Source organism: Streptomyces sp. NPDC085596, from assembly GCF_044541565.1.
Lineage (GTDB): Bacteria > Actinomycetota > Actinomycetes > Streptomycetales > Streptomycetaceae > Streptomyces.
This window is the reverse complement of record NZ_JBITTC010000003.1, coordinates 7,354-118,810: the sequence shown is the minus strand read 5'-3', so window position 1 is coordinate 118,810 and position 111,457 is coordinate 7,354. Positions and strand designations below refer to the sequence as shown.

Genomic DNA, 111,457 nt, shown 5'->3' with positions numbered 1-111,457 from the left:
CTCGCCCAGGGCCGGATCGTCGCCGTCAAGGGCCTGGGCGGCTACCATCTCGCCTGCGACGCCACCGACCCGCGCGCCGTCGCCACCCTGCGCGCCCGCAAGGAACGCGCCGGCAAGGCGTTCGCGGTGATGTGCGCCGACCTCGCCACCGCCGAACACGTCGCCCACCTCACCGAAGCCGGACGCGCCGCCCTCACCGGCCCCGAACGCCCCATCGTCCTGCTGCGCGCCCGCACCACGCCCGGCGGCCCCCGCCTCGCCGACGAGATCGCGCCCGGCAGCCCCCACATCGGCGTCATGCTGCCCTACACCCCCGTGCACACCCTGCTGTTCGGCCTGCCCGGCGATCCCCCCGGACCCCCCGCGCTCGTCATGACCAGCGGCAACCGCTCCGGCGAGCCCATCGTCACCGACGACGCCGAGGCGCTGATCCGGCTCGCCGGCCTTGCCGACGCCTGGCTCACCCACGACCGGACCATCGCCGCCCCCTGCGACGACTCCCTGCTCCGGGTACGCCCCGACGGCACCGCCCAACTCCTGCGCCGCTCACGCGGATACGTGCCCCGCCCGCTGACCCTCCCGGTACCGGTCGGGCCCGCGCTCGCGGTCGGCGGCGACCTGAAGAACGCGCTCTGCCTCGGCGAGGACGACCAGGCGTGGTTCGGGCCGCACATCGGTGACATGGGCGACCTCGCCACCCTGGACGCCGCCCGCCGCGCCGAGATCCACCTCGCCGCCCTCACCGGCGTCACCCCGCGTCTGGTCGCCGCCGACCGGCACCCCGGCTACCACTCGACGGCCCACGCCCGCCGCCGCGCCACCGAAGCCGCCCTGCCGGAACCGGTGTCGGTCCAGCACCACCACGCCCACATCGCCTCCGCCATGGCCGAACACGGCCTCGACGGCACCACCCCCGTCATCGGCGTCGCCTTCGACGGCACCGGATACGGGGACGACGGCACCGTATGGGGCGGCGAGATCCTGCTCGCCGACTACACCGGGTACCGGCGTTTCGCCCACCTCGCCCCCGCCCCGCTGCCCGGCGGAGACGCGGGCGTCGCCAACCCCTGCCGGCAGGCGCTGGCCCGGCTCTGGGCGGCCGGGCTCGACTGGACACCGGACCTGCCCAGCGTCGCCGCCTGCACGGAGACCGAACTCGCCGTGCTGAAGGGTCAGTTGACCCACCAGATTGCCTGTCTGCCGACCAGCAGCATGGGGCGCCTCTTCGATGCCGTGTCCTCCCTCGCCGGCGCCTGCCACCGCGCGGGCCACGAGGCCGAGGCCGCGCTCGCCCTGGAAGCCCTGGCACTCGAAGCGCGGGACGCGGACAGCGGGGAGTACCCCTTCGGCTTCACCCCCGGACCGCAGGCCGACCCCGCCCCGGTGCTGCGCGCCCTCCTCGCCGACCGGCGCCGGGGCGTGCCCGCGCCCGTGCTCGCCGCCCGCTTCCACCGGGGCGTCGCCGGAGCGGTGGCCGAGCTGTGCCGACGTGCCCGCGCGGCAACCGGCCTGACCACCGTGGCCCTCACCGGCGGGGTCTTCGCCAACGCCCTGCTGGAGGAGGACAGCACCGCCCGGCTCACGGCCGACGGCTTCACCGTCCTGCGGCACGGCCAGGTGCCGCCCAACGACGGCGGTCTGGCGCTCGGACAGCTCATGGTCGCGGCCCACGTGCCCCGGCCGGCCCGAGCCCGCTGATCCGCCGACCCGGCCATCAGCACACCTCACACGAGACGGAGTGACCCATGTGTCTAGCAGTGCCCGGCAAGGTCGTGGCCATCGACGATGGCGCCGACCCGCTCACCGGGCTCGTCGACTTCGGCGGAGTGCAGAAACAGGCGTGCCTGGAGTACCTGCCCGACGTCAAGGTGGGGGAGTACGTCATCGTCCACGTCGGCTTCGCCCTCCAGAAGCTCGACGAGGAGTCGGCCCGCGCCTCGCTGGAGCTCTTCGAGCAACTCGGTCTGCTGGAGGAGGAGTTCGGCGACGCCTGGGAGCAGGCGGAGCGACAGGGAAGCGGGAGTGAGAACCGGTGAAGTACATCGACGAGTTCAACGACCCCGCGCTGGCGCGCCGCCTGCTGGACGAGATCCGCGCCACCGTCACCCGGCCCTGGGCCCTGATGGAGGTCTGCGGCGGCCAGACCCACTCCATCATCCGCCACGGCATCGATCAACTCCTCCCCGATGAGGTCGAGTTGATCCACGGTCCCGGCTGTCCGGTGTGCGTCACCCCGCTCGACGTCATCGACAAGGCCCTCGCGGTCGCCGCCCGCCCCGAGGTGATCTTCTGCTCCTTCGGCGACATGCTGCGGGTGCCCGGCACCGACCGCGACCTGTTCCGGGTCAAGGGCGAGGGCGGCGACGTACGCGTGGTGTACTCCCCGCTCGACGCGCTCGAGCTGGCGCGCAGGCACCCCGAGAAGCAGGTGGTGTTCTTCGCCATCGGCTTCGAGACCACTGCCCCCGCCAACGCCATGGCCGTCCACCAGGCCCGCCGCCTCGGCCTGGACAACTTCAGCCTGCTGGTCTCCCACGTCCGGGTCCCCCCGGCCGTCGAGGCCATCATGAGCGCCCCCGAGTGCCGGGTGCAGGGCTTCCTCGCCGCCGGGCACGTGTGCAGCGTGATGGGCACCGCCGAGTACCCGGAACTGGCCGAGCGGTTCCGGGTACCGATGGTGGTCACCGGGTTCGAACCGCTGGACATCCTGGAGGGCATCCGCCGCGCCGTCCACCAGCTGGAGCGCGGCGAGCACAAGGTGGAGAACGCCTACCCGCGCGCCGTCCGCGAAGAGGGCAACCCGGCCGCCCTGCGCATGCTCGAAGACGTCTTCGAGGTGGTCGACCGCAACTGGCGCGGCATCGGCCGCATCCCGGCCAGCGGCTGGCGCCTCGCGGAGGCGTACCGCGCCTACGACGCCGAGCACCGCTTCGACGTCGCAGGTATCCGCACCGAGGAACCCGCCGTCTGCCGGGCCGGAGAGGTGCTCCAGGGCCTCATCAAGCCCACCGAGTGCGAGGCGTTCGGCACCGCCTGCACCCCGCGCACCCCGCTCGGCGCCACCATGGTCTCCAGCGAGGGCGCCTGCGCCGCCTACTACCTGTACCGCCGCATGGAAGGCGGCCCAACGCCGCGCGGATCGCGCATCCCGCGAGAGGAGATGAACCCCGTTGGCTGACCTCACCGAAGCCCCCGCTGTCGACCCCGTCAACTGGACCTGCCCCGCCCCCCTGCGCGACCAGGGCGTGGTCGTCATGGGTCACGGCGGAGGCGGCGCCCTCTCCGCCGAACTGATCGACCAGGTCTTCGCCCCCGCCTACGGCAACCCCACCCTGGCCGCGCTCGCCGACTCCGCCGTGCTCGAACTCGGCGGCGCCCGGCTGGCGTTCTCCACCGACTCCTACGTGGTGCGCCCGCTGTTCTTCCCCGGCGGCTGCCTGGGCGACCTCGCCGTCAACGGCACGGTGAACGACCTGGCGATGAGCGGCGCGAAGCCCGCCTACCTGTCCACGGCGTTCGTGCTGGAGGAGGGCGTCGAACTCGCCGTGGTCGACCGGATCGCCCGCGCGCTGGGCGCCGCCGCACGTGCCGCGGACGTCACCGTCGCCACCGGCGACACCAAGGTGGTCGAGTCCGGCCACGGCGACGGCGTCTACGTCACCACCGCCGGCGTCGGCCTCGTCCCCGACGGCGTCGACATCCGCCCCCAGCGCGCCCGGCCCGGCGACGCCGTCATCGTCAGCGGACCGATCGGGCTGCACGGTGTCGCGGTGATGAGCGTGCGGGAGGGGCTGGAGTTCGGCGTCGAGATCGTGTCCGACACCGCGCCGCTGGCCGGGCTCGTCGCGGCCATGCTCGCCGTCACCAAGGACGTGCATGTGCTGCGCGACCCCACCAGGGGCGGCCTCGGCGCCTCCCTGAACGAGATCGCCCGCGCCTCCGGCACCGGCGTCAGGATCACCGAGCGCGCCGTGCCGGTGCCGGACGAAGTCACAGGCGCCTGTGGCTTCCTCGGCCTGGACCCGCTCTACGTCGCCAACGAGGGCAGGCTCGTCGCCTTCGTACCCCGCGAGCACGCCGACGCCGTACTCGCCGCGATGCGCGCCCACCCGCAGGGCGCGGGGGCCGCGCTGATCGGGGAGTGCGTGACCGAGCACCCCGGCATGGTCACCGTCGCCACCGGGCTCGGCGGCACCCGTGTGCTGGATCTGCCGCTCGGGGAGCAGCTTCCTCGCATCTGCTGAGCCGGACACACGCGAACCGGCCCCGCCCAGGAAGGACGGGGCCGGTTCGCGCGTACAGGGCTCAGGAGACCGCCTCCACGGCGGTGATCTCCAACTCCCGTCCGCTGCGCAGATCCTGCGACGGCTTGTCACAGGCCGGGCACCAGAAGAACGGGGGCATGCCCACCGTGAACTCCTTTGCGCACCCGCCGCACCAGGCCACCGCGGTCACCTGCTCCACCACCAGACGGGCCGAGGCGAGCGAGGTGCCGTCACGGGCCACCTCGAAGGCGAAGTGCAGCGCGTCCGGCACCACACCCGCCAGCTCGCCGACCCGCACGGTCACCGAGGAGACGTCCCCGGCGCCGTCCGCGCGAGCGATCTGCCCGGCCTGCTCCACGATCGCGGTCGCGATCGACAGCTCGTGCACCGATGCCTCACGGGTGCTGGCGGGCCGCGCGCAGGCCCCCGGTCATCCGGTAGATCTTGATCTCCCGGATCATGCCGGGGACCTCCTTCACGAGCAGCAGCAGCGTCAGACCGGCCAGCACGGCGGCCTGGGCGACCAGCACCCGCCGCCCCGTCCACAGGGTCCGCTCCGCCTCTTCGACGGCTCTCGCGGCTCTCTCGATCTTCATGGCGCTCACTTCCTGCCCTTCTCAGGCCGGCGGGATGTTCGGCATGACGTCGAGGATGGCGTCGTGCCGCTTGGTGCGGATGCCCGTGGAGCGGCGCGCGTCGGCGGTGCCGTCCTCGTGATGGCCGACCTGCTCCTCGTAGGGGCCCCTGTTGCCCTCGTGCAGGCCCGGCACATGCGTCGGCGTGTCCGGCTTCACCTGGGGACGGCCCACTCTGATCCTGCCCATGATCGTCTCCTCTCTGGGCTTCACGAACGCTCGGTGAGCTCCGCGAAGAACTGTTCGACGACCGGCCACACCCGGCCGCCGCCGGACAGCCCCTGCCACTCCGCGCGGACCAGGGCGACCATCCGGAAGCAGTCGTCTACGGGTACGATCCAGTGCTCTTCCTGGCCGCGCACCGTGTTGATCAGCAGCGCCTCCACGTCGGGTACCACGGAAGCGAGCTGCGGACACGTGGCGGCCAAGCCGTGCCAGGCGTCCGCGTCCACCTCCCACCGCATGGCCCCGGCCGGGCTCGGCCCCTGCGCGGTCACCGCGCCGTCGGCGCGCGGCACGAAGAACACCAGACCCACCGGTACGCCCAGCGCGGCCGTGTCGACCGGCGCGAGCCGCACCCGGCGGCGCGGAACGAGCCGGTACCGGCCCCCGCCCGCCGCCCGGTCGGCGAACAGCACCGAGCAGGGCCCGCAGACACAGCGGACCTCGTCGGCCGCCGTCTCGAACAGATGCGCGTGTTCCTCCGCGACCGGCGCGGCGCACAGCTCGCACGTCTCGGGCCGCCCGGCCCCGGCCAGGGCCGGGCCGGTACGGATCAGCCGGGCCAGCGCCCCGCTCACCGGGCCTCCTGCGGCCGCTCCGCGCCCCGCCGGGTGGTCAGCGTGGCCAGCGGCACGAACGCGGGCGGCTTGGCCCGCTCGGCCGTGACCGCCTCCACCGACCGCAGCTCCGGAGCCGCCGCCAGCACGGTCGCCCGCACCACCTCGGTGACGTCCCCGCCACCCCCACCGCACCCGGAGCCACAGCCACCGCCGCCCGAGTCGACCCGGACGCGGGCCACCTCGCCCTCGACGCCCAGCCACTCCAGGTCGCCGCCCCGCTCGCGCACGGCCGGCCGCAGCCGTGCCACCGCGCGCTCGGCACGCCGCTCGGGCGGCTCGGGGTGCAGGGAGTGCAGCACCAGCAGATGCGCCAGCAGCTCGTCGCCGGCCACCCGGTCCAGCAGGGCGGCGTCCGCGCCGTCGAGCATCCGGGCCAGCGCCTCCCCGTACACCTCGGTCAGGAGGCCCACCGACTCCAGCGACTCGGCGGACAGCGGCCCGCCGCCGGACTCCAGGCCCTCCAGCAGCTCGTCCAGCCGGGCGAGCCGCGCCTCGATGGCCGGGTCGGCGAGCCGGGCGCCGTCAGCCATGGTTCGCGCCGTAGGTGGGGGAGTGCACGACGTCCAGCGTCTTGCCCTTGCCCATGTACATGTGGACACCGCACGGCAGACAGGGGTCGAAGCTGCGCACGGTGCGCATGATGTCGACGCCCTTGAAGTCGTCCGGCCCGTTCTCCTCGAAGATCGGCTGCCCCTGGACGGCGTCCTCGTACGGGCCGGGGGTGCCGTAGATGTCGCGGGGGCTCGCGTTCCACGGGGTCGGCGGGTACGGGTGGTAGTTGGCGATCTTCTTGTCCTTGATCACCAGGTGGTGCGAGAGGACCCCGCGCACGGCCTCGTGGAAGCCGCAGCCGATCGCCTCGTCCGGGACCTCGAAGTCCTGGAACACCTTGGTCTCGCCCGCCCGCAGCAGCTCCATGGACTCCTCCAGGAACTGCAGCGCCATCGCGGCCGCGTACGCGACGAAGTAGGGCCGCGCCCGGTCGCGTTCGATGGTGTTGCTCCACTTCGGGATGGACCACTCCAGCGTGGTCTCCGGAAGCGACTCGCCCTTGGGGAGCACGATGCTCACCTTGCCGTTGCCCGCCTTGACATAGCGGGTGTCGACCAGGCCGCTCAGCGCCGTCGACCACAGCCGGGCCAGCGGGCCGCCGCCGGTGTCCAGCGCGAGGTGCTTGTCCGTCTCCTTGTGGTACCAGCGCGGGCTCATCACCCAGCTGTAGTTGCCGTCGAACTCCCGCTTCTGCGGCACCGGGACGGTCGTCTGGTTCCACGGGTGCCGCATGTCGACCGGGTTGCCCAGCGGGTCGTGGGTGACGAACGGCTGCTCGTTGACCCAGTCGTCGTAGTACGAACTGCCCAGCATGATACGGATGTTGAGGTTGATGTCGATCAGGTCGTTGGTGACCAGCTTGCCGTCGACGATGACGCCCGGCGTCACGTACATCGCCTTGCCCCACTCGTTCATCGAGGCGTAGCGGTAGTCCACGACGGCGGGGTCCTGCCAGGCGCCCCAGCAGCCCAGCAGGATACGGCGGCGTCCGACCTCCTCGTAGCCCGGCAGGGCCTCGTAGAAGAAGTCGAAGACGTCGTCGTTCATCGCCACCGCCTTCTTGATGAAGTCGATGATGTGCATCAGCCGGCTGAGGTAGTCCGTGAAGATGCTCGGCTGCGGCATGGTGCCGACCCCGCCCGGATACAGCGTGGAGGGGTGGACGTGCCGCCCCTCCATCAGGCAGAACATCTCCCGGGTGACCCGGCTGACCCGCAGGGCCTCCTTGTAGACCTCGCCCTCGAAGGGGTTGAACGCCTTCATGATGTCGGCGATGGTCCGGAAGCCGTGGATCTCGCCGCGCGGGGCGTCCGTGCGCTCGGCGCGGGCCAGCAGCGTGGGGTTGGTGGCCTTGACCATGGCCTCGCAGAAGTCCACGAACACCAGGTTGTCCTGGAAGATCGTGTGGTCGAACATGTACTCGGCCGCTTCGCCGAGGTTGGTGATGTGCTCGGCCATCGGCGGCGGCTTGATCCCGTACGCCATCTGCTGGGCGTAGTTGGAGCACGTGGTGTGGTTGTCCCCGCAGATACCGCAGATGCGCGAGGTGATGAAGCCCGCGTCGCGCGGGTCCTTGCCCTTCATGAACACCGAGTAGCCGCGGAACAGCGACGAGGTGCTGTGGCACTCGGCGACCTCGCGGTTGGCGAAGTCGATCTTCGTGTAGATGCCCAGGTTGCCGATGATCCTGGTGATCGGGTCCCAGGACATGTCCACGAGCTGTGCGGGTTTGCGCCCCGTGGGCCGGGATTCGGTGGTCGTCATCTGCGGTACTGCCCCTCGCTGTCGGGGTGTGCGGGTGGGTGTCGGGCCTGCCGCGGCCGGCCGGGCGTCAGGGACGCCAGTACGGGTCGTAACCGCTGGTCAGCTTGCGCTTCTTGTGCCGCCACTTGGGCTCGTGGTTGACCATGTCGTTGGTCACGCCGCGCAGTCGGCGCACGACGGCCCCGTACGGCTTGATGACCAGGGAGGACAGGGCGCCGCCGGGCGGCTCGTCCATGAACGGCATGAACGCGTCCGGGAAGCCGGGCATGGTGCACCCGATGCAGATGCCGCCGACGTTCGGGCAGCCGCCGATGCCGGCCATCCACCCGCGCTTGGGCACGTTGCAGTTGACCACCGGTCCCCAGCAGCCGGTCTTCACCAGGCACTTGGGGGAGTTGTAGTCGAGCCCGAAGTCGCCCTGCTCGTAGTACGAGCCCCGGTCGCAGCCCTCGTGGACGGTCTTGCCGAACAGCCACTGCGGCCGCAGCATTTCGTCCAGCGGGGGCGGTGGGGCAGCACCGGCGGCGTGCTGGAGCACCCAGATCAGGGTCTCCATGAAGTTGTCCGGCTGGATCGGGCAGCCGGGCACGTTGACGATGGGCAGCCCGGCCGTCGACTTGTAGTCCCAGCCCAGGTAGTCGCCCAGACCCATGGAGCCGGTCGGGTTCCCCGCCATGCCGTGGATGCCGCCGTAGGCGGCGCAGGTACCGGCCGCGACGACCGCCCACGCCTTGGGGGCGAGCTGGTCGATCCACCAGTTGAGCGTCAGCGGCTGTCCGGTCTCGAGGTCGTTGCCGAACGACGTCCAGAAGCCGTCGCCCTCGATGATGTCCTGGTTGGGCACCGAGCCCTCGATGACGAGGATGAACGGGGTGTCCAGCTCGCCGCGCGCCGCCGCCCGGTAGGGGGCGAGGAAGTCCTCGCCGCCCAGGGTCGGCGAGAGCACCTTGTTGACCAGGTTGACCTTGGGCAGGCCGGGGATCAGACCGAGGACCACGTCCTCGATGGTGGGCTGCATGGCCGCCGTCAGGGAGACGGTGTCGCCGTCGCAGCTCATCCCCTCCGAGATCCAGAGGATGGTGATCTCGTCTATCCCCTCGTGTTCCTCGGATCGTTCGATGCGCTCACGCGCCGCGGTGGTGTGGCTCTCGGTCGTCATGTCGCCTGCCTTCGCTGCGGTCGGTCGGCCGCTGGGGAGTGGGGGTTGCCGTCAGGGGCGTCCGGGGCTCGGGTTCGGCGGGGCTCAGGGTCGCGGCTCGGCGCCGTCCCCGAGGGGCTCGAGTTCGTCGGGCCGGAAGTAGTGGAAACGGCCGTACCAGCCGTGCAGTTCGGCCGCCGGATCGTCGTCGACGGTCACCGCCAGGTGCACGCTGCCGTCCACGTCGTGGAAGACCGCGGCCACCTCGGCCGTACGCCCCACCAGGAACATGTCCTGGGCGTCCGCCCCGCGCAGCCGCGGGTTCAGCCGCACCCGGCTGCCGGTGCCGAGCGGGACGCCGTCCACCAGCACGGTGTCCGTCGTCGGGGACAGTCCCGCGTCGCCGCCCTCCTGCCACCAGGCGGGCCGCGCCTCGGGGGCCGGCGCGGCCGGGGCCAGCGAACGGATCGCGCCGTGCAGCTTGGAGAAGACCTCGCGCGGCATCGTGTCGACCCGGTCGAGGATGCGGGCGGCGCGCGGGTCGGTCGCCCGCGCCTCCGCCTTCTCCTCGTCGGTCAGCAGCATCGTGCGCAGCGTCAGGATCTCGTCGATCTCCGCCGCGTCGTGCAGATCGCCCGGACTCTCCGGTGCCACCTGCGGATGGTCCGGCAGGATGATCGGCGCCGAGAGCAGCACGGGCCCGGTGGCGCCGTCCCCGTCCTCCCCGGCCGGTCCGCCGAGCACCGGGAAGGTGAAGGCGCTGCGGCAGCCGCGCGCCCGCTCCCGCAGCGCGGCGGGCGGGTCGGTCTGCGACACGAACTCCAGCCCCTCGCCACCGAGCAGGGTGTGCGCGGCCAGCAGGGCCTGCCGCAGCGCATCCGCGCGCGGGGCGCGGGTGTCGGGCGCCTCGCCCGCGTTCTCGGTGCGCACGCACAGCCGGTACAGGCCGTCCGCCAGCTCCTCGGCCGCGACCGTGGTGTGCGCCCGTACCCGCTCGCGGCGGCGCACGACGCGCCCGGCGCCCAGGTTCTCGGTGTCGACGGCGGGGGGCGCGCCGACCTCGGCGGTGCACGGGCCGCGCAGCAGCTCCTCCAGCGGCCACACGAGGTCGACCTCGTACGGGACCGCCTCGTCGAAGCTCAACTGCGCCGTGCCGTCGTCCGTACGCAGCGACTCGACCGGCCGGTGCCGTCCGTCCTCGCCCAGCGCCTCCACCTGCTTGCGCTGGAGCTGGAGATACCGCACCCGCACCCGCAGCACCGCGCCGGGAACCGCCCGCACCAGGCACTCGGTGCGCTGGTACCAGGAGTCCGCCGAACCGGAGATGCCCTCGGCGACGGGACCGTCCGCCTCCACCCAGGTACGGGGCAGCAGCACCCCGAACTGCCAGCGGACCCGGTTCTTCGCCGAGGAACGGCGGTAGGGGTACAGCAGATAGCCCTCGTACAGCACGGCATCCGCGACCGAGCCCACCTGAGTGAACGGATCGCCGGACAGCCCCTCGGGGATGTCCCGGCCGGGCGCGGCGACACACGCAGCGCCGCCCTCGCCTCCCGTGTCAGCCATGCCGCCTCCTCGCCGCCGGTGCATGGGGCCATGTCTTCCACCACCGTCACACCGCTCACGCGGCCTCGCCCCTTAGGCGGAGCCCGGTTGAGCCGCGCGGGTGACGCGCGGGGGAGGGGCTCAGTCGCCGGTGCCGCCGGTGTCGCCATCGCCGGCCTCGTGCCGGCCGCGCCGGGACCGGACCACCTCCACCAGCAGCGGCACCAGGGAGATCGCCACGACGACCGCGATCAGCGGTAGCAGATAGTTGTCCACGTGGTCGACCGACGAGCCCAGCGCCCAGCCCGCCAGCACCAGGCTCTGGGACCACAGCACCCCGCCGACCGTCTGCCAGATGGTGAAGGTCCTCGTCGGCACCCCGAGCGCCCCGGCGGCCGGATGCAGCACGGAGCGCAGCATCGGCACGAACCGGCCGATCACCAGCGCCTTGCGGTACCCGTACCGGGCCAGCAGCCGTTCCGCCCGCGCCACGCCCTCCTTGACCCGGTGGCTGGAGGTGCGGGTGAGCAGCGCCCGGCCGCCGTGCCGCCCGATGAGGAAACCCACCTGGGCGCCCGCCACCGAGCCGACGGCGGCGCACAGCATCACCTGCCACAGCACCAGCCGGGGCGGCTGACCGCCGTGCTGGACCGCGCTGAGCACCCCGGCCGGGAACAGCAGCGTGTCCCCCGGCAGGAAGAAGCCGACGACCAGCAGCCCGGACTCGGCGAACGTCACCGCCAGCACGCCCAGGGCGCCGAAGGCGGCCAGCAGTGACGCGCTGTCCGTAGGGTTGACGGCGTTCACCGCCCATCGCCTCCCGGCCCGCCGATCGGTCGTCCGACCCCCAGTCTCACGTGAACCGGGCGCCCGCGCCCGCGCGTCATCCGGCGTGCACACCCTCTGTCGTGGCCCCGACACGAGCCGTAGACTTGCCGGGAGCGCGGGGCGGTTGACAGGGGGAGCCGGCATGCCGGAAGCGCCGTACGGCCCGAACCAGCAGTTCACCGTTCCGCCGATGCCGCCCGGGCCGCCGCCCGCGCCGCCCAACCCGCTGCGCGCCGCCGCCGTGGCCCTGCTCAACCTGAGCGGACTCGGCCTCGGCTACGCCCTGCTCCGAAGATGGGGCCCGCTGGTCCTGTGCCTGGTGGCCACCGCCGTCCTCCTCTTCGTGGCGCTGCCCGCCGACGCCGACGGCGTACCCACCGGAGCACTCGCCGGCTACGGCGTCGTCCTGCTGCTCGCCGCCGCCCACGGCGCCCACGTGGGACTGCGTACGCCGTCGGCCGCTCGCGCACCTCTCGCCCTGCTGCTGGGCCTGGTGCTGCTCGCCGTACCGGTGGGCGGCGCGCTCTGGTACGACGGCGCCCGCGAGGAGGCCGGACAGCAGGCACTGCTCGACCGGCTGGAGAAGGCCGACGACCTGGTGGCGGCGGCCGGACGGGGAACCTTCGCCGCCTCCCGCTCCGACTACCGCTCGGCCCTCGCCGTCTACCGCGACCTCGCGGTCGACCACCCCGGCTCGCGCGCCGCCGACCGCGTCCCCGCCCGGATGCGCGCCTACTACTCCACCATCGGCGCCGCGTACGGCCGGGGCGAGTACTGCCTGGCCGTCGAACCCCTCCAGTTCCTGCGCACGGTGCCCCGCACCATGCCCGCCGCCCAGCTCGGTTCGCTCACCCGCTGGCCCGACGACCGGCTCGCCACCTCGCTCTACGAGTGCGGCGCGGCCGACCTCACCGACGGCGGGGAGGCATGGACCGGCCGCTTCCGCGACCTGCTCGGCACCTTCCCCGGCTCACCCGCCGCCGCCAAGGTGGTGCCCGCCGTCGACACGGCCGTCCGCACCGCCCAGCAGGGCGTGAGCGGGACCGCGCCCTGCACCGCCGTGGACCGGCTGCGCGCCCTCGGCACCCGGATCACCGACCTCGCCTCCTCGGCCGGTGACGCCTCCGCCGGCCTCACCACGGCCGCTGCCCGCGCCGACCGCGGCGGTGACGCGGGCGCCTACGAGTGCGGTGTGGACCAGTTCAGGGACGGCGACTTCGCCGAGGCGCGCAAGAGCATGCAGAGCTATGTCTCCGACACCAGGAGCGGCGGGAAGCGGGAGCGGGCCAAGAAGATCGCCATAGGCGCCGAGGTCGCCCAGACCCTTCCGGCCGCCGGGAAGAAGCTGCCCACCACCGCCTCCGGCGGCAGCATCTCCGTCACCGTGAAGAACGACAGCCCCCACGACATCACCGTCCTCTACACCGGCCCGGTCACCGGCAGCTTCACCCTCAGGGCGTGCGGCGGCTGCACCGCGTACTCCCTGGCCGCGACCATCACAGCCGGCTTCAAGCCGTGCTCCGACAGCGGGCGGAACTACCCCGCGCGCACCATCCAACTGCCTGTCGGCACCACGTACTTCGTGCACCAGCCGGGCGGCACCGGCGCGGGTGCGCCCGCCTCCGACACCGCGCGGCTGCGGTCCGGCTATGTGTACACCGAATGCGCCTACACCACGCGGACGTTCGGGTCCGGGACCTGACCGGGCCGTGCCGGGCCCGGCACGGCCCGGGTCATGGCGCAGAGCAGGGCCGGTTCCGGTTCCGGTACGCGCTCCAGCCAGTCCCGGTACGCCGGTGCCTGGTGGGCCACCTCCCAGTAGGCGTCCGCCAGCTCCGGGAAACCCCGGTCGAGGTCGGTCTCGGTGCGCGCCGCGACCAGCAGCCGGACCCCGATCGGGTCGCCGTGCAGCGGGCGGATGGCGAGGTCCGACCGGGGGTGCGCGGTGGGCTGGCTGACCGTGACCACCTCGCCGGTGGCGGCCAGCGAGTAGGCGGTGAGGTAGTCGCCGTGCAGCAGGTCCGGCTCGATCCCCGCCTCGCGCAGCACCCGGCAGATCGCGTCCCACTCGCCGTCCACCGTGGAGTCGACCATCCACCGGTCCTCGGCCAGCTCCGTCAGCCGCACCTCGCTCCGGGCCGCCGCCGGATGGTCGGCGGCCAGCGAGACGAACTGCGGCTCCCGCTCCACCAGCACCCGCAGCCGCAGCCCCGCCGGGACCCGCAGCGGGCTGCCCTCCACCTCGTGCACGAAGGCCAGGTCGAGCGCGCCCTCGGCGACCAGGCGCAGCAGCGCGTTCGCGGAGGCGTCCATCTGGAGCGAGGGCTCGGCCGCGGGCACGCGTGAGCGCAGCCGGCGCAGCCAGCCGGGCAGGGCGCGGCTGGCGGTGGCGCCGATCCGCAGCCGGGGCCCGGCGGAGGCGCGGGCGGCGGCCGCGCGGGCCTCGGTGACCAGCGCGGCGAGTTCCCCGACCAGCGGCCGGGCACGGCTCAGCACCAGGCGGCCCAGCGGGGTGGGGCGGCAGCCGGTGTGGCCGCGGGTGAAGAGCCGGCCGCCCAGCGCCTGTTCGATCCGGCCCAGCTGGGTGCTCAACGAGGGCTGGGCCAGACCGAGTTCGCGCGCCGCCTGATGCAGGCTGCCCGCATCGGCGATGGCGCACAGAACCCGGAAGTGCCTCACCTCTAGCTCCATGACGGGAGCCTAGGGCGGTCAGCATGCTCACGCCAGACGCATAAATCGCCGCGCACCGGCACGAGTTGCCGGTGATAGCCCGGTGCTATCGCAACTTGCCATTATCCGGGGGCTGTTGATCTATCCAAGACTCGGAGGCAGTCAGTCGTTCACCCCCACTCGAACGACAGGCCACCCCCACACGCATCGAAAAGAGGAGCACCCCACATGTCGTCCTCCAGCATGCCCGCGAAGACCACCAGAATGTTCGTCGCCCTGGGCCTCGGCGTGGCCGCCGCCACGTTCGGTGCCGCCGCCCCCGCCGCCGCCCAGCCCGCCCCCGTCGCCGCCCACGCCGGATACACCGGCTCGGCCCAGGAGGCGGCGAACAACAAGGCGTTCTTCGACGCGGTCATGAAGTCGGTCGCCAAGAAGCAGGCCGCGAACCCGGGTCTGCAGTCGGTCACCGTCACCTACAACCCCTCCGCGGCGCCGAGCTTCAGCTCGCAGATAGCGAGCGCCGCCTCCATCTGGAACGGCTCCGTCTCCAACGTGAAGCTGTCGGCCACCTCCGGCACCGGCGACTTCTCCTACCGCGAGGGCAACGACTCCCGCGGCTCCTACGCCTCGACCGACGGCCACGGCAGCGGCTACGTCTTCCTGGACTACGCCCAGAACCAGGAATACGACTCGGTTCGCGTCACCACGCACGAGACCGGCCACGTGCTCGGCCTGCCCGACCACTACGAGGGCCCGTGCAGCGAGCTGATGTCCGGCGGCGGCCCCGGCCCGTCCTGCACCAACTCCAGCCCGGACGCCAATGAGCGCGCCCAGGTCGACCAGCTCTGGGCCAACGGGTTCGCCAAGGCGCTGGCCAAGGTGAACCAGGCCCGCTGACCCCAGCGCGCCCGGCAGGAACACCGGACCGCGGATCGTCGCCCCCACGCGACGGTCCGCGGTTCGTCGTGCGTAAGGGCCGTACGCGGTGCCGGTGACAGCCGGGTGATAGCGCGCCGCTATCCCAACTTGCCATCATCCGGAGGCCGTTGACCTGCCCGAGACTCAGGGGCAACCGGCCGTTCACCCCCATACGGACGGCCCTCCCCACGTACGAAACGAGGACCCCACATGACGTCGTCCCGTACGTCCGCCAAGACCGTCAGATCCCTCCTCGCCCTCGGTCTCGGCGTGGCCGCCGCCGCGCTCGGTGCCGCCACCCCGGCCGGCGCCCAGCCGCTGCCCGCCGCCCCGCACGCCGGGTACACCGGCTCGCCCCAGGAGTCGGCGAACAGCAAGGCGTTCTTCGAGGCGGTGCTGAAGTCGGTCGCCGAGCAGCGGGCCGAGAACCCGAGCCTCAAGGCCGTCACCGTCTACTACAACGCCAGCCAGGCGCCGAGCTTCCGCTCGCAGATATCGAGCTCCACGTCCATCTGGAACAGCTCGGTCTCCAACGTCAAGCTCGCCTCGACCACCGGCACCGGCAACTTCTCCTACCGCGAGGGCAACGACTCGCGCGGCTCGTACGCCTCCACCGACGGCCACGGCCGGGGGTACGTCTTCCTCGACTACGCGCAGAACCAGCAGTACGACTCGATCCGGGTCACCGCGCACGAGACCGGCCACGTGCTCGGCCTGCCCGACCACTACAGCGGTCCGTGCAGCGAGCTGATGTCCGGCGGCGGCCCCGGCACCTCCTGCACCAACCGCTACCCGAACGCCACCGAGCGTTCCCGCGTCAACCAGCTGTGGGCCAACGGGCTCGCCAAGGCGCTGGCGAAGGTGAACCAGGGCCGCTGACGCTTCCCTGAGGCACATGAGTCCGCGGGCCGTCGTCCATGTACCGGACGACGGCCCGCAGGTCTTTCGGTTCGCGCGAAGGCTCAGTCGTCCGAGCCGGGCGGCGGGCGCTCGATGAGGTTCTGCACGGCCCGGCTCAGCACCAGCACACCCCCGACGATGAGGATCGCGCCCAGCGCCTCCGGCACCAGCCACCAGCCGGTACGGATGCGCTCGTGGAACAGGAAGATGCCCAGGGCCAGGCTGACCACCGCGTCCCCGATGGTCAGCGCGGGCTGGGCGGCGGCCAGCGGGCCCGCCTGGAGCGCGTTCTCCAGCAGCAGCACCGCCGCGGTACCGGCCAGCGCGAAGCCGTACGTCTGCCAGGACGTGATGAACGCCTGGAAGCCCTCGTCGGCGAACGTCCCCGTGGCCGACTTCAGCAGAGCCGCCGTCAGCGCGTTGGCGATCGCGGACCCCGAGGCCAGCAGGGCGGCGCGGCCGGTCGCCGGCCGCTCGTGGCGGGCCAGCAGTACGACCGCGACGACCGCCCCGACGCCCAGCACCAGCGCCGGAACCCAGCGGGTCAGCGGCGCCTGGTCGCCCGCCCCGTGCGGCGCGGCCGCCGCCAGCAGCACGGCCAGGCCCACCACCACCCCGCCGACCCCCCACCAGCCGTAGCGGGGCAGATGCCGGTGCAGCAGCGGACCGACGATCAGCAGCGCGAAGGGCAGCTCCAGGATGAACAGCGGCTGCACCAGGGCCAGCGGCCCGTTGACCAGAGCCAGGCTCTGGAACACCGCCGCGCCGATCACCCCGGCCATGCCGAGCACCCAGGCCGGGCGGCGCACCAGCTCCGCCAGCAGCTTCAGGCCGCTGCGCTCGCTGGTGGAGGCCGCCTTGCGCTGGAACGCCGTTCCCATGGCGTTGCTCGCGGCACCCGCGACGGCAAAGGCCGCGGCCAGTTCGATCACTGATTGTCTCCCGCCTGCGGAACACCGTCCCAGAGGATCTTCGGGCGCAGAGGATCTTCGGGCATCCTCGCCCTGCGTAAAGCCTATGAAAAGCCTACGAAAGCCCCGGCTCTCGCGCCGCCGGACCGCCGCCGGGCGCACCCGTCCGCGCGAGGCTCTGGCCGAAGCTCCGTCCCGGATTCACTCGTACGGGTGCTTTCTGCGCTGATGTCCGGGTCTGGGCGCATGGCGCGTCGCTGGACGGAGAGAAAACGGGCATGCACGAACCGAATCCGGGCAGCCCCGTCCCCGGTCCGCGTTCCGCCGCCGCTTCCGACGTGGTCTTCACCGCCGACTTCACGTCCGAACGACAGTGGGTGGCGGGCCGCTCCTGGGCCTATCCCGACGCCGGCCCGGTCAATCCGGGCGATGACAAACTCGATTACCTGGTGGCCGACCCCGCCTACAGCCGTTCGGGCGTCTTCCGGGCCAGACGCAGACCCGACGGCCGGTGGAACACCGGACTGCTCACCACCGAGGGCAGCCCGGACGGCTTCCAGCTCCGCGCCGGCGACGTCCTGGAAGCCCGCGTCCGGCTGCCCCGCGAGATCGGCGCCTGGCCCGCCATCTGGACCTGGCGGGACGGCGGCCAGGAGGTCGACGTCTTCGAGTACCACCCGGACAACCCCGACCTGCTGGAGTTCACCAACCACGTGCGCGGCAGCAACCGCTACTTCCGCGACGACATGATCAGCCCCGGCGCCTGGGTCGACCTGCGCACCGAGTTCGGCACCCGCTCGGTCGTCTGGTGGGTCAACGGCAGACGCGTCTTCGCCGACCGGCGCGGCACCGGACGCGGCTGGCACGCGTACATCATCGTCAACCTGTCCGTCTGCGGCGGCCGCTACCACCCGCCGCCCCGCCGGGAGACCACGGAGATGTCCTACACGGTGAGCCGGCTCGTCGTCCGCCGTCCGAACCGCGGCCTCGCCGCCGAGTCCGAGGGCGCCACCGGCGAGGAGAGGACCGACGAACAGAAGGCGGGGTCCTGACCCACGGGCTCCTCCACCGGGCCTCAGTCCACCGGCCAGGTGTGCACCGGGGCGTTGAGGTGCATGTAGTCGATGTACAGCTCCGTCATCCGGCGCAGCGCCTCGTGGCGGCTCGCGTGCGCGGTGTCCTCCAGCTTCCGCACGGTCTCCTTCTGCCACACCGCGCCGTTGCGCGCCGTGACACAGCGCTGCTCGATGATGCCGAGCAGCGGCTCCCGCCACGCCGCGTCCATGCCGGACAGCTCCAGACCCCGGTGCGCCAGCGGCAGCAGCCTGCGCAGCACCAGTTCCGGCACCGGCACCTCGCCCATCCCCGGCCAGTACAGCAGGGCCTCGATGCCGTGCCGGGCCGCCGTGTGCAGGTTCTCCTCCGCCGCCGAGAACGACATCCGCGACCACACCGGCCGGTCCTCCTCCACCAGGGCCCGCGTCAGGCCGTAGTAGAAGGCACCATTGGCGAGGGTGTCCGCGACGGTCGGGCCCGCCGGCAGCACCCGGTTCTCCACCCGGACATGCGGCCGGCCGTCCGCGACCGCGTACACCGGGCGGTTCCAGCGGTAGATGGTGCCGTTGTGCAGGGTCAGCTCGGCCAGTTCCGGAATGTCCCCCCGGTCCAGCGTCTCCGCCGGGTCCTGTTCGTCGCACAGCGGCAGCAGGGCCGGGAAGTAGCGCAGGTTCTCCTCGAACAGGTCGAAGACACTGGTGATCCACCGCTCCCCGAACCACACCCGCGGCCGCACCCCCTGCACCTTGATCTCCTCCGGCCGGGTGTCCGTCGCCTGCTCGAACAGCGGGATACGGGTCTCGTGCCACAGCTCCTTGCCGAACAGGAACGGCGAGTTCGCCGCCAGCGCCACCTGCACCCCGGCGATGGCCTGCGCCGCGTTCCAGTAGCCCGCGAAGTCCTCCGGGGAGACCTGGAGATGGAACTGGGTACTGGTGCAGGCGGCCTCCGGGGTGATCGTGTCCGCGTAGGTGCGCAGCCGGTCCACGCCGTCCACCTCGATGCGCAGATCCTCGCCGCGGGCCGCGAACACCTGGTCGTTGAGCAGCCGGTAGCGCGGGTTCTCCGACAGCGCGGCCACACCGATGTCCGCCTGGCGCAGCGTGGGCAGGATGCCGACCATCACCAGCCGCGCGCCGACCGTGCGGGCCCGGTCCTCGGCGTGGTTGAGCGCCGCCCGGATCTCGTCCTCCCAGGCGTCCGGACCGCCCGCCGTGAGCCGGCGCGGCGGCACATTGATCTCCAGGTTGAACCGGCCCAGCTCGGTCGACCAGGACGGGTCCGCGATGGCCTCCAGCACGGCGTTGTTGCGCATCGCGGGTTCCGCGTCCGCGTCCACGAGGTTCAGCTCGATCTCCAGACCGACCCGCGGCCGGTCGCTGTCGAACCGCGACTCGCGCAGCATCTGGGCGAACGCGTCGAGGCATTCCTGCATCTTGAAGCGGTACCGGCGGCGGTCCTCGCGGGTGAAGACGAGCGCCGGGACGTCCCGTCCCATCGGCCCTCCTGGATTCCCTCCTCCAACACCTGGTGAACCCAGCGTCGCACCACCCACCGCACCCCACCACGCGACGGACGCGCGGGGCTACGGGTGATCCACCACCTGCGCGAGCAGCAGGGCCACGTCGTCGTGGTCGTCGGGGTGGCGCAGCCCGTGCACGAGGCGGTCGCAGACCTCCTCCATCGTGGGGCCGGGCTCGCCCAGCAGGGACAGCAGCGTCTCCAGCCGGTCGTCGATGGCGTGCTGCCGCGTCTCCACCAGCCCGTCGGTGTACAGCACCAGCAGATCGCCGGGCTCCATCGGGACCGTGGCCGCCTCGAACGGCACCCCGCCCACCCCGAGCGGCGCGGCAGTCGGCAGGTCCAGGAACTCCGGCGCCCGGCCCGGCCGGACCAGGGCGGGCGGCAGATGCCCGGCGTTGGCGACCGTGCACCGGTTGGTGGCGGGGTCGTACACCGCGTACAGGCAGGTGACGATGTAGTGCTCCAGATCGCAGGTGATCTTGTCCAGGTGGCGCAGCACCGCCTCCGGCGCGAGGTCGAGGTCGGCGTACGCGCAGGTCGCGGTGCGCAGCCGGCCCATGGTGGCGGCCGCGTCGATGCCGTTGCCCATCACGTCGCCCACCACCAGGGCGGTCCGGTCGTCGGCCAGCGGGATCACGTCGTACCAGTCGCCGCCCACCTCGCTGGTGGCCTGCGCGGGCTCGTACCGGGAGGCCACCTCCAGACCGGTGTGCCGGGGGGAGTGGTCGGGCAGCAGACTCCGCTGGAGGGTGAGCGCGGTGTTGCGCACGCTCTGGAACCAGCGCGCGTTGTCGATCGCCACCCCCGCCCGGCCCGCGATCTCGGCGGCCAGCACCACGTCGTCCTCGTCGAACGGCAGCGGATTGCGGGTCCGCTTCAGGTCCAGCGCGCCCAGCACCTCGCCGTGCGCGATCAGCGGCACCGCCAGATACGAGTGCACGCCCGCCTCGGCCAGCAGCGCCTCGCCGTCCGCGTCGCGCGCGATCCTCGGCAGGTCGGCCGCCTGCACGTGCGGGATCAGCACCGGACGCCCGGTGTGCACGCACAGCGTGACCAGCCGGTCCCCGGCATAGGCGGCCAGGTCGCCCGGCGGGTCGGCGGCACGCAGCGCCGCCGTCGGGTGGGCCGCCTTCAGGGCGAGCGCCCGGAACAGCTCCGGGCCGTCGTCCGGGCTGCTCATCCGGCGGCAGGCCAGCGCCGAGTCCAGCACGTCCACCGCGACCACGTCCGCCAGCACCGGCGCCGCGACCTCGGCCAGCTCACGGGCGGTGCGCTCCACCTCCAGCGTGGTGCCGATCCGCGCCGAGGCGTCCGCGATGACCGCCAGCCGTTTGCGCGCCCGGTCCGCCTCCCCGGCCGCCTGGTGCCGTTCGGTGACGTCCACGACGGAGGCGGCGGCGCCCAGCACCCGGCCGCTGGGGTCCTCCAGCCGGTAGAAGGACAGCGACCAGGCGTGCTGCCGTCCGGGATCGTTGCGCGGGCGTCCCACGTGGTACTGGTCCAGCAGCGGGGTGCCGGTGGTGAGGACCTGGCGCAGCGCCGACTCCACGGTCTCCATGTCCGTCAGCGGCAGCGTCTCGCGCAGGCTCCGGCCGACGTGGTCGGCGGCCGGCATGCCGTCGATCCGCTCCAGCGCCGGGTTGACCAGCAGATACCGCAGATCCGGATCGAGCAGGGCGAGACCGATGGGGGACTGGTAGATCAGCCGCTCGCACAGCGCGAGGTCGGTCTCCACCCGCTGGAGCACGGCCCGGTCGGCGGCGATGCCCAGCGCGTACACCTCGCCCTCGTCGTCGAGCAGCCGCATGGTGCGGAACTCCGTCAGCCGGCTGGAGCCGTCCTTGCGCCGCACCGGAAAGGCGCCCGCCCAGCCATGGCCGGTGGCCAGCACCTCGGTGAACAGCCGCGCCGCCGACTTCACCCGGCCCGGCGAGACCAGCAGCCGGCCCGCCTCGGCGCCGAGCGCCTCCTCGGAGGTGTAGCCGAACAGTTCCTCCGCCTGCGGGGTCCAGAAGACGATCCGCCCGCGGGTGTCCAGGACCACCGCGGCCACGCTCAGCAGGTCCAGCAGCCCCGTCGGCCGGGGTTCCCCGGCGTCGTGCTCCTCGTCGGACCGGAAGGAGTCCACTGCCATCCCGCCACCTCCACCCACCGGCACGGGCATCGCCCGACAGCTCGGGACCGGTACCTCCATGCTGCCCCCGACGCCCGCACACGCCCACCGCACGGCCCGCTCACGGCTCCCGGTCCTCGTGCGAGGGCACCCAGTGGTGCTCGGTGAACCAGCGGCCGAACAGGGCACCGCCGTACACCACGAACCCCACGCCGATCAGCCAGGACGACACCACCAGCACGGTGCCGACCGCGCCGTAGCTCAGCGCGTTGGTCACGATCAGCGGGGTGAACACCAGCGTGGAGAACGCGCGCAGCCCCACCAGCCCGAGCAGACTCGCGACCGCGCCCGGCAGCAGGTCCCGCCAGCGGACCTGGCCGCCCAGCAGGAACCACGGCCCCCACCAGAAGAAGAACAGCGTGGTCAGCGTGGTCAGGAAGATCCGGGAGAACCCCTGCGTCGCGGTCCCCGTCTGCACCTCCTGATACAGGTACGCCATCAGCACCAGCAGCCAGGTCGCCTGCCGCCACACCCGGTGCCAGGGCCCGGCGGGCAGTCCCCAGATGCGCTCGAAGGCGTTCTGCACGCTGGCGCCGAAGGACACCCCGAACACGGCGAGCATCAGGATGCTCCACGCGCTGGTGGTGCCGATGACCTCGCGCGGCGGGCTGAACACCTCGTTGAGCACCTTCGCGGAGCGGCCGGACAGCCCCATGCCGTCCGACAGCCAGGACGGGAAACCGCCCCGCACCAGCGGGTCGGCGGCGGCGACCACGATCAGCAGCGGGGCCAGCGTCACCAGGGCGAGGGTGGCGAACCCCATGGCCCGGTGCAGCAGTTCCAGCTCGCGGCCGCGCCGGATCAGGACGTGCAGGGCGAGCCACTCCCAGGCACGGTCGAGGCCGCGCCGGCCCCGGCTCACGGTTTCTCCCCGCCGGGCGGCGGCGGGTAGGTGAGATGTCCGTCCTCGACGTGCGCGTGCTCGTTCAGCGACGCCGGTTTCGTGCTCGTCGCCGACATGATGTGGTCCACCTCCGCGCCGGCCACCAGCAGCGCGTCCGTGATGAGCCTGCGGTGGCAGCGCCAGGGCACCGCCTCGCTGCACATGATGGCGGGGCTGCCGTGCCCGGCCAGTTCCAGGAGTTCGTCCAGACCCTCGTGGAACTCGTCCGAGGCCATGTGGTCGGCGTAGTCCCGGAACGCCTTGACCCGCCAGGCGCCGTTGGGCGTCGGCACGTCCTTCGGAGTGTGCCGCCGCCCGCCCAGTTCCGGTATCCAGCGGTACTCGATGTCGGGCGGCAGCGCCTCCTCGATGGCCGACCGGTTCCACTGCGGGAACTTCCGCGACGACGGGAACGAGCGCACATCCACCAGATGGGTGATGCCGTTGTTCCGCAGCATCGTCACCAGCTCGTCGAAGTCACGGGTGGAGTGCCCCACCGTGCGGATGCGGTTGGTCATCCCGGCGCCGCCTCACCCGACCCGTCCACAGGGCCGGTTCAGGCGTTCGCGGCCCGCACCAGCACCCGGTCCTGGGAGACCTTCACGTCCCAGTCGGGCTGCGCGACCGACGCCGGACCACGCGTGACCTCGCCGTCCGACAGGCGGAACGCGCTGCCGTGCCAGGGGCAGTGGATGCAGCCGTCCGCGTCGACCTCGCCCTCGTCCAGCGGGCCCCCGGCGTGCGTGCAGGTGGCCGAGAGGGCGTTCACCTTCCCGCCGTGCCGCACCAGCACCACCGGCACACCGCCCGCGTCGACCCGCAGCGGCTTGCCCTCCACCAGCGCGGTCAGCGCCGCCACGTCCGTCCACTTGCCCGTCGGCTCCTCGAACGCCGTGTGGTTGACGCCGATGCCGTTCACGTACGACAGATGCCCGCCCAGGTAGGCGGAGGCGCCGGTCAGCCCGAGGCCCACCCCGCTCAGCACGACACCGGCGCGCCGGCGCCCGGTCAGCCGGGCCACCCAGGACGCGGCCTGCAACACCGTCGCCGCGCTGTTGAGCATCCCGTGGACCAGGCCGACCCGTTGGGTGCCCCCGATGGTGTCGGCCCAGTCGGAAGCGCCGGTCGCGGCCGTCGGTACGACGGCGAGCAGGCCGAAGCCGACGAGCCTGCGGGCCGCCCGGGCGCCGCGTTCGCCCGCCGTCAGGTCCAGCAGCGTGGCCATGCCCCAGGCGCCGATGGGGACGTCGGTGAGCACCGGGTGCAGCGCGTGGCCCAGCCAGGTGCCGGAGAGCGCGTTCTTGACGGCGGTCGGCTGGGTCACCTTGTTCACCAGGGCGGCGGCCGGACCGGTGAGTGCGTCGAGCGCGGTGCGGTCCTCGATGTCCCTGATGACGTGCTCGATCTGCTTGGGCATGACGGTCGCTCCTCATAGCGTTCGGACCTGACGGGCCGGTGTCCCGCGGGGTGCGCCGGCTCGCGCTCTCATCTGGACCAGGCTGTCTGTGCCCGAGCATCTCGGGCCGCCGGTACGGCAGTTCGCCGCCGGTAGGGGGCCGGGTTCCCGTGTTCAGCGGGGCCACTCCCGTGGACCCGCGCCCCGCCACTCGACCCACCCCGCGCTCACGACGTCCGCCTCCTCCACCGACGCCAGGCCCTGTGGACCGGCCCGGCGCAGGAACTCCACGACGTCCAGCACGGTGTAGGCCATGCCGACGAACCGGTCCCCGACACGCACCCGCCTGCCCCCGTCCGGGGCGGGCGGGTAGATCACGACGGGGATGTCCGGGGCCATGTCCCGAGCGTGGCCCAGGACCGCGGCCGCCGCATGCCGGAGTGCTCCGAGTCGGCGGCCCGCGGCGGGCGCTACTCCACGGCGGGGTCCTCCTGGGTGTGCCGCACCGCCTCCTGGACCTCCCGCTCCAGCGCGCACCGGTCCTCACCGGTCCGGGCCGACCGCTCGGCGATGGCCGCGCACACGGCGTCGTAGGCCGTGCGCCAGCGGCGCCGCTGGGCGTCGTACTCGCTCCCGGTGAGACCGGCCAGCCTGGCGCGCTCCACCTCGGCGGACCGTTCCAGTTCGATGAGGCTGTCGGGAATGTCTGCCACGTGGGGATCGTAAACGCGGCGGGCCACGGGCGCCCGTCGGCCAGGCCCGGTAACCGGGGCAGGCAAGCGCTGTATCCGAAGCCTCATATCCGAGGCAGAAGGCGCCTCATATCCGAGGCAAAGGCGCCTCATATCCGAGGCAGAAGGCCCGGCGGATTGGTCTCGATCTTTATTTCACCTGATCGGGGGAGTCACCAATCCGCTTCCGTCGCAGATCCGGATTCCCCACGTGAGGGATGAAGAGAAGGACCACCGATCGCCGAGCGGCCCGGCGCGCTCCGCACTGGGCGCGCTGAACGGGCTGCTCGCGGGGGTCGCCGCGCTGGCGGTGGCCGAACTCGCGGCGGCCGCCGTCCGGCCCGAGGCCGGACCCGTGGTCGCCGTGGGCGGAGCAGCCGTCGACCGGGCTCCGACGCCGGTGAAGGACTGGGCGATCCGCCAGTTCGGCACCGACGACAAGCTCGTGCTCCAGCTCGGCATCCTCGCCGTGCTGACCGTGCTCACGCTGGTTCTCGGCATGGTGGCGACCCGGAACCGGACGGTGGGGGCCGCCGGGGTCCTTCTCTTCGGCGGGGTCGGGGCGCTGGCTGCCACGGGGCGCCCCGACTCCACCGGCTTCACCGACGCGCTGCCCTCCCTGGCCGGCGCGGCGGGCGGAGCGCTGCTGCTGTACTTCCTGACGGGATATCTGCGCGGGGCACCCGCACCGCACGGGCCGGGCGAAGCCGCGTCACCGGCGGACTGGAACCGCAGGGGATTCGTCATCGCCGCGGTCTCCGCCGCCGCGGCCTCCACAGCGGTCGGGGCCACCGGGCGCGCCCTGAACGGCACGAGCGGCCGGGACGCCGTCGCCTCCCGCGCACGGGTCGTGCTGCCCCGCCCCGGCTCGACGGCCCGCCCGGTACCCCGGCAGGCGGCGCCCCGCATCGCCGGACTCAGCCCCTTCACCACCCCCAACGCCGACTTCTACCGCGTCGACACCGCCCTGGTGGTGCCCAAGGTGGACGCCACCGGCTGGCGGCTGCGCATCCACGGCAAGGGAGTCACCCGCCCGGCCGACTTCACCTACGAGGATCTGCTGCGCCGCGAGCTGATCGAGCGGGACATCACCCTGACCTGCGTGTCCAACGAGGTCGGCGGCCCCTACGTGGGCAACGCCCGCTGGACCGGCGTACGCCTGGCCGATCTGCTCGCCGAGTGCGGGGTGAAGGCGCCCTCGCGCGGCGGGCCGGCCGACCAGCTGGTCTCCCGCTCGGTGGACGGCATGACCATCGGCACCCCCGTCGAGGACGTGCTCGACGGCCGGGACGCCCTGCTCGCGGTCGGCATGAACGGCGAGCCGCTGCCCTTCACCCACGGCTTCCCGGTCCGCATGGTCGTCCCCGGCCTGTACGGCTATGTCTCGGCCTGCAAATGGCTCCAGGACCTGGAACTCACCACCTTCGACGCCTACGACCCCTACTGGGTCAAGCGCGGCTGGGCCCGCAAGGCGCCCATCAAGACCCAGTCCCGGATCGACACCCCGAAGCCCTTCGCCCGCCCGAAGACCGGCACCGTCATGGTCGCCGGAGTGGCCTGGGCGCAGCACCGGGGCGTCGACAAGGTCGAGGTCCGCGTCGACGACGGGCCCTGGCAGGAGGCCGCCCTCGCCGCCGAGGACACCCGCGACACCTGGCGGCAGTGGACCTTCCCCTGGCAGGCCCCGAAGGGCAGCCACACCCTGACCGTACGGGCCACCGACCGTGCCGGAGACCTCCAGACCGAGCGCCGTGCCCGCACCGTCCCCGACGGCGCGAGCGGATGGCACTCCGTGGTGGTGACCGTCGAATGACCACCACCGCTCCAGACCACTGTTCCCCCGTTTCGACCCCCAGCGCGGCACCCGCCGCGCGCCACCCTCAGGAGACGACAGAGAAATGATGACCACCACCCGCACCCGCCGTGCCGCCGTCACCCTTGCCGCCGCCGCCGTGCTGCCCCTCGCGCTGAGCGCCTGCTCCTCCAGCGGTGCCAAGGACAGCGGCAAGTCCGACTCCTCGGCGCCCGCCGCCTCCTCGCCCAAGGCCAGCGAGGGCATGAGCAGCATGGACCAGCCGTTCGGTCCGGCCTGTTCGTCGGTGCCGAAGAACGGCGCCGGTTCCTTCGACGGCATGGCCAAGGACCCGGTCGCCACCGCCGCCTCCAACAACCCGGCGCTGTCCACCCTGGTCACCGCGGTGAAGAAGGCCGGTCTGGTCGACACCCTGAACAACGCCCAGAACATCACCGTGTTCGCGCCGACCAACGACGCCTTCAACAAGATCCCGAAGGCCACCCTGGACAAGGTTCTGAGCGACAAGGCCCAGCTGACGAAGATCCTGACGTACCACGTCGTCGGCCAGAAGCTCGCGCCGAAGGACCTGGAGAACGGCTCCTTCGACACCCTGGAGAAGTCGAAGGTCATGACCTCGGGCATGGGCGAGTCCTACACCGTCAACGACTCCGCCAAGGTCGTCTGCGGCAACGTCAAGACCGCCAACGCCAACGTGTACATCGTCGACACCGTGCTGATGCCCAAGAGCTGACCCCACCCGGCAGCGCCCGCCCGCTCCGGGTCCTCGGAGCGGGCGGGCGCGCAGCCCTTTCCCCCACCCACACCCAACTCCCTGGAAGGGAACGCACGATGCGCCGAACCGCCGTCGTGGGCAGCGGAGTCGCCGGACTCACCGCCGCACACGTGCTGCGCCGGGCCCACCACGTCACCCTGTACGAGGCGGACGACCGCCTCGGCGGCCACGCCCACACGCACGACCTCATAGCCCCGGACGGCCGCATCGACCGGGTCGACTCCGGTTTCATCGTGCACAACCGGCGCACCTACCCGAACCTGCTCCGCCTCTTCCGTGAACTCGGCGTCACCACGCAGGAGTCGGAGATGAGCATGTCGGTGCGCTGCGAGGGCTGCGGACTGGAGTACGCCGGCGCGCGCGGCGCCCGCGGACTGCTCGCCCAGCCCCGCAACGTCCTGCGTGGCACCTACCTGCGCATGCTCGCCGAGGTCCCCGCCTTCCACCGGGCCGCCCGCGCCCTGCTCGAGAACGAAGCCGAATCCACGCTCACACTCGGGCAGTTCCTGGACCGGGCGGGCTTCTCCCCGTACTTCCGGGCCCACTTCATGACCCCGCTGGTCTCCTGCGTCTGGTCCTGCGACGCCGAGACCGCGCAGCACTACCCGGCCGCCTACCTCTTCCGGTTCCTCGCCCACCACGGGATGCTCTCCGTCACCGGCTCACCCGTGTGGCGCACCGTGACCGGCGGCTCACGCAGCTACGTCGACCGGGTCGCGGCCGAGGTGCAGGAGGTCCGCACCAGCGCCCCGGTCCGCACCATCCTGCGCCACGCCGACGGCGCCGACATCACCACGGGGGACGGCACCACCGACTCCTACGACCATGTCGTCGTCGCCGTCCACCCCGACCAGGCACTCCGGCTGCTCGGTGACGCGACCGCCGACGAGAAGGAGGTCCTGGGCGCCTTCCGCTACTCCCGCAACCCCACCCTGCTGCACACCGACGCCGCCCTGCTGCCCCGGGCCCAAGGCGCCCGCGCCTCCTGGAACTACCTCATGCCGAACTGTTCGGCGGGCTCGGACCGGGTACGCGTCACCTACGACATGAACCGGCTCCAGCGTCTCGACGCCTCCCCGCACTACCTCGTCACCCTCGGCGGCGAGGACCGCGTCGACCCCGCGCGCGTCCTGGCCCGGATGAACTACGAACACCCCGTCTACACCCCGGAGTCGGTCGCCGCGCAGCAGCGGCTGCCCGAACTCGCCACCTCCGTCACCGCGTTCGCCGGCGCCTACCACGGCTGGGGGTTCCACGAGGACGGCTGCCGCAGCGGGGTCGCGGCCGCGAAGGCCCTGGGGGTGACCTGGTGAGCACGCCCGCCCTCTACCCGTGCGTGGTCCGGCACACCCGCCGCGCCCCCATCCACCACGCCCTGCGCCACCGCACGTACATGTGGCTGATCGACACCGATCACATACCCGAACTGCCCCTACTGCTGCGCCCGTTGGCCCGGTTCCGGGCCCGCGACCACTTCACCGGCCGCGCCCCCTCGATCCGGGCCGCGCTCGACGGCTTCCTCGCCGAGCACGGCATCGACCTCGACGGGGGCCGCGCCGTCATGCTCACCCACGCGCGCGTCCTCGGCCATGTCTTCAACCCCCTCACCCTGTACTGGTGCCACGACCGCGACGGCCGCCCCCGCTGTGTGGTCGCCGAGGTCCACAACACCTACGGCGGCCGCCACGCCTACCTGCTGCACACCGACGCCGCCGGAAAGGCCGACGTGGACAAGGAGTTCTACGTCTCGCCCTTCTATCCGGTGGACGGCCGCTATCACATGCGACTGCCGCTGCCCGGCGAACGCCTCCAGCTCTCCCTGCGCCTGGACAGACCCGGCAGCCCGCCCTTCACCGCGACCGTCCACGGAACCCGCCGCCCGGCCACACCGGGCGCGCTGCTGCGTCTGGCCCTGCGCCACCCCTGGTCCACCCTCGCGGTGTCCGCCGCCATCCGCTTCCACGGCATCCGCCTGTTCCTACGGGGCCTGCCGGTGCAACCGCGCCAGGTCCGCCACGACCCGGAGAACGCCACATGACCACAGCCCACCCCCGCCCCACGACCAGGACCGGGGCAGCCGTGGTCCCGGCCCCGGTGGACGCCGGCCGCTGGCCCGATGTGGCCGCCGTACCCCGGGCGTCCTGGCCGGTGCGTACCGTCGCCGCCGCCGTTCTACGGCACGCCCTCGGGGGGCTGCCGCTGCGGGTCAGGTTCCCCGACGGCACCACCCTGGGCCTGGGCGGACCGCTCATAGAGGTGCGGGACCCGGACGCCTTCCACGCCCGCATCGGCACCACGGGCCTGATCGGCTTCGGTGAGTCGTACATGGCGGGGGAGTGGGACGCCCCCGACCTGGTCGGTGCGCTCACCGTGCTCGCCGCCCACGCCGCCGGCCTCGTCCCCGCCCCGCTGCAACGCCTGCGCCGCCTGTGGGCGCTGCGGCAGCCCGCCGCCCAGCGCAACACCGCGACCGGCGCCCGCGACAACATCAGCCGCCACTACGACCTGTCCAACGACCTGTTCGCCCTCTTCCTCGACGACACCCTCAGCTACTCCTCCGCCGTCTTCCGCGGGTTCCCCGCCGAGCACGCCCTGCTCCCCGCCGCCCAGCACCGCAAGATCGACCGGCTGCTCGACCTCGCCGCCGTCGGCGAGGGCACCCGGCTGCTGGAGATCGGTACCGGCTGGGGCGAACTCGCCCTGCGCGCCGCCGCCCGCGGCGCCCACGTCACCTCGCTGACCCTCTCCCGCGAACAGCGCGACCTCGCCCGGCAGCGCGTGCGCGAGGCGGGCCTCGCCGACCGGGTCGCCATCGAACTGTGCGACTACCGCGAGGCCCGGGGCACCTACGACGCCATCGTCAGCGTGGAGATGATCGAGGCGGTCGGCGCCGAGTTCTGGCCCGTCTACTTCCGCACCCTCGACGAACGCCTCGCCCCCGGCGGCCGGGTCGCCCTCCAGGCCATCACCATGCCGCACGACCGGATGCTCGCCTCCAGGGACACCCACACCTGGATCCAGAAGTACATCTTCCCCGGCGGCCTGCTGCCCTCCGTGGAGGCCGTCGACCAGACCGTTCGGGACCACACCGGGCTCGGCGTCACCCGCCGGGACGCCTTCGGGGCGCACTACGCCGAGACCCTGCGCCTGTGGCGCGAACGGTTCACCGAACGCGCCGAGGACGTCGAAGACCTCGGCTTCGACACCGTCTTCCGCCGCCTGTGGACCTTCTACCTCGCCTACTCCGAGGCCGGATTCCGCTCCGGCTACCTCGACGTCCAGCAGTACCTGCTCACCAAGGAGCCCGCCCGATGAGCCCGATGAGCCTCCTCGGCACCCCCGCCCGCACCGGCGCCGCCCACCGGATCGCCGCGCTCGCCGAGGACGCGCTCGGCACCCCGCTGCCCGTCCGGCTGCGCGCCTGGGACGGCAGCGAGACCGGCCCGTCCGGCGCCCCCGTCGTCGTGCTGCGCTCCCGCCGCGCCCTGCGCCGCCTGCTCTGGCAGCCCGGCGAACTCGCCCTCGCCCAGGCGTACATCACCGGCGAACTCGATGTCGAGGGCGACCTCGCGGAGGGACTGCGCACCGTCTGGGCCGCCGCCCGCGAGCGCGGCGCCCACGCGCCGCGCCTCACCCTGGCCGACCGGGCCCGCGCCGTCGGGGAGGCCGCACGGCTCGGTGCGATCGGTCCCCGCCCGCCCGTGCCCGTCTCCCAGGCCCGGCTGCGCGGCGGCCGGCACACCAAGGCCCGCGACCGCGCCGCCATCAGCCACCACTACGACCTGTCCAACGACTTCTACCGCCTCCTCCTCGACGACACCATGGCCTACTCCTGCGGCTACTGGACCGCCGAGGACACGGACCCCGCCGACGCCCAGCGCGCCAAGCTGGAGCTGATCTGCCGCAAGCTCGGCCTCACCCCCGGCGCCCGGCTGCTCGACATCGGCTGCGGCTGGGGCTCGCTCACCCTGTACGCCGCAGAACAGCACAAGGCCCAGGTCACCGCCGTCACCCTGGCCCGCGAACAGGCCGCGTACGTCCGCGAGCAGGTCCGCGCACGCGGTCTCGAGCAGCGGGTGGAGGTGGTCTGCCAGGACTACCGCGACATCACCGGCTCGGCCTACGACGCGGTCGCCACCGTCGAGATGGGCGAACATGTCGGCGACGCCGAGTACCCCGCCTTCGCGGCCGCCCTGCACCGCATGGTCCGCCCCGAGGGCCGGGTGCTGGTGCAGCAGATGTCCCGGGGTGCCAACGCGCCGGGCGGTGGTGCGTTCATCGAGGCGTACATCGCGCCCGACATGCACATGCGGCCCCTCGGTGACACGGTCGGCCTCCTGGAGGCGGCCGGCCTGGAGGTGCGCTCGACGGAATCGATGCGCGAGCACTACGTGCGCACCGTCGCCGCCTGGCACCAGACCCTGGAGCGCCGCTGGGACGACGTCGTCGCCCTGGTCGGAACGGAGACCGCCCGCGTGTGGCGGCTGTACCTGGTCGGCGGGGCGCTCGCCTTCGAGGAGGGCCGCATGGGCGTCGACCAGATCCTCTCCGTGCGCCGCGACAGGGCGGGCGCCAGCGGGCTCGACCTGTCCGAGGCCGCCGACTGGTACCGGAACCTGGAGGAGCGGTGAGCGGCTTCGGCTGGGCCGCCTTCGCCGCGAACCTCGGCTGGGCCGCACTCACCGCGCTCGGCGTCATGGTGATCACCTTCGCCGTCGCCGTCCGCAAGGGCATGCACCGGATCGTGGACATCGCCTGGGGCGCCTGCTTCGCCGCGGTCGCCCTGGCCACGTTCGGCGCGTCGGCGGGCGAGGGAGACCCCGCCCGCCGGGCCCTCGTCACCGCCCTCACCGTCGTCTGGGGCCTGCGGCTCGCCGTCCACATCGGACGGCGCGGCCGGGGCCACGGCGAGGACCCGCGCTACGACGAGCTGCTCGACAAGGCACCGGGCAACCGCGACCTGTACGCCTTCCGCATGATCTACCTGCTCCAGGGCGCCCTGGTGTGGCTGGTCTCCCTGCCGGTGCAGGCCGCCCAGTACGCGACCGGCCCCGTCTCCGCGCTCGCCTGGCTCGGTACGGCCCTGTGGGCGGTCGGCATCTTCTTCGAGGCCGTCGGCGACGCCCAGAAGGCCCGCTTCAAGGCCGACCCCGTCAACAAGGGCCACATCATGGACCAGGGCCTGTGGCGCTACACCCGGCACCCCAACTACTTCGGCGACTTCTGCGTCTGGTGGGGCCTGTTCCTGGTCGCCTGCGACGGCGGAGCAGCACCCGCCGTGGTCTCTTTCATCTCGCCGCTGGTGATGAGCTACCTGCTCATCAACGGCAGCGGGAAACGACTGCTGGAGCGCCGTATGTCCGGCCGCCCCGGCTGGGAGGAGTACGCGGCCCGCACCAGCGGCTTCTTCCCGCTGCCCCCGCGCGGCTGACGCCGGACCACAAAAGGAGGGGAGCCCCGGCGATCCGGGGCTCCCCTCCTTCAGCCGTTCCTACGTTCCTACGACGGCATGCTCAGCACCGTCACCGGAGGACTCGTCGGCTTGGCCGAACCACCCGTCGGCTCCACGGTGACCCCGACCCCCGAGGCACCGTCCACCGCACCGCGCATCAGCACCGTCTGGCTGGCGCGTGCCGGGTCCATCAGGCCGGCGTCACGCATCGTCCCGCCGTCGTCGAACCAGAGCTGGTACACCTTGCCCTTGGGCGGCTCGGGCATCCGGGACGACACGAACACCGCCCGGTCCCGCGCGGCGGAGACCACCACCGTGCCGGTACCGCCCGCCACCTTCACCGTGCGGGACTTGGCGTCCGGCGCCGCGAGCACCCCGGCCAGTTCGGCCGACTGCCGCTCCGCCTGCGCCGCCTGCTGCTGGGCGTCCTGCGCGCGCTCCCACTGCCACACCGCCGTACCGCCGAAGACGGCTGCCGCCGCCACGCACGCGGCCAGCGCCCAGCGGGCCGGAGCCGCACCGAGTGCCTTGCTCCGGCGCACCCGCTCCACCGGGGTGGTCGCGGGCGTGAGCTGGCGCACCGAACCGGCGCGGCGCAGCACTTCCTCCCGCATCGCCGGACGCACCGGCACGGTCGCCGCCAGCGCCAGCCGGGCCGCGGCCGCCTCGAACTCCTCCACCTCGCGGGCGCAGGCCGGGCAGCCGGACAGATGGCGCTCGAAGTCGGCACGCTCGTCGTCGGGCAGCGCGTGCAGCGCGTAGGCACCCGTCAGCGTGTGCGGATCGGTCATGGTCACGCGGTCACCCCCAGGCAGTCGCGCAGCCGGATGAGGCCGTCGCGCAGTCGTGTCTTGACGGTGCCGAGCGGCAGCGCGAGCGCCTCCGCCACCTGCCGGTAGGTCAGCCCCCGGTAGTAGGCGAGCGTCACCGACTGCCGCTGGAGGTCGGTCAGCGTACGCAGACAGCGCCGCACCTGCTCCTGCTCCAGCCGGGACTCCACCTGTTCGGTCACCTCGTCGTACTCCGGCGTACGGTCCAGCAGCGCCGCCTTGGTGTCACGGGCGGCAGCCGCCTCCACCGAGCGGACCCGGTCCACCGCGCGCCGGTGCGCGAGCGTCAGAATCCAGTTGATCGCGGTGCCCCGGTCGGGCCGGTAGCGCGGAGCGGTGCGCCAGACCTCCACCAGCACGTCCTGGGCCACCTCCTCCGACTGCGCCTGGTCGCGCAGCACCGCCCGGACGACCCCGAGCACCGGACCGGCCACCGTGTCGTAGACCGAGGCGAACGCCTCCTGGTCTCCCAGGGATACCTCGTGCAGCAACTGCTGCAGATCCGGTTCCGCTGCCGGGTTCCTGCCGATGTAGACGGCTTCCTTCACAACTGTCCTCTCCAACGTTGCGCCGGGGCGGGCTCTCACGTTGTTCCGAGAGAGCCGTCCCCGCGTAATCCGAGGCCAGGAGGGCCGCGGATTGGTCACCCGGACGAATAACGACGACGGGTACCGTCACCGGACTCAGACCAGCCCGGTGACGGTCACGGTGACCTTCGGCGGCTGCTGACCGGGCAGCAGCCCGGCCAGCCGTTCCTCGGCGGCCCTCACGACGGCCCGGGCCACGTCGAGCGTGCGGACGTGCCCGCGCGCCACGACATGGATCTCCACCCGCCACGGCCCGGCCTCGTCCGGGCGGCTCAGCCGCACCCCGGCGGGCACCGCCCGGCCGCCGTTCGCCGCGCCCGCGCCGCGCGGCAGCGCCGAACGCAGCAGCCCGCCGAGGCCCGGCCGCAGGAACGCCACCCCCGGCACGGACTCGACGGCCGCGGCGATCTCCTCGGTGAGCGTGGTGCGCAGCGCGCGGTCAGTCATCGCTCGGGCCCTCCTCGACTCCGGCCGGAGCGTCCACGAGGTCGACGATCCGGATGTCCACCGACGCGGGCCGCAGTCCCAGCCGCAGCCGGGCCGCCCTGGCCACCCGCTGCCGTACCTCCTCGGCCACCTCCTCCAGCGGCACGCCCAGCGGGGCGTGCACCTCCAGGCGCACCGTCACCTCACCCCGCCCGGAGGTGTCCGGCGGGGTGATCCGGCACGAACCCGCGCGGACCCCGGTGACCGTCTCGGCGGCGGCCCGCAGCGTGCGCGCGGCGACCGCCTCCATCACCCACAGGTCCTCGTCCTCGTCCCCGAGCGGCACCGGGCGGCCGGGCCGCAGCTCCATCCGGACCACGTCCATCACGCGCCGGGTCAGCGCCGACGCGTCGTAGCCGGTGTCCTCCGGGACGGTCTCCTCGCGCAGCTCCCGCACCGTCGTCTCCAGCAGCGTCAGCTCCCGCACCGCGCCCGCGCAGTGCGGGCAGCCGGCCCGGTGCGGATCGGGGGCGCCCTGCTCCCAGGCGTCCCAGACCCCGGACAGCAGCCGCCCGCACGCGAGCCGCTCGTCGTCCGGCCCGGTGTACGGGTCGGGCGGGTCGGTGTGCGTGGTCATCGCCAGGCCCCCAGTGCTCGTGTCAGACAGCGTCGTGCGCGGAAGACGCGGGCACGCACCGCCTCCTGGCTGATGCCGACCGTCTCCGCGATGAACTCGTAGGAATGTCCGTCCAGTTCGCGCAGCACCCAGCAGGCCCGCTGCTCCGCCGACAGCTGGTCCAGCGCCCGGCGCATCCCGCGCACCGCGTCCCGCGCCTCGGTGATCCGCTCGGGGGAGTCGTATTCCGGCGCCGCGACCTCCCCGGCCGCCTCCAGCGACGTCACCGGCCGGCGCGCCCGGAGGACGTTCAGACAGCGGTTGGTGACGATGCGGTAGATCCAGGTGCCGAAGGCGGAGCGCCGCCGGAACTCCGGCAGCCGGCGCCAGGCGCTGATGAAGGCGTCCTGCACCGCGTCCTCCGCCTCCGCGCGGTCGCCCAGCAGCCGGGTGGCGAGGCCGACCAGCGCCGGGGCGTGCTCGCGCACCAGCACGGCGAACGCCTCCTCGTCGCCCTCGGCCGCGCGTACCGTCAGCAGGTCGTCGTCGGGGCGCGCCGCCGTCGCCGCCCGTGCCGGGGTGTCGTCGGGCGCGCGTTCCGGTCCCGGATACGCGATCTGTCTGCGGGCCCCCGACACCGGGCGGCTCCTCTCCGTCGTCCTGTCCCTTCGACACCTCGAAGGCGGCTTTGTGACGCGGTATCCGCCGCGCCCCTTTCCCGCCGTGCCCCTCATCGGCTACTTCAGGCACGAAAACCCAGGTGGATGCAGGTTGTGGGGCGCGTCACCAGGGGGAAGACAGGCATCAGCGGAGAAAATCCGGGAAGCCGCGTCACATTCGTGGACCGGCCGGGTCCAACGGAACGACAACAGCAGTACGGCCCATCGAGAGGACCTGGTCATGAGCGTCCAGAGCGCGCCCGCCACCGGCATCGCCCCGGCGGGCGCCACCACGAAGCCGCAGCCGTCCACGACGGCCCTCGCGGGCGGCGCCATCGGAGCCGACGAGCCCGCCGCCACGCGCGGCCGGACCTCCATCGCCGATGTCGTCGTCGTCAAGGTCGCCGGTGTGGCCGCGCGCGAGATCCCCGGCGTGCACGCCATGGGCGGCGGCCTGTCCCGCACCATCGGCGCCGTCCGCGACCGCGTCCCCGGCGGCCGCTCCAACGTCGGCCGGGGCGTCAAGGTCGAGGTGGGGGAGCGGCAGACCGCCATCGACCTCGACCTGGTCGTGGAGTACGGCGTCCCGATCGCCGACCTCGCCCGCGACGTAAGGGAGAACGTCATCCACGCCGTGGAGCGGATCACCGGCCTGGAGGTCGTCGAGGTCAACATCGCCATCAACGACGTCCACCTGCCCGACGACGAGGACGACACGCCGGAGACCACCTCCCGCGTGGCCTGACACCGGGTGTGGCGAAGCAGGGAAGAAGAGAAGCAGGGAAGAAGGGGACCGGAGAGATGGACAGAGCGCTGGCAGGGCTGATCGCCGGCATCGCGCTGGCGTTCGCGGGCTGGTTCGGCGGCTTCGGCGCGTTCCTGCTCGTGGCCGCGCTCGGTGCGGTGGGCTACGCGGTCGGGTACTGGTTCGACCGGGGCGGACGCGCCGAGGACCTGCGGCACGCCTTCGACCGGGGGCGCCGATGACCGCCCCCGAGCGGCGCGGCACCACCACGGTCTCCGACCGCGCCGTCCGCCGGATCGCCGGCCGCGCCGTCACCGAGGCGCTGCCCGGCCGCGCCGCGCGGACGACCGGCTCCTCGGCCGCCGTGCGCGGCGGCCGGGCCGAGATCGCGGTCGACGTGGCCCTGCCCTACCCGGCACCGCTCGCGCCCACGGTCCGCCGCGTCCAGGACCATGTGACCGCCCGCACCGCCGAATTGACCGGCCTCGACGTGCGCACGGCCCGCGTCGGTGTCACCGCGCTCACCCCGGACCGGATGACCGAACCGGACACGCCCGCGCGGGCGGCGGCCCCCGGCGGCCGGGTCCCGCGCCGCTGGTGGGCGCAGCGCAGGCTGCCCCTCGGCGTGCTCACCCTGCTCGCCACCCTGACCTGCGGCGCCCTCGCCACCGACCTGATCCTCGTGCACACCGGGCACCGTCCGGCCGCCGCCTGGCGCACCGGCGCCCTGCACTGGCTGTACGTGCACGGACCCGGCGAACCGCCGGTCACCGTGGCCGCCCTGGGCTGCGCCCTGCTCGGCGTCTGGCTGATCGTCCTCGCCGTCACCCCCGGCCGGCGCGGCCTGCTCACCGCCCACTCCCCGGCACCGGCCACCCGGGTCGCCGTGGACCGCGCGGCCGTCGCCGCCCTGCTCCGGGACACGGCCGCCGGGACCGAGGGCATCGACACGGTCGCCGTACGGGTCCGGCGCCGCCGCGCCACCGTGCGCGCCGCGCTCGTCTTCGGGGACCGCGCCGCCGCCCGCGAGCAGATCACCGACGCCGCGCGCCGCGCCCTCGCCGAGTGCGGCCTGCGCCGCCCCCTGCGGCTGCGCGTCGCCGTCCGCCCCCTGCCGGTGTGGACGCCGCCCCCGGCCAAGACCGCACCGGCACCGGTGGCGGCCGTGGCGCCCGCCGGGGGCAGCTGATGCAGACCTCCCGTACCGCCCTCAACCGCTGCGTCCTCGCCGTCACCGGACTGGCCCTGCTCGCCGCCGGGGCCTGGCTGGCGACCGCCGACCCGGCCCTCGGCACCCGCATGCCCGCCTGGTGGCCGGGGCCCTCCGGCGACGTCACCTTCCTCAGCCCCGCCCGCCTCCTCGACCTGCGGACCCAAGGGTGGTGGACGCCCACCGTGATGGCCGCCTCCCTCGCCGCCACAGCGCTCGGCGTCCTGTGGTGCGCCCGCCAGTTCCACGGCGGCGGACGCCCGCTGATCACCCTGCCCGCACCCGGCTCCACCGTGCGCGCCCGCGCACTGGAGGAAGCCGTCGCCCGCGACGCGGCCGCCCTCGACGGCGTCGCCCGCTGCCGGGCCCGCGTCCTCGCCGGACGCGACCGGATCACCGTACGGCTGCACCTCTGGCTCCAGCCCGGCACCACCCCCGACGCCGTGCTGCCCGGCGTCACCCGGCTCCTCGGCCGGGCCGAATCGGCCGCCGCCCCCTGTCCCGTCGACGGCCGGGTGCGCCTCAGCGCCCGCCCCCACCAGGTACCGCATGTCCGCTGAACCGCACGCCCCCGCCGCCACCCGACCGCCCCGGCCCACCGGCTGGGGCGCGGCCCTGCGCCGCACGCCGCTCGCCATGTGGCGCGACGACGTCTCCGACGACGCCGCCGCCCTCACCTACTACGCCATCCTGACCGTGCTGCCCGCCCTCCTCGTCACCGTCATCGCCTTCGCGCTGATCAGCCCCGGCACGGCGGAACGGTTCATCACCCAGGTCACCGCCTACGCCCCCGCCGAGTCCGGCGGCGAACTCCACGACGTACTGGGCCGCATGCTGCGCCCCGACGCCGCGATCTGGCCACTGCTGGTCGCCGGGTCCGCCAGCGCCATCTGGTCCGCCTCCAGCTATCTGGCCGTCTTCCGCCGCTCCCTGCACCGCATGCACCGCGTCGAGGATCACCGCTCGCCCCTGCGCAAGGCCCACCGCATCGTGCTGACCGCGCTGGCCCTGCTCGGCCTGCTCGTCGTCAGCGCCCTGGTGCTGCTGCTCACCGGGCCCGTCGCCGAGGCCGCCGGACGCTTCTTCGGCCTCGACGCCACGGTGGCCTGGGTGTGGCGCCTGCTGCGCTGGCCCCTGCTGCTCGTGCTCGCCGTCGTCCTGATCGTGATCGTCTTCCGCACCGGCCCCGTACAGGCCCGGCGACGCAGCCACAGCCTGCCCGGCGGAGTGCTCGCCGCCGCCCTGTGGATCACGGTGTCGGCCGGCTTCGCGCTCTACACCTCCGTGCTCGGCGGCTACAGCAGGCTCTACGGGTCGCTCGCGGGCTCGGTCGTCTTCCTGATCTGGCTCTGGCTGACCAACCTCGCCCTGCTCACCGGCGCCCAGTTCACCGCCGAGCTGAGCCGCACGCCGGCCGAACCGTCCCCGCCGGCCGACTGAGCGGGGGCGGGGGCGGGCCGGGTCCAGCAGCTGGGCGGCGATCCCGCTGAGCACCAGCCCCGTGGCGATCAGCAGCCCGTGCGGCAGCACGATCCCCGCCGCCAGCAGCACCCCGCCGAGCGCCAGCAGCCACCAGCACCGGACACGGAAGGGGCGTGGCGCGGCGCGCGGCGGGGGTGCGGGCTCCTGGCGCGGGCCGTCGTTCGGGCCGCTCCGGGCGAAGCGCCCCCGGACACCGGCCAGGGTCTCCTCCTCGTACACGTGCATCGGGCGCCTCCCTCCGGTTCGCTTCCAGCATCCCGGCCGCGCTGCCGCCCCCGCCATCGGGTATGACCCCCATTCGCGCGGCCTCCGACCCGTAGGGGAGACCCGGATGGGTGCCCACACGGATGGCGCCCCGACCGCTCCCCGCACAGGCTGTAGCTGACGGGCCCGACCGAGACCCGGCGCCAGGAGGTGAGGCGCGGTGCCCCTGTTCTGGCGGATCTTCCTGCTCAACGCCGTGGTCCTGGTCGCGGCCGCCGCCCTGCTGCTCGGCCCCGTCACCGTCTCCACCCCGGTCCTGCTCACCGAGGCCGCGATCCTCACCGTGGGCCTCGCCGCCATGCTCGTCGCCAACGCCGTGCTGCTCCGCGTCAACCTCGCCCCGCTGCACCGGCTCAGCCGCGCCATGACCACCGCCGACCTGCTGCGGCCCGGCGTACGCCCGCCGGTCGGCGGACACGGCGAGATCGCCGAGCTGATCACCGTCTTCAACGCCATGCTCGACCGCCTGGAGCAGGAACGCGCCACCAGCAGCGCCCGCGCCCTCTCCGCCCAGGAGGCCGAACGCCACCGCGTCGCCCAGGAACTCCACGACGAGGTCGGCCAGACCCTCACCGCCGTCCTCCTCGAACTGGGCCGCGTCGCCGGCCAGGCCCCGCCCGACCTGCGCGCGGAACTCCACCAGGTGCAGGAGACCACCCGCGCCGGACTCGACGAGGTCCGCCGCATCGCCCGCCGCCTGCGCCCCGGCGTCCTCGACGAACTCGGCCTGCTCAGCGCCCTCAAAGCCCTCACCGCCGAGTTCTCCGGTCCCGGCCTCACCGTCCGCCACCGGCTGAGCAACGACCTGCCCCCGCTCGGCCACGAGACCGAACTCGTCCTCTACCGCGTCGCCCAGGAAGGACTCACCAACATCGCCCGCCACGCCCACGCCCGGCACGCCGAACTCGCCCTCGCCCGTACCCCGGCCGGTGTCGAACTCCGGGTCGCCGACGACGGCCGGGGCATCGGCGGCGCCCCCGAGGGCTCGGGCCTGCGGGGCATGCGCGAACGCGCCCTGCTCGTCGGCGCCCACCTCACCGTGCGCCCCCGCCCCGAGGGCGGCACCGAGATCCGCCTCATCGTCCCCGTCCGGAGCCGCCGACCATGACCGACCCGGCCCCCGCCCGCATCCTCCTCGCCGACGACCACGCCCTCGTCCGGCGCGGAGTCCGGCTCATCCTCGAGGGCGAACCCGACCTCACCGTGGTCGCCGAGGCCGACGACGGCGCCGAGGCGCTGGCTCTGGCCCGCGCCCACCGCCCCGACCTGGCCGTCCTCGACATCGCCATGCCCCGCCTCACCGGACTCCAGGCCGCCCGCGAGCTGTCCCGCACCCAGCCGGAGACCCGCGTCCTCATCCTGACGATGTACGACAACGAGCAGTTCTTCTTCGAGGCCCTGGCCGCCGGAGCCTCCGGCTACGTCCTGAAGTCCGTCGCCGACCGCGACCTCGTCGAAGCCTGCCGCGCCACCATGCGCGGCGAGCCCTTCCTCTACCCGGGCGCCGTCAACGCCCTCATCCGCGACTACCTCGACCGCGTCCGTGACGGCCGCGCGCTGCCCTCCCGGGTCATCACCGGCCGCGAGGAGGAGATCCTCAAACTGGTCGCCGAGGGCCACACCTCGCAGCAGATCGCCGACATCCTCGTCATCAGCCCCAAGACGGTCGAACGCCACCGGGCCAACCTCCTGCAGAAACTCGGTCTGAAGGACCGCCTCGAACTCACCCGGTACGCCATCAGGGTGGGGCTCATCGAACCCTGAGCGTGCCCCTTACCGATCGACCTCCGCGGGCACCGGAGCCTCCTCGGCAGGCGCGGGGGAGCGGGGCCGGGGAGGCGGGCGCACCGCCCTCATCGCCCGGGCCAGCAGATCCGCCCGTTTGGCGATGACCGGGCCGAGGATCGCCAGCACCAGCACATACCCGGCGATGAACGAGGCGAGCCGGCCGTCCAGCCCCGCGCTAGCCGCCATCGCGCCCAGGACCAGCGCGAACTCCCCACGCGCCACCAGCGTCGTGGCGATCTCGGCGGCCGGCTCGGGGCCGTACCCGTAGGTGCGGGCCACCAGCAGACCGGCGATCACGTTCATCACGATGGTCAGCCCCGCCGCCGCGGCCACCGGACCCGCCACCGACGCCAGCCGGGCCGGGTCCAGCGCCAGCCCGAACGCGAAGAAGAAGATCGCCGCGAACGCGTCCCGCAGCGGATGCACCAGCTTCCGGATACGCGGCCCGGACGACGTACCCGCCAGGATCAGACCCACCATGAACGCGCCGATCGCGTCCGCCACGCCCAGCAGCTCCGACACCCCGGCCACCAGCACCGCCGCGCCCAGGAAACTGATCACCAGCAGCTCGTTGTCGCGGACCTGGATCAGCCGGCCCACCAGCCGGGTGCCGAACCGGGCGAACGCGGCCAGCACCAGCAGGAACCCGAACGCCTTCGCCGCCTGCAACACCGTCTCCCCGACCCCCTCCGCACCCCCGATCACCGGCTGGAGCGCGGCGAGGTACAGCGCGAGGAACAGGTCCTCCACCACGATCACCCCGAGGATCAGCCGGGTCTCCGGACGGCTGATCCGGCCCAGGTCGATGAGGATCTTGGTGACGATCGCGGAGGAGGAGATGCCGAGGACACCGGCCAGTACCAGCGCCTCCCGCGCACCCCAGTCCAGGGCGAACCCGAAACCCAGGCCCGCGCCGACATTGAGCAGCAGATAGATCCCGCCCGCCGTCAGCAGGCGTCTGCCGCCGCGCTGGAGGTCGTCCAGCTTGAACTCCAGACCCAGATAGAACAGCAGCAGCACGAGCCCGAGCGCGGACAGCATCTCGAAGTCGTGCGGGTCCGACACCAGCACCAGACCGGGGGTGTGCGGGCCGAGCAGCAGACCGGCCAGCATGAACAGCGGGATCGTCGGCACCCCGATCCGGGCGCCGAGGCGGGCGAGGAGGGCGGCGGCCAGGAAGGCGCCGCCCATGGCGAGCAGGGTGTCGGCATGTCCCACGGGCCACCTTCGCCTTCCTTGCGGACGCGCGAAGGGCCTGATCCCCGGAGCGGTTCCGGGCGTGAGGCCCCGTGCCGTCGACGGTCTCGGTTCGGGTCGCGGGGGTCATGACACCTTCGCACGCGTCCGCGCCGGGCCACCATCGGTGCCGGCCCCCATATCGGGAGGGGTCCGACACCCATGCGCGGCCGCGCGCGCCGTGCGGCGAACGCCCCGCGACGAATTGCCGACCGTCGCCCGCCGTGTTTCGTTGGGTGCTGAGCCGTCCCCGTCCCGGTGGCGGCGCCCTTGCCGGCTGGAGGAACCGTGGCCGAGAAGTTCGTGCAGATCATCGCCTTCGAGACCGACCGCATCGACGAGATGCGCACCCTGGCGATGGACATCGACAGGCGTTTCGGGGGCATGGAACACGGCCCCACCTACCAGGCCGTCCTCAAGGACAAGAACCAGGACGACCGCTACTACGAGGTGCTGGAGTTCGCCTCCCTCGAGGCGGCCGGCCGCAGCCGCCGGGACCCCGAGGCCCGCGCCTTCGCCGAGCGCATGGCGGCCCTGTGCACCAGCCCGCCGTCCTTCATCGAGTGCGACCTGCTGGAGTCGTCCCGGCCCAGCTGACCAGGACGACTCCCGCGGCTACCCGATCCGCCACAGATGGTCGTCGGTGCCGTTGTCCGCGAACTGCACGACCTGCGCGCTGTTCGCCGTGGACATGCGGTCCACGCCGAGCACCTTGCCGCTGTGCTTGTTCTGGAGCCGGAACCAGCCGTCACCGCTGTCCAGGCGCCGCCACAGATGGTCGTCGGTGCCGTTGTCCTCGTACTGGACGACCAGGGCGCTGTCGGCCGTCGACATGCCGTCCACGCCCAGCACCTTGCCGCTGTGACCGTTGCGGACCAGGAACCAGCCGTCCCCCCGGTCGAGCAACTGCCAGGCGTGGTCGCCGGTCGGCGTGTCGTCGTACTGCACCACTCGGGCGCTGTTGGCCGTGGACATGTTGTCCACGGCGAGCACCTTGCCGCTGTGCTTGTTCCGCACCCGCCGGAACGGCGGCTCCGGGGTCCACGGGCGGCCGTCCGGCGCGGCGGTCGGGAAGCTGCTGATCCGCAGCCGTGCCGCCCCCATCGGTACGAGCGTGACCGTCTCGACCGCGGAGCCGGACCGGGCCGGGCTCTGCTGGAGCGGCGCGACCACGTGCTCGTCGTCCGCGACCCACTCGGGGATACGACGGGCCCTCGCCGTCATCCGTACGGGCGTGCCCTCCAGGGTGAACGGATTGGCCGGGACCGCCCCTGCCGCCCGGAGGAACTCGGGTACCGCGCCCGGCACCAGCCCGTAGTTCCAGGGGGTGGTGGCGTGCACCTCGTACTCGGGGAAGGTGTCGTCGCCCGCGTAGCGGACGTACCGCTCGCCGATCCGCAGCGCGTACGTCAGCGGGCCGTGCGCCACGCTGACCGCGTCCCGGTTACCCGCCCAGGTGCGCACGGTGGTGCGCTGGGGGAGCTTCAGGGCGACCACGTCGCCGTCCGCCCAGGTGCGGTCCACGGTGACGAACGTGGGGCCCGGCCTGGTGGCCACCGCCTGGCCGTTCACCGTCAGCACCGGGTCCGTGCACCAGCCCGGCACCCGCAGCCGCAGCGGGAAGCGGACCGCTCGGGGCGCCGACAGGGTGAGCCGGACCGTCTCGCCGAAGGGGTAGTCGGTCTCCTCGGTGAGGGTGACCCGTGTGCCCCCGGCCACGGTGGCCGTCACCCGGCAGGGCGCGTAGAGGGCCGCCGCCAGACCCTGGTCGGGGGTGGTGAGCCACAGTTCCTCGGTGAAACAGGGCCAGCCCATGCCGTAGTTGTGCGGACAGCACCGGTACTGGTCGACGCCAGGCTGGAACGACTGCATGGCGAAGCCGTTCTGGAACTGCCCCTGCGTTTTCACCGCGTTGTCCAGGTCCACGCTGTTGGCGCTGGTGACGTAGTGCACCGCCCGGCCCTGGGGATCGAGCGCGGCGGGCAGCATGTTGAACGCCAGCTCCTCGCAGCGGTCCGCCCACACCGGGTCCCCGGTGACCCGGGTGAGCAGCTCGTGGCTGGCCATGAACTCGACGATCCCGCACGTCTCGAACCCCTGCCGTGGATCACCGAAACCGGGCCGCAGGTTCTCGTCCCCGGCGAACCCGCCACCGGGGAACTGCCCGTAGACGCCCAGCACTTGGTCGTACGTGCGATACGTGGCGCCGGTGTCCGCGGCCGAGCCGGAACGCCGCGCGTACTGGGCGGGCTCGCGGAAGCCCTGGGCGATGTTGACGTTGTGCGGGGAGGGCAGCGGGCCCGTCCAGTCGGCGCCCCACGTGTGCATCTTGTCGGCCAGGTCCAGCAGGAAGGCGTCGCCGGTACGGTCGTGCAGCCACAGCGCGATGTCGAGACCGTCGCCCCAGCGGGTGGCGATCCAGCTGTGGTCGAAAGCGCCCTTGCCCTGGGCGTTCATGAAGGTCAGGAAGCGGGTCAGGAAGGGGATGATCCGCTGGTCGCCCGCGTACTCCTGCCAGGTGCGCAGCGCCATCAGCAGCGGCAGGAACGGCCAGAAGTCGGGGCCGCCGTCCAGCGAGGTGCGCAAGCCGCGCGGGCCGAAGAAGCCGTCGGACTCCTGGGTGGCCAGCACCGCGTCGATCCAGCGGCGGGCTCTGGCCAGCGCGTCGGCGTCACCGGTGGCAATGGCGAGCGGGACGAAACCCCTTAGCCAGTAGGGCAGTTCCTCCCAGCCGGGCTTCTCGGGGTGCACCCAGCCGGAGGCGTCGAAGTCCAGGAAGTGCGAGCGCTGGTCGTAGCGTCCGCACAATCCGTCCAGTTGAAGGCGGAGTTGGCCGGCCAGCCAGCCTCGCGCGGTGATGCTGCCCGGCGGGAGCCGGGTGAAGGCGGCCGGGGCCAGCGCGCGGGCGGCGCGGCCGGTGGCCGGGGCGGCATACGCCAGGGGGCCGGACAGCGCGGCCGAACCCAGCGCCAGCGCGCCGCCGGCCAGGAAGTGACGTCGGTCGAGGGACATGCGGGCGCTCCTGGGGGTGAGTCCGGCATGGGGGTGCGCGGCCCGCCCCACAAAAGCGGGGCGGGCCGACGCGGTGCTTCAGGTGCTTCAGGTGCTTCAGGAGGCGCAGGTGAGCGTGCCGTTCTCGGCGCCCTTGATCAGCGCCTCGTGCGCGGTGTGCAGCCGCTCGGTGTCGGCCTTGAGCACCTTGCGGTCATAGGTGAGCAGGCCGTTCAACTCGCCCTCGACGTCCGTGATCTGGGTGTACACGGCGCCGTTGCTGCCCTTGCAGGCCGCGAGCTGCTCGACCTCCTTCAGCCGGTCGAGGTAGACGTCGGTGTACGTCTCCGGGGTGACGCCCACATAGGTCATCTGGACCGGGAAGGCGTGTCCGGGCACACCCAGACCGAGGCCGCCGTACTCGCCGCTGACCAGCGCCCTGCGGCCGTCCGCCTGCGGGACCTGGGGGCTGGGATAGCCGTGGGCGTCGGCGATGTCGCCGTTGCCGCCGTCCACCGCGCCGCAGCAGTTCAGGCCGCTCATGTTGTTGACCAGCCGGGTCGGGTCGAGGGACTTGGCGTAGTCCGCGATCCGCGCCTGGTCGTACTGTCCCCAGCCCTCGTTGAAGGTGACCCACATGACCACCGACGGGTGGCTGTCATGCTGGAGGATCATCTCCTTCAGCTCGTGCTCGTACTCGGTACGGGCCGCCGCCGACGGGTTGACCGTGTTCATCGCCGGCATGTCCTGCCAGACCATGAGGCCCAGCTTGTCCGCCCAGTAGTACCAGCGGTCGGGCTCCACCTTGATGTGCTTGCGCACCGAGTTGTAGCCCAGCTGCTTGTGCACCTTCAGGTCGTAGGCGAGTGCCTCGTCGGTGGGGGCGGTGTGCAGGCCGTCCGGCCAGAAGCCCTGGTCGAGGGTGGCCATCAGGAACACCGGCTTGCCGTTGAGCAGGGTGCGCTGCTTGCCGTTCACCGTCTTGACCTCGACCGAGCGCATACCGAAGTAGCTGCCCACGTGGTCGGCGTTCGCGCCCCGGCCGACGGTGACCTTCAGCTGGTACAGGTGCGGGTCGTCCGGGGTCCACAGGTGCGGGCGGGGGACGGGGACGGAGAAGGCGTTGCCGCCGGTGCCACTCGCCCGGCCGACCTCGCGGCCGCCGTCGTAGGCGACGGCCGTGACCGGCACGCCGTCCCGCACCCCGCGCACGCTCACCGACACCGAGCGGTTCGCCAGATCGGGGGTGGTCTTCACGTCCTCGGCGCGGTCCCGGCCAACCGGCTCCATCCACACCGTCTGCCAGATGCCGGAGCTGGGCGTGTACCAGATACCGCTCGGGTCCAGCCGCTGCTTGCCGATCGGCGGGTTCTCGCCGTTCGCCGAGTCGGTCGGGTCGTAGACGCCGACGATCAGTTCCTGGAGGCCGCCGCTCTTCTTCAGCGCATCGGTGACGTCCAGGCTGAACCGGTCGTAACCACCCTTGTGCTCGCCGACCTTGCGGCCGTTGACGTACACCACGGCCTGCCAGTCCACCGCGTCGAAGTTGAGCTGGAGCCGGCGTGTGCCGTGCACCTGCCAGTCGGCGGGCACGGTGAAGGTCCGCTTGTACCACATGCGGTCCTCGTGCCGTTCGATCCCCGACAGCTGGGACTCGACGGGGTAGGGCACCAGGATCTTCTCGCCCAGCTTCTTGCCGGTGGGCGGCTGCTCGTCCGCCTTGGCGCCCGCGAACTCCCAGGTGCCGTTGAGGTTCTTCCACTTGTCGCGGGTCAACTGGGGCCGCGGGTACTCGGGATGGGCGTTGGTGGGGCTCACCTTGTCGGCCCAGGGGGTGCGCAGCTGGTACGTGGAGTGGTTGCTGCCCGTGCTCCAGAAGTCGGCGACCGTCGCGCCGTCGGTGCCGGTCAGGCCGCCCTTGCCGTCGTAGCGCAGGTCCGCGTAGCCGCCGTGGCCGCCGACCACCGGTTCCTTCAGCGGGACGACGAGCTTGCTGGGGTCGGACGGGTCCAGATGTGCGGTGCCGCGCGGCCAGGCGGAGCCGCCGACATCGATGTCGAGGTGCTCGTCGAACCCGGCCGGGGGAGCGGCCAGCGGCTGGGCGAAGTCCAGCACCAGGGTCTTGCCGTCCGGCTGGATCGCCGAGTCCTGCGGGCCGTTGTAGGTGAACCCGTCCGGCAGACTGAACGCCGACTGCGGGATCGCCCCCTTGGCACCGCCGGGCGGTGTCCAGCGCACATGCAGGTTGGAGCCTCCGTAGTGCTCGAAGTACTCCACCTTGATGTCGTAGGCGTGCCCCGCCTCCAGGGTGACGGGCGCCGAGTTCTGCTCGCGGTCCCAGTCGTCCACCCAGTGGTCGATGACGGACTTGCCGTCGATCCACAGCCGGAAACCGTTGTCCCCGGTGATGGAGAAGGTGTGCGCGCCGGTGGTGGCCGGGGTGAGCCGGCCGGTCCAGCGCACGCTCACGTCGTCCTGCTGCCCGGCGCGGGCCTTCAGGCGCGGTTCGAGGTCGGCGAAGTCGAGCGAAGGGTCGAAGGCGGTCGCCTTCAGCGTGGCGAAGTCGAAGGCTCCGGACGCGGACTGGGTGTAGTACTCACCCTTGAGACCGTGAGCCTCGGCCGGGCCGTCGGCCTTCGGGGACTCCGGGGCCGCCGGGGCTGCCTGGGAGGCGGCGGCCCCGGAGACCACGAGCGTCAGAGCGGTGAACGCGGAGGCCAGCCAGCGGTGCGGGCGGGACCTGCGGCGAGAGGATGGTGGCACGAGTACCTCCGGGGGGAACGGAGTTGCGGGTGCGTGCTCTGCCCGTGCTCCAGCACATCTTGTATAACGTTGGAAACAAGGGCAGTTGGCATGAGAACACGCCTCCTGTGCTCTGTCCAGGTGTCTGACACGAGACGTGGGAGGACTGAGGATGCACGTGAGTCTGAAGGACGTGGCCGAACGTGCGGGGGTCTCCGTGAAGACCGTCTCGAACGTGGTCAACGACTATCCGCACGTCACCCCGGCCATGCGGGCCCGCGTCCAGTCGGCCATCGACGAGCTGGGCTACCGGCCGAATCTGACCGCCCGTCACCTCCGCAAGGGCCGCACCGGGATCATCGGCCTGGCCGTGCCCGAACTCGGCAACTCCTACTTCGCGGAACTCGCCGGCGCCGTCATCGACGCCGCCGCCCAGCACGAGTACACCGTCCTGCTCGACCACACCCAGGGCCGGCGCGAACAGGAGATCCTGGTCTGTCAGGGCTTCCGCGCCAGGGTCATGGACGGCCTGATCCTCAGCCCGCTGGAGCTGGAGACCGAGGACCTGGCCGCCCGCCGCGACGACGCGCCGCTGGTCCTGCTCGGCGAGCGCCGCTACGACCTGCCCTACGACCACATCGTCATCGACAACATCGCCGCCGCCCGTGCCGCCGTACGCCATCTGCTCGCCCTCGGCCGGCGCCGCATCGCCTTCCTCGGCGCCCGCCAGGACCGTTCCCACCAGCCCGCCCACCTGCGCTTCATCGGCTGGCAGGCCGAACTGGCCGCCTCCGGGGTGGTGGTGGACGAACGGCTGGTCGCCACCACGACCGGCTGGGGCCACGAGGACGGCGCGCGCGCCATGGCCGGGCTGCTGGACTCCGGTGAGCGCCCGGACGGGGTGTTCGCCTACAACGACCTGGTCGCGCTGGGCGCGATGCGGGTGATGTCCGAGCGGGGACTGAGGGTGCCCGAGGACGTCGCCGTGGTCGGCTTCGACGACATCACCGAGTCCCGGTACGCCGCCGTCACCCTGACCACCGTCTCCCCGGACAAGGAGGCCATCGCCCGGCTCGCCGTCGAGTCCGTCGTCGGCCGGCTCAAGGGCGACCAGAACCAGGAGACCCCCCGAGCCGCGCGCCTGCTCCAGCCCGGCTTCACCCTCGTGGAGCGGGAGAGCACCCTCGGACGGCGCCCGCACTCGTTCTGACCAGCACAAACCCCTTTCCGTAGGCCCCAGTTGGCGCCTATACCGGTTCGATGTCGTCGCGCGCGAGGTGTTTACACGGCACTTCCAACGATGTAAAAAGCATCCTGATCTGGTCACAGCCGGACCGGCCTTCCGCAGTCCCGAAGTGGGGTAATCCGCATGAAGCCGCACTCCCGCACCACCACCAGAAACATCCTCGCCATGGGGCTCGTCGCCGGGCTGGCGCTCGTCACCGGCTGCACCAAGTCCGAGAGCGACAACTCCGCCCCGGCGCAGACTTCCAGCGCGGGCGACGACGCGGGCAAGCAGGTCGCCGAGAGCGGCGGCGGCAAGACCTGCGCCATCGGCGACTACGGCGCCGACAAGCTCGACCTGAAGAACGCCGTCGTCGGCTTCTCCCAGTCCGAGAAGGAGGCCAACCCGTTCCGCATCGCGGAGACCGCCTCCATCAAGGCCGAGGCCGAGAAGCGCGGCATCAAGCTGCTCACCGCCAACGCCCAGTCGCAGTTCTCCAAGCAGATCAGCGATGTGCAGGACCTCATCGCCAAGGGCGCGGGGCTCCTGGTGATCGCCCCGCTGAACTCCGACGGCTGGGAGCCGGTGCTCCGCTCCGCCCAGGCCAAGAAGATCCCGATCATCACCATCGACCGGCAGATCAACGCGGCCCCCTGCAAGGACTACGTGAGCTTCATCGGCTCCGACTTCGTGGCCCAGGGGCGCCGCGCGGCCGACCAGCTGATCGAGGCGACCGGCGGCAAGGGCGAGATCGCCATCCTGCTCGGCGCGGCCGGCAACAACGTCACCACCGAGCGGACCAAGGGCTTCGAGGACCGCGTCAAGGCCAAGGCCCCCGGACTCAAGGTCGTCTTCAAGCAGACCGGCGAGTTCACCCGCGAGAAGGGCCAGTCGGTCACCGAGCAGCTCATCCAGTCCAAGCCCGGCATCAAGGCGATCTACGCCGAGAACGACGAGATGGGCCTCGGCGCCGTCAACGCCCTCAAGGGCGCGGGCAAGAAGCCCGGCGCCGTGAAGATCGTGACCATCGACGGCACCCGCAACGCCGTGCAGGGCATCGCGGACGGCTGGATCAGCGCCGTCATCGAGTCCAACCCGCGCTTCGGGCCGCTCGCCTTCGCCACCCTGGACTCCTTCACCCAGGGCAAGCCGGTCGGCGAGGACATCGTCATCCAGGACAGCCAGTACACCGGCGCCAACGCCAAGGCCGACCTGAACAAGGCGTACTGACCGCCCACTTCGACCGGGCGCCGAGAGTCCTCCTAAGGCTTTCGGCGCCCCGAGCAGGCACGTCGCCCATGACCCCATGGAGAGCAGCCGTGACCGCACCACCCGACGAAGTCCTCGCCGTCACCGGCCTGACCAAGCGCTTCCCCGGTGTCCTGGCCCTGGACGACGTGACGTTCACCCTGCGGGCGGGCCAGACCCACGCCCTGGTCGGCGAGAACGGCGCGGGCAAGTCCACCCTGATCAAGGTCCTCACCGGTGTGTACCGCCCCGACGAGGGCGAACTGCGCCACCAGGGCGCGCCGGTGGCCTTCCCGACCCCGCTCGCCGCGCAGCACGCCGGGATCTCCACGATCTACCAGGAGGTCAACCTCATCCCCCTGATGAGCGTGGCCCGCAACCTCTTCCTCGGCCGCGAGCCCCGCACCCGCCTCGGCCTGATCGACTTCGCCCGTATGCACCGCGAGGCGCGGGAGACCATGGCCGAGTACGGCGTCCACGTCGACGTACGCCGCCCCTTGAGCGAACTCGGCGTCGGCGCCCAGCAGATGGTCGCCCTCGCCCGCGCCGTCTCGGTCGACGCCCGCGTGGTCGTCATGGACGAACCCACCTCCTCGCTCGAACCCCGCGAGGTGGAGACCCTGTTCGGGGTCATCCGGCGCCTGCGCGAACAGGGCATCGCCGTGCTGTACGTCAGCCACCGCATGGACGAGCTGTACGCCATCTGCGACACGGTCACCGTGCTGCGCGACGGCCGCCTGGTGCACACCGGCCCGCTCGCCGAGACCGGCCGCCTCCAGCTTGTCTCCCTGATGCTGGGCCGCGAGACCAGCGAGGTCCGCGCCGAGGGCGTCACCAAGTTCGCGGGCAGCCATGACGCCGGGTCCCAACCCGTGCTGAGCGCGCGTAACCTGACCCGACGCCACCAGCTGCACGACGTCTCACTGGACATCCGCCCCGGCGAGGTCGTCGGCCTCGGCGGACTGCTCGGCTCCGGGCGCACCGAGACCGCCAAGGCCATCGCGGGCGCCCTCCCGCTCGGCGCCGGCGAGGTCACCGTGGACGGGAAGCGCGTACGCACCGGATCGGCGGCGGCCGCGATCCGGGCCGGGATCAGCCTGCTGCCCGAGGACCGCAAGTCCGAGGGGATCGTGCCGGGCCTGTCCGTCCGCGAGAACATCGCCCTGGCCGCGCTGCCCCGCATGTCCCGCTTCGGGCTCGTCTCCGAGGCCCGCGTCGACGCTGTCGTCGACACCTTCATGAAACGGCTGCGGATCAAGGCCGCGAGCCCCCATCAGAAGGTCGGCGAACTCTCCGGCGGCAACCAGCAGAAGGTGCTGCTGGCCCGCTGGCTGGCCATGCACCCCAAGGTGCTGCTGCTGGACGAGCCGACGCGCGGCATCGACATCGGCGCCAAGGCCGAGGTGCAGAAACTCATCGACGAACTCGCCGGGAACGGCCTCGGCGTGCTGCTGATCTCCTCCGACGTGGAGGAACTCATCGAAGGGTCCGACCGGGTGGTGGTGCTCCGGGACGGCTCGGTCGTCGGCGAGCTGACCGGGGACGAGGTCGGCGCCGACCAGCTCCTGCGGGCCATCGCCGAGGCCGCCGAGGAGGAGGCGCCCCGCCATGACTGAACTCGCCCTGGACACCAAGGCGCTGCCCGACCGGAGCGTCGTCGGCTGGCTCCAGAACTACGGCGTCTACCTCGGCCTCGCCGTCCTGCTGCTCTTCAACGTGGTCTTCACCGACCACTTCGTCTCCGGCGAGAACTTCCGCACCCAGGCCGTCCAGGTCTCCCCGGTGCTGATCGTCGCCCTCGGCATGGCGCTGGCCATCGGCACCGAGGGCATCGACCTCTCCGTCGGCGCCGTGATGGCCCTGGCCACCTCCGTCACCTCCCTCTACCTCGGCTACGGACCCTGGTTCGCCCTGGTGGCCGCCCTGGTCGGCGGCGCCGTCATCGGCCTGGCCAACGGCTCGCTCATCGCGTTCGTCGGCGTCCAGCCGATCGTCGCCACCCTCGCGCTCATGGTCGGCGGCCGCGGCATCGCCCTGGTGCTGCTGCCCCAGCTCAAGGACGTGCGCGACCCCGCCATGGCCACGCTCGGCTCCGGCGGCGTGGCCGGCATCCCCTACCTCGCGCTGATCGCGGCCGCGCTCGCCCTGATCGTCGGCTTCGTCGTGCGCCGCACCACCTTCGGGCGCCGGCTCCTCGCCATCGGCGACAGCCGCCCCGCCGCCCAGCTCGCCGGCCTCCCGGTGCACCGGGTCCTGATCACGGTCTACGTCTGCTCGGGCGTCCTCGCCGCCGTCGCCGGGTTCCTCGCCACGGCCCGGCTCCAGGCCAGCGACCCCAGCTCACTGGGCAACCTCATGGAACTGTCCGCCATCACCGCCGTGGTCGTCGGCGGTACCCCGCTCACCGGCGGACGCGTACGCATCGGCGGCACGGTGGCCGGCGCCGTCCTCATCCAGCTCCTGACGGCCACCCTCATCAAACACGACCTGCCCTCGTCCTGGACCCAGATCGCCCAGGCCGTGGTGATCGTGCTCGCGGTGTACGCGGCACGGGAGAGGGGCAAGCGGTGATGACCAGCACCAAGGAACACCCCACGGCCGCCGGACGGACCGCGCCCGCCCCCGGTGACACCGCCCGGCGCGGTGACCGGGTGGCCGCCCTCGCCCAGCGGCACGGCGCCCTCGTGGCCCTCGTCATCCTCGCCGCGGTGGCCTCGCTGTCCTTCGACACCTTCGCCACCGGCGACAACCTGGGCAACATCGCGGTCTCCTCGTCGTTCCTCGCCACCGTCGCCCTCGGCATGACCTTCGTCATCGTCAGCGGCGGCATCGACCTCTCCGTGGGCTCCGTCTTCGTCCTCGGCGGTGTCCTCGCCGCCTGGGGCTCCCAGTACGGCACGGTCGTCGCCCTGCTGCTGCCGCTCACCGTGTGCGCCGCGATCGGCCTCGTCAACGGACTGCTGGTGGCCCGCACCGGCCTCGCGCCGTTCATCGTCACCCTCGCCTCGATGCTCGCCGCCCGCGGGCTCATGCTCGCCATCACCGACGAGGGCGCCGACACCTTCCTCGTCGACCCGGACTCCGTCTTCGCCTCCCTCGGCCAGGGCAAGCTGCTCGGCATCGGAACTCCCGTCTGGATCACGGCGGTTCTGTTCCTGGGCGGCGCCGTGCTGCTGCGCAGCACCCGGTTCGGGCAGCGGGTGTACGCCGTCGGCGGCAACGAACAGGCGGCGGCGCTGATGGGCGCCCCCGTCGCCCGCACCAAGATCAGCGTCTACACCCTGTCCGGGCTGCTGGCCGGCCTCGCCGGGGCGCTGAACGCCGCCTACCTCGCCTCCGGCGTCACCATCCTCGGCTACGGCATGGAGCTGGACGCCATCGCCGCCGTCGTCATCGGCGGCACCCTGCTCACCGGCGGCCTCGGCTACGTCAGCGGCTCCCTCGTCGGCGTGCTGCTGCTGAAGGTCATCCAGAACGTCATCAACCAGATCGGCTCCCTCGACTCCGCCTACCAGCAGGTGGTCAGCGGGGCGTTCCTCGTCCTGGTCGTCGTCGCCCAGACCTGGCTGGCCAGGCGGCGCCGCGTCGGCTGAACGCCCCTCACGGCGGCCGGACTTACCCGGCCGCCGTGAGCGCCGCCAGCGCGCTCGCCTGGGTCCGCCAGTCCACCTGGTTCGGCCCCGTACCGGCCCACCGCTGGCCCAGCCGGTTCAGCGGGTCCCGGTCCTTGGCCCACACCGAGTCGGCCTGCCGCACGAGATACGCGCGGTAGGTCGACGAACCGGTGGCCGACGCCAGATCGGCCAGATGCCGCACGAACACGCCCTTGAACTGTTTCTGGTTGTCGTCGCACTGCGCGCTGCCCACATCGCACGACTCGGTCAGCACCCCGTCACGCGTCAGTACGGGGGAGGACAGCGCGGCATCCGCCAGCCGCTTCGCGGTGTCGAGATAACGGCCGTCCCCGGTCGAACGCCACAACTCGGTGAAGCCGCCGATCGCCAGCCCCTGGTTGTAACTCCACACCGTCTGACCGTTGTTGGCGCACCCCGAGGTGAGACCGTCGTTCACCAGCCCGGACCCGTTGATCAGCCCGCTGCCCAGATACCAGTCGCCCGCCGTCACCGCCCGCGCGCCCCACACCGTGTCACCGCTCAGCCGCTGGTGCAGCGCCGACGTCAACCACAGATACAGCCCGCTGGTCACCGCGTTCTTGTACGTGCGCTCCCGGTCCCACCACACCCCGCCACCGCAGGAGCCCGTGTCCCAGAACCCCCGCACGTAGTCGGCGATGGTCACCGCCTCGTCCAGATACCGCCGCTCGCCCGTCTGGTCGTACGCCGCCACCCACGCGATCGCCCACCACGCCGCGTCGTCCACGGCACGGCTGATGAAGTGCCCCTCCACCGGGTCCGAACTGCGCCCGCCCGCCGGGAAAACTCCCTTGTTCTGCTCGAAGGTCCGCGCGATCACCCAGTCGTAGTCGTGCCGGCCCGTGGCCTGCGCGAAGTCGCTCAGCGAGGTCAGCGCCACCGCCGAGTTCCACCAACTGCTCCGCCACCAGCCCTCGTTCGTCTGGTACGAAGCCATCAGCGCGTCCGCCGCACCCCGTGCGCGGGTCGGTGCCGGACGCGCCCACGCGGTGCAACTCCCGTCCTGGTGCGCGGACTCACGGCCGCAGGCGCGCACGACACCGCCGTACAGCAGCCCCCGGGGGTCCCGCGTGGCGAACATCGCGGTACGCGCCGAGGCCGACCCGGACGGCACGCTCGTCCGGCCGAGCGACGACCCCTCGGGCCAGCTCGCACCCTCGTCCCAGGACCGGTCGAGCCAGATCTCGTCGCCCGCGCCGCCGTTCTCCACCACTCCCCACGCCATACCGTTCGCCTGGTCCATGTGCAGGCTGATGGTGCGCCCGTACAGGGTGGTCGCGGGCACCGGACGCTCGTCGCGGGCCGCCGTAGCGGGGTCGGCGCCGTCACAGAAGGTGCCGTCGCACACCCGTGGGCGGAACCAGTCCGTGCAGGTCACCCCGGCCGCGTCCGCGCAGGCCCGGACCCAGCTGCGCCGGTGGCCGACCGGGTCGGTGACGTTGTACATCAGCGTCCGGGTGCCGGTCCACGAAGCGGGGATGCTCGCCTTCCCCAGCAGCCCGTCCCAGCTCGCGCCCCGGTCCCAGGAGCGGTCCAGCCACACCGCGTCACCCTGTTTCCCCTGGTCGAGGCTGGCCCACGCCATGCTGTCCGGCTCGGAGACATGCAGCCTGAGGAGGCGGCCGTTGACCGTCCGGTCCGGCACCGGGAACGACTCCTGGCGGGCCTTGGACGGATCGAGGGTGTCGCAGGAGAGGGCGCACACGGTCGTCGCGGCGCGGGCGGGCGCGGGCAGCGCGAGCACTCCGCCGAGCGCGAGAGCGAGGGCCAGCAGTGCGCCGAGGAAGCGGGGTCTGTGAACCGGCATGGCGAGTCCTCCAACGTTGAACAAGCCCAGTCAGTTGCACGACAGCACCGCGAGGGAGTGCTGTACAGCATCAAATACAGCCACGGATGGAGACGGACGGAACACGCGTCGCTCCCGATTCGCGCCAACTACCCTGACAACGCTGTCCGTTCCTGATCTGGACACCGGAAAGCGGAGCGTGGTCTCATGCCGGGGAGCCGTGTTTACAACGTTGTACCGAGCCGTTGTACCGAGCCCTCGGGCCCGGCAGTTCTGCACCCGTCGTCTCCGCATGTCCGTCGCGCTCGCCAGAGCGCCACCGCCCCCTGGAGCGTGCCGTGCGACCACCCTTCCCCCGTACCCTCCGCCCGCCGCGCGGGCCGGTCATCGCCCTCGTCCTGGCCTGCGCGGGCGTCGCGCTCGCCCCCGTCGGCGCCGATGCCGCCACCCCGGCCGCCAAGGCACGCTCGGCCACCGTGACCGTGCCGGGCGCCCGGTTCCAGGTGCTGTCCCCGACCCTGATCCGTACCGAGTACGCCGGGGACGACCGCTTCGAGGACAGCGCCACCTTCAACGCCATCGGCCGGAGCGCCTTCACCCCGCCCGCCTACACCTCCTCCGTCAAGGACGGCGTCCTCACCGTCACCACCAGCGCCCTGACCCTGCGCTACAAGGTGGCCTCCGGCCCCTTCACCGCCGACAACCTGACCGTCCGGCTGAAGGCCGGGCAGAAGCAGGTGCAGGCGAGCCCCTGGCAGCGCCCCGACTGCGCCGCGGGCACCCTGTGCGAGGCCGAGGGCCAGCTCCACGACGGTCCCGGTGTCGCCATCGACCACACCGGGTTCACCGGCAAGGGCTTCCTCGCGGGCTTCGCCGTGGAGAACAACTCCCTGACCACGGACGTACGTTCACCCGAGTCGGGCGGCTACGAGTACGCCGTCCGGTACGCCAACGCGGTCGGCGCCGACGGCCGCCGCGAGACCCGCACCCTCAGCCTCAGCGTGGACGGCGGCCCGAACAAGACGTTCAGCCTCCCGGCCACCGCCGACTGGAACACCTGGGGCGTGGCCCGGCTGCCCCTGACACTCGGCGCCGGCAACCACACCGTACGGCTCCAGCGCACCGCCGCCGACTCCGGCAACGTCAACATCGACAGCGCGGCCCTGGTGAAGCCGGGCGCCGACTACCCGGCACGTGACCGTACCGCCGTCGCCGCGTGCGCGTTCGGCACCAACTGCGAGGCCGAGGACGGCCTCCTCGCGGGCTCCGCGGTCATCGCCACCGACCACCGGGGACACTCCGGCGACGGATTCGCCGCCGAGCTGAACAAGGACGCCCGCCTCGCCCGCCGTGTCGTGGACGTCCCCCGCGACGGCACCTACCGCCTCCACCTGCGCTACGCCAACGGCACCGGCGGCGACGGCCGCCACGAGAAGCGCATGATGGAGGTCCGCCCCGGCACCGGCACCCCCACGACCGTCGCCCTCGACCCCACCGCCGACTGGGACACCTGGCAAACCGCCTCCACCACCGTCGAGTTGAAAGCCGGGACCAACGAGGTCACCCTCGGCTGCCCCGACACCACCAGCTGCCACGTCAACGTCGACACCCTCGGCGTCACCGCCACGGCCGACCCCGCCCCCGAGCCGCACCTCGCCCTCGGCGGCTACCGGCGCAGCCTCGACGGCCTCGACGGCGACAGCGACCCCACCCCCCGAACCACCCCCGGTCTGCTGCACCGCGACGGCTGGTACCTGCTCGACGACACCCCCTCCGCCGTCTACGACTCCCGCACCGGCAAGGCCACTTCACGCGCCGCGCACGCCGGTCGGCCCTACCAGGACGGCTACCTCTTCGGCTTCGGCCACGACTACAAGCAGGGACTCACCGACCTCGCCACCCTGACCGGCCCGCCCCAGCTGCTGCCCCGCTGGGCCTACGGCGTCTGGTACTCCGAGTACATCGACCGCACCGCGAAGGACTACCAGGACACCATCCTGCCCGCCTTCCACGCCGCCGGTGTTCCCCTGGACGTGCTCGTCACCGACACCGACTTCAAGGCCCCCAACACCTGGAGCGGCTGGAACTTCGACCCGGCCAAGTACCCCGACCCCAAGGGCTTCTTCGACTGGTCGACCGCGCAGGGGCTGCACAACACCCTGAACGTGCACCCCAGCATCCTGGAGTCCGACCCGCAGTACGCGGGGGCCCAGCAGACCGCCAAGGGCAAGCTCAGCAAGGGCGGTTGCGCCGGTTCGGCCGGTTCGGAGTGCCGTACCTTCGACTTCGGCGACCCCGACCAGCTCAAGGCGTACCTCGATCTGCACCGGCCCTTCGACCGCGCCGGGAACGACTTCTGGTGGCTCGACTGGTGCTGCGACGCCTCCCGCTCCTCCCAGCCCGGAGTCACCCCGGACGCCTGGATCAACCAGAAGTACGCCGGCCTCACCGCCGAGACCGCCGAGCGCCCCTTCGTCCTCTCCCGCGCCTACGGCTCCCTCCAGGCGGGCGGCTACAGCGGCGGCGTCGGCCTGCCCACCGGCCCCTGGGCCGACAAGCGCACCACGCTCCACTTCTCCGGCGACACCGCCTCCACCTGGGGCACCCTGAGCGCCGAGGTCGGCTACACCCCGGGCGAGTCCGCCGCCACCGGCATGACCGCCATCAGCCACGACATCGGCGGCCACAACGACGGACACGGCATCCCCGGCGCCGAGACCTACACCACCGACGACGGCCGCGGCCACCGCACCACCAAGCTGCCCGACGACCTGTACGCCCGCTGGGTCCAGTTCGGCACCTTCCAGCCCATCGACCGCCTGCACAGCAACCACAGCGACCGGCTGCCCTGGCAGTACGGCGACGCGGCCCGCGACTCCGCCGCAAAGTTCCTCCGCCTGCGCGAGTCCCTCGTCCCGTACACGTACACCCTCGCCCAGCAGGCCGCCACCACCGGCGTCCCCATCGTCCGCCCCCTCTACCTGGACCACCCCGAGGAGGAGGCCGCCTACACCAAGGCGGGCAGCGAGTACCTGTACGGACCCGACATGCTGGTCGCGCCGGTCACCACGCCCGGCACCAGCACCACCACCTCCGTGTGGTTCCCGCCGGGCACCTGGACCGACTACTTCACCGGCCGCACCTACACCGCGGGCACCGGCGGCGCCACGTACGACGTGACGACCACCCTGGACACCATGCCGGTGTTCGTCCGCGCCGGCGGCATCGTCGCCACCCGCACCGGCAACGCCTCCCACGACTCCGGCACCCCGCTCGACCAGGTCGGCGTCACCGTCGCCACCGGCGCGCCGGGCTCCTTCACCCTCTACGAGGACGACGGCGTCAGCACCCCCGCACGCCACCGCTCGGCCACCACCCGGATCAGCTACACCGACCGCACCCTGCGCATCGCCCCCACCCACGGCACCTACAAGGGCCTGCCGGCCCGCCGCACTTGGACGGTCACCTTCCAGGGCCTGACCCAGCCCCCGGCCCATGTCACCGCGAACGGCACCAAATTGGCCGCCTCCGCCTGGCAGTGGGACACCGGGACCCACACCCTGAAGATCACCACCCCGAGGACGAGCGTCCGTCAACCCGTCACGGTCGGCTTCAACTAGCCCCGACCGGACGGGAGGAGGGCCCGCGCGACGACACCGCGCGGGCCCTCCACTACGCTCGAACCGAAAGAAGCCGACCGAGGGGAAGACCTTGACCGACTACCGCGACGGCGTGGTCGTCTACTGGCGACCCCTGTGCCCGTTCTGCATCAAGCTCCGGCTCCGCCTTCGCCTGGCCCGGCTGCCCCGGACCGAGGTCAACATCTGGCGCGACCCCGACGCGGCCGCCTTCGTCCGCCTGGTGGCCGACGGCAACGAGACCGTCCCGACCGTGACCGTGGCGGGCAACGCGATGGTCAACCCGTCGATGAAGGAGATCCGCGAGGCCGTCCGCCGCCACGCGCCGCATCTGCTCAGTTCGACGCGCTGACCCGCTGCTCGCCCGACCCCCGCACGATCAGCCGGGTCGGCACCGTGACCGTACGGGCGCGCGAGCGGTCGCCGTCCAGCCGGGCCAGGGCCGTGACGGCCGCCGTACGTCCGATCTCCTCCGGGTTCTGCGCGACCACCGTCAACGCCGGCTCCAGCGCCTCCGCGAGCGCCACGTCGTCGAACGCGACCACCGCCACGTCCTTCCGGCCGCTGCCGGCCAGCCGCGCGACCACGCCCAGCGCCACGATGTTGTTGCCCGCGAACAGCGCCGTGGGCGGATCGGGGAGGGCCAGCAGCCGCGCCGTCGCCTCGCCCGCGTCGTCCTGGTCGTGGGCGCTGGCGACCAGCAGCCGGTCGTCGGGCAGCCCCGCGTCCCGCAGCGCCTCCCGGTACCCGGCCAGCCGCTCCCGCCGGGTGTACAGCCGCGTCGGCAGATCCCCGACGAACCCGATACGGCGATGCCCGTACCCGACCAGATGCGTCACCCCGGCACGGGCACCCGCCCGGTTGGAACTGACCACGCAGTCCGTGACCAGCCCCGCCCCCGGCCGGTCCACGAACACCACCGGCAGCCCCACCGCCCGGTGCGGCCGCAGATGGGCGTGGTCGGCGCCCACCGACGGCACCACCATCAGGATGCTGACCCGGCGCGCCAGGAACTTGTCCGTCAGCGCCCGCTCCCGGTCCGCGTCGTCCGCCGACGACCCCATCAACAGCGTCAGCCCGCGCTCGCGGACACAGTCCTCGATGCTGCCCGCCACCGCCCCGAAGAACGGGTTGCCCAGGTCCGGCACGACCAGCCCGATCGTGGTGTCCGGGCCGCCGACCCGGATGTTGCGGGCCATCAGGTTCGGCTGGAAGCCGAGTCGCGCCACGGCCGCGAGCACCTGCTCCCGCGTCCGCGCCGAGGCGGGCCCGTCCTCGTTGAGGACACGGGAGACCGTCTTGGCGCTCACCCCGACCTCGCGGGCGACATCGGCCAGGGTGGGGCGGCGGTTCGCGGCCATGCGGGACACGTCTCCTGTGCTCGTCGGCTCCGGCCGGGAACCCCCGGGCCGTGGAAGTCAGGTGGCCTGGACGCCGGCGGCCTTCGCGGCCTCGGAGTCCGCGACGACCGTACCTCCGCTCTCGTCCACCGTGAGCGCCCCGGTCATGATGGCGACCACCTCCGCCATCGAGTAGTCCGACGGCTTGATCACCGCCGCACGGCGTCCCAGCCGGTGCACATGGACACGGTCCGCGATCTCGAAGACATGCGGCATGTTGTGGCTGATCAGCACCACCGGCAGCCCCTTGTCCCGCACCCGGCGGATGAGGTCCAGCACCTGGCCGGACTCCTTCACACCGAGCGCGGCCGTCGGTTCGTCCATCACCACGACACTGCGCGCCCAGGCCACCGACCTGGCCACCGCGACCGCCTGCCGCTGCCCGCCGGAGAGCGTCTCCACGGCCTGGGTGAGCGAGCGCAGCCCGATCTTCAGATCGGCCATGTGCTCGGCGGCCTCCTGCCGCATCCGCTTCTTGTCCAGCATCCGGAAGACACTGCCCAGCACACCGGGACGGCGCAGCTCCCGGCCCAGGAACATGTTGGACGCGATGTCTATCGACGCGGCCACCGCGAGATCCTGATGGACCGTCTCGATGCCGTGCGCACGGGCGCTCTGCGGCCCGGTGAACCGGATCGGCTCGCCGTTCAGCCGTATCTCGCCCGCGTCCGGCACCACCGCCCCGGTCAGCGCCTTGATGAGGCTGGTCTTCCCGGCGCCGTTGTCACCGATCACCGCCAGCACCTCGCCGGGCAGCAGATCGAAGTCGGCGCCGTCGATGGCGGTCACCTGGCCGTAGCGCTTGACCAGACCACGGGCCTGGAGGACGGGCGTGGGGGAGTCGGCGGCGGTCATCGGGCCTTCTTCCGGGAGATCTGGTCGACGGTCACCGCGAGGATCACCAGGACCCCGGTGATCAGCGTCTGGTAGATGGACGCGACCCCCATCAGCTGGAGGCCGTTGCGGAACACACCGACGATCAGCACACCGATGAACGTGCCCAGCACCGAACCGCGCCCGCCGAACAGGGAGGTCCCGCCGATGACCACGGCGGTGATGCTGTCGAGGTTGTCCGTCTGCCCCGCCTGCGGATCACCCACGCCGGTACGGGAGATGAGCAGCAGCGCGGCCACCCCGTAGAGCAGCCCGGCGACCGTGTACACGCCGATGGTGAGCCGGGAGGTGCGCACACCGTTCAGCCGGGCCGCCTCCACGCTGTTGCCGAGCGCGTAGACGTGCCGGCCCCAGCCGGTGCTGCTCAGCGCGTAGGCGAACAGCAGGAACAGGGCGATGGTGACCAGCGAACCGTAGGTGATGTCGGTGTGGCCGAGCGGGAAGGTGCCGCCGAGCGCGGTCAGCGGGCCGGGCAGCTCGGTGACCGTCTGCTCCTCGGAGTAGATGTGGGTCAGCGCGAACGCCACGTTGAGCATGCCGAGGGTGACGATGAACGGCGGCAGCGGGATCTTCTCCGTCAACACCCCGTTCAGCAGCCCGAATCCGGCGCACACCAGCAGCCCCAGACCGATGGCGAGCAGCGGCGGCAGCGAACCCTCGGCCGCCATCCGCGCCATCATGATGCTGCCGAACGCCATCACCGCCCCGCACGACAGGTCGATCCCCGCCGTCAGGATGATCAGGGTCTGCCCGATCGCGAGCGTGCCCACGACCATGACCTGCTGCACGACCAGCGAGAAGTTCCCGCCGGTCAGGAACTGGTCGGTGGAGAAGGAGAAGAAGACACAGGCGATCAGGAGGGCGGCCAGGGGACCGGTGGTGGGTGCCGTGAGCAGTCGGCGCGCCGTGCTCGGCGCCGTGAGCCCGGCGTACGGCGTGGTCGTGGCGGTCATACGACGTCCTTGTCGAAAAGGGCTTGCCGGAGGTCGGGATGTCCAGGGGACGCGGGAGAGAGGGGCGGCCGGCCCGGCGGGGGAGTGGCCGGGCCGGCCGCCCGGTCAGGAGGAACGGGGCATCAGCCCCAGCAGTTGTCCAGGCCGTACGCGGTGTCCTTCGCGTCCACCCCGGACTGGGCCTTGTCGGTGATCAGGGTGACGCCGGTGTCGGTGTAACCGGACGCCTTCTTCCCGTCCTTGGCGTACGACACCACCGCCTTCACGCCCTCGGCGGCCATCTTGAGCGGGTACTGCTGCGAAGTCGCCGCGATCTTCCCGTCCTTGACCGCCTTGGTGCCGGTGCAGCCGCCGTCCACGGACACGATCAGCACGTCCTTCTCCCGGCCCTTCGCCTTCAGCGCCGTGTAGGCGCCCAGCGCGGCCGGCTCGTTGATCGTGTAGACGACGTTGATGCCCGGCTCCTTCTGCAGGCAGTTCTCCATCGCCGTCTGCCCCTTGGTCTGGTCACCGGCCGTGTCCTGGGAACAGACCACGGACGGGTCCTTGGCGCCGACCCCGAAGCCCTTGAGGAACCCGTCGTGCCGCTGCACGCCCACCGACACACCCGGCGCCAGGTCGAGCGTGGCGATCTTCGCCTTCTTGCCCTTCATCGCGGCCTTGGCGTACTCCCCGATCAGCTCGCCCGCCTTGAGGTTGTCCGTGGCGAACAGCGCGTCCACCGCGCTCTCCGGCTCGGTCGGCGTGTCCAGCGCGATCACCAGCACGCCCTTGGCGCGGGCCTTCGCCAGCGCGGGCACGATCGCCTTGGAGTCGCTCGGCGTGATCAGGATGCCCTTCACCCCGGACGCCACCATGTTCTCGATCGCGGTGACCTGACCGGCGTTGTCCCCGTCGAACTTGCCCGCCGCGGTGAGCAGTTGGGCGCCGTTCTCCTTGGCCGACCGCTCCGCGCCCTCCTTCATCTTCACGAAGAAGGGGTTGGTGTCGGTCTTGGTGATCAGCCCGACCTTGACACCGCCCGAACCCGACCCGGACGACCCCGAGCCGGAGCCGCAGGCCGTGAGGGTCAGAGCCACGGCGCCCGTGCACGCGGCGACTCTCAGCAGGGACAGGTGCGGGCGAGGATTGCGAGACATGAACGACTCCTGCGGGATTGCGAGCGGCGCGGCCGGCATCGGAGCATGCCGTCCCGAGGTGTCATCGTTGACTTATGTCATCGTTGACACGCCATGGCGAGGATGATGGACGGCCCCTCACGGCGACGTCAATGCCCTGTGCCTGTCACAAATCGGCAACGTACGCGGCTTGTGCCGGGCGTCGTGAATCAGCCAACAAACCGTGCCGCGCGAACCGTTGACGCGCCCGTGCCCCTGCCGCATCATCGACGCACCCGCTCGCTGTCATCGATGACATGAGTCAACGATGACATCTCCCGCCGACGCCAGGGACGACGGCGCCGGCGGCCTGTCACCTTCCGGACCCGTGCGCCCCGCGCGTCACGCTCCGCCGCGGGGCCGACCGCAGCACAGGAGATGTCATGAGCTCGGTACGTGGAGCGCGGCACGCCCGCGCCTGGCTGATCGCGGCGTCACTGACCGCCTGCGCCCTGGCGGCCGCATCGCTCACCCCGCCGGCGGCCGCCGCCGACGCACCGCCCTACACCGAGACCTACCGCCCCCAGTTCCACTTCACCCCCGAGAAGAACTGGATGAACGACCCCAACGGTCTCGTGTACTACCAGGGCGAATACCACCTCTTCTACCAGTACAACCCGAACGGCAACTCCTGGGGCGACATGTCCTGGGGTCACGCGGTCAGCACGGACCTCGTGCACTGGAAGCAGCTCCCGCTCGCGCTGTCCCACGACGACAAGGAGATGGTCTTCTCCGGCAGCGCGGTGATCGACCGGAACAACACCAGCGGCTTCGGCACCCCGGACAACCCGCCGATGGTCGCCGTCTACACCAGCGCCTTCAGATACGGCGGCAAGCAGGCCCAGTCGCTCGCCTACAGCACCGACCGCGGCCGCACCTGGACCAAGTACCAGGGCAACCCCGTACTGGACATCGGCTCCACCGAATTCCGCGACCCCAAGGTCCAGTGGTACGCGCCCACCAAGAGCTGGCTGATGACGGTCGCCCTGCCCACCGAGCGCAAGGTCCGCTTTTACACCTCCAAGAACCTCAAGGACTGGAAGCAGCTGAGCGAGTTCGGCCCGGCGGGCGCCACCGGCGGAGTCTGGGAGTGCCCGGACCTCTTCCCCCTCGCCGTCGACGGCAACCCCCGCAAGGTCAAGTGGGTCCTGGTCACCAACGTCAACCCCGGCGCCGTCGCCGGAGGTTCGGGCACCCAGTACTTCACCGGCGACTTCGACGGCACAGCGTTCACCCCGGACGACGACGGCAGCTACACCCCGCCGCCCGGCACCGCCGTACAGGACTTCGAGGCCGAGAGCTTCGGTGACTGGACCGCCACCGGCACCGCCTTCGGCGGCGGACCCGCGTCCGGCGCGGTGGACGGCCAGCAGACCGTCACCGGCTTCGACGGCAAGCGCCTCGCCAACAGCTTCCACGGCGGCGACCCGAGCACCGGCACCCTCACCTCACCCGGCTTCACCGTGACCACCCCGTACCTGAACTTCAAGGCCGGCGGCGGACACCACCCGCACGAACCCGGCACCGCCGTGGACCGCGGCCCCACCCCCGAGGGAACCGTCCTCGCCGACTTCGAGGGCGGCACGTACGGCCACTGGACCGCGACCGGAGACGCCTTCGGCACCGCACCGGCCACCGGCACCCTTCCCGACCAGCAGCAGGTCTCCGGCTGGCTCGGCGACGGCCTGGTCAACAGCTACCGGGGTGGCGACACCGGCACCGGCACCCTCACCTCACCCGAGTTCACCCTCGACAAGAACTACGTCGACTTCCTCATCGGCGGCGGCGACCACCCCGCCACCTCCGCCGGCCCCACCGCCGTCGAACTCGTCGTCGACGGCCGCACGGTACGCACCACCACCGGCCGGAACTCCGAGGCGCTCGACTGGGCCTCCTGGGACGTACGCGACCTCCGAGGCAAACGGGCCCGCATCCGGATCGTGGACGACAACACCGGCCGCTGGGGCCACCTGAACGTCGACCACCTCGTCCTCTCCGACACCCGCGCCGAGCCCCTCACCCAGGAGACGGCCGTCAACCTGCTCGTCGACGGCGAAGTCGTCCGCAGCGTCACCGGCTCCGACAGCGAGGCGATGGACTGGGCCTCCTTCGACCTGCGCCCCTACCAGGGCCGCACGGCCCGCATCCAGCTGGTCGACCGCAACACCGGCGGCTGGGGCCACATCCTCGCCGACAGCTTCACCGCGGCCCAGGCCCCCGCCCGCTCCGCCGTCGAACGCGCCTCCTGGGTCGACTACGGCAAGGACCACTACGCCGCCGTCACCTGGAACGACGCACCCGACGGCCGGCGGTACATGATCGGCTGGATGGCCGGCCTCGACTACGCCGGCGCCACCCCCACCACCCCCTGGCGCAGCGCCCAGACCGTCCCCCGCCGCCTGACGCTGCGCACCATCGACGGCCGCCCCCGTCTGACCAGCGAGCCGGTAGCCGCCCTGTCCACGCTCTGGCGGCAGCCCACCACGACGGCCGGTGCCACCGTCACCAACACCTCCCGCCCCCTCCCGGTCAAGGGCAAGGCCCTCGATATCGAGGCCACCTTCACCCTCCGCGACGCCGACCGCTTCGGCCTCAAGGTCCGCACCGGCAGCGGCGGCGAGGAGACGACCGTCGGCTACGACCGCACGACCGGCGAACTCTACGTCGACCGCACCCACTCCGGCGTCACGGACTTCAGCCCGTCCTTCCCCGGAGTCCAGCGCGCCCCGCTGAAGCCCCGCGACGGCAAGGTCAAGCTCCGCATCCTCGTCGACTGGTCCTCCGTCGAGGTCTACGGCGGCGACGGCGAGGCGACCATCACCGACCTGGTGTTCCCCGACCCCACCTCCGACGGCGTCCAGGTGTTCGCCGACCACGGCTCGGTGAAGCTGGACCGGGCCACGGTGCGCCAGGTGGGCTCGTACCGCGAGTGACGCCATGGCCGGGCACTCCTTCCCCTGGGGGTGCCCGGCCGGGCGGCTCGCTAGAGGTAAGGCCGGGTGATCAGCTCGATCGCGTGCCCGGCGGGGTCCTTGAAGTACACACCCCGCCCGCCGTGCTCATGGTTGATCTCACCGGGCCGCCGCATCTGCGGGTCGGCCCAGTGCACGACCCCGCCGTCCCGGAGCCGCTGATAGGCCCGGTCGAACAGCTCGTCGTCGACGAGGAACGCGTAGTGCTGCATCTGGATCTCGACCGGCGGCTCGGCGAACTGGAGCAGCACGCCGTCGCTGAGCTGGATATTGACGAACGGCCCCCAGGACTGTGCCTCGGGCACCTCCAGCAACTCCCGGAAGAAACGGGCCGATTCCTCGCGGTTCCTGGCGGCGATGATGGTGTGGTTGAACGTTGCGGACATAGGGCTGACCTCACGGTGGATTCGGACTCGGACGCGCGGTGACGCACGAGTGCCGGAGGCCCACGGGCCCAACTCCGCCGCGCCGTCAGCCGTCCACCGGCTGACCGTCCTGTGCGTGGCTTGACGCCGATCCGGTGTTCACACGGGGGAGGCTACCGGGTGGTGATGCGCTCGACCAGCTCGTCCGTCGAGCCCGGCCTCCTACCGTGAAACGGGCGTACGCACCCGCACCTGCTGCCACGACCACCTGGCTGCCGACCCCGCGCACACCGCTGGCGCGCCCACGCCTTGGAGCTGCGGGTTCACGGTCGGAGCGACTGGCCGGGGCGGTACGCGCTCGGACTGGCCGGAGTGGATCTGATCGGGTACGCGATGGGCGCTGCGTGATCGCGAGCGTCGCCCGGGACACCCGGGCTCATTGCCCCACCCTCCCGTCGATCCGCTCCCGCAGCAGATCGGCGTGCCCGCAGTGACGCGCGTACTCCTCGACCCGGTGCACCAACAACTCCCGCACGGCGATGTTTTCCTTGCCGACACGCGCTCCCAGATCCACATGCTCGGCCAACGCGGCGTCCGTTGCCGCCTGTTCACGCTCCAGATCACGGAACGCCTGGTCGACCACGGCCTGTTCGCCGACGGCACCCTCGAAGTCCGCGTCCCGCACCCCGTACAGTTTCGGCAACGGCTCACCCTCGCTGATCCAGTTCCGCCAGTCCCGCTCCACCTCGGCGAGATGCCGGACGAGCCCGAGGAGCGACATGGTCGAGGGCGGGACCGACCGGAGCGCGAGCTGCGCCGCGTCGAGACCCTCGCACTTCATCCGCAGGGTCAGGCGGTAGTTCGACAGGTAGTCCTGGAGGGTCGCCAACTCGCCCTCGGGACTGGAACCTTCACGCGGGTCGTCGTCCGGATCGGCCCACATGTCGGGGTAGACGGTCGCCTCGGTCCATCGCGCGGGCTGCTCAGTCATGCGCTGCATGCTCGCGGGTAACCACCTGTCGGCGCCACCGAGTTATCGACGCCCCCCGCCCAGATGCCTTCCGTCCGGCCGAAGTTGTCCCCGATGATGGCCCCGTGACCAAGCACATCAGCACCCTGATGAAGCACACCCCGGACGAGCCCGACCACTACGTACCAGCCGGCCGCTCCCGCAGCACGCGCGAAGGAGTTCACCGCCCTCCTGGAGGAGTCCCTGCGCGACCTGGAAGCGACGCAGTAACGATGCGGCTGGCATCGCCCGACCCGACCGTGTTCACTCGGTGACAGTCGAGGGATTGGGGCAGGGCGATGGCCGACCGACCCCCACCCACACGCACGCGACCGCGCCCGGAGAGAACGACCACGGTCGCGGCGGCCCACCGCCCCGGCCTGCGCGGCCGCCTCGGTGACGCCCTCTTCCGCGGAGTAGCCGGCCCCGGAGGTCCGGAGAGCAGACGCCGCGTCCACGGCACTCCCGGCCCCCGCTGGTTCGCGCCGGACCGCCCGATCCGTGTCGTCCACGGTGACGCGTCCATGTTCCCCGGCGGCCTCGCCGCGCTGCTCCTCCAGTCCCTGCACCCCCTGGCGATGACGGCGGTGGCCGACCACTCCGACTACCGCAACGACCCCTGGGGCAGGCTGGCCCGCACGAGCACGTTCCTCGCCTACACCACCTACGGCGCGGCCGACGACGCCCAGCGAGCCGTCGACCGCGTACGGGCGGTCCACGAGAACATCCGGGGCCGTACGCCGGACGGCGAGCCGTACCACGCCGCCGACCCGCACCTGCTGGCCTGGGTGCACTGCGCCGAGGCGTACTGCTTCCTCACCGCCCACCAGCGTTACGGCAAACGCCCGTTGGACGCCGCGGGCCGCGACGCCTACGTGGCCGACATGGCCAGAGTCGCCACCGCGCTGGGCATCGAGAACCCCCCGACGACGCTGGCAGAACTCCGAGACCGCCTGGACTCCTACCGCCCGGAACTACGCCTGACCCCCCAGACCCGCGAGGCGGTGCGCTACATCCTCCTGCGCCCACCCCTGCCCAAACCGGTCCTCCCCCCGTACCTCGTCCTCGGCGCGGCAGCCGTGTCCCTCCTCCCCGCCTGGTCCCGCGAACAACTGGGCCTCCCGGTCCTGCCCCACGCCGAACGCTGGGGCGTAAACCCGGCCGGAGCAGCGGTGACAGCCCTGATCAGATGGCTGCTCCCGCCGCAGCCGCAGCTCCGCGCCTGATAAGCCGCGCCAGCAACGCTTGTGCAGCGGGCTGGGCAGCCGTTGGCGATCTTCAATGCTGCAGATGCTCACGAGACATGACATCACCGTGGTGCGGCGGCGGCCCGGGCTCTTGATCATCGATCGTTAGACTCCCGGGGTTCGGATGGTGTCGGTGGAGTGGAAGCCAAACCATGGACGACGACCGCTGGGCCAGGTGGCCCGAGCCATGGGCAGGTACGGACGTCGACATGAGGACGGTCGTCGGCGCGATCTCGCGGGAGATCAAGGACGGGTTCAAGTACGACGAGATCCCATGGCAGCGGTTTCCGCACTTCTACGGCTCGGGCGAGGAGATACCCGGTCGCCTCGCGACACTCGCCTCCGGAGACGCCGAAGCCGCCGGCCGGGCCTTGGTGGAGCTGTGGGACTGCCTGCACCACCAGGGCAGCACGATCGCGGTGGGAGCACTGGCAGTACCGTTCCTGTTCCGGATCGCGCTTGCAGGGCTGCCCGAGCTCCGGGCGAACACCCTTTGCCTGGTCGCCGAGATTGGCCGATGCCAGCACTTCGGGGATGGAACACGCGAAGGTCTTCTCCAGGTTGCCGAAGACCCGCTGGAGGTGGAGGGCACCACGATGTGTCCGACGAACTGGACGATTGAGGCTGCTCGTGATGCCATCACGGACGACCTGCACCTCCTGCTCCCTCTTCTCCCCGACCTCGATCCCGATGTCCGCTCTGCGGCTGCCTTCGTCCTTGCGGCGGCGACCCGCGAGATTCCGCGTGTCTCCTCGGCCCTACACCGCAGGCTGGTGGTGGAAGACGACCCGGTGGTCGGTGTGAGCCTGATCCTGGCGATCGCCCAGCTCGCCCGCGAACACCAGGATGAACAGGCTCCCGCTTGGGCGCGGGAGCTATTGTCGGATCCCGGCCGATCGCCCGAGATCCGCATCGGTGCCGGCCTCGCCTGGTTGTGCCTGGTCGGTGACTCCGTTCCTGACGAGCTCCGCGCCCTCCTGACCCACCGGAGTACCGATCAACGCAGTGACCTGGTCCAGCGGGTGCCGTGGCTCGGACCGGTCGACTCCGACAGCGGGCTGCGTCGCTGCGTCCACGACATGCTCACTCCGGACATCCCCTGGAACAGCGTTTGACGGTGCGCCGCGAGAAGGGCGGAGAACCATCACGAGCTGTCCAGCGCAACTGTGCCTAGGCCAGCCGGAAGGCAGCCTGCTGGCGCCACCGTGTCCCGTCGTGAACCATCAAGTCGACTGCCGAGACCTGTGCGACGACGGGGAGACCGTTGAGCAGGTCGGCCTCGGCCTTCTGCAGGACAGCCTCGTTCTGGCCTTGAGCAATGGTCAGGTGTTCGGGGGTGAGATACAGCACTCCAGGAAATCGGCCGCACCGCTCGAACCCCACCTCGAAGGACTCCTGCCGGCCGAGTACGTCACCGATCATGGCGCAGACACCTTCATCGATGAGGCTCGCGTCGAGAAACGGGAAAAGCACCGTCACATGCGCCGGAACACCGGCACGGGCCGGGGGATCAAGCCGGTTGCGCCACGCTCCCACCAAGGGCTCCGCCTCGGGAACCCTCACGATCAGCCCCGACTGCCCTGCCTGAAACTTCTGCGCGTCTTCATCCGCCATCGCATCTGTCTACCAGCGGCCCGCGAACGGCGACGACCTCGCCCCTCTTTGGCCGCGGACATGACGCTCGCCGCAGACGCACTCCAACTGGCTTAGCATCCCGCCACTTTGACTGCCGAGAAACCGCTGACACCCTGCTGTCCACCGCCTTCACCGACCCGCCGCGCTGCGCGCGGCCGTGGCCCGAGGACCACCCGAGATCACCGAGCCGCCCTGGCGGAGGCAGCGTCCGCGGTGTCGGAACGGACCGCCCGAGCGGAGGAACGCAGACTCGCTCTGTATGGCCGAGTGACACAGTAGACACCACCGGCGAGGCTACGGAGGGACAGTTGACGATCTTCGACGAGAGCGAGCGGCTCATATGGGCGGGCCGCAGCGCGGCATACGCGGCGAGCTTCGCCCGGCTCTGCGCGTACCCGGTCCCGGCCTTGCTCGACATCGCCGAGGTCCGGCCGGGCATGCGATTGCTGGACGTGGGAACGGGACCGGGCACGGTCGCTGCCCAGGCATGCGCGCGGGGCGCGAGGGTTACGGAATGCGTGCGGCGGTCTGCGAGACGCTGCGGTGGGATCACCGTGTCACCGCCGGGGAATGGTGGAGCGGCCCGGCAGCGGGCGTGGCGTCCACCGGCCAAATAGTCACGAGCCAGCCGCCCCAGATACGGGCCGAGATCAAGCGCCACTTCGACGTGTTCAGCGCCGAATTCACCGGTCCGGACGGGTTGCTGGCACTGCCGCATACGGCACTGCTGGCCTGGGCGCGCCGCTGAGGTCACCCTCGATGCCGGCCGGCCCGGTCATACGGGGCCCAGCTGTTCGCGGGCTAGGCGGACCGGTCGCCGTGGGCGAGTGATGTGACGTACTCCCACAGCTCCCCCCGGACCTCTTCGGGGTCATGGCCGGCGCCGAACGGGTACGTGGTGGGCCGGCCCCCAGCCGAGCGAAGCCGACAGCGGCCGCCAATCCGACGCCCGACCCCGCGCCGGTGACCAGGACGACCTTGCCGTCCATCCGCTCAGGCCCGTCGAGCCAGCCCGGCAGTACCCGCCGCAGGACCAGTCCCGGCCAGCCGTAGCCGAGGACGACGGTGCGGTCGAGCGCGGTGTCGATCAGGGAGGCGACACTCATGGCATCCGCAGTACCCAGCCCCGCCGGGCCCACACAGCCGGGCGCCCCTCGCCCAAGGGGTGGGGGAGGGGCGCCCGGCGGGACGGGGTCAGGCTTTGCGCTGCATGCTGCTGCGAGCCGGGTTGCCCTGGTCCTCGGCCTTGGGGTCCATCTCATCGGCCTTGGCGCGTACCCCCTCGGCGATCCGCTCGCCGATCTTGGGATCGATGTTGGCCCAGTACTGGAAGGCGCGCTCCAGTACGGGTTCGGTGACCCCGTTGAGGAGGTGGCCCACGACGTTGTCCACGAGCCGGTCGCGGGCGTCGTCGTCCAGGACCTCGCGGACGAGGGTGCCGGCCTGCCCCCAGTCGTCGTCCTCGGCGTGCGAGACGTAGGCGGTACGGGTGATGTCGCCGTCCGTGTGCCAGCTCGGCGGGGTGCCGTAGTCGGCGGTGTCGGCGGCGGGGCCGCCCTTGGAGTTGGGGGCGTAGACGGGGTCGGTGGTCTTGCGGTAGGCCATCGCGCCGTCCTTGGAGTACGTGTGGACGTCGGTGATGGGCGCGTTCACCGGGAGCTGGGCGTAGTTGGTGCCGATGCGGTGACGGTGCGCGTCGGCGTACGAGAAGAGCCGCGCCAGCAGCATCCGGTCGGGGCTCGGACCGATGCCGGGGACGAAGTTGTTCGGCTGGAACGCGAGCTGCTCGATCTCGGCGTGGTTGTCCGTCGGATTCCGGTCCAGCGTCATCCGGCCGACCTCGATGAGCGGGTAGTCGCTATGCGGCCACACCTTGGTGAGATCGAAGGGGTTGAAGCGGTACCCGGCGGCGTCCTCGTATGGCATGACCTGCACATACAGAGTCCAGCTCGGGTGCTCCCCGTCCCGGATGTGCTCGAACAGATCACGGGTGTGGTAGTCGGTGTCCACGGCCGCCATCTGGTCGGCCTCGTCCTGGGTGAAGAACTCGATGCCCTGGTCGGTCTTGAAGTGGTACTTGACCCAGAACTTCTCACCGGCCTCGTTGATCCACATGTACGTGTGGGAGGTGTAGCCGTTCATGTGCCGCCAGCTGCGCGGGACGCCCCGGTCGCCCATGAGCCAGGTGACCTGGTGGGCGGATTCGGGGGAGAGGGTCCAGAAGTCCCACTGCATGTCGTGGTCACGCAGGTTGTTGTCGGCGCGGCGTTTCTGGGAGCGGATGAAGTGCTGGAACTTCATCGGGTCCTTGATGAAGAACACCGGGGTGTTGTTGCCGACCATGTCGTAGTTGCCTTCGCTGGTGTAGAACTTCACCGCGAAGCCGCGCGGGTCGCGCCAGGTGTCCGGGCTCCCGCGCTCCCCGGCGACGGTGGAGAAGCGGGCGACCAGATCGGTGCGCGTGCCCGGCTGGAAGACGGCCGCCTTCGTGTACGGGGTGACATCCCCCGTCACCTCGAAGTGCCCGAAGGCCCCGCTGCCCTTGGCGTGCGGCTGCCGCTCGGGAATGCGCTCCCGGTTGAACTGGGCCATCTGCTCGATCAGGTACGCGTCCTGGAGCAGGATCGGTCCGGCGGGGCCGACGGTGAGCGAATGCTCGTCGCTCTCTACCGGGGCGCCGGAGTCGGTGGTGGTGCGGGGGGTGTCGGTCATGACGGTTCGCGGTTCCTTTCCAAAGCGCCGGGGCCGACGAGGTACGGGGTGGGCCGTGTGCCGGGCCGGCGGTTATATGGGCTCAGGGGTACCGGATGACCGGGGGTGGGGGGTGGCAAACGTGGGCGGGGGTGGGATGACCTGGGTGGGGGACGGGGGAACGGGGCGCGTGGACCGGGTTCGGCAGGTCTGAGAGGCGTGGGCCGGTTCTGTGCCGGGGAAACGCGGGCTTTTGCGTGCTGGGTGGCATGGCTGCCGATGGGCGCTCCGTCCGGCGGTCGGGAACGTCGCCTTCCTCGCCGTGGAGACCGTCCTCGCCCTCTTCGGGCACGACCGGCTGGGCATCGACACCTACGGCTTCGGCCTGCTCCTCACGGCGGAGGCCACCGGCGGCCTGCTCGGTGCGGGCACCGCCTCCTACCTTGGCCGACGACTCGGCACCGGCGCGGCGCTGACCTGCACGGCCGCCGTCGAGGGGCTCGCCGTCCTGGGCCTGGCCACCACCTACGACATCCGCACCCCGCTCTACGCCGCCGCCGGCCTCCTCCTCACCATGACCGCCGTCACGGCATCCATGACCAGCTACCGCCGGGTCGAACATGCGCGCCGGTGTCACAAGCTCAGCAAGTCTTCTGCCGTGCGACGCACATGTTCGAGCACCCGGCGGGTTGCTGCCCCGTCCGCCTCGCCGACCCCTTCAACCAGACGAGCCGTCGTACCGGCGACTGCGGACCGTGCCGCCCTGAGCTCGGCCGCGCCAAGGGCTGTCAGTGAACCGCCGGCACCGACCAGGCCGTCGGCGGCAAGTTGCGCGAGCACCTCATCGACGACACCTGCGTCGACCTTGAGGGCGTCACCTGCGCCTCTGAGGGCGTCACCCGCACTGATTTCGGGGGCGTCACCTGCTCCGCGCCGCCGGCCGGTGCTCGCGTTCCGGGCGTCGGCGGCGGACGCGGCGTTGAGGACCACCCATGCCGGATAGGACTTGATTCTGGTCGTCGACAGAGTCCTGGTCAGCAGCGCCCGCAACGCGTTCTCGGCTGTACCGATCAGCGCGGGCAGTGAGGGTTCGTGTGTCATCTGCTCTCCTGTATCTTGGTGGCACCAAGACTGTATGGGTGCCACCAAGACAAGGCAACGAGGATGACGCTCCCACTCGATTCGCTCCCGACCTGGATCCTCGGTTCCGCAGCGACCCGGTCGCACCAAGTGCTGCACAAGCGCCTGGCAGAAGCCGGGGTCACCGGGTACGAGTACCGGTGTCTCACGTCGCTCGCCGCCACCGACCACGTGAGCCAGACCCAGCTCGGCGCTGCCGCCTCTCTCGACCCCCGGGATGTCACTCATACCGTCCGGACGCTCGAAGCCCGCGGACTGGTCTCCCGCGACAGGGATCCCAGCCATGGCCGCCGCCTTATGGTCTCGCTGACGGCAACGGGACGCCGAACCGCCGAAGGGCTTGCTCCCGTCATGGCCGCGGTTCAGGAGGAGGTGTTCGGGCGTCTCGGTACCGAGGAGCGGTCCACCTTGCTGAGGCTCCTCAAACGGGTCGGCTGACCCGCGCAAGCAGGACGCGCGTCACGTCCCGGGTCGCGGAAGACCGCGCTGGCGCTTAGACCGGATGTATGAGTAGCGACACTCCTAAGGCCCATCACCCCGGGGAGATCGTCTCCGAGTCGGGGATCTACGAGTGTGACTGTGCGCAGCACCACGCGTACAGCACCGACGTGAAAGGCCACCGGTTTCCGCCCCTTCCCGACGCGTGCACGGGTAGCGGCTGGACACTGAAATCGGCCGCACATCCCGAGTCCTGACCGAGCGGGACGACGGCGCCTGGCCCGCCGATGGAACGGGCCGGCCTGGGCGCCGCAGCCCGGCCTGCGAGGCATGGCTCGGGCGACCGTGTCGACGCTCCGCTCCTACCGCTACTGGAGCAGCACGTGCGCCAAGGGCAGAACGCGCTCACGAAGCGAACTCACCACGGCCTGAGCAGGACCGTCGTGTTGACCACCCCCGGTGACAGCCAGCACGCACTACCCGGTGAAGCTCAGGCGGCACAGGTGCGCCGGCACGTTCGACGAGGCTGGCCGTTCTCATTTCGTCGATCGCCCCGATGTGCCACCGTTGTGCCAGCGGTTCGGGGCCACGTTGCCTGAGGGTTTCGAGCCAGAAGAAGGCATAGCGCGGACCTGTCCTTGCTCCCCCGGCCTGGAAACGTGATGGACAGAACTGAACACGGCTTCACTGCGGTTGACGCGCAGGCCGCTCCGATCGCGTGGGTGCGTGTGCTGGACCGACTGGACCGCGAACCGTTCTACCCCGCCTACAAGGAGCGTCTTCATGGCCTCCTCCAGGCGCGTCCGGGCGATGTGCTCCTGGAGGTCGGCGCCGGCACCGGCGAGGCAGCACTGTCCGTGCAGAGGCGCTCTGGAGCCGCGGTCGTGGCAGTCGACAGCGCAGTCACCATGGCCGGGGAGTGCCGGGCCCGGGGGGTGGAACGCGCTCTGGCGGCGGACGCTCATCAGCTGCCGCTCCAGACCAACTCGGTGGCCGGCGCATGGGCCGACCGCGTGTTGCAGCATGTTCGCGCTCCCACCGAGGTCGTTGACGAAATGATCCGTGTCGTCCGGCCTGGCGGCCGCCTGGCGTTCGCTGACCCGGACTATGACACCCAAGCCCTTGGCATCAGCGACCAGGACCTGGCCCGGTCCGTCCTTCGCTACCGCGCCGACCACATGCTGCGTCATGGGACCCTCGCGCACCAGCAAGCCGGACTCCTCGCATCCCGTGGGCTCGTCGACATCGCCGTAGAAGCTCGCACCCTCGTGGTCCGTGACCCCGAGGCGGCCGATCAGGTGATGGGGCTTCGCACGTGGGCCCACACGGCCGCCGCACACGGCCGGCTCGCGACGGACCTCGCCGATCGCTTCGTCGTGCTGTTCGACGAGGCAGTAGCCCAAGGCCGCTTTCTCTATTCAGTCACCTTCTTCCTCACCTCCGCCACCGTCCCGAATGCCGCACCCACAGCGGACAACGATCGGTCGACGAGCGCCCCAGTTGGCGAGTGAGCTTGCGAGTTGGCGCCTGGAGCGGACAGCGTCGACGGCGCAGGTGAGCTGGGTGGCGCAGACGTCGAGAAGCGGCTCCAGCTGCTGGGTACACAAGTGATCTGGTGTTCGTGATCAAGCGGTGATTGACAGCGGCACTGAGTACATCAGAAGGTGCTTGCTCGGACGGCTGGGGTGGGAACGTGGAACGGCAGCAGTACGTGGAGAGATGCTCAGAGCTCTTCGCTGTGGGTGGCTATGACGCTGTGCGAGCAGCGGCAGAGGCGGGGCTCGAGGAGTTCGGACCGGATCCGGTTCTCTTCCGCTGGCTCGGACAGGCACATGCCGCGGCAGACGAGGAGGACCATGATCGTGAGGCTGAGGCGGCGTATCGCAAGGGCCTCGCACTGGCAGCGGACGATCTCGGACTCTTGGTGTCGTATCTGGAGCTGTGTCTTCGCTCGGACTCTTTCGAATACCCCGGGCGGGCGCGCCGTGCGGTGGTTCTGCAGGAGAGAATCGAAGAGCTGGCCCCACCCGGGTCAGCCGAACGCGAGCGAGTCGATGATGCGACGGGCTGGGCCGGACGGGGTTACTGGGACGACCTGAACGTAGCCGCTGCTCAAGGGCAAGCTCAGCAGGCAGCCACAGCGGAGCAGAGCGTGCTGGTCACCGACGCGCTACGGCGAGCCGCTCGTGGCGAGTCCAGCGAGGACACAGGGGAAGACCTCCGGGCCGCTGAACTTGCTGCGGCGGTTGAGCTGCTGCAGGGGGCCCGGAATGCGCCACTCCGCCTGATTCTCGCGCGCCGGGTCGAAGCGTATGTGCTGACGTTCATCGCATCGTTCGGCCTGAACAAGGCACTGGTGTGGAGTGGAGCGCTGGACTTCAGCCTGTGGGGCTGGTTGTTCTGGGTCCCCATGCTCGTTGCCGAAGCCAAGCTCCGCCAGGCCAAGAAGCTGGGACAGGAGCGCGTCATCGCGCGTATACAGGCGCGCCATGACGAAATGCACCTGCCCCACAGCCAACCCGAGAACAAGCATCTGTGAGTGCGTCAGCTGGCGAGTGAGCGCGTGAGCCGGCGACTGAAGCAGGCTGCGTCAACAGCTTGGGCGAGCTGGGCGGCGTAGGCGTCGAGCAACGGCTTCAGCTGCCGGTAGAAGGGCACCCTGTTCTGCCGGAGCCAGTGCCCGATGGTGAACCGGTCCAGGTTCCATGCCGCGTCGAGCCCGGGATCAGTTCGGGCTTCGGCCGGTTGCGGAGCGAATTGGGCTTCGCCCTGGGTGACCTGAGTCCAGAGGCAGGCCGTGGCGGCCGGGCGTGCACGGTCGTCGCAGATGTAGCGAGCGCTGGGTCGGCGTTCCAGCAGGTTGGCGATCTGGTGCCATGATTCCGGTGGCAGTGCCCAGTCGGCGAGAAGGGTGCGGCGGTGCTGGTAGTCGATCAGCGGTGAGAAGGCGAGCTCTGTGGCGATCGCGTCCAGGGCTCGTTCGTATGCCGCTGGAGTGCCCCGGACGCCCCGCTCATGGCCGCATCCGCGCACAGCTGCCGGACCATCTGGCCGGCCAGGTCGAGGAAAGCCAGGCCGCGCGCCACGAGGGAGCCGCTCCTACAGCCGTCCTCACCGCGCCCGGCTGCGGAGACAAGACGGGCCCGTCTCCTTACTGCTGTCCCGAGGTGAGGCACCAGAGGTGTCCGCGTCGGCACGATTTTTAGGCAGCCGCGTGGCCCGGAACATCGGACGAGAACCGGTCCGGCACGCAGCTCACCGAGCCGGTCCGGCAGGCAGGGGCGGATCTGGGTGAGTACGTCGATGCGCCGCTGGATCAGTGCAGGCCGCTGCTCGACGGGGTGTGTCTGGCTGGTTGCCCGGTGTGGTGAGGGCCGGGCTGGTCGGGGGGTGGGTCGTGATGGTGCTCATAGGGGGCAGATCACGTCCTACCGTGGATCGTAGGAGGGGCCCCCTCCCGAACAGCACCGTAAGCCGCGAATCGGGCAATTCGCCACACTTCCCCGCATTGGGATAGTAGGTCACATGCTTGCGTAGGGATTTGTCCACCCCTAATCATGTTTGTTGTTGCCGGAGCAGCGGGCCGGACCGGGTGATCGCCTGGTGCGCCTGTCGATGTCTGCCCGGTGACGGCGGGGCCTCGCCCCGACGCCCAACAGATGCCGCGACCGGATTCCGGCCGGTGCCTCAACGACGTCCTCTGGAGAGACCCCTTTTGAACGCGATCTTTGCTTCCCGCCGTCCTGCCCGCCTGCGCACCCTCGCTCTGACCGGCCTGACCACCGTGGGTGCCGCGGCCGCCGCGGTGACCCTGATGCCGTCGTCCGCGTTCGCCGCCGACGCCCACGCCACCCACCCGGTCACCGCCCACCGCGCTCACACCACTTCCACGGCCGCGTCGGGGAACCTGGACAGCTGGATCAAGCAGTCGCTGGCCATCATGAAGGCCAAGCACATCCCGGGCAGCTACGACGGCCTCAAGCGCAACATCATGCGCGAGTCCGGCGGCAACCCCAACGCCCAGAACAACTGGGACGTCAATGCGCAGAAGGGCATCCCCTCCAAGGGGCTTCTGCAGGTGATCGACCCCACCTTCAACGCCTACCACGTGGACGGCACCACGCACAGCGTGACCGACCCGGTCGCCAACATCACCGCGGCCGCCAACTACGCCGCCCACCGTTACGGCTCGATCGACAACGTCAACTCCGCCTACTGACCTGGCACACTCACGCGCGCAGCGGCAGTGGCCCCCCGACCAACGCGGTCGGGGGGCCACTGCCGCTGCGCTGTAGTCCTCACCGGCGACCGTGTCCGCCATGTGCCACCGGTCTCCTGCAAGCTCCTGAGGGAGACGTGCTGCTGATGAATGGCCCCGGAAGCGGCTGGCTCCTTGTCCAACACGAGCGCCGCCGGAGGAACAGATTTCCCTGCACCGTGATCTTTGCTCCAGGGCCGGCCCAGGGGGCGTAGCGGCCGGCATACGCGGCGGCGATCTGCTTCGCCTGGTCGGCGGTGGGGGTGAAGTGAGCGGTGAAGTTCTCGCGGTCGGGTCAGGACAGTTCGGCGAACTCGCCGCCGGGCAGGGAAGCAGTCACGGATGCGGTTCCGTCACCGTTGTCGACATACGACACCTTGCTCGGCCGGTAGGCGGAGGCGAAGGCATCGGTGCCGGCGTCCTTGACAGCCGCGGTCTGTGCGGCGGTGGCTGAGGGCACCTGGGTCGAGGCGGCTGTTCATGTCCAGCACGGTCAAAACCCGCGGCTCGTCGTGGTGTGGTCGTTCATCCACGCGCGTGATCGGCATCGCACCTCAGCGCTTGTCGGCTGGACGGGGAGAGCGGCCTTCGGCGGTGCGGCAGTCCTCGAGCGCGTGGAGCCAGGCGTGGTCCTGTGCGTTTCTGACGCGCGGGCTGTCTTCCTCGCTGTTCGAGGTCAGTCCTCGCCGGCCTGAGCGATGGCTGTGCGCAGCAACTCGGCCATCGATCGGCCGGCCACCCGCAGTGGTTCCGGATCACGGGCGGCCCGGCTGAGCATGAAAGCCCCCTCCAGCATCATGACCATCGAGTACGCGAGGGACTGCGCCGTCTTCGGTTCGGCCACCCAGTGGCCGAACCACTGCGTCGCCCTGCCGACCCACTCCTCGAAAACCTCCGCCGTCGCGACCCGCAACACCTCATTGCTGCTCGCGACTTCCAAGGCCACGGTCCCGATCGGGCACGCGTCGGCATAGTCGGCCGCCGCCAGGTCGTCCGCGGCCGCTTCGAATGCGTGCACGAGGGACTCCGCCGGGTCCGGCACGCTGTCCAGTAGTGCCAGGACCATTCGCCCATACTCGGTTCCGGACGTTCGGATCATGTCCTCGGCCAGTTGCTGCTTGCCGCCGGGGAAGAAGTGGTAGATCGAGCCGAACGGTGCGTCCGCCTCTGCCGCGATCCGCTTCAGGCCGGTGGCCGAGTAGCCGTGTCGGCGGAGCAGCACCGCGGCGGCGCCCTGGATCCTGGCTCGCGTGTCCGGCTTTCCCATTGCCTTCCACCCCCTTTCTCCTCCAAGATTACAGTAGAACGATCTATCAAGTAGGGGGTAGGGGTGCCGAGGATCGAGCTGTCGTCCGGACCGATCGACTACCAGGACACCGGCGGTGAGGGGCCTGTGCTGGTGTTCGGCCACGGTCTGCCGATGAACGAGACCCAGTGGCGCAAGGTGGTACCGCTGCTGGACGGATACCGCTGCGTCCTGCCCACGCTGCCCCTGGGTGGTCACCGTCAGCCGATGAACCCGGATGCCGACCTGTCCCAGCGCGGTGTCGCCCGGCTCCTGGGCGAGTTCATCGAGGAACTCGGTCTGGGCCAGGTGACCCTCGTCCTCAATGACTGGGGCGGGGGCCAGTTCCTGGTGTCGGAAGGGCAGGACCAGCACATCGCGCGCCTGGTGCTGGTGGCCTGCGAGGCCTTTGACAACTTTCCTCCGGGGCCGGCCAAGGCCATGGCGCAGGTGTGCAGGGTTCCCGGCGGCGTCTGGCTCCTGACGCGGCTCATGCGCGTTCCCGCCTTCCGTCACAACCGGGGCGGATACGGCGGGATGAGCCTGCGGAGGGTCCCCGACGAGATCATGGACGACTGGTTCGCTCCCGCCACCCGCAGCAGGGCCATCCGCCGGGACTTCGCCAAATTCGCCACCGGGGCACCCGGGCGCAAGACCTTGCTCGCCTGGAGCGAGCGACTGCGTGCCTTCGACCGCCCGGTACTCGTCGTCTGGGCGACCGAGGACCGGTTGATGCCGCGTGAGCACGGCCCCCGGCTGGCCGAGTTGTACCCGCAGGGCCAGCTGGTCGAGATCGCCGACTCGTCCACCCTCATCCCCGAGGACCAGCCCGAACGGCTCGCCGGAGTACTCATCGACTTCCTGATCCAAACCGGAGCAGAGCCGGTCCGGCACGTCTCCTGAGCGGGGGGTGCCCCTGGGGCCGAGCCGGAGGGGTGTGCATGGGTGATAGCCAGGTCACGATCAAGCTGACGAGTGACGAGGCGCTGGTGTTGTCGGACTGGCTGGAGAAGCTGCAGATGACGGACCTGAGCCGGGTTGTCGACGATCCGGCGGTCTGGGCGCCGATCCATCGCATCGCCGGGACGCTGGACAAGTCATTTCCTGAGCTGTTCGCGCCTGACTATGACCAGAGGCTTGAGGTCGCTCGCCGACGGCTTCGGCCGGAGGAGGACTGACCGGTGAGTCTGAACCGTCACCTGGCCCCTGCGGGTTGGGGTTCGCAGAAGGTTTCGTCGCGGAGCATCGCGAAGAGGATGTCGGCGCCGGGACGGCTGCTCACCGCGGATCGAGGAGCCCGAGCTCCGGGTCGCCGGGGCGAGACCGGCGTAGGCGGCGAGGTGTGCGGCGGTCGGGAAGGTGCTGCCGTCGCCGCCCTCGATCAGGATCCTGGCTCCGGTCCTGACGCCGATGCCCGGCATCGACGTCAGGACTTTGGAAAGCGGGTGGGCCTCCAGGAGTTCCTCGATCCGCCCGGCCGGCAGCTTGCGCTGGTCAAGCACGGCCGTCAGCGAGCCGGCGAGGCTTGGGACGATCAGCGCGGCCGCCTCGGTGCCCGGAACGGTGACGGTCTGCTCGTCCAGGGCGGCGAAGATCTCCTCGACCAGCCGCTCGGCCGTCCGCGGGGCCTTCGGCCGTAACAGCGTGACCAGACGGCGCCTGCCTGCCTTGTGGATCTGAGCCGGCGACCCGAACCGCTCCAGCAGCGTGAGGACGGCCGGGTGCTGCAATCGGGGCCCCAGCACCCGCTCCAGTGACGGATGGATCTGCGTCAGCAGGCCGTGGAGTCGGTTGGCGACCCGGGTGGCCTCACCGGCCAGGTCGTCGCCGAACCCGACGATCATCCGCAGCTCGGCGATCGTCTCGTCCTCGCCGTCGATCGCCCGCAGCGTGTGCGGCATCGCGCGGGCCGCGTCCGCGATGATGAACGCGTCCTTCGCGTCCGTCTTCGCCTCGCCCGGGTAGACGCCGGCGATCCGACGCATCGTCAGCCCGGAAGGCAGGCGATGGGGCATCCCATGTCCCTCGCGACCGCCAGTGGCAGGGCGCCGATCGAGGCCGGCTGGTCGACGACGAGCACCGTTCCGTGCTTGGCCTGGAGTTTCGCGAACAGCTCGCGGAGCTTGGGTTCGGTATTGGGCAGGCGCTTGTCGAAGGCTTTCGACAGCCTGGTGCAGCAGTCCCTGAGAGACGCGCTCGCTCTGATCTTCTCAAGGCAACCCGTGACACGACGGAACCCCTACCTACAGGCCCTTGCGAGCAGTGGCTTCAACGCTGACTGAGCAACCCTGATGTGCGCTGCTGGCTGGGCACATTCATCCGTACCTGCCTGAGCACTTTCTGGAGTAGACCGACAGATGGCGATTCGCGATGGACACGCGTGAGCCTCCGCCAACTTGAAGTCGCAGGTCAAAGGGCTCGCGTGACCGCTGCTCGGGGTGCTCACCCTGGTCGTGGGCGGGAGTCTACGGAGAAGATCATTAGTCAGCGGTTGACTTCGAGGTTCGTCAGGACGAGCAACGCGCGCAGGAGTTGGGTGGCGTGTGCGGGATCGGCACGGAGTTTGGTGAGGATCCGCCAGTTCTTAAGGTGAGCGAAGCCGTGCTCGACCGGTGCGCGTCCGACGGCGAGGACTCGGTTGGCTTCCTTCTGGCCTGGGGTGAGCTTGTGGGTGCGGGTGGCGGCGTAGCCGGTGACGATCACCGGGTCGTGGATGTTGTTGTCCAGGCCGCGGAAGCCGAGGTCGGCCAGTGCCCCAAGCCCGGCGGCGCGTAGGTGGGCCAGGATGTGATCGTGGCGGGCGGCGGTGTTGTCGTGGGTGCGGCCGGGCCGGGCGGCGGATATCCAGATCAGGCGCCCGTTCTCATCGGTCAGAGCGAGGAAGTGCAGGCCATGGCTGCGGTGCTTGCCGGAGTAGTTGCGCCGGTCAGCCTTGCCGGTGCGGCGCCTGGTGCGGATGAGGGTGCCGTCGATCAAGACCAGCTCCCCGCCCTGCTTGGCGACTTTCTTCAGGGCGCGGTCCAGGCGCGGCGCCTGGGCGGCGAGCAGTCCGATCAGCTCGTCGCGCCAGCGGCGGACGGTGGACTCGGACACGTCGTTGCCGCCGGCCATGTCGGCCAGGCGCTGGTCGTGGCGCAGTACGGCCAGAACGATCACCGCGATCTTCCCCGACGGCAGGATCCGCCACCTGGACCGGATCGCCTTCAGATGGCGCCTGAGCAGATCGGCGAGGTGGTTGACGGTGCGCGTGGACAGCGCGAGACGGCACTGGTAGACAAGCGAGCAGGTGTCCTCGGGGAGCGCTTTGGTATTCGTCACACAATCCCAACGGCCGCCGGAGGCACCGCGGTTACGCTCACCGCGCTTCCTGCAGGGGCACGACAAGCTACTGGATGCTCCAGCGGTGCGGATGCTCGGGATCGTTGGGACAGGCGAATACGTTGAGCTCACCCCAGCGGCCCACAGTGACCTCCGTAGGAGTGGCGCAACGGTGAGTGGGCTGGTTCTGGTCCTCCAGCGGTTTCCAGCTGCCGCTGCCGCCGTCCCATTCCGAGCTGTCGATGGTCAGCAGCAGATGCATCGGTGTCGTGCAGGTCAGACACTCCATGGGATACGGGTCGGTCGCGTGCCAGGAGGCGAAGCCGCCCACGCGCCAGCCTGGCGGGATGGACAGGTCGTACTGGTAGCCGAGCGGCTCTGTCGTGCTTTCGTCCGCCGACTGCTCAGCTTCCTCTTCAAGGGCTTCCTCCCAGGCGTCGATCCGGGCGCGCAGTTCCTCCGGCAGAAGGCCGGCAAACGGGTAGGTGACCACCTGCTCCGGGTGCAGCACACAGGGCTCGGGCACGAGGCCGTCGGACCCGACGACCAGCGGCTGTGGCGGCGTGGTCAGCACCTCGCCGATCTCCCACGACCGCCGCCAGCGCAGGTGTAGCTCCAGGTCGTACCGGCCCGGGCCGTGCGCGTTGAAGGAACACCAGAACACTTGAAGCAGATCGCAGTCGCCCGGCCCCGCCAGCAGGTCGGGCACATCCCGCCGGTACAGCTGCGCGAGGCCGATCATCGGCAGCGGATCGGTCTTGGAGGCCCCAGGGATCCGGTGCTCCCGGTGCAGCTCGCCCAGGAGACTCCGTTCCTCATCCGTCGGGCCGGGAGCCTCCTCGCGGGCCCATGCGGAAGCCAGAACCTGCCGATAGCGACGGATGTCAGCCGGGCGTCGACCACGCCCACGGCCGTGTGCCTCGCCGCACACCGGCCACGGCTCGTCCGCCGGCCACAGCATAGGACCGCCCACGGAACTGGCTGAAAGGTCTGGTATGCCCGGCCGTGGATGGAGCCGAGTTGTCGTCCCCCGAAAGGCGGCCAGTTCCGGGAAGAGCGCCTCGACATCGAGAGGGCGCGCGGGCGTGGTCCTCGTCATGGACGCGACCTTAGACGCCTGAAAGCCCCGGTCACCGAGCACCCCAGGCAGCTTCGCCCCAGCACCGGCGCTGTCAGAGCCCGTTCTCGTGTAACAGAGCCAATCAGGCGGCTGCGTCACCGCTCATAGGCGGGTGGTGAACTGGCCGTCGGGCATTTTCCGCAGCCAGCCGCGGTCAGTCAGTCTGACCAGCTTCCCCCGCAGCGGTTCCAGCTTGGACCGCACGCTGACGTCCACTCCCAGCATCTCACCGACCTGCCGAGTCATGACCGGTCCGCCGGCCTGTCGCACGGCGGCGAGGATGCGCTGGTAGTCCGGCGGGAGCATGGTCTCCTCCACGCCCGGCTCGCGGTACGGGATCAGCATCACCGCTCGGCCGCCCACCTGCCCGGGAGCCGGCACGGTCGAGGCGCGTTCGTCGGCGAGCTGCTCGCTCACCCGCTCAAAGACACGTTCGGCGACGGCGAGTTCGTCCCGCTCGGCCCGCACCTCCGCCAGCTGCTTGACCAGCTGCTCTTCGAGTTCATTCAGTTCCACACGTCGTGCGGTGATCCGTTCCAGCAGCTCGGGATCCAGCATGCACAGGATCGTAGAAGGCCATCCGGCCGCAGCGGGCAAGAACCGGCGAACCAACCGCCCCGCCAGACGATCTTCTCCACAGACTGACGCCCACGACCAGCATGAGCACCCCGACAGACCGGCACACCAGCCCTTTGACCGGCGACTTCAAGTTGGCGGAGGCTCCGTCCTGCTACATCCGCGCGGCCGGCCGGCCGGTGAGGTCAGGGCTGCACGAGCCGGTGCAGTGCGAGGCGGGCGAGTGGGGCGTAGGCGAACAGGACGATCTTCGGGCCGTGCATCGTCAGGCTGGTGGTGGTGCCGTGACCCTGTGGCCTCACTTCGTGGTGCAGCTGGATCTGGATGCGTCCCAGGCGTACCCGCCACGTCCAGGTGTGGCGGTCGTCGTCGACGGCTTCCACGACGAAGGCGACGCGGATGCCGGCGACTGATTCGACCGTGCCGCTCATACCGGGCCGCAGGCGGCGGCTGACGGAGTGGACTGCTTTGATCTGCGGGGACCAGGACGCCCACTCGTCGACGCTCGCGTAGCGCTCCCAGACCGTCTCGGGGCAGGCCGCGCCGCTGGCGCTCAGGGTCACGCATGCCATGACAGCGCCGGGAGCCGTCGTGGCGGGTGGCTGGTACGAACGGGTGTCATCGGTCTGATCCTGACGCTGGGTGAGGGCTGCGCCCGCGGTCTCATCCCAGCATTCCGACGGGCACGGCGGCTGTCACGGCGAGTTACGGCAAAGGGAGCAGGACGAGCTGCGCGCTGTCGTAGGCGGTGATGTCGGGGTCGCCCGTCGGCACGGGCTGTTGCCCTGAGCCGCGCTCAGAGTGCCGCGCCTGCGTCGTACACCACGAGGGCGATCTGCACGCGGTTGTTGAGGTCCAGCTTGGCCAGGATGCGCGAGACATGCGTCTTGACGGTCGGTACGGACATGTAGAGCTCTGCCGCAATTTCCGCGTTGGTCCTGCCCTGCCCGACCGCGACGGCCACTTCCCGTTCCCGGTCGCCGAGCAGCCCCAGTCGCGCCCGAGCCCGCTCGGCTCGGATCTCGCGCCCGCCCCTTCCCTCCGACACCTGTGCGATCAGCTGCTGTGTGACTGCGGGCGACAGCACCGGCTCGCCCGCCACCACCTTCCGCACCGCCGCCACGATCTCCCGGGGTGGGGTGTCCTTCAACACGAAGCCGGCGGCGCCCGCGCGCAAGGCGCGCAGCACGTGCTCGTCGGAGTTGAACGTGGTCAGCACCAGCACCTCGGGGGGATGGGGCATCTCCTGTATGGAGCTTCCGGGAGAGCCTGGGGAAGGGCGAGCGCGCAACGCCTCGGTAGCGGCGAGGCCGTCCATGCCGGGCATCCGGATGTCCATGAGCACGATGTCGGGGGAGTGCTCGGCCACCATCGCCGCCACTTCAGCCCCGTCCATCGCTTCGGCTACCACCTTCATATCCGGCGCGCCCCCGAGCATCAGCCGCAACCCGGAGCGCACCAGCGGGTCATCGTCGACCAGGAGTACTCGGATCATGACGGTCACGTTAGCGGCCCATCGCCTTGGCGCAGCCCCAGGGCAGCCGGGCACGCAGCACGAACGAGCCGTCCCGAGTGCCGTGCTCCAGCCGCCCACCGGCCAGCTGGGCGCGTTCGCCGAGCCCGATCAGGCCCTGCCCGGCACCCGGGATCATTGTTCCCCGGCTGTCCGGGAGCGGGTTCATCACGGTCACCGTCAGTCCTTCTCCGGGCCGGCCCGACACGGTGACCGTGATCTCGGTTTCGGGCGCGTGCTTACGGGCGTTCGTCAGACCTTCCTGCACGATGCGGTACGCGGTTCGGCCGGTGAGGGCAGGGACAGTGGCCGCATCCCTGGCCTCTTGTCGGTATGTGACGCCCATCCCTGCCTCGCGGGACTCCGCCACCAGCCGTCCCACTTCCGCCAGCGTCGGCTGCGGCCACCCTTCGGCCCCGTCCGGGCCCGCCGTCGGCGCCCGCAGGACACCGATCACCTCGCGCAGGTCCTGCAGTGCCTGGTGCGCGCTGTCGCGGATCACCTCGGCCGCGTGCTGGATATCCGCCGCGGGAGCGCCCGGGTTGAACTCCAGCGCCCCCGCATGCACGCTCAGCAGCGACAGCCGGTGGGCGAGGATGTCGTGCATCTCCCGGGCAATCTCCTCCCGTGCTTGTCGTCGGGCCTCGTCGGCGGCCCGGGCCGCGCGTTCCTCCAGCGACGCGACCAGCGCCCGCCGGGAGCGTACGTACAGCCCCCAGCCGATAGCACCCGCCACGAGCGCGAAGTAGGTGAGGGCCGAACTGGCCGCCTGGGAACCCGTGTCCGGCCTCTGCGTCAGAAACACGAGGAACTGCACCAGTGTGACCGCCGCCAGCCAGACGGTGACGCGCCGTCGCCGATGCACCGCGACCGTGAACAGAGCCACCAGCGTGGCCCCGGTCAGATGGTGGAAATATGTCCCGGCAAGCATCAGCACCACGGCCAGTTGCACCGGCCACCGCCGCCGCAGGAACACCGATGCGCAGGCCAGCCCTCCGGCCACCTGGTCGGCGATCTGCTCGCCGCCGGACATGCTCTCGTCCAGGTGCACCGAGTCTGCTGTGACCACGGAGAAGACCACGGCGAAGAGGAAGAAGGCGATGTCGACGAACCAGTCGCGGCGGTTGCGCATACCGCCGAACCTACGTCCGCAGCGCAGCCGCCAGATCCTGCGTACCGCGGGTCGATACCTTCGGACTACAAGCCTGCCTACCCCGTGTACCAATGACCGATACTGCTCCTGAACAGGGGTTTCTACTGTTCAGGTCATGAAGGGCATTCTCGGTTTCATCAGCTTCACGCTCATCGTCGGCGGCCTGCAGGGCCTCGTCCACGAGGTCTTCGGCAAGTGGATCCCGCTCATGGGCTTCATGAAGCACCTGTACATCGACGGCTACGAGATCTACATCAGCATCGCGCTCATCGTCCTGGGCATCGCGATGGGCACCGCCGCGCGGACGGCCCCGAAGGAGTAAGAGCCGATCAGATGACGCGTGTTGACAGGACGCGGGTGCCGAAGGAGTCGTACGACCAGCGCTGGTACCGCGGTTGCGCAGAGCGCGGGTGGCCCCGCCCAGGGCATCACCGCCGTCCGCGTGTGGACGTTCACCGGCTGGACCCGCGAAGGCGGCAGAATTTTTCGCGGATCGCGACAACCTCGGGTGAGGCCGCACGTCTGGTGGGGTGAAAGGCGGTTTCCGGGACGGGATTTCGAGTCCCGGCGCTGCCCGACCTTCAGCGTTGTCCCTGAACTCTTTGGAGTCGTTTCCTATGCGGCACATCCGCGCCAAGAAGTCGAACCGTTCCCTGCGCACCTGGGTGCTGGGGTCGACTGCCGGTCTCGCCCTGGTGGCGGGCGGCGGCATCGCCGCTCAGGCGGCCAGCGCCGGCCACGCGCACCCGGCCAAGCCGGGCACGTCGGCACCGGCCGACCCGAAGCCCGTGCCTTCCACCGCGGGGAAGCGGACCTCCTCCGGCACCGCCCCGAGCCCGGTCCCGGTCCCGGGTGACGCGAACGGCAAGCCCGCCCCGAAGCCCGTGCCTTCCACCCCGGGTAAGCGGACCTCCTCCGGCACCGCCCCGAGCCCGGTCCCGGTCCCGGGTGACGCGAACGGCAAGCCCTACCCGGGTAACACCGGCCGCTGAGCCGCCGACCATAGGCGTGGCGGGGCCGGACCGGAGCCGGCCCCGCCGTACTCCTGATGTGAACGAGGACGATGCAGCTCACTCTTGCCCTGCCCTGGTGGGCCCGGCTACTGCGCCGCGCCCGGACCACCCCCGCACCGGCGTCGGGCGCGCCGCACCCCGGCCGACGATTCCGGCACCTGCGTTCGGTGGCCGACCGGGACGGCGAGGAAGATTCCCCCACACTCGCCGATCTGTACCAGACCCGGCGGCTCGACATGGTCCGGCTGGCGGCCTTCCTGGTGGACGACCTGCACACCGCCGAGGACGTCGTCCAGGATGCCTTCGCCGCCGTCTGCCGTCGCCACGGCGAACGGCTGGACGACCTCCAGGACGCGCATGCCTACCTCCATACCGCGGTGGTCAACGCCGCCCGATCGGTGCTGCGTCGGCGGCGCACCGCGCGCGCGTACACCCCGCCGTACCAGGGCCCGGGGGCGCCGGTCGACGAGCTGCTGCTGCTCGCCGAGGAGCACCGGCAGGTCTTCGACGCGCTTGCGCAGCTCACCGTGCGCCAGCGCGAGGTACTCGTCCTGCGTTACTGGTCCGACCTGAGTGAGGCGCAGATCGCCGAGACCCTCGGCGTCTCCCGTGGGACCGTCAAGTCGACCGCGAGCCGCGCGCTCGCCACTCTGGAAAGGCTTTTGGAGGCGGACCGATGAGTGATCAGACTCCGCTCGAGGAACGGCTGCGTGCCGCGCTCGAAGCGCGCGGGCGGCTCATCAGCGCCTACGACCTGTCACCGGCCCGCCCGCCTGCCGGAAGGACCTGGGGTACACGCCGCATTCGGCGGGTGCTGTCCGTTGCCGTCGCCGCCGCGGCGGCCGCAGCCGCCGTCGTCCTCCTGCTGACCTCCAACACCCCGGACCGCCCCCGTCCGGCACCGCCCGCACGACATTCCAGCCCCACGCCCACCGTCCCGCACCCCCGGCCCTCCACCATCCCGCACCCGGTGCCCTCCGCCGTCGCGTCCGGGCCCTAGAGGCGGAGGGCTGTACCGACCTTGCTGCGCCTCCGCACAGAGCCGAGCCTGTCGTAGCGAGTGACGATCGCTCGTTGCCCCCGTTGAGCTGGACGAACTCGTGGTCAACGGGCTCGGCCTGCGCTGGGCCTGAGTCGGCCCGTCCGCCGAAGTGCACTTCGGTGACGACTGGTAGGTGCCGGCGAGCCGTTGCACGTAGGAGGAGATCGCCTCAAAAGGGCAGTGGCCGTACGCGGAACACGGCCACCGCTACAGACGGGGTCCGTAGCCATGCCTTTGTGATGAGGACGCCGCGCTGCGCGGGGACGGCCGCGGTCGGGGCAGGAGCTCTGACTCTGCCCGGTTCACGGCGTGCTGGTACTCCGGCTTCGGGGCCGGGTGGGTTGGTAGTGCTGTTCTGCGAGGCGGTCGAGGCGGATCGCGTCGAGGTCGGCTCGAGCGACCCGTTCGGTGCCGTCGATCAGGGCGGTGATGGCTGCTTTGCGGGTGAGGCGGCTGCGGGTGGTCACCAGCGAATGATCACTGACCGAGAAAGATCGGACTTGGCAGCCATCTCATTTGGCGAGTCCGCGGCAGCAGATGAGGGTGCAGGCAGCGATGTCGGTCGCACCCGCTCAGCCGGCCGGAGTGTTCTGTGTCGCCTCGCGTGCCTCAGTGAGGGCTCGCTGCCTTAGGTTGCCGCCGAACAACTGCATCGTGGTGGCGGCCAGGATGTCATCTCTGCCGATGGTCCGCGTGTCCCCCCGGCGGGCGGACAGAGCCCGGAGGGAATCCTTGAGGAACGGGGGTGAGGCCGGTTCGCCCGACATCACCGGGGTGACCGTACCGAATCGTTTGACCCCGCCGTCGCGGACGACCATGGCCGCGTCCCGGGCGAGGTCCGTCAGGAACACGCTCGCGATTCCGTCCAGGTCGCGGACCATCGCCGGGACGGCCGTCGCCGCCTGGCTCCACAGCAGCTTCTTGACCCCGGCCTCGAATCTGTGGGCGCCGACCACAGCACTCGGTTTGCGCGACCCACTGCGCTTACGAGAAGGCACGACGACACCCTCGGCGTCGTACAGGACACCGGTCCGGCCTTGAAATGTCGGGCTGTGCTCGTACCACTTGTCCCCCACCTCGAGCTCGACGTTCCGGTCGATCGCCGAGAGAAGGTCCCCGGGAATCAGCTTCCTCCGGGCCTCCTCCGCCGCCGCTCTCCTCGCGCCGTCGATGATCTCCGTCAGCACTGTCCGCGTCACCGACGCTGCGGCCCACGCGGCCGACCGAGAGACGTGCATCGGGGTCACGTCCCTGAACACTGCTTTGACCAGAGAAGGCTTGAACGGCGAGACATCCATGACCGAGGCGGTTTTTGGACCACTGCCCTGAGGGCGCGCGGGCTGTGCGGTCATCGGAATCAACGCTCCCTGCTGTCGGAGCTGGGCCTGCGGGTGTCGCCCGTGAACCGGCTGGGCGCGCCGCGTCGTTGTGTGTGTCCGGGCACGGACGGTGCCCCTCTCGTCGGCCGTCGCCTCACCGTGGCTGTTCGCTGCCGGTCTTCTGCACGTGTGTGGTGTCGGCGTCGATGGGGGCGCCGTCGGTGCCGGTCGGTTTGATGTCCGGGACCCGGGTGCCGTGCCCGTCGACCAGGGTGGAGTGTGGCTCGCCGGGTTCGAAGGCGTGGCGCTCTCCCCACTGGCGCAATGTGAGGAGGACGGGGAAGAGGTCGCGGCCGGCGTCGGTGAGTACGTACTGCTGGCGGAGGCCCGAGGGCGCGGCCTGCTGGGTCAGGACCCCGTGGGCGGTGAGCTTGCGCAGGCGGTCCGTGAGGATGTTCCGGGCGATGCCGGTGCGTCGCTGGAACTCGGTGAAGGACCGAGCCCCGTCCATGGCGTCCCGGATGACCAGGAGGCTCCACCGGTCACCGACGAGGTCGAGCGTGCGGGCCACCGGGCAGTCAGGATCGGTCCAGGCGGGGCTCGGAGTGCCTGTGGCGGGGCGCGGCATGACACCTCCCGATGAGTTGCAGATCGAGACCATCATGCCCTACGGTCGAATCGGTTTCATTTTGCTACTCATTTCGTCGGGGGTGTGATGGGCGTCTGGCGACGGTTGCTCCTCGCGATCGTGTGCGGTGTCGCGGTGGCGAGCATCTACGCAGCGCAGACAGTGCTGTCCCCCATGCGGGACAGCCTCGGGGTGTCGGCACAGCACGCCGGGTGGATCGTCTCGACCGGCCAGTTCGGCTACCTGGCCGGTCTGGTGCTGCTGGTGCCGCTCGGCGACGTGGTCGTCGACAGGCGCCGACTGATCGCGGTGCACCTGGCCCTCACGGCGGCAGGCATGTTCGTGACGGCTGCGGCTTCAGCCGCGTGGACGGCCTTCGCCGGGCTCGCGCTGGCCGGGATGTTCGCGGTCGTGGTGCAGACCACGGTGGCCTACGCCGCCTCGGTCTCGCCACCCGCCGAGCGCGGACGCACCATCGGCGTCGTGACCTCGGGCGTTGTGGTGGGCATCCTGGGCGCGCGGGTCGTCACCGGTGTGCTCGCGCAGGTGTGGGGCTGGCGATGCATGTACGCCGCGCTCGGTGTCCTCGCCATCACCCTCGCCGCCCTCGTCCCGCGTACGCTGCCGCCCGAAGAGGGCACCCGGCGGCCCGCCGGCTACCGACAGGCCCTCATCTCGCTGGGCGGGCTGTTCGGCCAGCGTCTCTTCCTGACACGCGGTCTCATCGCGTTCTTCCTGTTCGCATCGTTCGGCACCCTGTGGAGTGGCCTGTCCCTGCCCCTGGCGAACGCCCCGTGGCATCTGAGCGAAAGCCAGATCGGACTGTTCGGCATCGCCGGACTCGCCGGCGCACTGGGCGCGGCACGTGCGGGACGGTGGTCGGACGCCGGACGGTCGACCCCCATCAGCGGCCTCGCGCTGTCCCTGCTCATCGTCTCCTGGGCCGCGACCGCGCAATTGCCCTGGTCCCTGTGGCTGCTCGTCATCGGCATCGTGGCGCTCGACTTCGCGGTCCAGGTCGTGCACGTGAGCAACCAGCACCTGCTCACCACCGCGCACCCGGAGCGCACCAGCATTGTCATCGGCGGCTACATGGTCTTCTACTCCCTCGGCTCCGCCCTCGGCGCGGCCACCACCACCTCCGTATTCACCTCCCACGGCTGGGCCGCCTCCAGCCTCCTCGGAGCCGGGTTCGCGACCTGCGCGCTGACCGTCTGGGCCACCGACGGATACCGGCGCTCGAGGACGTCGGAGGCCGGTTCCGGGGCGCCGGACGCGCACTGCGGCGAGACGCAGCAGCCGAGGAGCGAACCGGAGCAGGCCGCCCCAGTGGTGGACCGTTCCCGGGTCTCCTGAGATCCACCGGCCCGACCACCCGCTGCTTCCCGCGCGCGTGGGTTGGTGCGCCATGCCTCGAGCGCGTTCCGGGCCCAATTGGCTGTCAGGCCGGGTCTGTCACGTGATGCCGGGTTGCGCGGACCGTGAGCCCGCCGATGACGGCAAGGGCCATCAGGGCAGTGCCGAAGATGGTGGCGCCGTTGGTCAGGCCCAGCGCGTCGCTGAGGTAGCCGGCGGAGACGGGCAGGATGCCGGCCGGGATGTAACCGCCAACGTTGAGGGCGGCGTTGGCCTCGGCGAGGCGCTGCGGTGGGATGCTGGAGTTGAGCAGCGACAGGCCCCCCAGCTGGCCCATGCCCTGGCCCGCGCCGGCTAGCAGTGCCGAGACGACCAGGGCCGTCACGGACGAGGTGTGCACGGCGGCAATGAGTGTGAGCATGCTCAGCGTGGTGCTGACCGCGCCGGCCGTGAGGATGGTGCGCCGCTTCAGGCGCTGTACGGCGAACTGCACGCCGGTGGCGGCGAGGAACATCACGAAGGCCATGGCTCCGGCGACGATCCGACTGGTGGCGCCCAGCAGGCCGGACAGTAGCGAGGGGCCGAGTGAGAGTACGAAGGACGTGGCGGTGATGCCGGGTGCGAACACCGCGATGCCCAGGGTGATCTGACGGCCGTTGCCGTGCGGGACCCCGGGCACCCGGATCCATGAGCCCTTGGCGCCCGCCTCGGGACGGCGCACCGGCATGCGCAGGACGGCGAGCGCCGCCGTGACAAGGAGCACGGCCTCGACGACGAAGACGGTGACGGTCGGCGCGGGCGCCGTCTCGGAGAGCACCCCGGCCAGCAGCGGGCCGAGTCCGGCGCCGAACACCATCGCGCAGGAGGCGAGCAGGGCGGCGATCCGCTTGCGCTCCGGCCCGGCGACGTCGGTCACCGCGGCCATGCCGGCCGAGACGACGGCGCCTACCGCGATGCCCGTGAACAGTCTGGCCACGATCAGCGCGGCCACGCTGGTGGCGGTCGCGAAGATCAGGCAGGCGGCCAGGGCGAGCGCCAGGGCGGGCAGCAGGACGGGCTTGCGGCCGAGCCGGTCGGAGACCACACCGGAGACGAGCAGCGAGCCGATCAGACCGAAGACGTAGAAGGCGAACACCACGGTCAGGGTGCCCTTGGAGAACCCGATGTCGCGCTGCCACAGCACATACAGCGGGGTCGCCGCGTTCGAGAGCACGAATACGGCGGTGACCGGCCACGCGGCGAGCCACACCCACCACAGTGGAGCGGCGGACCGTACGGCGGTCCGCGTGGCGTCCGCTCGCCGTTGCCCCTCGACGGCTGTTTCGCATGCGGTCCGGGTCTCGGACATGGCGATTCCTCTCGATCTGGTCTCTGACACTCCAGTAGTACGAGTTGAGTCGAACTTAACATGCAGTACGATCAAAGTCGTACATAGGAATTGCGTTATAAGGAGTTGCCCATGCCCGCCACCCCGGCGGCAGTGCCCGCCTTCAAGGCGCATCCTGAGCCGTCCGGCCTGCCCGAACCCCTGCCGGAGCCCGCCTTGGACGACCTGCGCCTGGAGACCGTGCTCGGCGCACTCAGCGACCCCCTGCGCCTGACGATCGTCCGCAAACTCCTCCTGGAATCCGAGAGCTTCGACCACACCTGCGGCTGGTTCGGCATTGACCGGCCCAAGTCATCCCTGACCCACCACTTCAAGGCGCTGCGCGAAGCCGGCGTCACCCGCCAGCGTCAGTACGGCCTCGAGCGCCGCAGCCACGTCCGCGTCGACGACCTCAACGCCCGCTTCCCCGGCCTGCTGGACCTCGTGGCGGCCTGGCCCCCGCAGACCTGAAACCTGCGACCGATCGGCAAGCAGAGGCATACCGGTGGACCTGGCGGCTGTGGCGTGCGGAGTGCGACTCGTCCTCGTCCGCGTCCCTTGGCGCGGAGGACCTCGCCCCGGACCGCCCGTCGGATCTCCGGCCCCCGGTCGGCGTCGGACGCGCGCCGTGTCGAACTCACCCGGCCAAGCCGACCGGTACGGCCCCGCACAGCTCGGGCTGCGCTCGCCCACGTGGCCCCCAGCAGGCGTGAGGCGCGACCTGGCATGCGCAGGGGTAAGCGGGGTTCGACAAGGCCGGCAGACCGAGTGGCTCAGGCACCTCGTCGATGCCGCCGTCGCTGCGCTGCAGCACATGCCGGAAGTACTGGCCGTCGGCGGGCCGCAAACAGACTCGCTCGCCGTCGCCGCGCCCTGCCTTGTGGGCGGTCAGAGCCCGGCGGGCTTCGTCCACGTCGGCGCTGACCCGGGTGGAAGAGCCAGGCGGGCCCCAGGGCCAAGCGCCGTCCGGCCGGCGTGGAGGCGAGATCCTCGTGCGCGGCCGCCATCCGGTACGGCTCGCCGCGAACGCAGTTACCGTTGCGCGTCGGCTTGTGCGCGGGCGCGTTCGATGTCGGGGACGTGGTTCTCGGCCCATTCCCGTACGGCACGTAGGGGTGTCAGCAGTGACCGCCCGAGGTCGGTGAGGGCGTACTCGACGTGCGGGGGATGCGCGGGAATCTCCGTGCGAGAGATCAGACCGTCGTACTCCATCGTGCGAAGCGTCTCGGTGAGCGCCTTCGGTGTGATCCCCCGGATATGCGCCTTGAGTTCGGTGAATCGCATCGGCCTGTTGTCCAGCGCGTTGACGATGAACACCGTCCAGCGCGCCCCGATCCGGTGCAGAACAGTGCGACTGGGGCAGGTCGCGGCCATGACGTTGTAGGCGTTACCCATGCACGACTCCCGGTAGCGTTGTAGATACCGGTATAGAATCTATACCGTCCGGTCGTGACTATTCCCGATAGCGCGGGCCGTCCCTCGATGGCCCGCCACCGCCGTTTCGTCGCAGCGATCGTCATCGACTCGATCGGCACTGGCGTCTTCGTCCCCGTTTCGATGCTGTACTTCCTGGCCACGACGTCGCTGACGCTGGTGCAGGTGGGCACGGCACTGACGACGGCCGGGCTGCTGGCGCTCCCGGCGGGTCCGCTGGCCGGCGGACTGGTCGACCGGTACGGCGCCAAGCCGGTACTGCAGGCGGCAAACCTGGCCCAGGCGCTCGGCTTCGCCGGGTATCTCCTCGTGGGCCAGACCTGGCAGATCGCCCTCTGCGCCTGGTTGAACAGTGCCGGGCGGGCGGTGTTCTTCAGCTGCTACGGCGTGACCGTCACGGCATTGGCCGTGCCCGGCCGACGCGAGCACTGGTTCGGTCTCCTGGGGTCGGTACGCAACCTCGGCTACGCACTCGGCGGCCTCCTCACCGCCGTCGCCGTCAGCTTCGGTACGCGCGGCGTCTACGCCGCGATCGTGGTCGTCAATGCCTTGTCCTATGCCACCGCCTTCGTTCTGATGCGGGTCGTGCCGAATGTCCGTCCCGAGGCGGGCCAGGACGCTGCCGGCGGATGGGGGCGCGTGCTCCGGGACCGGCGGTACCTGTCACTGGTCGCGCATCAGCTGTGCTTCGCGATCTCCTTGTTCGCCCTCAACATCGCGATACCGGTCTACGCCGTGAACGTGCTGGGACTGCCTGGCTGGACGGCCGGCGCGGTCTACGCGCTCAACGCCCTGATGGTCGGCTTCGGCCAAGTCATCGTCGTCGGGTGGCTCAGAGGGCGGATCCGCAGCCGCGTCCTCGTCGCCGGACACGCCTGCTTCGCGGCCGGCTACCTCCTGTTCCTCGCCGCCCACCGCGCGGCCACGCTCGCCCTCGCGGTCGGCGTCGTGCTGCTCGGTGCAGTCAGCTACACCTTCGGGGAAATCCTCGGCGGCCCCATCACGTCGACTGTCGCCGCGGAGAGCGCCCCAGACGCTCTCCGCGGCCGGTACTTGGCCCTCAACCAACTCGCCGTGACTGTCGCAGGAGCGGTCGCTCCGGCCGCCCTCTCCGGATTGCTGTCCACGGGGGCAGCCGCGATCTGGCTGCCCCTGGTCGGCGTCAGCGTCCTCGGAGCCACGCTGGCCACCACGATCGGCAAACTGGTGCCAGCGGCGCACAGCCGCATCGGAGGTGTCGAGTGCCGTGACCGCACGGGTTCACAGGGGTGTTGAGGGTCATTGCGGCTGGATGGAGCTCCTGGCTCTGTTCATGAGAACGGACAGCAGATGTTCGCGACTTCGGGAGGCGCCGCGGGCGCACCGCGAAGTTGAACGCTGCTTGACGTAGCCATGACGGTCTCGGGATCTCGTGTGTGCGGCGCCGGCTGCGTTTGAGTCGCCTGGGCGGCCCGACGTGCTCAATGGTCACCTGTATGCGGGCGCGCGGGGCGTGGCAGTGGCTGACGCCAGTCGCCCAGATTCGTGAGGAGGAACTGACGGGTGAGGGAACGTATGTCGTCCCACGCCGGGTCTGTGGTCAGGGAGTTGGCCCAGAGGCCGACGCGGCAGGCGGTATCGATCTCGCCGAGGCGACGGCCGATGGCCCGAAGGCCGCGCAGATCCACGGGCTCGAACACTCCACGTTCAGCGAGTCCTTCGGAGACGCGGCAGAGAAGTTCCGCCTCTTCAACTGCGTCCTTCGTCCCCAGCTCACGCTCGCCCAGCCAGGCGATCTGGTCCTGGGTGTCGGCTGCGAGGAGGGCCATGAAGCGCAGCGTCCAGGTGCGCAGGTTGGTGTCGCCGAGATGGTTCATCACTGCAGGATCGCACCTGGTTCCGAAGCCGCGTTCGATGGCACGGAGAGGCGGCAGGCCGGCGCAGCGCCCGCGAACGTTGGGGTACGCGATCGTGCCGACCTGGTGAGCCGTGCTGAGGGCCCTGCATTATGCAGGTGTGGGCCAGCACGAGAAGATGCCAGAGTCGCCGTCATGACCTTGATGAACGTGCTCGTCGACTTCGCCCGGACCGGCCGTGTCGGCCCCCTTCACTGCGGCATGCCGCTGACCGAGGCCGAGGATCTCCTGGGTCCAGGACGCCCGCACCCCGCTATCCGGATGAGACCGGATATTGACGGCTACCCCCACGCCTGGAACGGCCTGGAGCTGGTTATCACCCAACACCTTGTAAGCGGAATCTGGATCAGACTCCGGCCAGGCTCGACGACCAAGCTGCCGCCCCTGGTCTTGCCCGAATCACAGTCCTACCCGTCCACAGTGCTCCGAGAAGACCTGATCGCTGGCCTTGATGCAGTCGACTGCCGCCACGACGTCAACGACCGCCTCACGTTCGGAGAGCAATCCAGCATCCTTACCCAACCCGCTGACGTCTGCGCGGTGTTCTTCACGCCTGGCCGTGACGACCACGTGCCCCATCGTGAACGCCTCTATCTCGGCGTGATCCACAAGCACACCGGTTGACATCTTTGCTTCCACAGAACGCCCTGGCCGACTGTGTACTGGTACTTCACCTGGTGGCACGACGATGGCATGAGACGGGTGATGCACCGTTCGACGGTGTTGCGTCGCTTGTATGCCTCCGCGTCGAAGCTGGGCGGACGACCCCCGGAACGGCCTCGCCGGAGGCGGTGTCCGACCTGGTCAGAGGGCTGCGGGATGACGGCCTGGATGTCTCGGCTGCGAAGATGCCGGCGGATTGCCCGGGATGCATGGGCCCGGTCCGCAAGGACGAAGTCGGGTCGTGTTCGTGGCCTGCCCAGGCCGGTGCGCGGGACTCTGATGCGGGCCATGACCGTCTCAAAGGCCGGCGCGTCGCCTCCCCCTCACCTTTACGACCGCCGTGATCGTCCTGGTGATCGTCCACAAGCAACTGGACATCAGACCTCGGCTCGCGGTCATTCCGCCGACGATCCTGCTGGCACCGATACCCCTCGCCGCCGCACAAGCGACTGCCGGCGGTTGGACGGCCGCCATCGTGGGCGGAGCGTGGTCATGCTCGCTCGCACTGGCCGCATGGAGCCGCTACCGGATCCTGGGCCTCACGGCTTCCACGACGCTCCTACTCGCCTCGCTCGTCGTCCTCTACCGCTGAGGGGGACCGGGGAAGCACTTGGATGCCACCTTCGGGCCACGCCTCCGTCAGGTTGGAAGAAGAGCGTCTGTGGCCGGGGGCTGTTGCCGCTGCCCTGGCGGAGTGCCGGTGGTATCTGGGGCTACCGGGGCGCGTTCTGCCGGATCCGGTGATGGGCTGTGACCGCTGTGACCCTCTGGTGGCGCGAGACCGTCTGGAGGATGTGCTGCTGTGGCTTCCCCGTGGTACCCGGACAGACCTTGGCAGGCTCGTTGCCAGGTTGGACGCCGAGTTCGACCGCAGGGCCGTCTCCCTCAGCTCTCACCTCGTGCCGGCAACTCCGTTCAGTGAGCATTTTCAGTGTGGCCACTGATCGGGTGACGGGAGTGGTGTGGGGTCGGGGCGCGCAACGGACAGGGCTCCCGTGCCGTTGAGGGAGGTGTTCGACGTCTCAACTCAGCAGCACAGGAGCCCCGTTGGTTCCGTATCCTGCCGCACTCGACCTGCCCCACGCCCTGGTTGAGTGGGTCACGATGCTCATCGTCACCCGCGAGGGTGACCGGCGGTGCAAACTACCGCCGCACCGGCGCGCGCTGGTCGCACTCGTGTACCTGCGCCGCCACGACACCCTCGCCCGAATCGCCACGGCCTTCGGGATATCCGTCGGCACCGCCCACGCCTACGTCACCGCGGTCACCGAACTGCTCGCCGAGCAGGCACCGGGCCTGCTGAAGACACTGCGCGCGCACGACCCGGACTTCGCCCTCCTGGACGGCACGCTCACCGAGTGCGACCGCGTCGGCGACGGCAGGGCCGACTACTCCTCGAAACACAAGCGGCACGGCGTGAACGTGCAGGTCGTGACCGACCCGGCCGGCAAGATTCTCTGGCTGTCGCCCGCCCTGCCGGGCCGGACCCACGATCTGACGGCCGCCCGCACCCACAGGATCCTCCGGATCTGCGCGCGCCAGGGCGTCCCGGTCCTCGCCGACATGGCCTACATCGGCGCCGGCGACTGGGTCACCACTGCCAAGCGCCGCCCACCCAACGGCGAACTCACTCTCACCGAGCGGACCGGGAACCGATCCCTGGCCGCGGCCCGGGCACCCGTCGAACGAGGCATGGCACGGCTGAAGTCCTGGCAGATCTTCCGTAGATCCCGCATCAGCCCCAACCGCATGACCGTCATCACCAAAGCCGTCCTCACCCTGGAGAGGCACCGCTGAAAACGCTCAGTGCTTGCGGATACCGGCGTCGGCGATTCATGGAGAACTGAGGGTCGGATGGTTCCTCGCTGCTCAGCGTTCAGCTGACCGGCTGCTGTTCGGCGCGGGTGGTGGCGAGGCGGTAGGAGTCGGTGCCGGTCTCGATGATGTTGCCGCCGAGGGTGAGGCGGTCGACGATGGCCGCGCAGAGGCGGGGGTCGGTGAAGGTCTTGGTCCAGCCGGAGAAGGATTCGTTGGAGGCGATGGCGACGCTGTTCTTCTCCTCACGTTCGGTCAGGACCAGGAAGAGGAGTTCGGCGCCGCGGCGGTCGAGTTCCATGCAGCCCAGCTCGTCGATGCAGAGCAGGTCGACGCAGCCGTAGCGGGCGATGGCCTCGGGGCTCGCGAGCGCATCCCGTCCTCAGGCGATGCGTTGGCCATGCCCTGGGACGAGATCAGCGGGGTCGGCTGAGGTACGGGGCGCATGTGCGGCTGTCGGCGAGGTTGATCACAGCGAGCGGTGGTCCGGAGCGGCGTGGTGTGGTGGGGCGGAGCCGGTCGCGGCGCGAACAATTCACCGAAGGCGACGGCCCGGCCGCTGGGCAGTGCACCGCATCGCCCCTCAGGTGTCCGGGCTGTGCAGCACAATGAGTCGCATGACAAGACTTCGCATCGCGCTCGCCAACCTCGAAATTCCCGAGAATCCAGAAGACTCCGTGGTGCGAGCCGAGCGTGCGGTCAGAGCCGCTGCTGCTGCCGACGCGCATATCGTGTGCTTCCCGGAAGCGTACGTGCCGGGCTACCCATGGCCGCCGCAATCGCGTAAGGCCGTGAGCGCCGACTTCTTGGAAGCCGCGCACGAGCGCATCGCCCAGGCCGCGCGGGAGAGCCACATCTACGTGGTGCTCGGTACGGAGCGGTACGTTTCCGACAAGCCACGTCTGACCACGCTCGTACTTCGACCCGACGGCGATCGAGCGGGATATCAGGACAAGGTGCAGCTCGACCCGGAAGAAGATTCCATATACGAGGCGGGCAGTGATCGCCGGATATTCGAAGTCGACGGCGTCCGTTTCGGTATCGTGATTTGTCACGAGGGCTTTCGCTATCCGGAGACGGTACGCTGGGCCGTTCGCAACGGTGCCCAGTTGGTGTTCCACCCGCACTATAGCGAAGCGGAGCCCGGCGCGTTTCAGCCAACTGAATTCGCCGACCCGAGAAACTCCTTCCATGAGAAGGCACTTCTATGTCGCGCCGCCGAGAACAATTGCTACGTCGCCGCCGTCAACTGCGCGAGCCCGGGATCGCCCACGACATCAGCCGTAGTGCGGCCGGACGGCGTGCTGCTCAGCCATCAGCCTTACGGAAGGCCCGGGCTGTTGGTATGCGACATCGATCCCGCCGAAGCCACGCCACTGCTCGCGCAACGCCTGAAACCGCTCGGCTGAGGTCGCGGTTGTGGACCGAGCCTGACATCGACGCTCAGCACACGCTCATCACCGAACGGGGGCGAGGGCATGCTAGTGCCGCATCAGGCAACGTTCGCCGCGTTGTCGGCCCTGCCTGCCGACGGCTTCGACCGCTGGCGATAATCGACCAATGAGCACCGTCGAACGCCCTATGCCGCCCCTGAACGCCGACGAGCGCACCACGCTCGAAAGCTGGCTCGACTTCCACCGCACCACGCTGGCCATGAAGTGTGAGGGCCTGGACGATGAGCAGGCGGCCGTCGCGTCCGTGCCGCCGTCCGGCTTCACGTTGACCGGCCTCGTCCAGCACATGGCGGAGGTGGAGCGGAACTGGTTCCGCAGAGTGTTCGCCGGAGAACAGGCTCCGCCCATCTTCGACCCGCAGGCCGACCCGGATGGTGTGGACGGCGGCTTCGAGCTGGCTTCGGGCGCCACCTTGGGCGACGCCCTCGCCACCTGGCACGCGGAGATCGCCCGCGCTCGCGAGCTCTGCGCCGACCGTGCGCTGGCCGACATCGGTCGCTTCATGGAGCAGGACGTCAGCCTCCGCTGGATCTACGTCCACATGATCGAGGAGTATGCCCGCCACAACGGCCACGCCGATCTGGTGCGGGAACGCATCGACGGCGCCACCGGCGTGTAGCGCGGATCAGGCAGCGTTGGCACTGTCGACGACGGCGCGTAGGCGCCGGTCGTCGGCGTGGCGGTTTCGCCAGATGATGTAGCGGCGGATCATGCTGCCCTGCCCCTTGTGGTCGGCGTGATCCGTGCCGTCGAGGGCAAAGTAGCGCAGGGCCGTGAACTGGGCCTCGATCCGGTTCAGCCAGGAGGAGTTCGTCGGTGTGTAGGCGATCTCGACGTTGTTCGCCGTGGCCCAGGTGCCGACCCGCTGGCACTTCTTCGTGGTCAGGTGCGGGGAGAAGTTGTCACAGATGATGGCGATGCGCACCTCTGCCGAGTAAAGCGTGCGCAGGTAGCGGCAGAACGCCAGGAACTGGGTGCGCCGCTTGATCGGCTTGATGTGGCCGTAGAGCTTGTCCTTGGCCAGGTCCAGGGCGGCGAACAGGTGCCGCACTCCGCCGTAGCGATGATAGGTCGCCCGGCGCCGCCGGCGTGGTTCACGGTCGGGGCCCTTGTGCTTGCCTCCGCGTTCGGCCCACTGCCGCCCGGGGTGCGGCATCAGGTTGAGCGGTCCGAACTCGTCCATGCAGAAGATGACTTCGGGCTCGCCGTCCTCGGGTATGACCTCGCCGTCGGCGATCGCGTAAAGGTGCTCAACCCGGGCCTTCTTGGCCGCGTAGTCCGGATCGCGGGAGGTCTTCCAGGTCTTCAGGCGTTGAAATGAGACGCCCTCCTCGCGGAGCAGGATGCGCAGGCCCTCGTGGCTGATGTCGTCGACCACCCCCTCGGCTACCAGGAAGTCCGCCAGCTTGGACAAACTCCAGGTCGAGAACGGCAGGTCGTGCTCGGTCGGTTTGGACTTGGAGGGAGCAGCGTGCAGAGGCCGATCACCGCCCACCAGGGCGGCCCGAAGCGAAGGAGCCACCACGATGACCACGCACCGACCACCAGCAGGCGCCCGGCGCGCCCGCCCCGACCACGAGCCCGGCCAGCGCCGGGCAAGCCGCTCCGGCCTCCTGTGGCACGGGCTTGGGGCGCCACTGTGGAACCCGCGTTGGTGCCCGGCACCCGGTGACACTGAAAACCCACAGGTCACCAGGCAGATACGGCCGCGCGCCGCGTTGTCACAACCTCTTCTCTCCTCCTGAACTTCTATGTGATGTCCGTGGAAGAGGACATCATCGGGGTCCGGGGGCCGGATGCCCTCTGCGGCCGGGCGAGGCCGGCGCCCGGCAGGTGGCCGCGCGCGACAGACGACGGGGAAGGAGCGGAGCTGATGGCGGGGAAGCGTGAGGAGAACCCGGCGGTACCGTCGAACAACCCCCGCCGGGACGTGTTGCGCGTGCTCGGGGTGCTGAAGGTCGCGACGGCCGAACAGGCCAGCAGATCGCGGCCCCGCACCCTGAGCTACCGCCACACCGACAAGACTCCGGCCTGTCATCGCCCTCGTCTGCCCGCCGCCACTACTACGGCACACCCGCCGCTGCCGCTCCGCCTGTTGAAGAGTCCGGCTGGCCAGCAGACCGCTGGCTGACTCTGCCCGTGCTGGACCGCCTCGTCTCCTACGGCAGCCTCGCCCCCTGTACCGCCCCGTGCGCGCCGCCGCCGATCACTTTCCGGCACCGCCCGCCACCCACACCCCTCACCGAGCAGACAGCCCGGGAAGCCGTCCGACGCCTGGCCGCCGCGACCGCCCATCCCCGTCTGGCCGCCGCCCTCGCCGCCGCGCGCTTCACCGGCGTCTCCTTCCAACAGCTTGCCACCGCCCGCCCCGGCGACTACGACGACATCGCGGACACCCTGGCGCTGCATGACCACGCCCGCTATACCGACGGCTGCGTTGCCCACCGGGTGCCGCCGTGTGCTTCGCCCGGCTCGCGCCCGGCCAGGACCAGCATCTGCTGGCCGGGGCCCACGCCGCACCCACCTGTTGCGTGGCGGAGGCAGCGAGGCTATGCCCGCCACAGCCGCCTGCCGGCCAGCGCTCCGGACCTGCCGGCCGCATCCAGTGGGACTGGCGCGAACGTAAGGAAGCACAGCGTTACGACGCGATGCTGACGTGGCGTCAGGCCACGCCCTCGCGCTGAGTCCGAACCCTGGTGCACGGTCAGTCGATGGAGAACTCGGCGAACTCCACGTTGGTGAAGGCGATCCCGAGACCGTGGGCGCGTCGGCCTGCGTCCTGGAAGTGGGTATGTTCCGGGGTTCGGGCGGGGATCACCATCCGCTGCTGCTCGCCTCCGTGGGCGTCCCGTGCGGCGAACTGCTCGCGGGGCCGCTTCTCCCGACAGGTACTGGGTGATCAGCTGTACTCGCGGATCGTCCGACGAGCCTGCCGGAGCGGTGAATCCGGACCGAGCCCTGGTGTGGAGGACAACCCTGTCGGCCTCGGCCCGCTCCCGCCGGCGGGAGCGCACCAGGGGCTGCCACCGTGCCCTGACGGCTTCATCGATCAGCCCCGCGTGCACGGCACTGGGACGGCGGCGCATTCCCGGCCGGGTGGTGACCCGCCTGTACCGTGCGCTGAAAGATCCCCAGGAGCACCGCCACGTTCTTCGGGGAGCCCTTCTCCGCCCTGAGCAGGAGCCGGACAGCGGCGTCACGCGTGGGTACGGGACGGGTCAGCAACTCCCGCTCAAGTCCCTTGACGATCTCACCCGTGCCCCCCCCCGGGCGTTCTGCCACCGCGATGGCCGGTGCACGGCGGCCGTCTGCTCTCCCGGATCTCTCACACCAAGCGGTTCTCCCCGGCCGGTTCAGGCAGAGCCAGGACACCGCCGCGGACCCTCGGACGGAGAGCCTGCACCAGCCCAAGCCCGAGGGCGCCCTCCAGGAGCAACCGTGAACCCTCAACCACCATTCACAGCACCCGTACGCGTTTGGTACGCGAAATGTGCGCTTCACGCTAGGGTTGCGGGACAGGAGGTGCTGCATGTCCGAGCTGTTCGACGCGGTCGACGCGCTGGTCGCGTCCCGCTCCCCGCTGCCGCTGCCGCAGGAGCGCAAGCGGCTGCGCCAGGCGCACGGCCTGACGCTGGACGAGGTGGCCGCCGCACTGCAGGTGCGGCGTGCGACGGTCAGCGGCTGGGAGGCCGGCAAGACCGAGCCCAGGCCGCCGGAGCGCGATGCGTACGCCCGCATGCTCAAGCAGCTCGCCCAGCTCTACCCCGCCAACGCTCCCGTGCCCCCCAAGGACACGGCGGCCCCCGAGACGCCTGCCGTTGAAGCCGCTCCCGCGCCACCGGCAGCCGAACCGGCCCAAGCCCGCACCGCACCTACAGGCCCAGCTGCGGAACCTGCGAACACCGCACACCGCCCCGCCGCCCCTGCCGCCGCACCGCACCCGGCCGCCACGACCACGCCGACGCCGCGCCGCCAGGGCGAGAGAAAGCCCCTCCCGGCAGGCGGCGCTGACCCGCGGTTCGAGAACGGGCCGCTTGCGGTCGTCGACGTCGCCGACGGCCAGGTACTGGCGTACTGCGTCGGCGGCCTGGTCCTGGACGTACCGGCGAAGTCCATTCCGGCCTTGGTGGAGTGGACGCTGAGCGAGGGGCGGCTCGGCCAGCCGAAGCTGTCCGGGCCGGGCAAGGACGCCGACCCGCTGATCGTGCTCACCGAGACCGCGTGCGAGCACTACGGCCTGCCGGTGACGCTCACGAAGGAGGAGCGCCTGGCAGGACGGATCCCGGAGGGCCACAAGGTCATCAAGCAACTGACGCGCGCCAACTGGAAGTTGACCAAGCGCGGGTTCGGGCCGTGGGCGCGGATCTACCGCCCCGCCACGGGTTCGGAACGGGCCTGCGTGCAGTTGTGCATCCCGTCGTGGGACGCGCTCGACACCCGCCACTGGGCCGACGCCGCCCACCTGCCACCCGCGGACCTCGCCCGGCTGCTGGGCACGTACGCGTCGAGGGTGATGACGCCGCGCGGATCGACCGCCGTGACCGGGCTGGAACTGATGACAGCGCTGCACCCGCCGACCCGCGCGTCCGAGCCGGACACCGACGGCAAGCGGCACTCCGAGCACAATCCCGGATCGCTGGGCAAGGACCCGGTCGACTGCGCGCCGTGCGAGGCTCCCGACGGGCACCCACTGCTCGCCGACCTGCCACGTTTCCACCACCGCACCCCGGCGGAGGTCCTGGTGGAGGAGGCATACGACTGGGCACGTCCGCTCACCGACGACGAATGCTTGCGCCGCAACCTGGTGGGCATCGACGTGAACATGGCGTTCGCCGCCGGCGCCAACGGCCTCACGGTCGGCCTCGGCGCGCCGACGCACATCAAGGCGCCGGCGTTCGACGCGAAGCTGCCCGGCTCGTGGCTGGTCGATCTGTCGCATGTCGACCTGTCGAGGGTGAAGGTCGCCAAGGACACATGGGTGGACCTGGACGGCAGCCTGCTGCCGAACCCGTTCACGCCGAAGGGCGAGCAGCCCGAAGACCCAGCGTGGTACGCCACGCCCACCGTTGCCTACGCGGTCGAGCTGGGCTACGAGGTGCGCCCGATCGAGGCCTGGGTGCGCTACGACAACGGGCGATACCTGGACAGTTGGTATAACCGGCTGCGCGACGCCTACCTCGCCACGATGTCCGACCTCGGTGTCGACGCCGACCTGCCGCCGGCCGACTTCCTGGCGGCCATGGACGGCTACCGGCAGCGTGACCCGGAGTTGGCGATCGTGGTGTCCGCGGTCAAGGCGACGGTGAAGGGCGGCATCGGCAAGCTGCGCGAGCGTCCGCGCGGAGAGGGGTGGAAGCCCGGGCAGCCGTGGCGGGCCCTTGCCCGGCCGACGTGGCGCCCGGACATCCGCGCCGCCGTCATCTCTCGCACGCGGATCAACATGCACCGCAAGATCGTCAAGCACGCCGCCTTCACCGGACAGTACCCGGTGGCGGTCCTCTCGGACTGCGCGGTCTACGCGTCCGACGGGCCCTCGCCCCTGGACTTCCTGCCCTACCGCGACGGCAAGCCGCTGCCGGGCGGCTTCAGGCTAGGAGTGAACCCGGGTCTGGTGAAGTGGGAGGGCACTCAGAGCGTGCTGTGGGGCGAGGGCATCCGCGAGCAGTTCAACGCCCCGGAACTCAACCTCGCCCGGTACATCAAGGACGGCACCGTCACCGACCAGGACACCGGAGAGTAGACCGCGATGAGCATGTTCGGGGACGGCCTGGACGCCGCAGTGCAGAAGGCGTTCACCCGCCCGGTACCCAAGAGCGCGGGCGCCCAGATGCGGTACCTGGTCAAGCAGCTCAAGGGCACCAAGGCGGTCGCCCAGATGCTGCGCATCTCCCAGCGGACGGTCGAACGGTACGTCAAAGACCAGATCAAAAAGCCCCGCCCGGACCTCGCCGCCCGCCTGGAGAACGAGGTGAGGAAGCGGTGGCAGCCGCAGATCCGCGCTCAGGCCCGGCAGAAGGCGGTTACCACGGGTGGCATCGTCATCGACACCCGCGCCCGCCTCGGCTACACCGCGCCGGTCGGGACGACGGACCAGGACCGGCTCCGGCACCTGACGGTCGCCCTGCCGCCCCACCACGCCGCGCGCCTTTTCGACGCCCAGGAACAGGGTGCCACCGACCAGCAGCTCCAGCAGATCGCCGCCGAAGCACTCAAAGAGGTGTACTTCCAGGACAACGGCCGCCGTGCCGGCCAACTGGAGGAGGTCCGCCTCACCGACATCGAGCACCTCGAGTTCGACCTGTAGATCCTGAACAGCCGCGAGTTGCGTCGACCGCGTGTGACTGCGCCTTACTTGGCGAGTGCAGTGGCTGTGTTGGGGGTGAGGGCGTGTCCGCGCTGGCCAGCCGTGACACCGTTGCCCGGGGGCCGTGTGGTTCGCCAGGACTGCCGCGGTCGTCGGTAATCCGGCCCGTCTTCGGGGCCGACGTCGCTGTCGCTCCGCTTTTCACGGCCCTTGCCCGCGCACCGATGCAGGGCGGTGTGTACGCCGGCTCGGCCCGTCGTGGAGCCTTCTGTGGTCGTGTCGGCCCGACAGGCGGCCATGTACCACCGCAACGCGCCGCCGCGCGCCGTGCGCGCTCCGCCAAATGGTTGATGTCGTGTCAATTCTCTTGGTGGGGTGCTCACTCGGATGGGTTAATTCGGGTGTCTGTATCAATGGGCGATGGTCCATCGAGTCGCCGCGGACGAGCCTCTCTCCCGGGACTGAACTCATCCCGTCCGGAGGGGCCTGCGCACCTCCCCACATCCGCCGGCGGCGGGGCGTGTCGGCCTGGGCCGGTTCGGGACGTCCGTGGATCGGGACACCCAGTCGCTGCTCGGAGAGGACCTCCGAGTGAGGAGGAACCCTTCATGCCCATCAGTCCCAACCAAGGTTCTACCAGCGGCGGAACCACTGTCACCATCACCGGCGTGAACCTGTCCGGTGCCACCGCTGTCCACTTCGGGTCCCGGACGGCCACGATCACCGCGAACACGCCGACCTCGATCACCGTCATCGCCCCCGCGGGCTGCGGCGTCGTCGACGTCAGCGTGACGACCGCGGGAGGGACGAGCAACTCGCTCTCCTTCTTCTGCATCAGCCCGCCGATCGCGGTGTCCGTGGGCCCAGGCTCCGGTCCGACCGCGGGTGGCAACACGGTCACCGTCAACGGTTACGGACTCTCCACAGCCACCGCCGTGTCTTTCGGCTCCAGCAGCGCGACGCCGACGGTCGTCTCGGACAGCCAGCTGTCGGTGGCCGTTCCGGCCGGCAGTTCCAGTGGCTCGGTCACCGTCACCGTCACCACCACCGGGGGCACGACCGCTCCGCTCACCTACGCCTACGTCGACGCGCCGACACTGCTCTCGCTCACCCCCGCCTCGGGACCGACGTCCGGTGGTACCTCGGTGACCGTCGACGGCACCGGTCTGGCGTCCACCACGGCCGTCACCTTCGGCGGTACCACCGCGTCCTTCGCCGTGCTGAACAACACCACGCTGGTGGCCGTCACACCGCCGGGCGCCGCAGGTTCCGCCGATGTCGTCGTGACCACCCAGGGCGGTAGCGCCGCCGTCAGCGGCGCATTCACCTACGTGTCCGGCCCCGGCATCTGACGGTGTCCCGGACGCACGGCTGCGCACGGCTGCGCACGGGTCAGGGCTGCTCCGGTCTACCGACCCGTGCCCCACGGAAGCGGTGCGAACTCACCTACGCCCGCCCGCACCGCTTGCGTGCCCCCCAGCTCGCGGCCCAGCCAGGCCGACCACACCCCTTGGAGTCACCGTGGCCCCTCCCGTCCTCACCTCGGTCGTGCCCCACACGGGTCCGGCGGCGGGCACCAATCCCGTGACCCTGAACGGAAGCCAGTTCACCGGCGCCACCGCTGTCACATTCGGATCCGCGGCCGCACTTTCGTACACGGTCAACACCCCCTCGACGATCACGGCGACCGTCCCGCCCGGAACCGGCACGGTCAACGTCACCGTGCGCACACCCGCCGGGCTCAGCAACACGGTCGCCTACGCCTACGCGGCGACGCCGACCCTCACCGCGATCGCGCCGAACCAGGGCCCGGCGTCCGGCGGGACGAGTGTGGTCCTCACCGGTACCGGCCTGACCGGGACCACGGCCGTCACTTTCGGCAGCGCCCCCGCGACTTCCTGCACTGTCGACTCCGCCACCCAGATCACCGCGGTCGCCCCGGCCGGCACCGGCGCGGTGGCGGTCACCGCGACCACCCTCGGCGGCACCTCGGGGCCGGTGTTCTTCTACTACCTCAACGCGCCCTCGCTGCTGTCCGTCTCGCCCGCCGAGGGCCCGGCGTCCGGCGGGACGAGTGTGGTCCTCACCGGTACCGGCCTGACCGGGACCACGGCCGTCACTTTCGGCAGCGCCCCCGCGACTTCCTG

109 protein-coding genes and 5 pseudogenes (1 of these 114 cut by a window edge) are annotated in these 111,457 nt (G+C 71.0%); 58 read left to right on the top strand and 56 right to left on the bottom strand.

Annotated features, from left to right (window positions below):
• The 4 genes in view from hypF to hypE are tightly spaced (at most 47 nt apart) and all read left to right on the top strand, a layout consistent with a single transcriptional unit that may run on beyond the window.
• Positions 1-1,698 carry the 3' portion of a carbamoyltransferase HypF gene (hypF, locus tag ACIGA3_RS10585; RefSeq protein WP_399712826.1) on the top strand. Its footprint begins 654 nt before the window's first position, so only the last 1,698 of its 2,352 coding nucleotides appear in the window; its start codon lies beyond the left edge, outside the window; the stop codon is at positions 1,696-1,698.
• Positions 1,699-1,745: 47 nt separating this feature from the next.
• The gene (locus tag ACIGA3_RS10580; RefSeq protein ID WP_399712823.1) at positions 1,746-2,036 is read left to right on the top strand and encodes a HypC/HybG/HupF family hydrogenase formation chaperone; all 291 of its coding nucleotides are present in this window, start codon (positions 1,746-1,748) and stop codon (positions 2,034-2,036) included.
• The gene (gene hypD, locus ACIGA3_RS10575) at positions 2,033-3,178 is read left to right on the top strand and encodes a hydrogenase formation protein HypD (protein ID WP_399712822.1); all 1,146 of its coding nucleotides are present in this window, start codon (positions 2,033-2,035) and stop codon (positions 3,176-3,178) included. The genes ACIGA3_RS10580 and hypD overlap by 4 nt, the downstream gene beginning before the upstream one ends.
• Entirely contained in the window at positions 3,171-4,244 is a 1,074-nt protein-coding gene (hypE, locus tag ACIGA3_RS10570; protein ID WP_399712819.1) for a hydrogenase expression/formation protein HypE, read from the top strand. The genes hypD and hypE overlap by 8 nt, the downstream gene beginning before the upstream one ends.
• Positions 4,245-4,305: 61 nt before the next feature.
• Here hypE and hypA read toward each other — a convergent pair whose 3' ends face one another.
• From hypA to ACIGA3_RS10525, 9 genes are all read right to left on the bottom strand, one after another.
• A complete protein-coding gene (gene hypA, locus ACIGA3_RS10565; RefSeq protein WP_399712817.1) occupies positions 4,306-4,653 on the bottom strand; it encodes a hydrogenase maturation nickel metallochaperone HypA in 348 nt (115 codons plus the stop codon).
• Positions 4,654-4,660: 7 nt separating this feature from the next.
• A complete protein-coding gene (locus ACIGA3_RS10560; protein WP_399712814.1) occupies positions 4,661-4,861 on the bottom strand; it encodes a hypothetical protein in 201 nt (66 codons plus the stop codon).
• A 21-nt stretch (positions 4,862-4,882) separates the two neighbouring features.
• Positions 4,883-5,089: a hypothetical protein gene (locus ACIGA3_RS10555; protein WP_399712811.1), complete on the bottom strand. Its 207-nt coding sequence runs from the start codon at positions 5,087-5,089 to the stop codon at positions 4,883-4,885.
• A 20-nt stretch (positions 5,090-5,109) separates the two neighbouring features.
• On the bottom strand, positions 5,110-5,700 hold the full coding sequence (locus ACIGA3_RS10550; RefSeq protein ID WP_399712809.1) for a DUF5947 family protein: 591 nt from the start codon (positions 5,698-5,700) through the stop codon (positions 5,110-5,112).
• Complete coding sequence (locus tag ACIGA3_RS10545; RefSeq protein WP_399712806.1) at positions 5,697-6,272, bottom strand: NifU family protein; 576 nt, start codon at positions 6,270-6,272, stop codon at positions 5,697-5,699. Before ACIGA3_RS10545 ends, ACIGA3_RS10550 begins: the two co-directional genes overlap by 4 nt.
• Positions 6,265-8,058, bottom strand: coding sequence for a nickel-dependent hydrogenase large subunit (locus ACIGA3_RS10540; RefSeq protein ID WP_399712804.1), 1,794 nt, complete (start codon positions 8,056-8,058; stop codon positions 6,265-6,267). Before ACIGA3_RS10540 ends, ACIGA3_RS10545 begins: the two co-directional genes overlap by 8 nt.
• Positions 8,059-8,125: 67 nt before the next feature.
• Entirely contained in the window at positions 8,126-9,217 is a 1,092-nt protein-coding gene (locus tag ACIGA3_RS10535; RefSeq protein ID WP_399712801.1) for a hydrogenase expression protein HypE, read from the bottom strand.
• Positions 9,218-9,301: 84 nt separating this feature from the next.
• Positions 9,302-10,762, bottom strand: coding sequence for a hypothetical protein (locus tag ACIGA3_RS10530; RefSeq protein WP_399712799.1), 1,461 nt, complete (start codon positions 10,760-10,762; stop codon positions 9,302-9,304).
• Positions 10,763-10,882: 120 nt separating this feature from the next.
• Complete coding sequence (locus tag ACIGA3_RS10525; RefSeq protein WP_399712797.1) at positions 10,883-11,548, bottom strand: DedA family protein; 666 nt, start codon at positions 11,546-11,548, stop codon at positions 10,883-10,885.
• A gap of 163 nt (positions 11,549-11,711) precedes the next feature.
• Between ACIGA3_RS10525 and ACIGA3_RS10520 the strand changes: the two genes are divergently transcribed.
• Complete coding sequence (locus ACIGA3_RS10520; protein WP_399712794.1) at positions 11,712-13,271, top strand: hypothetical protein; 1,560 nt, start codon at positions 11,712-11,714, stop codon at positions 13,269-13,271.
• Here the strand turns inward: ACIGA3_RS10520 and ACIGA3_RS10515 are convergent.
• A complete protein-coding gene (locus ACIGA3_RS10515; protein WP_399712792.1) occupies positions 13,238-14,260 on the bottom strand; it encodes a LysR substrate-binding domain-containing protein in 1,023 nt (340 codons plus the stop codon). The two genes, ACIGA3_RS10520 and ACIGA3_RS10515, sit on opposite strands and share 34 nt — an antisense overlap.
• Before the next feature lie 207 nt (positions 14,261-14,467).
• On the opposite strand from ACIGA3_RS10515, the gene snpA (ACIGA3_RS10510) reads away from it, so the two are divergent.
• Positions 14,468-15,136: a snapalysin gene (gene snpA / locus ACIGA3_RS10510; protein WP_399712790.1), complete on the top strand. Its 669-nt coding sequence runs from the start codon at positions 14,468-14,470 to the stop codon at positions 15,134-15,136.
• Positions 15,137-15,367: 231 nt separating this feature from the next.
• The gene (gene snpA / locus ACIGA3_RS10505) at positions 15,368-16,036 is read left to right on the top strand and encodes a snapalysin (protein WP_399712787.1); all 669 of its coding nucleotides are present in this window, start codon (positions 15,368-15,370) and stop codon (positions 16,034-16,036) included.
• An 83-nt stretch (positions 16,037-16,119) separates the two neighbouring features.
• On the opposite strand, the gene ACIGA3_RS10500 is transcribed toward snpA (ACIGA3_RS10505), so the two are convergent.
• Complete coding sequence (locus ACIGA3_RS10500) at positions 16,120-16,989, bottom strand: DMT family transporter (protein WP_399712784.1); 870 nt, start codon at positions 16,987-16,989, stop codon at positions 16,120-16,122.
• A 257-nt stretch (positions 16,990-17,246) separates the two neighbouring features.
• Between ACIGA3_RS10500 and ACIGA3_RS10495 the strand changes: the two genes are divergently transcribed.
• The gene (locus ACIGA3_RS10495) at positions 17,247-18,020 is read left to right on the top strand and encodes a beta-glucanase (RefSeq protein WP_399712781.1); all 774 of its coding nucleotides are present in this window, start codon (positions 17,247-17,249) and stop codon (positions 18,018-18,020) included.
• Positions 18,021-18,043: 23 nt separating this feature from the next.
• On the opposite strand, the gene ACIGA3_RS10490 is transcribed toward ACIGA3_RS10495, so the two are convergent.
• The 7 genes from ACIGA3_RS10490 to ACIGA3_RS10460 form a co-directional block, all read right to left on the bottom strand.
• Positions 18,044-19,522 carry a glutamate-cysteine ligase family protein gene (locus tag ACIGA3_RS10490; protein ID WP_399712779.1) on the bottom strand — a complete coding sequence of 493 codons (1,479 nt, stop codon included), beginning with the start codon at positions 19,520-19,522 and terminating at the stop codon, positions 18,044-18,046.
• 87 nt (positions 19,523-19,609) lie between these two features.
• Positions 19,610-21,682 carry a SpoIIE family protein phosphatase gene (locus tag ACIGA3_RS10485; protein ID WP_399712775.1) on the bottom strand — a complete coding sequence of 691 codons (2,073 nt, stop codon included), beginning with the start codon at positions 21,680-21,682 and terminating at the stop codon, positions 19,610-19,612.
• Between the two features lie 100 nt (positions 21,683-21,782).
• Complete coding sequence (locus ACIGA3_RS10480) at positions 21,783-22,583, bottom strand: ribonuclease BN (RefSeq protein ID WP_399712773.1); 801 nt, start codon at positions 22,581-22,583, stop codon at positions 21,783-21,785.
• Positions 22,580-23,122 carry a DUF488 family protein gene (locus ACIGA3_RS10475; protein ID WP_399712771.1) on the bottom strand — a complete coding sequence of 181 codons (543 nt, stop codon included), beginning with the start codon at positions 23,120-23,122 and terminating at the stop codon, positions 22,580-22,582. The genes ACIGA3_RS10480 and ACIGA3_RS10475 overlap by 4 nt, the downstream gene beginning before the upstream one ends.
• A gap of 38 nt (positions 23,123-23,160) precedes the next feature.
• Positions 23,161-24,021, bottom strand: a complete 861-nt coding sequence (locus ACIGA3_RS10470) for a Rieske 2Fe-2S domain-containing protein (protein WP_399712768.1) — start codon at positions 24,019-24,021, stop codon at positions 23,161-23,163.
• A gap of 153 nt (positions 24,022-24,174) precedes the next feature.
• The gene (locus tag ACIGA3_RS10465; protein WP_399712765.1) at positions 24,175-24,399 is read right to left on the bottom strand and encodes a hypothetical protein; all 225 of its coding nucleotides are present in this window, start codon (positions 24,397-24,399) and stop codon (positions 24,175-24,177) included.
• Positions 24,400-24,470: 71 nt separating this feature from the next.
• Positions 24,471-24,713: a hypothetical protein gene (locus ACIGA3_RS10460; RefSeq protein WP_399712763.1), complete on the bottom strand. Its 243-nt coding sequence runs from the start codon at positions 24,711-24,713 to the stop codon at positions 24,471-24,473.
• A gap of 229 nt (positions 24,714-24,942) precedes the next feature.
• Here ACIGA3_RS10460 and ACIGA3_RS10455 point away from each other — a divergent pair, with 229 nt between their 5' ends.
• The 7 genes from ACIGA3_RS10455 to ACIGA3_RS10425 all read left to right on the top strand — a co-directional run bounded on the left by ACIGA3_RS10455 (position 24,943) and on the right by ACIGA3_RS10425 (position 32,750).
• Complete coding sequence (locus ACIGA3_RS10455) at positions 24,943-26,544, top strand: molybdopterin-dependent oxidoreductase (protein ID WP_399712760.1); 1,602 nt, start codon at positions 24,943-24,945, stop codon at positions 26,542-26,544.
• Between the two features lie 85 nt (positions 26,545-26,629).
• Entirely contained in the window at positions 26,630-27,277 is a 648-nt protein-coding gene (locus ACIGA3_RS10450) for a fasciclin domain-containing protein (protein ID WP_399712757.1), read from the top strand.
• A gap of 98 nt (positions 27,278-27,375) precedes the next feature.
• Positions 27,376-28,632, top strand: coding sequence for an NAD(P)/FAD-dependent oxidoreductase (locus ACIGA3_RS10445; RefSeq protein WP_399712755.1), 1,257 nt, complete (start codon positions 27,376-27,378; stop codon positions 28,630-28,632).
• The gene (locus ACIGA3_RS10440) at positions 28,626-29,357 is read left to right on the top strand and encodes a DUF1365 domain-containing protein (protein ID WP_399713974.1); all 732 of its coding nucleotides are present in this window, start codon (positions 28,626-28,628) and stop codon (positions 29,355-29,357) included. Before ACIGA3_RS10445 ends, ACIGA3_RS10440 begins: the two co-directional genes overlap by 7 nt.
• A complete protein-coding gene (locus tag ACIGA3_RS10435; RefSeq protein ID WP_399712753.1) occupies positions 29,354-30,634 on the top strand; it encodes a class I SAM-dependent methyltransferase in 1,281 nt (426 codons plus the stop codon). The genes ACIGA3_RS10440 and ACIGA3_RS10435 overlap by 4 nt, the downstream gene beginning before the upstream one ends.
• Before the next feature lie 5 nt (positions 30,635-30,639).
• The gene (locus tag ACIGA3_RS10430; protein ID WP_399713971.1) at positions 30,640-31,950 is read left to right on the top strand and encodes a class I SAM-dependent methyltransferase; all 1,311 of its coding nucleotides are present in this window, start codon (positions 30,640-30,642) and stop codon (positions 31,948-31,950) included.
• Positions 31,947-32,750: a DUF1295 domain-containing protein gene (locus tag ACIGA3_RS10425; RefSeq protein ID WP_399712750.1), complete on the top strand. Its 804-nt coding sequence runs from the start codon at positions 31,947-31,949 to the stop codon at positions 32,748-32,750. The genes ACIGA3_RS10430 and ACIGA3_RS10425 overlap by 4 nt, the downstream gene beginning before the upstream one ends.
• Before the next feature lie 68 nt (positions 32,751-32,818).
• Here ACIGA3_RS10425 and ACIGA3_RS10420 read toward each other — a convergent pair whose 3' ends face one another.
• The 5 genes from ACIGA3_RS10420 to ACIGA3_RS10400 form a co-directional block, all read right to left on the bottom strand.
• Positions 32,819-33,568, bottom strand: coding sequence for an anti-sigma factor domain-containing protein (locus ACIGA3_RS10420; RefSeq protein ID WP_399712748.1), 750 nt, complete (start codon positions 33,566-33,568; stop codon positions 32,819-32,821).
• On the bottom strand, positions 33,565-34,149 hold the full coding sequence (locus ACIGA3_RS10415) for a sigma-70 family RNA polymerase sigma factor (RefSeq protein WP_399712746.1): 585 nt from the start codon (positions 34,147-34,149) through the stop codon (positions 33,565-33,567). The genes ACIGA3_RS10420 and ACIGA3_RS10415 overlap by 4 nt, the downstream gene beginning before the upstream one ends.
• A 135-nt stretch (positions 34,150-34,284) precedes the next feature.
• Positions 34,285-34,635: a hypothetical protein gene (locus ACIGA3_RS10410; RefSeq protein WP_399712743.1), complete on the bottom strand. Its 351-nt coding sequence runs from the start codon at positions 34,633-34,635 to the stop codon at positions 34,285-34,287.
• The gene (locus ACIGA3_RS10405) at positions 34,628-35,251 is read right to left on the bottom strand and encodes an Asp23/Gls24 family envelope stress response protein (RefSeq protein WP_399712741.1); all 624 of its coding nucleotides are present in this window, start codon (positions 35,249-35,251) and stop codon (positions 34,628-34,630) included. The genes ACIGA3_RS10410 and ACIGA3_RS10405 overlap by 8 nt, the downstream gene beginning before the upstream one ends.
• Positions 35,248-35,868 (bottom strand): RNA polymerase sigma factor, encoded by a 621-nt coding sequence (locus tag ACIGA3_RS10400; RefSeq protein ID WP_399712739.1) that lies wholly within the window; start codon positions 35,866-35,868, stop codon positions 35,248-35,250. The genes ACIGA3_RS10405 and ACIGA3_RS10400 overlap by 4 nt, the downstream gene beginning before the upstream one ends.
• A gap of 262 nt (positions 35,869-36,130) precedes the next feature.
• Here ACIGA3_RS10400 and ACIGA3_RS10395 point away from each other — a divergent pair, with 262 nt between their 5' ends.
• The 7 genes from ACIGA3_RS10395 to ACIGA3_RS10365 all read left to right on the top strand — a co-directional run bounded on the left by ACIGA3_RS10395 (position 36,131) and on the right by ACIGA3_RS10365 (position 41,354).
• A complete protein-coding gene (locus ACIGA3_RS10395) occupies positions 36,131-36,634 on the top strand; it encodes an Asp23/Gls24 family envelope stress response protein (RefSeq protein ID WP_399712736.1) in 504 nt (167 codons plus the stop codon).
• Positions 36,635-36,690: 56 nt separating this feature from the next.
• Complete coding sequence (locus tag ACIGA3_RS10390) at positions 36,691-36,876, top strand: hypothetical protein (protein ID WP_399712734.1); 186 nt, start codon at positions 36,691-36,693, stop codon at positions 36,874-36,876.
• Positions 36,873-37,823 (top strand): DUF6286 domain-containing protein, encoded by a 951-nt coding sequence (locus tag ACIGA3_RS10385; protein WP_399712731.1) that lies wholly within the window; start codon positions 36,873-36,875, stop codon positions 37,821-37,823. Before ACIGA3_RS10390 ends, ACIGA3_RS10385 begins: the two co-directional genes overlap by 4 nt.
• Positions 37,823-38,404, top strand: a complete 582-nt coding sequence (locus tag ACIGA3_RS10380; protein WP_399712728.1) for a hypothetical protein — start codon at positions 37,823-37,825, stop codon at positions 38,402-38,404. The genes ACIGA3_RS10385 and ACIGA3_RS10380 overlap by 1 nt, the downstream gene beginning before the upstream one ends.
• On the top strand, positions 38,394-39,284 hold the full coding sequence (locus ACIGA3_RS10375) for a YihY/virulence factor BrkB family protein (RefSeq protein ID WP_399712726.1): 891 nt from the start codon (positions 38,394-38,396) through the stop codon (positions 39,282-39,284). Before ACIGA3_RS10380 ends, ACIGA3_RS10375 begins: the two co-directional genes overlap by 11 nt.
• Positions 39,285-39,750: 466 nt before the next feature.
• Positions 39,751-40,698, top strand: a complete 948-nt coding sequence (locus tag ACIGA3_RS10370) for a histidine kinase (RefSeq protein ID WP_399712724.1) — start codon at positions 39,751-39,753, stop codon at positions 40,696-40,698.
• On the top strand, positions 40,695-41,354 hold the full coding sequence (locus ACIGA3_RS10365; protein ID WP_399712721.1) for a response regulator: 660 nt from the start codon (positions 40,695-40,697) through the stop codon (positions 41,352-41,354). The genes ACIGA3_RS10370 and ACIGA3_RS10365 overlap by 4 nt, the downstream gene beginning before the upstream one ends.
• A 9-nt stretch (positions 41,355-41,363) precedes the next feature.
• Here ACIGA3_RS10365 and ACIGA3_RS10360 read toward each other — a convergent pair whose 3' ends face one another.
• The gene (locus ACIGA3_RS10360; RefSeq protein ID WP_399712718.1) at positions 41,364-42,596 is read right to left on the bottom strand and encodes a cation:proton antiporter; all 1,233 of its coding nucleotides are present in this window, start codon (positions 42,594-42,596) and stop codon (positions 41,364-41,366) included.
• Between the two features lie 306 nt (positions 42,597-42,902).
• Between ACIGA3_RS10360 and ACIGA3_RS10355 the strand changes: the two genes are divergently transcribed.
• On the top strand, positions 42,903-43,211 hold the full coding sequence (locus tag ACIGA3_RS10355) for a hypothetical protein (protein ID WP_399712716.1): 309 nt from the start codon (positions 42,903-42,905) through the stop codon (positions 43,209-43,211).
• 18 nt (positions 43,212-43,229) lie between these two features.
• On the opposite strand, the gene ACIGA3_RS10350 is transcribed toward ACIGA3_RS10355, so the two are convergent.
• Positions 43,230-45,626, bottom strand: a complete 2,397-nt coding sequence (locus tag ACIGA3_RS10350; RefSeq protein WP_399712714.1) for an RICIN domain-containing protein — start codon at positions 45,624-45,626, stop codon at positions 43,230-43,232.
• A 96-nt stretch (positions 45,627-45,722) separates the two neighbouring features.
• Entirely contained in the window at positions 45,723-48,305 is a 2,583-nt protein-coding gene (locus ACIGA3_RS10345) for a PA14 domain-containing protein (RefSeq protein ID WP_399713968.1), read from the bottom strand.
• Positions 48,306-48,519: 214 nt separating this feature from the next.
• On the opposite strand from ACIGA3_RS10345, the gene ACIGA3_RS10340 reads away from it, so the two are divergent.
• From ACIGA3_RS10340 to ACIGA3_RS10320, 5 genes are all read left to right on the top strand, one after another.
• Entirely contained in the window at positions 48,520-49,557 is a 1,038-nt protein-coding gene (locus ACIGA3_RS10340; RefSeq protein WP_399712712.1) for a LacI family DNA-binding transcriptional regulator, read from the top strand.
• A gap of 159 nt (positions 49,558-49,716) precedes the next feature.
• Positions 49,717-50,802, top strand: a complete 1,086-nt coding sequence (locus tag ACIGA3_RS10335; RefSeq protein WP_399712710.1) for an ABC transporter substrate-binding protein — start codon at positions 49,717-49,719, stop codon at positions 50,800-50,802.
• Positions 50,803-50,870: 68 nt separating this feature from the next.
• Positions 50,871-52,436 (top strand): sugar ABC transporter ATP-binding protein, encoded by a 1,566-nt coding sequence (locus tag ACIGA3_RS10330; protein WP_399712708.1) that lies wholly within the window; start codon positions 50,871-50,873, stop codon positions 52,434-52,436.
• Positions 52,429-53,391 (top strand): ABC transporter permease, encoded by a 963-nt coding sequence (locus ACIGA3_RS10325; protein WP_399712705.1) that lies wholly within the window; start codon positions 52,429-52,431, stop codon positions 53,389-53,391. The genes ACIGA3_RS10330 and ACIGA3_RS10325 overlap by 8 nt, the downstream gene beginning before the upstream one ends.
• Positions 53,391-54,413: an ABC transporter permease gene (locus tag ACIGA3_RS10320; RefSeq protein ID WP_399712702.1), complete on the top strand. Its 1,023-nt coding sequence runs from the start codon at positions 53,391-53,393 to the stop codon at positions 54,411-54,413. The genes ACIGA3_RS10325 and ACIGA3_RS10320 overlap by 1 nt, the downstream gene beginning before the upstream one ends.
• 22 nt (positions 54,414-54,435) lie before the next feature.
• Here ACIGA3_RS10320 and ACIGA3_RS10315 read toward each other — a convergent pair whose 3' ends face one another.
• Complete coding sequence (locus ACIGA3_RS10315; protein WP_399712700.1) at positions 54,436-56,280, bottom strand: glycoside hydrolase family 76 protein; 1,845 nt, start codon at positions 56,278-56,280, stop codon at positions 54,436-54,438.
• 365 nt (positions 56,281-56,645) lie between these two features.
• Here ACIGA3_RS10315 and ACIGA3_RS10310 point away from each other — a divergent pair, with 365 nt between their 5' ends.
• On the top strand, positions 56,646-59,879 hold the full coding sequence (locus tag ACIGA3_RS10310) for a TIM-barrel domain-containing protein (RefSeq protein ID WP_399713966.1): 3,234 nt from the start codon (positions 56,646-56,648) through the stop codon (positions 59,877-59,879).
• Between the two features lie 91 nt (positions 59,880-59,970).
• A complete protein-coding gene (locus ACIGA3_RS10305; protein WP_399712698.1) occupies positions 59,971-60,249 on the top strand; it encodes a glutaredoxin domain-containing protein in 279 nt (92 codons plus the stop codon).
• On the opposite strand, the gene ACIGA3_RS10300 is transcribed toward ACIGA3_RS10305, so the two are convergent.
• The 4 genes from ACIGA3_RS10300 to ACIGA3_RS10285 form a co-directional block, all read right to left on the bottom strand.
• Entirely contained in the window at positions 60,233-61,258 is a 1,026-nt protein-coding gene (locus tag ACIGA3_RS10300) for a LacI family DNA-binding transcriptional regulator (RefSeq protein WP_399712696.1), read from the bottom strand. The genes ACIGA3_RS10305 and ACIGA3_RS10300 overlap by 17 nt on opposite strands.
• Before the next feature lie 57 nt (positions 61,259-61,315).
• Positions 61,316-62,152: an ATP-binding cassette domain-containing protein gene (locus ACIGA3_RS10295; RefSeq protein ID WP_399712693.1), complete on the bottom strand. Its 837-nt coding sequence runs from the start codon at positions 62,150-62,152 to the stop codon at positions 61,316-61,318.
• Positions 62,149-63,144: an ABC transporter permease gene (locus tag ACIGA3_RS10290; RefSeq protein ID WP_399712690.1), complete on the bottom strand. Its 996-nt coding sequence runs from the start codon at positions 63,142-63,144 to the stop codon at positions 62,149-62,151. Before ACIGA3_RS10290 ends, ACIGA3_RS10295 begins: the two co-directional genes overlap by 4 nt.
• Before the next feature lie 122 nt (positions 63,145-63,266).
• A complete protein-coding gene (locus ACIGA3_RS10285) occupies positions 63,267-64,283 on the bottom strand; it encodes a sugar ABC transporter substrate-binding protein (RefSeq protein ID WP_399712688.1) in 1,017 nt (338 codons plus the stop codon).
• 401 nt (positions 64,284-64,684) lie between these two features.
• On the opposite strand from ACIGA3_RS10285, the gene ACIGA3_RS10280 reads away from it, so the two are divergent.
• The gene (locus ACIGA3_RS10280) at positions 64,685-67,234 is read left to right on the top strand and encodes a GH32 C-terminal domain-containing protein (protein WP_399712686.1); all 2,550 of its coding nucleotides are present in this window, start codon (positions 64,685-64,687) and stop codon (positions 67,232-67,234) included.
• A 50-nt stretch (positions 67,235-67,284) separates the two neighbouring features.
• On the opposite strand, the gene ACIGA3_RS10275 is transcribed toward ACIGA3_RS10280, so the two are convergent.
• Positions 67,285-67,659, bottom strand: a complete 375-nt coding sequence (locus ACIGA3_RS10275) for a VOC family protein (RefSeq protein WP_399712684.1) — start codon at positions 67,657-67,659, stop codon at positions 67,285-67,287.
• 415 nt (positions 67,660-68,074) lie between these two features.
• Positions 68,075-68,638 (bottom strand): DinB family protein, encoded by a 564-nt coding sequence (locus tag ACIGA3_RS10270; protein WP_399712681.1) that lies wholly within the window; start codon positions 68,636-68,638, stop codon positions 68,075-68,077.
• A 308-nt stretch (positions 68,639-68,946) separates the two neighbouring features.
• On the opposite strand from ACIGA3_RS10270, the gene ACIGA3_RS10265 reads away from it, so the two are divergent.
• Both ACIGA3_RS10265 and ACIGA3_RS10260 read left to right on the top strand, forming a co-directional pair.
• On the top strand, positions 68,947-69,873 hold the full coding sequence (locus ACIGA3_RS10265; protein ID WP_399712679.1) for an oxygenase MpaB family protein: 927 nt from the start codon (positions 68,947-68,949) through the stop codon (positions 69,871-69,873).
• Between the two features lie 173 nt (positions 69,874-70,046).
• Positions 70,047-71,009 carry a hypothetical protein gene (locus ACIGA3_RS10260; RefSeq protein ID WP_399712678.1) on the top strand — a complete coding sequence of 321 codons (963 nt, stop codon included), beginning with the start codon at positions 70,047-70,049 and terminating at the stop codon, positions 71,007-71,009.
• Positions 71,010-71,064: 55 nt separating this feature from the next.
• Here the strand turns inward: ACIGA3_RS10260 and ACIGA3_RS10255 are convergent, their stop codons facing one another.
• A complete protein-coding gene (locus ACIGA3_RS10255; RefSeq protein ID WP_399712677.1) occupies positions 71,065-71,508 on the bottom strand; it encodes a 2'-5' RNA ligase family protein in 444 nt (147 codons plus the stop codon).
• Between the two features lie 535 nt (positions 71,509-72,043).
• On the opposite strand from ACIGA3_RS10255, the gene ACIGA3_RS10250 reads away from it, so the two are divergent.
• The gene (locus tag ACIGA3_RS10250; protein ID WP_399712675.1) at positions 72,044-72,277 is read left to right on the top strand and encodes a hypothetical protein; all 234 of its coding nucleotides are present in this window, start codon (positions 72,044-72,046) and stop codon (positions 72,275-72,277) included.
• Positions 72,278-72,723: 446 nt separating this feature from the next.
• On the opposite strand, the gene ACIGA3_RS10245 is transcribed toward ACIGA3_RS10250, so the two are convergent.
• A complete protein-coding gene (locus tag ACIGA3_RS10245) occupies positions 72,724-74,241 on the bottom strand; it encodes a catalase (protein ID WP_399712672.1) in 1,518 nt (505 codons plus the stop codon).
• A 262-nt stretch (positions 74,242-74,503) separates the two neighbouring features.
• Between ACIGA3_RS10245 and ACIGA3_RS10240 the strand changes: the two are divergent.
• Positions 74,504-74,851: pseudogene (locus ACIGA3_RS10240) on the top strand (MFS transporter); the annotation flags it as partial.
• Positions 74,852-74,853: 2 nt separating this feature from the next.
• Here the strand turns inward: ACIGA3_RS10240 and ACIGA3_RS10235 are convergent.
• Positions 74,854-75,321, bottom strand: a complete 468-nt coding sequence (locus ACIGA3_RS10235) for a hypothetical protein (RefSeq protein ID WP_399714028.1) — start codon at positions 75,319-75,321, stop codon at positions 74,854-74,856.
• Positions 75,322-75,384: 63 nt separating this feature from the next.
• On the opposite strand from ACIGA3_RS10235, the gene ACIGA3_RS10230 reads away from it, so the two are divergent.
• The 3 genes from ACIGA3_RS10230 (at position 75,385) to ACIGA3_RS10220 (ending at position 78,337) form a co-directional block, all read left to right on the top strand.
• The gene (locus tag ACIGA3_RS10230; protein WP_399712669.1) at positions 75,385-75,798 is read left to right on the top strand and encodes a MarR family winged helix-turn-helix transcriptional regulator; all 414 of its coding nucleotides are present in this window, start codon (positions 75,385-75,387) and stop codon (positions 75,796-75,798) included.
• A 662-nt stretch (positions 75,799-76,460) separates the two neighbouring features.
• Entirely contained in the window at positions 76,461-77,309 is an 849-nt protein-coding gene (locus ACIGA3_RS10225) for a methyltransferase domain-containing protein (protein ID WP_399712666.1), read from the top strand.
• 182 nt (positions 77,310-77,491) lie between these two features.
• A complete protein-coding gene (locus ACIGA3_RS10220; RefSeq protein WP_399712663.1) occupies positions 77,492-78,337 on the top strand; it encodes a hypothetical protein in 846 nt (281 codons plus the stop codon).
• Positions 78,338-78,342: 5 nt separating this feature from the next.
• Here the strand turns inward: ACIGA3_RS10220 and ACIGA3_RS10215 are convergent, their stop codons facing one another.
• Positions 78,343-78,831, bottom strand: coding sequence for a hypothetical protein (locus tag ACIGA3_RS10215; protein ID WP_399712660.1), 489 nt, complete (start codon positions 78,829-78,831; stop codon positions 78,343-78,345).
• 682 nt (positions 78,832-79,513) lie between these two features.
• On the opposite strand from ACIGA3_RS10215, the gene ACIGA3_RS10210 reads away from it, so the two are divergent.
• Entirely contained in the window at positions 79,514-80,017 is a 504-nt protein-coding gene (locus ACIGA3_RS10210) for a transglycosylase SLT domain-containing protein (protein WP_399712657.1), read from the top strand.
• A gap of 334 nt (positions 80,018-80,351) precedes the next feature.
• Here ACIGA3_RS10210 and ACIGA3_RS10205 read toward each other — a convergent pair whose 3' ends face one another.
• Together ACIGA3_RS10205 and ACIGA3_RS10200 are read right to left on the bottom strand one after the other, a co-directional pair.
• Positions 80,352-80,516: a hypothetical protein gene (locus ACIGA3_RS10205; protein WP_399712654.1), complete on the bottom strand. Its 165-nt coding sequence runs from the start codon at positions 80,514-80,516 to the stop codon at positions 80,352-80,354.
• A gap of 216 nt (positions 80,517-80,732) precedes the next feature.
• Positions 80,733-81,323 (bottom strand): TetR/AcrR family transcriptional regulator, encoded by a 591-nt coding sequence (locus ACIGA3_RS10200; protein ID WP_399712651.1) that lies wholly within the window; start codon positions 81,321-81,323, stop codon positions 80,733-80,735.
• A gap of 63 nt (positions 81,324-81,386) precedes the next feature.
• On the opposite strand from ACIGA3_RS10200, the gene ACIGA3_RS10195 reads away from it, so the two are divergent.
• A complete protein-coding gene (locus tag ACIGA3_RS10195) occupies positions 81,387-82,244 on the top strand; it encodes an alpha/beta fold hydrolase (RefSeq protein ID WP_399712648.1) in 858 nt (285 codons plus the stop codon).
• 38 nt (positions 82,245-82,282) lie between these two features.
• Positions 82,283-82,519 (top strand): hypothetical protein, encoded by a 237-nt coding sequence (locus ACIGA3_RS10190; protein WP_399712645.1) that lies wholly within the window; start codon positions 82,283-82,285, stop codon positions 82,517-82,519.
• Here the strand turns inward: ACIGA3_RS10190 and ACIGA3_RS10185 are convergent.
• The 8 genes and pseudogenes from ACIGA3_RS10185 to ACIGA3_RS10150 all read right to left on the bottom strand — a co-directional run bounded on the left by ACIGA3_RS10185 (position 82,439) and on the right by ACIGA3_RS10150 (position 89,000).
• Complete coding sequence (locus ACIGA3_RS10185) at positions 82,439-82,762, bottom strand: IS110 family transposase (protein WP_399713964.1); 324 nt, start codon at positions 82,760-82,762, stop codon at positions 82,439-82,441. The two genes, ACIGA3_RS10190 and ACIGA3_RS10185, sit on opposite strands and share 81 nt — an antisense overlap.
• A gap of 396 nt (positions 82,763-83,158) precedes the next feature.
• Positions 83,159-83,454, bottom strand: a pseudogene (locus ACIGA3_RS10180) (transposase); the annotation flags it as partial.
• Positions 83,455-83,825: 371 nt separating this feature from the next.
• A complete protein-coding gene (locus ACIGA3_RS10175; protein ID WP_399712642.1) occupies positions 83,826-84,659 on the bottom strand; it encodes a transposase family protein in 834 nt (277 codons plus the stop codon).
• A gap of 67 nt (positions 84,660-84,726) precedes the next feature.
• Complete coding sequence (locus ACIGA3_RS10170; RefSeq protein WP_399712640.1) at positions 84,727-85,758, bottom strand: hypothetical protein; 1,032 nt, start codon at positions 85,756-85,758, stop codon at positions 84,727-84,729.
• 123 nt (positions 85,759-85,881) lie between these two features.
• The gene (locus tag ACIGA3_RS10165) at positions 85,882-86,337 is read right to left on the bottom strand and encodes a hypothetical protein (protein WP_399712638.1); all 456 of its coding nucleotides are present in this window, start codon (positions 86,335-86,337) and stop codon (positions 85,882-85,884) included.
• A gap of 203 nt (positions 86,338-86,540) precedes the next feature.
• Positions 86,541-86,927, bottom strand: coding sequence for an SRPBCC family protein (locus ACIGA3_RS10160; RefSeq protein ID WP_399712635.1), 387 nt, complete (start codon positions 86,925-86,927; stop codon positions 86,541-86,543).
• 224 nt (positions 86,928-87,151) lie between these two features.
• Positions 87,152-87,850: a response regulator gene (locus tag ACIGA3_RS10155; RefSeq protein ID WP_399712632.1), complete on the bottom strand. Its 699-nt coding sequence runs from the start codon at positions 87,848-87,850 to the stop codon at positions 87,152-87,154.
• Between the two features lie 10 nt (positions 87,851-87,860).
• Positions 87,861-89,000 carry a sensor histidine kinase gene (locus ACIGA3_RS10150; RefSeq protein WP_399712629.1) on the bottom strand — a complete coding sequence of 380 codons (1,140 nt, stop codon included), beginning with the start codon at positions 88,998-89,000 and terminating at the stop codon, positions 87,861-87,863.
• A gap of 136 nt (positions 89,001-89,136) precedes the next feature.
• On the opposite strand from ACIGA3_RS10150, the gene ACIGA3_RS10145 reads away from it, so the two are divergent.
• The 4 genes from ACIGA3_RS10145 to ACIGA3_RS10130 all read left to right on the top strand — a co-directional run bounded on the left by ACIGA3_RS10145 (position 89,137) and on the right by ACIGA3_RS10130 (position 91,034).
• Positions 89,137-89,343, top strand: coding sequence for a hypothetical protein (locus tag ACIGA3_RS10145; RefSeq protein ID WP_399712626.1), 207 nt, complete (start codon positions 89,137-89,139; stop codon positions 89,341-89,343).
• A gap of 295 nt (positions 89,344-89,638) precedes the next feature.
• Positions 89,639-90,013 (top strand): hypothetical protein, encoded by a 375-nt coding sequence (locus tag ACIGA3_RS10140; RefSeq protein WP_399712624.1) that lies wholly within the window; start codon positions 89,639-89,641, stop codon positions 90,011-90,013.
• A 71-nt stretch (positions 90,014-90,084) separates the two neighbouring features.
• The gene (locus ACIGA3_RS10135; RefSeq protein ID WP_399712621.1) at positions 90,085-90,714 is read left to right on the top strand and encodes a SigE family RNA polymerase sigma factor; all 630 of its coding nucleotides are present in this window, start codon (positions 90,085-90,087) and stop codon (positions 90,712-90,714) included.
• On the top strand, positions 90,711-91,034 hold the full coding sequence (locus ACIGA3_RS10130; RefSeq protein WP_399712619.1) for a hypothetical protein: 324 nt from the start codon (positions 90,711-90,713) through the stop codon (positions 91,032-91,034). The genes ACIGA3_RS10135 and ACIGA3_RS10130 overlap by 4 nt, the downstream gene beginning before the upstream one ends.
• A 344-nt stretch (positions 91,035-91,378) precedes the next feature.
• Here ACIGA3_RS10130 and ACIGA3_RS10125 read toward each other — a convergent pair whose 3' ends face one another.
• From ACIGA3_RS10125 to ACIGA3_RS10115, 3 genes are all read right to left on the bottom strand, one after another.
• Complete coding sequence (locus tag ACIGA3_RS10125) at positions 91,379-91,543, bottom strand: hypothetical protein (protein WP_399712616.1); 165 nt, start codon at positions 91,541-91,543, stop codon at positions 91,379-91,381.
• Positions 91,544-91,648: 105 nt separating this feature from the next.
• A complete protein-coding gene (locus ACIGA3_RS10120; protein WP_399712613.1) occupies positions 91,649-92,428 on the bottom strand; it encodes a hypothetical protein in 780 nt (259 codons plus the stop codon).
• A 121-nt stretch (positions 92,429-92,549) separates the two neighbouring features.
• Positions 92,550-93,023, bottom strand: coding sequence for a winged helix-turn-helix transcriptional regulator (locus ACIGA3_RS10115; protein ID WP_399712610.1), 474 nt, complete (start codon positions 93,021-93,023; stop codon positions 92,550-92,552).
• Between the two features lie 87 nt (positions 93,024-93,110).
• Between ACIGA3_RS10115 and ACIGA3_RS10110 the strand changes: the two genes are divergently transcribed.
• A complete protein-coding gene (locus tag ACIGA3_RS10110) occupies positions 93,111-94,379 on the top strand; it encodes an MFS transporter (RefSeq protein WP_399712607.1) in 1,269 nt (422 codons plus the stop codon).
• An 85-nt stretch (positions 94,380-94,464) separates the two neighbouring features.
• Here ACIGA3_RS10110 and ACIGA3_RS10105 read toward each other — a convergent pair whose 3' ends face one another.
• Positions 94,465-95,727: an MFS transporter gene (locus ACIGA3_RS10105; RefSeq protein ID WP_399712605.1), complete on the bottom strand. Its 1,263-nt coding sequence runs from the start codon at positions 95,725-95,727 to the stop codon at positions 94,465-94,467.
• 111 nt (positions 95,728-95,838) lie between these two features.
• Between ACIGA3_RS10105 and ACIGA3_RS10100 the strand changes: the two genes are divergently transcribed.
• A complete protein-coding gene (locus tag ACIGA3_RS10100; protein ID WP_399712602.1) occupies positions 95,839-96,216 on the top strand; it encodes an ArsR/SmtB family transcription factor in 378 nt (125 codons plus the stop codon).
• Positions 96,217-96,777: 561 nt separating this feature from the next.
• Here the strand turns inward: ACIGA3_RS10100 and ACIGA3_RS10095 are convergent.
• A complete protein-coding gene (locus tag ACIGA3_RS10095; protein ID WP_399712600.1) occupies positions 96,778-97,140 on the bottom strand; it encodes a winged helix-turn-helix transcriptional regulator in 363 nt (120 codons plus the stop codon).
• 54 nt (positions 97,141-97,194) lie between these two features.
• On the opposite strand from ACIGA3_RS10095, the gene ACIGA3_RS10090 reads away from it, so the two are divergent.
• On the top strand, positions 97,195-98,454 hold the full coding sequence (locus tag ACIGA3_RS10090; RefSeq protein ID WP_399712597.1) for an MFS transporter: 1,260 nt from the start codon (positions 97,195-97,197) through the stop codon (positions 98,452-98,454).
• Positions 98,455-98,639: 185 nt separating this feature from the next.
• On the opposite strand, the gene ACIGA3_RS10085 is transcribed toward ACIGA3_RS10090, so the two are convergent.
• A complete protein-coding gene (locus tag ACIGA3_RS10085; protein ID WP_399712595.1) occupies positions 98,640-99,035 on the bottom strand; it encodes a hypothetical protein in 396 nt (131 codons plus the stop codon).
• Between the two features lie 174 nt (positions 99,036-99,209).
• Here ACIGA3_RS10085 and ACIGA3_RS10080 point away from each other — a divergent pair, with 174 nt between their 5' ends.
• Positions 99,210-99,698 (top strand): hypothetical protein, encoded by a 489-nt coding sequence (locus ACIGA3_RS10080; RefSeq protein WP_399712593.1) that lies wholly within the window; start codon positions 99,210-99,212, stop codon positions 99,696-99,698.
• Between the two features lie 71 nt (positions 99,699-99,769).
• Here the strand turns inward: ACIGA3_RS10080 and ACIGA3_RS10075 are convergent.
• Positions 99,770-100,054 (bottom strand): annotated as a pseudogene (locus ACIGA3_RS10075) (transposase); the annotation flags it as partial.
• 23 nt (positions 100,055-100,077) lie between these two features.
• Between ACIGA3_RS10075 and ACIGA3_RS10070 the strand changes: the two are divergent.
• Both ACIGA3_RS10070 and ACIGA3_RS10065 read left to right on the top strand, forming a co-directional pair.
• Positions 100,078-100,329, top strand: a complete 252-nt coding sequence (locus tag ACIGA3_RS10070; protein WP_399712591.1) for a hypothetical protein — start codon at positions 100,078-100,080, stop codon at positions 100,327-100,329.
• 455 nt (positions 100,330-100,784) lie between these two features.
• Positions 100,785-101,534 carry a transposase family protein gene (locus ACIGA3_RS10065; protein ID WP_399712589.1) on the top strand — a complete coding sequence of 250 codons (750 nt, stop codon included), beginning with the start codon at positions 100,785-100,787 and terminating at the stop codon, positions 101,532-101,534.
• 79 nt (positions 101,535-101,613) lie between these two features.
• On the opposite strand, the pseudogene ACIGA3_RS10060 reads toward ACIGA3_RS10065, so the two are convergent.
• Positions 101,614-101,904: pseudogene (locus ACIGA3_RS10060) on the bottom strand (ATP-binding protein); the annotation flags it as partial.
• A gap of 265 nt (positions 101,905-102,169) precedes the next feature.
• Between ACIGA3_RS10060 and ACIGA3_RS10055 the strand changes: the two are divergent.
• Both ACIGA3_RS10055 and ACIGA3_RS10050 read left to right on the top strand, forming a co-directional pair.
• Positions 102,170-102,961: a carbon-nitrogen hydrolase family protein gene (locus ACIGA3_RS10055; protein ID WP_399712586.1), complete on the top strand. Its 792-nt coding sequence runs from the start codon at positions 102,170-102,172 to the stop codon at positions 102,959-102,961.
• 151 nt (positions 102,962-103,112) lie between these two features.
• Positions 103,113-103,625: a DinB family protein gene (locus tag ACIGA3_RS10050; RefSeq protein ID WP_399712583.1), complete on the top strand. Its 513-nt coding sequence runs from the start codon at positions 103,113-103,115 to the stop codon at positions 103,623-103,625.
• Between the two features lie 6 nt (positions 103,626-103,631).
• On the opposite strand, the pseudogene ACIGA3_RS10045 reads toward ACIGA3_RS10050, so the two are convergent.
• A pseudogene (locus ACIGA3_RS10045) lies at positions 103,632-104,468 on the bottom strand (IS630 family transposase); the annotation flags it as partial.
• 411 nt (positions 104,469-104,879) lie between these two features.
• On the opposite strand from ACIGA3_RS10045, the gene ACIGA3_RS10040 reads away from it, so the two are divergent.
• From ACIGA3_RS10040 to ACIGA3_RS10020, 5 genes are all read left to right on the top strand, one after another.
• Positions 104,880-105,137 (top strand): hypothetical protein, encoded by a 258-nt coding sequence (locus ACIGA3_RS10040; RefSeq protein WP_399712580.1) that lies wholly within the window; start codon positions 104,880-104,882, stop codon positions 105,135-105,137.
• Positions 105,138-106,535: 1,398 nt separating this feature from the next.
• Positions 106,536-108,746, top strand: coding sequence for a telomere-associated protein Tap (gene tap, locus ACIGA3_RS10035; protein ID WP_399712578.1), 2,211 nt, complete (start codon positions 106,536-106,538; stop codon positions 108,744-108,746).
• Between the two features lie 6 nt (positions 108,747-108,752).
• Positions 108,753-109,310: a telomere-protecting terminal protein Tpg gene (gene tpg / locus ACIGA3_RS10030; RefSeq protein ID WP_399712575.1), complete on the top strand. Its 558-nt coding sequence runs from the start codon at positions 108,753-108,755 to the stop codon at positions 109,308-109,310.
• Positions 109,311-109,918: 608 nt separating this feature from the next.
• On the top strand, positions 109,919-110,662 hold the full coding sequence (locus ACIGA3_RS10025; RefSeq protein ID WP_399712572.1) for an IPT/TIG domain-containing protein: 744 nt from the start codon (positions 109,919-109,921) through the stop codon (positions 110,660-110,662).
• Positions 110,663-110,831: 169 nt separating this feature from the next.
• Positions 110,832-111,457 (top strand): IPT/TIG domain-containing protein (locus ACIGA3_RS10020; protein ID WP_399712570.1); only part of this gene is annotated, 626 nt, incomplete at its 3' end.

Excerpts from the sequence above, each read along its gene's own strand:
- ACIGA3_RS10385 (WP_399712731.1), top strand. The coding sequence starts at position 36,873 with ATGACCGCCCCCGAGCGGCGCGGCACCACCACGGTCTCCGACCGCGCC.
- ACIGA3_RS10135 (WP_399712621.1), top strand. The coding sequence starts at position 90,085 with ATGCAGCTCACTCTTGCCCTGCCCTGGTGGGCCCGGCTACTGCGCCGC.
- ACIGA3_RS10105 (WP_399712605.1), bottom strand. The coding sequence starts at position 95,727 with ATGTCCGAGACCCGGACCGCATGCGAAACAGCCGTCGAGGGGCAACGG.
- ACIGA3_RS10395 (WP_399712736.1), top strand. The coding sequence starts at position 36,131 with ATGAGCGTCCAGAGCGCGCCCGCCACCGGCATCGCCCCGGCGGGCGCC.
- ACIGA3_RS10265 (WP_399712679.1), top strand. The coding sequence starts at position 68,947 with ATGGCCGACCGACCCCCACCCACACGCACGCGACCGCGCCCGGAGAGA.
- ACIGA3_RS10335 (WP_399712710.1), top strand. The coding sequence starts at position 49,717 with ATGAAGCCGCACTCCCGCACCACCACCAGAAACATCCTCGCCATGGGG.
- ACIGA3_RS10275 (WP_399712684.1), bottom strand. The coding sequence starts at position 67,659 with ATGTCCGCAACGTTCAACCACACCATCATCGCCGCCAGGAACCGCGAG.
- ACIGA3_RS10100 (WP_399712602.1), top strand. The coding sequence starts at position 95,839 with ATGCCCGCCACCCCGGCGGCAGTGCCCGCCTTCAAGGCGCATCCTGAG.
- ACIGA3_RS10255 (WP_399712677.1), bottom strand. The coding sequence starts at position 71,508 with ATGGCGGATGAAGACGCGCAGAAGTTTCAGGCAGGGCAGTCGGGGCTG.
- ACIGA3_RS10530 (WP_399712799.1), bottom strand. The coding sequence starts at position 10,762 with ATGGCTGACACGGGAGGCGAGGGCGGCGCTGCGTGTGTCGCCGCGCCC.
- ACIGA3_RS10230 (WP_399712669.1), top strand. The coding sequence starts at position 75,385 with ATGACGCTCCCACTCGATTCGCTCCCGACCTGGATCCTCGGTTCCGCA.
- ACIGA3_RS10055 (WP_399712586.1), top strand. The coding sequence starts at position 102,170 with ATGACAAGACTTCGCATCGCGCTCGCCAACCTCGAAATTCCCGAGAAT.
- ACIGA3_RS10430 (WP_399713971.1), top strand. The coding sequence starts at position 30,640 with ATGAGCCTCCTCGGCACCCCCGCCCGCACCGGCGCCGCCCACCGGATC.
- ACIGA3_RS10375 (WP_399712726.1), top strand. The coding sequence starts at position 38,394 with ATGTCCGCTGAACCGCACGCCCCCGCCGCCACCCGACCGCCCCGGCCC.
- ACIGA3_RS10115 (WP_399712610.1), bottom strand. The coding sequence starts at position 93,023 with ATGCCGCGCCCCGCCACAGGCACTCCGAGCCCCGCCTGGACCGATCCT.
- ACIGA3_RS10435 (WP_399712753.1), top strand. The coding sequence starts at position 29,354 with ATGACCACAGCCCACCCCCGCCCCACGACCAGGACCGGGGCAGCCGTG.
- ACIGA3_RS10225 (WP_399712666.1), top strand. The coding sequence starts at position 76,461 with ATGGACAGAACTGAACACGGCTTCACTGCGGTTGACGCGCAGGCCGCT.
- ACIGA3_RS10545 (WP_399712806.1), bottom strand. The coding sequence starts at position 6,272 with ATGGCTGACGGCGCCCGGCTCGCCGACCCGGCCATCGAGGCGCGGCTC.
- ACIGA3_RS10155 (WP_399712632.1), bottom strand. The coding sequence starts at position 87,850 with ATGATCCGAGTACTCCTGGTCGACGATGACCCGCTGGTGCGCTCCGGG.
- snpA (WP_399712790.1), top strand. The coding sequence starts at position 14,468 with ATGTCGTCCTCCAGCATGCCCGCGAAGACCACCAGAATGTTCGTCGCC.
- ACIGA3_RS10300 (WP_399712696.1), bottom strand. The coding sequence starts at position 61,258 with ATGGCCGCGAACCGCCGCCCCACCCTGGCCGATGTCGCCCGCGAGGTC.
- snpA (WP_399712787.1), top strand. The coding sequence starts at position 15,368 with ATGACGTCGTCCCGTACGTCCGCCAAGACCGTCAGATCCCTCCTCGCC.
- ACIGA3_RS10260 (WP_399712678.1), top strand. The coding sequence starts at position 70,047 with ATGGACGACGACCGCTGGGCCAGGTGGCCCGAGCCATGGGCAGGTACG.
- ACIGA3_RS10495 (WP_399712781.1), top strand. The coding sequence starts at position 17,247 with ATGCACGAACCGAATCCGGGCAGCCCCGTCCCCGGTCCGCGTTCCGCC.
- ACIGA3_RS10140 (WP_399712624.1), top strand. The coding sequence starts at position 89,639 with ATGCGGCACATCCGCGCCAAGAAGTCGAACCGTTCCCTGCGCACCTGG.
- ACIGA3_RS10095 (WP_399712600.1), bottom strand. The coding sequence starts at position 97,140 with ATGGGTAACGCCTACAACGTCATGGCCGCGACCTGCCCCAGTCGCACT.
- ACIGA3_RS10540 (WP_399712804.1), bottom strand. The coding sequence starts at position 8,058 with ATGACGACCACCGAATCCCGGCCCACGGGGCGCAAACCCGCACAGCTC.
- ACIGA3_RS10120 (WP_399712613.1), bottom strand. The coding sequence starts at position 92,428 with ATGACCGCACAGCCCGCGCGCCCTCAGGGCAGTGGTCCAAAAACCGCC.
- ACIGA3_RS10325 (WP_399712705.1), top strand. The coding sequence starts at position 52,429 with ATGACTGAACTCGCCCTGGACACCAAGGCGCTGCCCGACCGGAGCGTC.
- ACIGA3_RS10465 (WP_399712765.1), bottom strand. The coding sequence starts at position 24,399 with ATGGCCCCGGACATCCCCGTCGTGATCTACCCGCCCGCCCCGGACGGG.
- ACIGA3_RS10085 (WP_399712595.1), bottom strand. The coding sequence starts at position 99,035 with ATGAACCATCTCGGCGACACCAACCTGCGCACCTGGACGCTGCGCTTC.
- ACIGA3_RS10535 (WP_399712801.1), bottom strand. The coding sequence starts at position 9,217 with ATGACGACCGAGAGCCACACCACCGCGGCGCGTGAGCGCATCGAACGA.
- ACIGA3_RS10485 (WP_399712775.1), bottom strand. The coding sequence starts at position 21,682 with ATGGCAGTGGACTCCTTCCGGTCCGACGAGGAGCACGACGCCGGGGAA.
- ACIGA3_RS10380 (WP_399712728.1), top strand. The coding sequence starts at position 37,823 with ATGCAGACCTCCCGTACCGCCCTCAACCGCTGCGTCCTCGCCGTCACC.
- ACIGA3_RS10405 (WP_399712741.1), bottom strand. The coding sequence starts at position 35,251 with ATGACCACGCACACCGACCCGCCCGACCCGTACACCGGGCCGGACGAC.
- ACIGA3_RS10110 (WP_399712607.1), top strand. The coding sequence starts at position 93,111 with ATGGGCGTCTGGCGACGGTTGCTCCTCGCGATCGTGTGCGGTGTCGCG.
- ACIGA3_RS10390 (WP_399712734.1), top strand. The coding sequence starts at position 36,691 with ATGGACAGAGCGCTGGCAGGGCTGATCGCCGGCATCGCGCTGGCGTTC.
- ACIGA3_RS10170 (WP_399712640.1), bottom strand. The coding sequence starts at position 85,758 with ATGACGAGGACCACGCCCGCGCGCCCTCTCGATGTCGAGGCGCTCTTC.
- tap (WP_399712578.1), top strand. The coding sequence starts at position 106,536 with ATGTCCGAGCTGTTCGACGCGGTCGACGCGCTGGTCGCGTCCCGCTCC.
- ACIGA3_RS10080 (WP_399712593.1), top strand. The coding sequence starts at position 99,210 with ATGACCTTGATGAACGTGCTCGTCGACTTCGCCCGGACCGGCCGTGTC.
- ACIGA3_RS10050 (WP_399712583.1), top strand. The coding sequence starts at position 103,113 with ATGAGCACCGTCGAACGCCCTATGCCGCCCCTGAACGCCGACGAGCGC.
- ACIGA3_RS10165 (WP_399712638.1), bottom strand. The coding sequence starts at position 86,337 with ATGCTGGATCCCGAGCTGCTGGAACGGATCACCGCACGACGTGTGGAA.
- ACIGA3_RS10580 (WP_399712823.1), top strand. The coding sequence starts at position 1,746 with ATGTGTCTAGCAGTGCCCGGCAAGGTCGTGGCCATCGACGATGGCGCC.
- ACIGA3_RS10200 (WP_399712651.1), bottom strand. The coding sequence starts at position 81,323 with ATGGGAAAGCCGGACACGCGAGCCAGGATCCAGGGCGCCGCCGCGGTG.
- ACIGA3_RS10025 (WP_399712572.1), top strand. The coding sequence starts at position 109,919 with ATGCCCATCAGTCCCAACCAAGGTTCTACCAGCGGCGGAACCACTGTC.
- ACIGA3_RS10340 (WP_399712712.1), top strand. The coding sequence starts at position 48,520 with ATGCACGTGAGTCTGAAGGACGTGGCCGAACGTGCGGGGGTCTCCGTG.
- ACIGA3_RS10150 (WP_399712629.1), bottom strand. The coding sequence starts at position 89,000 with ATGCGCAACCGCCGCGACTGGTTCGTCGACATCGCCTTCTTCCTCTTC.
- ACIGA3_RS10350 (WP_399712714.1), bottom strand. The coding sequence starts at position 45,626 with ATGTCCCTCGACCGACGTCACTTCCTGGCCGGCGGCGCGCTGGCGCTG.
- ACIGA3_RS10470 (WP_399712768.1), bottom strand. The coding sequence starts at position 24,021 with ATGCCCAAGCAGATCGAGCACGTCATCAGGGACATCGAGGACCGCACC.
- ACIGA3_RS10555 (WP_399712811.1), bottom strand. The coding sequence starts at position 5,089 with ATGGGCAGGATCAGAGTGGGCCGTCCCCAGGTGAAGCCGGACACGCCG.
- ACIGA3_RS10040 (WP_399712580.1), top strand. The coding sequence starts at position 104,880 with ATGGCGGGGAAGCGTGAGGAGAACCCGGCGGTACCGTCGAACAACCCC.
- ACIGA3_RS10245 (WP_399712672.1), bottom strand. The coding sequence starts at position 74,241 with ATGACCGACACCCCCCGCACCACCACCGACTCCGGCGCCCCGGTAGAG.
- ACIGA3_RS10145 (WP_399712626.1), top strand. The coding sequence starts at position 89,137 with ATGAAGGGCATTCTCGGTTTCATCAGCTTCACGCTCATCGTCGGCGGC.
- tpg (WP_399712575.1), top strand. The coding sequence starts at position 108,753 with ATGAGCATGTTCGGGGACGGCCTGGACGCCGCAGTGCAGAAGGCGTTC.
- ACIGA3_RS10290 (WP_399712690.1), bottom strand. The coding sequence starts at position 63,144 with ATGACCGCCACGACCACGCCGTACGCCGGGCTCACGGCGCCGAGCACG.
- ACIGA3_RS10280 (WP_399712686.1), top strand. The coding sequence starts at position 64,685 with ATGAGCTCGGTACGTGGAGCGCGGCACGCCCGCGCCTGGCTGATCGCG.
- ACIGA3_RS10270 (WP_399712681.1), bottom strand. The coding sequence starts at position 68,638 with ATGCAGCGCATGACTGAGCAGCCCGCGCGATGGACCGAGGCGACCGTC.
- ACIGA3_RS10475 (WP_399712771.1), bottom strand. The coding sequence starts at position 23,122 with ATGACCAACCGCATCCGCACGGTGGGGCACTCCACCCGTGACTTCGAC.
- ACIGA3_RS10185 (WP_399713964.1), bottom strand. The coding sequence starts at position 82,762 with ATGCCGGGCATCGGCGTCAGGACCGGAGCCAGGATCCTGATCGAGGGC.
- ACIGA3_RS10445 (WP_399712755.1), top strand. The coding sequence starts at position 27,376 with ATGCGCCGAACCGCCGTCGTGGGCAGCGGAGTCGCCGGACTCACCGCC.
- ACIGA3_RS10410 (WP_399712743.1), bottom strand. The coding sequence starts at position 34,635 with ATGACTGACCGCGCGCTGCGCACCACGCTCACCGAGGAGATCGCCGCG.
- ACIGA3_RS10160 (WP_399712635.1), bottom strand. The coding sequence starts at position 86,927 with ATGGCATGCGTGACCCTGAGCGCCAGCGGCGCGGCCTGCCCCGAGACG.
- ACIGA3_RS10560 (WP_399712814.1), bottom strand. The coding sequence starts at position 4,861 with ATGAAGATCGAGAGAGCCGCGAGAGCCGTCGAAGAGGCGGAGCGGACC.
- ACIGA3_RS10365 (WP_399712721.1), top strand. The coding sequence starts at position 40,695 with ATGACCGACCCGGCCCCCGCCCGCATCCTCCTCGCCGACGACCACGCC.
- ACIGA3_RS10330 (WP_399712708.1), top strand. The coding sequence starts at position 50,871 with ATGACCCCATGGAGAGCAGCCGTGACCGCACCACCCGACGAAGTCCTC.
- ACIGA3_RS10320 (WP_399712702.1), top strand. The coding sequence starts at position 53,391 with ATGACCAGCACCAAGGAACACCCCACGGCCGCCGGACGGACCGCGCCC.
- ACIGA3_RS10130 (WP_399712619.1), top strand. The coding sequence starts at position 90,711 with ATGAGTGATCAGACTCCGCTCGAGGAACGGCTGCGTGCCGCGCTCGAA.
- ACIGA3_RS10515 (WP_399712792.1), bottom strand. The coding sequence starts at position 14,260 with ATGGAGCTAGAGGTGAGGCACTTCCGGGTTCTGTGCGCCATCGCCGAT.
- ACIGA3_RS10295 (WP_399712693.1), bottom strand. The coding sequence starts at position 62,152 with ATGACCGCCGCCGACTCCCCCACGCCCGTCCTCCAGGCCCGTGGTCTG.
- ACIGA3_RS10250 (WP_399712675.1), top strand. The coding sequence starts at position 72,044 with ATGCGTGCGGCGGTCTGCGAGACGCTGCGGTGGGATCACCGTGTCACC.
- ACIGA3_RS10490 (WP_399712779.1), bottom strand. The coding sequence starts at position 19,522 with ATGGGACGGGACGTCCCGGCGCTCGTCTTCACCCGCGAGGACCGCCGC.
- ACIGA3_RS10190 (WP_399712645.1), top strand. The coding sequence starts at position 82,283 with ATGGGTGATAGCCAGGTCACGATCAAGCTGACGAGTGACGAGGCGCTG.
- ACIGA3_RS10235 (WP_399714028.1), bottom strand. The coding sequence starts at position 75,321 with ATGACACACGAACCCTCACTGCCCGCGCTGATCGGTACAGCCGAGAAC.
- ACIGA3_RS10315 (WP_399712700.1), bottom strand. The coding sequence starts at position 56,280 with ATGCCGGTTCACAGACCCCGCTTCCTCGGCGCACTGCTGGCCCTCGCT.
- ACIGA3_RS10450 (WP_399712757.1), top strand. The coding sequence starts at position 26,630 with ATGATGACCACCACCCGCACCCGCCGTGCCGCCGTCACCCTTGCCGCC.
- ACIGA3_RS10520 (WP_399712794.1), top strand. The coding sequence starts at position 11,712 with ATGCCGGAAGCGCCGTACGGCCCGAACCAGCAGTTCACCGTTCCGCCG.
- ACIGA3_RS10285 (WP_399712688.1), bottom strand. The coding sequence starts at position 64,283 with ATGTCTCGCAATCCTCGCCCGCACCTGTCCCTGCTGAGAGTCGCCGCG.